Origin of the sequence: Algibacillus agarilyticus, assembly GCF_003286125.1 — a bacterium.
In the GTDB taxonomy this organism is placed as follows: Bacteria; Pseudomonadota; Gammaproteobacteria; order Enterobacterales; family Alteromonadaceae; genus Algibacillus; species Algibacillus agarilyticus.
Window position 1 is genome coordinate 1 of sequence record NZ_QMED01000019.1, and the last position, 108,091, is coordinate 108,091.

Sequence of the window (108,091 nt, forward strand, 5' to 3'; positions counted from 1 at the left end):
GTTGCTTCGCTCGTTGCACCATCATAATTGGCAGCTAAATCATGGGTTAAATCATAGCTTTCAAAATCGTCTTCATAAACCAGCGTTTGACCAGCTGTATCTGAATAAACTTTTAAGTTATCAACTAAGAAATCAGTTGTTGCAACACCACTGGTATCACCTAACTTCATAACAACCGTTCTTACATGCGCATTAGCGACATCAGAGGCTACATTAAGTGAAGCTGTTGTGAATGGGCCGTATGAATCACCATTAATAACGACAGTGACTTGGGTTGCATCCCACATCATCTCAACATCAATCCATTCACCTGGCGTGAATGTGGTGGTGATATTAACAAACTCTGCGTCTGTTACTTCATGGCCGCGTATAGCGAATGTGCCATCAAGAATTTTTAAGTCAACAATCGCATTACTGGTGCTTGTTGAACCATTGAATAACGAAACATAAGCTGTTTTAGCTTCATCGGCCGCTTTTAAAACTGAAACGCTCATTTTACCTTGCGCTAACGCATCTGATGAATCACGTTTGTATCTTAATTCACCGGCATCATCAGTTTTAGTATCTTTAATTGTGGCCACTTTAGTTGTATTAGTATTGCCAGCACTGCCCGTGTCTGGATTTTCAACTGGCGGTACAACAACCGTAGGGTCGATAACAGCAGCGGTTTCAGCTGACGTTGCAGACTCGCTATAACCGACATTATCTTCATAGCTCACTTGAACCGTGATTTTTTTATCAAGTAAATCAGCTGAGATATCAAGAGAGCCTTCATTTTGACCATCAATTGGTACACCGTCAGCATTCCAAACAAATGTAGTGCCTTCTGGTATGCCATTTAAATCAATCGCTCTGGCGATTAAGGTTGCACCAATTTTGGCATCACCAAAAATACTCAAATCTAATGGCGAGTTATCTTCAACTGCGTTTGATGTTTTAGCAACAAGCTTTTCAGCGTTACCTGCAGCATCAACATAGTTTACCGTTACCGTTAAGCTTGAACCAACGTCATTTGAGGTAACGGTGTAGCTTGGGCCTGTTGCATCAGCAATAACACCCGAATCTGTAGACCAAGTGTAAGTCACGTTTTCGCCGTCACCATTTGCATCTGACACATCTGCAACTAACGTTTTGCCAACATAAGCATAACCGTCGAGTGAAAGGTTCCCAATGTAATTATTTGAATCTTCATCTCTACCGTCATTACAACCAGTCAGAGATAGCGCGAGTACCGAAAGTGTTATTAAATTCTTAATCATGCTTCACAGCCTATACTTGAATGTTTACGAAAGTTGGTCAATTCAATGGTTAATCCGAACAATAATTAAACCATACCATTTGTATTAACAAAAAACACTTTTTTGTTTTACATTTATTATTAAAGTGTAATACCAATTGGTCAAGCTTTATTTTGAGTTAATATCGTTAATTATTGTTTTTTGGTTAGTTTTTTTTAGTTGAATTGGTTAAATATAGGTCATAAAAAATACTTTAAGCGCTATTATCAAAATATTAATTGAAATTTACACAGACTTTTTAACCGCAATAAACTTAAATAACGTTGATTTAATTACAAATAATTGGGAAGGGTTAATCGTGGATAAACGAGACAATATAGAAGAATAAGGGTCGAAAATAGATAAAAACAGTTAACAATCGCCCGTTTATTATCCGATTTTTAGCCCACATAAGCGTAGATAAAACACACTTGAGATCACGTTATAATCTAGGTGACCAACTTGTAATGTTATCTTTTTCTTTTGCAAATAAAGAGGATTAAATCTGGCAGATTAAATTAAAGCCATAATCTAAAAAGGTTTGAAATTTAATAAAATACAATAAGTTACGCATAAACGTAAAATAATTAATGAATCAATTATTCAGCAGGAAAAAGTTAAAAATCAAAATAAGATCTGATAAAAAACAAGGTAACACCCTAAATTGTTATTACCAATTATAATGAACTTTAACGTTAGTTGAGTTAAATGATATAGGTAGGTTTAAGTGAACAATAGACAGATAAAGACAACATATAAACCATTGTATAGATAGTTTAACAACCCACAGCTTGAACAAATACTCATTTGATTAATGTTTTATTGAATATTTGTTAACCCATCAATTCATTTTTTCAGCTCTGCGCTAATCGTGTTCATTAAAATATAGTGTTACAGGATCAAGTAGTAGAAGGAGTCTATTACTCTTAATCCGTCATTTTTGTTTTGCGTAACTCAGATGGCGTTATACCAAAACGCGCTTTAAAGCGCTCTGTAAATCGAGATTGAGATTGGTAACCACATTGCTCAGATATATAACGAATAGCATGCTGTGTTGTCTGCAATAAATGTAGCCCTAACCCCAGCTTCACTTGATCTTTTATTTCTTGCAAGCTGGTAGCTTCCGCTTTTAGTTTACGTCTTAAAGTTGATTCACTAACGGCCAACTGATCACAAAAATAAGCTAATGTTAATTCCTCTTCTATTGGCATGATTGTTTGTTGCTGACTAATTAACTGATGTATTTTTTGGCTTATTTTATTATTGCTCACTTGCGATAGCACAGCCTCATGTCCCATGTGACACAACAATTGAATAATTTCTTTGCGGCGTAATGGCCATAATGCTTCAGGTGCATAACGGGTCCATTCAACAAACTGTTGTAAACACGTATTTAACGTAGCGGTTATTTCGCCTACGCAGTAATTTGATCCCCCTGTAACAGGTTCAAAGTGATTAATTTTTAAACCAGAAAAATCTTGATATTCAAATTCAATTAATAATGCAAGGTATTCTTTATCTTTAGGTATATTGCGCATATCAATAGTTGGACTATCAGACAAAAAGATAAAATCGCCCGCATGGCAAGTGATAGCATGATGAGCACCTAATTCTTTATCACCCGACAAGATAGCAATAAATAAAGGTTTAACTACAGGTACATTTAATAAGTTTTGTTGCTTGTAAGAAGAATAAACGGCAAAAGGTAGCGTTGCATTTTCAGCGGTCGCTTGTTTGGTGAGTTGTATTAAACGGTGCATATTCACTTTGTTACAATTAAGCAAAAGCTGGATGGTGCTTTATTTTATACCTAACCCCCTATTTAAAATCAACTATCTCACCTAAACAAAAGCGACTAGCCGTTAAGCTAGTCGCAGGTCATGCTTAATAATTTAATAGGCTCTAATTTTTATATACTGACAACCATTGTTAGGCGAGAACTGTAATGTTTGGCCAGACAAGTTACTCGATGCCGCGTAGTTAGCATTAACGGTTAATGAACCTGAACCATCAACCGACGATATTGTGCCTCTAAAATCACAAGATTCATTCGCGTTACTATCCCAAGCGGCAAAGTTTTTGCTACTTAAATCACTAGAGAATGTAATACATGAGCTAGATGTTAGATCAAATTCTACTTTGCTCGACCCTGTATAGGTTTGACAATCACCCACCGGTGGATCTAAAGGATCAGTAGGATCGCTTGTATCAGCCGAAAGTGTTATTTTATCTAAATTCATCACACCGCCACTGCCGCCAACAGATGAGTTGACATAAATGACCAATTTATCAACGCCTGTTGCGGTGTTACTCAAAACCACTTCTCGTTCTTCGTAACTGCCCCAGCCTCCTGTTGGCGATGTAATATAAGTGCCGAGCAATGTACCTGTTTTGCTGCCCTTTCTTATTTCGACCTGATGGCCAGAACGCACGCCTGAAATATCAAAAATAATAGACTTAATATCGGCAAAATTAACATTATTATAAATCATGCCATCGCCTTTATTCACGTATCCCACAACACTTGTTGTCGTAACCGTACCAATAACCTCATCATGATTTTCGGCTTCAATAACATCACCAACGGCATAACTCACCACCGGTGTTACATCACCTTCAGTTGTGACACCAGAGCTTGGCATTTGCGCGTAAACATCTTCAGCTATTTCTTGAGTCCAGGTTTCTACCGGTGCGCCATCCACGTTTAAATGTTTGAAGTTTGTACCATCCCAGCCAAAAGCATATTCAACATCAGGGGTATCAAATAATCCCCATGTGGTAATGGCTGCACCTGCCGTTAATGCTTTTTCAAGTGTATTATTGACAAATACGTTATTAGGGCCGGTTGGTCCAGACCAATTAGTCGCATGATCTCCCGATGCATACCAAATAGGTTGCCATGTGCCTGTACCTGGTGCACCATCAGTCCAACTTCGGTGTTCAAACGGAACCTTGATTGTGTTGTTTCGAATAATATTATTACGTTCCCAACCGCCATGTAGATTTAAATCCGCATTGAGATCATTACCTTCCACGACATTACCCGTTGCAGACCACTGCAGCGTAAGGTGACGGACATTTTTAATGTCATTATTTTTAATTAAGCTGTCATACAATTTGGAGCCTCGGAAATATCCATTACCGCCAGCACCCTTGTTCCATGAACCATTTAACGTGTTATTTAAAAAAGTCATGTTTTTAGCAAATTCAGTCACAATAGGGTGTGACCCCACCATTTCTAAATTAACGTTTTCAACCCAACCATTGTAAGCCCACTTAAAAATCAGACCATGGATAGCATCTTCTGGACACACATTTTGATAACGAAATTTAACCCCATTAGGATTACTCGACGCATCGTACTCATCAGTGTTATATGTCGCACAATCTGTGCCTGCATTATCCATGGTTAAATGGAAATCACGAAAACCGACATCTTCAACAGCAGTAACGGGCATAACACGACTTTTGTAACCTGAGCTATTGGTTTTAGGAATATCAAACTCAAGTGGTTTGTCTAACGTGATCGTGTCGTTACTGGTATTTTTAGCTTGCACTTTAAAAATCTGAGTGCGCATATGTCCTGTTGTAATATGACCATTAGAACGTTTAGCTGACGGCACTTCGCCTAAATCTAAAAAGGCTGTATCATTAGCCGCCCCCACATAAATTAAATCGCCGACCTCAAATAAATCAGCCGCATTAGATTCTAAATGCAATACCGAATCGCCAATCGCGGCGGTTTGATCAAACTCAATGCCATGCTTCCAATGAAAGTTAATGCTGCCTTCGTAAGCTTGTTCGTTGTTGTGTTTTAATCGCGTTTCAACTCGAAAAGCACCAAAGCCGGGCCAATATTTTTTATCAAAATCAGGCGCACCATCAGACGCAGCGCCATAAGGTGACCACGAATTAATAACCACACTCGTACCCGTTGCAGGGTCACTGCCTGCACCTTCAATAATGATCCCTGATCGATCAACATGAACTTCATCATGTAAATTAATAACACCTGCCGGTAATTTTATAATGATCTTATTACTGGCGCTGTTATTAATGTTAATACCATCAATGATCGCTTGCAGTGCAGCTGAATCATCATTGCCGTCATTAGCGGTCACACCTTCATTCACCGCATAAATAGTTTGAGAACCACTCGTGGGTAACGTAGCACCGTTATTATATCCCGGCGCAGCATGTGCATTAACCGAGAATAAAGAACACATAAGCCCTAATGAGCAAGCTACACTTATTTTTGATCTTGTCATTTCTGTTGTCATTGTTGTTGACATGATGAGTACCTTAATTTTTATTAGTTTTATTGTTCATTTTTATTTAGTGAACTTTTAAAGGATATTATCGGATAAAAAACAGTCGTTTTTTGCTCCGACTGTTTAAAATTAACACAACATAATTGGACTTACCACCAAGCCACCAATATAAATTAAACATTTTTATAACAAAAACAACAAATCATTGATCTTTATACCAATTTAACAACCCCTTAATAATTACCGACAAATAAAAAATTAAAAACAAACCAAACAGATATGACTAACAGGCCAATTTAATATAACAAACAGATTGAAAGAGGTTTTAGAAAGAGAGTGAAAGAGGTTGAATGAAGCAACGATATAGCGTATCCCACAAGTCATGGTATTCATGAAATTAAGACATAAAAAAACCCACACCATGTAAACATAGCGTGGGTTTTAAAATTAAAGGTTAGTGATTATTCAGCGTTAATTTCTTCTGCTGTTTTTAAGAAATAAACCTCAGCAAGTGCGGTATGTACTTGCGCTAAATCGATTTGTAGTTCGTCAATATAATCATGTAACGCGCCATTTCTAAGACTACGCACATCTTTATTTTTGATTTCATCAGCCGATTCATCGAGTAATTTAATAATACTATCGGCGTTATCAATTTGCTGAATGAGTGATTTTAACTCTTGTAAACAAAACAAAAATGAACGCGGAAAAACAGGACTTAACAACATAAACTCTAAAACATCAGCTCGTTGAACTCGTAACCCCATTTGCTGACGATACATTTGATACGCACTAATTGAACGTAATACACTGATCCATTGAATGTTTTCAAACGGTCGCTCAGTGGTATCTGACGTGATTAGATTAGCAGAGCGCACATCTAAAATACGTGTTGTCATATCCGCACGCTCAATAATCGAACCAAATCGAATAAAGATATAAGCTTGGTCGTGATTGATCGTTGCGTCTAAAGCTCCAAAAATTAACAAGGTCGACTCGATTATTTTTTTCAAATATTCAAATCGACCGCGTTTAGACAAGCCTTTATTTTGGTTATCTTTAATATAATGATAAAGCGAATTAATACCTTCCCAAACACCACGAGGTATAACATCTCGCACCGTACGCGCATTTTCACGGGCATATGAAATAGAATTTAAAATTGATGACGGGTTATTTTCACCTAGAATAAAAAACCGTAAACAATTTGCTTCTGAAAAATCACTGTGTGTTTCTTCATATTCTTTACGTACCCCGATAATATCAACCAAAGGTTCCCAGCCAGTTGAAACACCTTTTGGTAAATCCATTAACAGCATGTTATTAATATTCACTAAACGCGCGATGTTTTCAGCACGTTCAACATAACGAGCCATCCAATATAAAGTTTCAGCAACTCTTGATAACATATTAGTGATCCTCCTCGTCGACTATCCAAGTATCTTTACTACCACCACCTTGTGAAGAGTTAACCACTAAAGAACCTTTAACCATAGCAACCCGAGTTAGTCCACCCGTCGTAACTTTCACATCATTGGCCGATGACAAAACAAATGGTCGTAAATCAACATGACGACCTTCCATCTCGCCTTCAGCAAGCGTTGGAACCGTAGAAAGCGCTAACGTTGGCTGTGCAACCCAATTCCGCGGATCCGCTTTAATCTGTGCGATTGTCTTCTCTTGTTCAGCTTTAGTCGACTTAGGCCCTATTAACAAACCATAACCACCAGATTCGTTAGCTGGTTTGACCACTAATTGATCAATATTTTTTATCACGTAGTCACATTCTTTGGGATCTAAGCATTTATAAGTCGGTACATTATCTATTTTAGGCTCTTCACCTAAATAATATTTAATGATTTCAGGAACATAAGCATAAACCACTTTATCATCAGCTACACCAGCACCTGGCGCATTAACCAAAGCGACATTACCTTTAGACCAAGCACGCATTAAGCCCGCAACACCTAATGTAGAATCAGGGTTAAACGCTTCAGGATCGATAAACATGTCATCAATACGACGGTAAATAACATCAACACGACGTAAGCCCGATACGGTTTTCATATACACGCAATCATCTTTTTCAACAACGAGATCACGGCCTTCTACCAATTCACAACCCATTTCACGAGCTAAATAACAATGCTCAAAATAAGCAGAATTAAAAACACCTGGAGTTAACACAACCACTTCGGGTTTATCTAAAGGACGAGGCGACATACTTGCCAACATATCAAATAAGTCAGATGTATAATCAGTCACGGGTAATACCGACATGCGTTCAAATAGTTCCGGAAAAACACGTTTCATCACCGACCGATTTTCAAGCATATAAGAAACCCCCGATGGCACACGAAGGTTGTCTTCTAAGACATACATTTTTCCTTGTCCATCTCGAACTAAATCAGAACCACAGATGTGAGCCCAAGTTTGGCTAGGTGGTGAGATACCAACACATTGCTTTCTAAAATTAACCGAATTAGTCAATAAATCCTTTGGAAAAATGCCATCTTTAATAATTTTTTGGTCGTGATATAAATCATCAATAAATAGGTTAAGCGCTTTAACCCGCTGCTTTAAACCGTATTCAATTGACTGCCATTCAGACTTTTGAATAATTCGAGGTACCACATCAAACGGCCAAGCGCGATCAATGGTTTTACCTTCACCGTATACGGTAAACGTGATCCCCATTTCTTTAATCGCAAAGTCAGACGCAGCACGCGCTTGATTTAAATCTTCTTTAGATAAGTCACTAAAAAATTTAGCCAATTCAGCGCCGTGCGCTCGTGGTTTAGCATTATCACCTATGAGCTCATCAAAAAACCCATTAGTTTGGTATGCTCGCCAATCAATCCCCATAGCTATCTCCTTAATGCCTAAACTCGCTGTTTATTTCAGTCGAGTCATATCTACAGCAACGTTTAATTGATGTGCGCCACCGCCAAAAACAACACCTTTTAAAGGCGTTACATCTGAAAAATCTCTGCCTATCGCCAAACTTATATGTTGGTCAGTTGGTAAGATGTTATTGGTTGGATCAAAATCAATCCAACCTAATTCTGGAACGTAAATAGCAAACCATGCATGCGTAGCGTCGGCACCTTCAAGTTTTATTTCACCTTCGGGTGGGATCGTTTCTATATAGCCACTAACATACCGACCTGCGAGCCCTAAACTACGCAAACAAGCGAGAGCAAAGTGTGCAAAATCTTGGCAAACGCCCTTTTTATGTGCAAAAACAGTGCTCAAAGGGGTGCTGATTGTGGTAAATCCAGGGTTATACTCAAAGTCATTAAAGATCCGTGCCATTAAACACTCACAAGCCGAAATAATTGATCGTCCAGGCGTAAATGACTCTAAAGCATACCCGCGTATTGCTTCGTTAAATGGCGTAAAATAAGAGGGTAAACAAAATTCTGCAGCCTTTAATAAATCAAAACTGTTCGGTGTTCTTAATTGCTCACGGACCCCTTCCCAGGTCAAAATATAATTAAATAAGCTATTTTGATCGCGCAATAACACTTCGACTTCACTGGTGGCCGTTACAATCAAACAATCATGCTGGGTTGGTATTTCAAATACCGTAACCTGATTGCCAAAATAATCATTAAAATAGCGTAAGTAATCAGCTTGTGGACTAATCTTTATCTCGCTTTTCAAACAAAGTTGAAAAAGGTTATTCAACGGCGTTAAACGCGCTTGGTTTTGACACAAACTAACTTGATCTGAATATTGATAAGTTGTTGTATGCTTTATTCGAAATTTCACTTGCTGTCCTGATCTATATCCGACCATGTTAATTTTTTAGCGGTTTGTGTATGCGTAAAATATTGCAATAACAATAGGTCACAAAACGTATCTAAATTAAACCGAATCAGTCTTAAAAACTCGACAAGATTTTCTCTAGTCGCTTTATCTGCAACCACTAGCGAATCACGTTCAGTTAAATAGCAACTGGTTTTAGATTGAAGTAATGCTTTTTCGTGAGCTGAAATTAACCCAGGCTTACGTTTACTCGGTAATTTACCACACAAAGAATGTAATAATTCTAATTGAAATAACAAAGACCGAGGGTATTCAGCATCAAGTAACAATAATTCTAACCCTGTTGCAATGCTTTGATACATACGGTATCGACGCTTATGCGTTATCAAACTAACCTGACATAACAGCACCGTTTCAAGCAAACCAATTTGCTCTATTTCATCAAGTTCAACCGACAGCAAACTATTAGCAAAAGACGTAATTTGAATACTACGCTCAATACGACGTCCCATATCGAGCATAAACCAGCCATTACTATTCGACATGCTGTCAGCAATAGAGCCATTAAACGCCATGATATAGCCCATAATTTTATCAAGTAACGATTGCATATCACGTGTCGAAATAGATATGCTAGCCTGCTTCAACTCAGCTATTTGCTCTTCAATATCGTCGACTATACGCCAGCTATCTGACGATAATAAGTCTTTCACTTGCAAAGCAGCATTAACAGCAAAATTTAAACACGTTAAGACACTGCCCGCGATATTTTCATTAGCAAATAAATCATATGCCACTTTTTTACACTTGAGCGGGTCAAGTTTATCGGCATCAGGGACGATGTCATTATATGGATAAATAATCGATTCAGTTTTAATGGCAGCCATTAACCGAGCCACTATTTTTCGGTTTTTTTCATCCGGGTAAACCGCAAGTTCAGTATAACGGTCAATATAAACACGAAGAAACCTAACCGTATTTTCACTGCGCTCAAGATAACGCCCTAACCAAAATAAATTTTCGGCCGTTCGACTTGGAATAATACCTTCGAGTAAAGCTAAATCCATCATCGAACGAGTCGGACTTGATGTCGAAACAGGTGCTTGTATTTGTTGGCTATTCACCCAAGTATCTTTAATCCACCCGGTATGGCTTAATTTGTTATCTTGTTCAAAACACAAAGCCGATGGTAAAACCTGCACACCGTTTGGCGTTGAAAGTGCGAAAAAACGAAAAAGGACAGGTTTGGCGATCAACTTATTACCCGACCAAAAAGGAGCCGTACTCAAACACGGTTTTTGTCTAAAATAATAAGCATCAGGCGCGGTTTCTAATTTTTGCTGAATCAGTTCACCATCAATCGCACCATCAGCGCAAAATTCACTATCGCTATAACTCAATAATTGATGATTACGCCAATCTAACTGCGTGGCATAACTTGCATTAAACACTGCTGGTTCTGATAAAATTAAGGGCTCGCCCAAAAGTTGCTCAGCTAACACGCTTAAGTTTTGTTTAATCGCAGGCGCTTCTAATACACCGCACCCCATAGGGTTAAAAACTTTTACAGCACCTTCACGTATCGCCTGTAAAATACCAGCAATGCCATGCAGCGAATATTCGGTTTGCTCTAACGAATCAATACAGCGATCGGGCAACCAACGTAAAATCACATCAACTTTGCGTAATCCCGCTAATGACTTTAACCAAACTTTACCTTTACGCACGGTTAAATCTGCACTTTGTACGAGGGTGTAACCTAAATAAGTTGCTAAAAAAGCATGTTCAGAATAATTAGGGTCATTAACCCCTTGCGACCAAATAACCACGCGTGGATCACGCATGTTGCTGGTGCTGTTATTAATATTTTGTTGGATCAGTTCAAAAAAATGCGCAACCCGCTGTACATTACATTCAGCAAATTCATCACTCATGACGCGGCGGGCGATAATACGGTTTTCGAGTAATAACCCTAGACCTTTGGGCGCTTGGCAATGATCGGCTAATACATTGAATTGACCATTTTCATCACGATAAATATCAAAGGCGGTAATAAATAAGCCCGATGTTTGAGCCGGTAAATCAAAACACTCGCGCATGTAGTTAGCATTTTGATGAAGTAAATTAGAAGAGATTTGGCCGTTCATTAATAACAATTGCGAACCATACAGATCGGATTTTATATGATCTAACAAGCCTACGCGTTGCTTAATGCCAGCTTCGATTCGTAGCCAATCAACAGAAGATAACATCAACGGTAAAGGATCGAGTTGCCACTTAGTTGTCGCGTATGCGGAATGCGTAACACCACTATCTTGCAATAGTCGCTTAATTTCATTGGTACGCACCGTGATGTCAAGCTCGCTTAAATTAGCTAAACGACTAAATAAGGTGTCCCAATGTTCGGTTGTGCCACCATTATGATGTTCAACTTCATCATGAAGAAGGTTAGCTTTTAAATACTTCGCTAACCATTCAGGTAAATCTGACATGTTGTGATTTTCACTATACAAATTGCATCCCTCCAGTTTATACCTAAGTATTAAAATTGATATAAATTCTGCTTAGGAATTTACGCGCTAAGCAGAATTAAATACTTTTATTACTTATTAGCTAATCAACACACATGGTTGAACCCATAATGAGCTTACTTAAATTTAGGCGATCGCCTTAAATCAAGTGTATTTGGATAATCTTTATTAATACTTTCCTCGGCTGGCACAACAAAATCAGGCAATGCATCATGTACTTTAAAGTGGCGAGCTGCATTATGTTCTGACCAAACGGGTAAATCAGACTTAACCGTTGCTGGTGTGTGTCCGTACTCCCAGAAACGCGCAACACGTCGACCTTCAGCTTCAAATGCATTAACTGGGAATGTTGAGAAGTTTCGTCCGCCAGCATGGCTAACATGATAGGTGATGCCACCCACTGAACGCCCCGACCAAGTATCAAACACGTCAAAAACGAGCGGGGCATGCACACCAATCGTTGGGTGTAATGATGAGGGTGGTAACCAGGCTCTAAAACGAATACCGGCAATAAGCTCACCTTTAATCGAGGTTTTTTGCATCGGTACGCGGCGGCCATTACACGTAATAAGATAACGCTCACCCACCATACCCGATACTTTAACTTGAACCCGTTCAAGTGATGAATCAACCGAACGTGACATGCCGCCACCGGCAGACTCTTCACCTAATACATGCCAAGGCTCAATAGCAGTACGTAATTCAATCCGCACATCATCCACTTTATGTTCACCACAAACCGGAAATCTAAATTCAAAAAATGGATTAAACCACTCTAATTTAAAATTATAACCCGCGTGTTGTAAGTCTTTACAAATCGAAGCGATATCTTGCTCAACATAATTAGGCAGCAAGAACTTATCGTGTAATTCAGTACCCCAACGGACTAGCGGTTTATGATAAGGCTGCACCCAGAACCAAGCGAGTAAGGTTCTTAACAATAACATTTGCATTAAGCTCATTCGTGAGTGAGGAGGCATTTCAAAACCACGAAACTCAACGATACCTAAACGACCGGTTGGCGAATCAGGTGAATAAAGCTTATCAATACAGAACTCAGCCCGATGCGTATTACCGGTTAAATCAACAAGTAAATTACGTAATAATCGATCGACTAACCAAGGTTGAGCCACTTCACCGGTTGGCATATTGGCAAAAGCAATTTCAAGTTCATAAAGTAACTCATCACGCGCTTCATCAACTCGAGGGGCTTGGCTTGTTGGGCCAATAAATAACCCTGAAAATAAGTAAGATAACCCCGGATGATGCTGCCAGTAAGTAATAAAGCTACGCAAAATATCAGGCCGGCGTAAAAACGGGCTGAGTTCAGGGCGTTCGCCCCCTAAAGTGACATGGTTACCACCACCCGTACCGGTGTGACGGCCATCAAGCATAAACTTATCGGTGCCTAAACGAGACTCTTTCGCTAAATCATATAAATCCGTGATGCGTTCAACTAATTGGCTCCAATGAGTCGAAGGATGAATATTGACCTCAATAACCCCAGGGTCTGGTGTCACCGCATATTGCTCAATACGGCTGTCTTTAGGTGGACGGTAACCCTCAATAACAACAGGCATTGATAAAGTATCAGCCACTTTTTCAATCGTATTTAATAATTCAAGATAATGCTCAAAATGCGTGAGTGGTGGCATAAAGACATATAAACGACCTTCACGCGCTTCAATGGTTAACGCCATCTTGATTAATTCATCACTAATTGTGCCATTCTTTTTTGGCTTAATCGCGGTGAATTCAGCCGGTATATCAAACGGGTCACGCTCAATAAGTGATTCAGCAAGGCCTAAGCTATCTAACGGTAATCGATAACCAACCGGTGAATCACCCGGTAATAAGAAGCAATGTTTACGTTTGAATTCCCAATGGCAAGACTGCCAGCCTTCTTCTTTATCATCCCACTGCAACGGCAAAACAAACCCAACGGGCTTTTCAATACCGCGTTCCATTTTAGCTAAAAAGGCTTTGCGACTCATGGCGCTTAGCATGTCTGGTAATTTGGGATCTATTTCAACCGGTAACGAACCTTCTTGCCACAAGTGATATAAAATATCTTCATACGCAGTGATCACTTGCGTCGGTTTAAAACCTAACCCTTTAGCGACTGCTTGCATAAAACATTCACTGTCGACTTCGGTAAATGCGTAATCTTTATTTGGGTTAGCCAATAAAGCCGGCTTTTGCCAGATCGCTTGGCCATCTTTGCGCCAATAATGGCCATATTGCCAACGAGGTAATGGCTCCCCAGGATACCACTTACCTTGTCCATAATGCGAAAAGCCACCTTTGGTGAATTGCTCATTCATACGCAAAAATAGCGTATGAGCTAATACGCGCTTTTCATCGCCATCCGCTTCGGTATTCCACTGCGGGTGTTCCATATCGTCAATAGAAATGAATGTGGGTTCACCCCCCATCGTTAAATGAATGTCGTTATCGGCTAACACTTTATCAACCGTTAAGCCCAACTCGTTAATTTCTGACCATTGCGCATCTGAGTAAGGTTTAGTTACACGAGGTGTTTCATGTACACGGGTGACTTTATTATAAAAATTGAGTTCTGCTTTACATTCGTCTATTGCGCCAGTTACGGGTGCTGCCGAACTTGGCTCAGGGGTACACGCCAATGGAATATGACCTTCACCCGCAAACAAACCCGATGTGGGATCAAGACCAATCCAACCAGCACCCGGAATATAAACTTCGGTCCAAGCATGTAAATCGGTAAAATCCTCTTCTGGACCGCTCGGCCCATCTAAAGATTTTTCATCTGACGTTAATTGAATTAAATAACCCGATACAAAACGCGCCGCTAAACCCAACTGACGGAATAATTGCACTAATAACCAGGCAGAATCACGACAAGAGCCTGATTTTTTCTCTAAGGTTTCATCTACCGACTGTACGCCCTGCTCTAATCGAATACCGTATTCGACAAATTCATAAATGGCCTGATTAACACTCACAATAAAGTCAACAGTCGCGACTTTATCTTGAGGCTTAGGTTTGCATGATTTAATCAGTTTATTAAATGCTTTAGAGGGCTTCTCAGCCACTAAATACGATTGCAGATCTTTTTTCGTCTCTGGGCCATATTTAAACGGAAACTTCTCAACCCCTTCTTCTAAAAAGAAATCAAATGGGTTGATAACGGTCATTTTGGCGACTAAATCAACGGTAAAAGAGAATTTTTTAGTTTTTTCAGGAAAAACAACCCGAGCAAGGTAATTACCAAATGGGTCTTGCTGCCAATTAATAAAGTGATTTTCAGGTACTATTTTTAAAGAGTAACTCTGGATTGGCGTACGACTGTGCGCGGCGGGTCTTAATCTAAAAACATGAGCGCCCATGTTAATAGCTTTATCATAAACATATTCAGTGTGATGTGTTACACCCACGGTAATTGTCATTCGTTACTTCCTCTTAACTTAGTCAACCTGTGCGCGGATAAGCTATGCGAGCTTTTTTTAACGACATACGTTAAGCATATCTATCCGGTACAGAGGTAAATCACGCAAAATATAGCTCATGAGATATTTACAAAGCTTTTCAAATAGCAAAAATAATAAAGGTTACAGGATAAATAATGCTTAATACCACGGCATAAAACATCACAAAGTGGCATGACTTAATTACCGAACCTCTAAAATTCATACAATGAAATCACTTGGCTAGACACATGAATTGATGCAACAACACCTTCAATGTGTAGAAGGCAAATTCAGTTTATCTTTATATACTAATAGTACTAAACACTAAACTGTTAAAATCCAGATAAGTGATTATCTAAGACAAATGTAAAAAGATGATAAATTTAATATACAAGATACGTTCCATACTCAGCATTTAATCATTAAATTGGAATATTTCAGATATTTAATATGGCCTAAATGATAATAAAGGTAACTGAGACTGATCAAATAACGAACAGATAATTCAACTGAATACTGATAAGCCAAAAACTTTAGCTTTAAAATGTTATTGGATACGCTTTGTAACGCCTAAGCCTATAAACCTAGGCTTTAATACCAAGAGCCCACTTTCACTTAGATAGACTTATCATTAATACACGCGCAACTAATACGCCTAGATAACCTAAAATACAACTCATATTTAGCAACTCACCACTTGTATCGATTTACCGCTGAACATTTTTAAACTATTTTTATTGCAAAAAAGTGAATTTTTAAATCTTTGCCACAATTGCACCTTAATCGAACATAAAACTGCACTACATAATGCGGTACCTCACAACAATATCCAGTGTCGCAAATATTAATCACTTATTAATGGGTTGGTATAAAACAAGCTGCATAATAACTCTTGTTCATTAAAGAAAAATGAAAGCGAAATAAAAGCAAAAACAGTTAAAGAGGGATAGAGAGAGATTAAAGAGATGCGATCAAAAAAGGATACCGAAGTATCCTTTTATTACTTGAATTCAAGTCACCTAACTTATTAACTCATGTCAATTAGGTAAACACATAACTGAGCACGTGTTAATTACGCGTTATAGGTTGTTGAAGCGGTATCACCACCTCGGCCAGTCCAGTTAGTATGGAAGAACTCACCACGTGGCTTATCTGTGCGCTCATATGTATGTGCACCAAAATAATCACGCTGTGCTTGCAATAAGTTAGCCGGTAATCGAGCCGTACGGAAGCCATCGAAATACGTTAATGCCGCACTTAAACAAGGAGCCGGAATACCGTTAGCAACAGCAGTACCCACAACACGACGCCAGCCCGCTTGAGCGCCAACAACTGAATCTTTAAAGTAAGGGTCAAGTAATAAGTTGGTTAATTCAGGTGTTGAATCATAAGCATCTTTAATTTTGCCTAAGAATGCAGAACGAATAATACAACCACCACGCCACATTAATGCAATTGCGCCGTAGTTCAGATCCCAGTTATATTCTTTAGCCGCTTCACGCATTAACACATAACCTTGCGCGTAAGAAACCATTTTAGACGCTAACAATGCTTGACGTAAATCTTCAATAAAGGCGGCTTTATCACCGGTAAAGCTAATTTCAGGGCCTGAAATAACTTTTTCAGCTTCTACACGCTCAGCTTTTTGTGCTGAAATACAACGAGCAAACACAGATTCAGCGATCAGGGTTAACGGCACACCTAAGTCAAGCGCAACAACACCTGTCCATTTACCCGTCCCTTTTTGGCCAGCTGTATCTAAAATTTTCTCAACTAATGGCTCACCGTCTTCATCTTTATAAGCAAAAATATCGCGTGTAATTTCGATTAGGTAGCTATCTAATTCAGTCTCGTTCCAATCGGCGAATACTTGATGTATTTCATCTGCTGATAAACCAAGAACCGTTTTCATTAACTGATACGCTTCACAGATTAATTGCATGTCGCCGTATTCGATACCGTTGTGAACCATTTTCACAAAGTGACCGGCACCCGCATCGCCAACCCAATCACAACATGGAACAGTCATGTCACCGTTTTCGTCAGCCACTTTAGCCGAGATTGACTGGAAAATATCTTTAACCGCAGGCCATGCTTCTTTTGCGCCGCCCGGCATAATTGAAGGCCCTTTTAGTGCGCCTTCTTCACCACCAGAAACACCCGTACCAATATAGTGTAAACCTTTGCTAGCTAGATATTCAGTACGACGATTAGAATCAGGGAAATGCGTATTTCCGCCATCAATAATGATGTCACCTTTTTCAAGGTGAGGGATCAGTTGTTCAATAAAGTCATCAACAACTTGACCTGCTTTTACCATTAACATGACTTTACGCGGCGTAGCTAACGAAGCCACTAATTCTTCAACACTTGACGCGCCACGAATGTTTTTTCCTTCAGCGCGGCCATTTAAAAATTTTTCAACTTTGTCATAACTACGGTTATAAGCAGTAACAGTAAAACCTTTTGATTCCATGTTAAGGATCAAGTTTTCGCCCATAACGGCTAAGCCGACTAGGCCTATATCAGATTGTGCTTTCATGTATTTTCCCCAATTGTCTAGCTGACCGGCTCTCTGTAACACGGTCGATGTAAAACAGGCTACCCTGTGTGTGTTTGTATTTTAATATTTGTTACTAAGCTAGCTTGTATACCCAAGTCACTTGAGTATGCATTAGCCAACTTTTTTACTCATTTGTGTTAATTCCTTACGCGCTCAGCAAAGCATTAACGATTCACACTTTTAGCTCATTAACCAATAACTACCTAAACCAATAGAAATTAAACCGATAAATTGATTAACTCGCGGCGCATACTGCGTAAATTTATTTCGAATCAATTCATGGCTATAAGCAAAACCAACACCTAAGCAGCTCATGCTAACCAAACAACCAAACGAAAAAAGCGCGACATAACCTAAAAATTCATTCTGCGACATCGTCGGCAATAAACTAATAACGGAAGTACTACCCGCCACACCTTGTAATATACCCATTAATAACGGGATCAAACGATTAGCCGGTAATGATGACTGAATTGCCTGATCATTTCCATTATTTTGTAAACGAGGTGTTTGATAAATCAGCCTAAAGCCCAAAATAACAAGCGCGGCGCCAACAGCGGTTTCTGCATATTGAGTCCACTGCTCTGGTAACATAAACCCCGTTAATACAACAACGGCGGCCAACATCAAAATAGTACCCCCGTGCCCAACGCCCCATTTAAAGGCGTAACCAATAATGGCTTTAACTTTTGAGCTATGGTTAACAAATGATGACATCGCAACGACATGATCGGCATCAAATGCGTGGATCATACCAACGATCAAGCTCATTGAGAGTAAGGTCCAAATACTTAATTCAGTCATGATTATTGCCTTAACTAAATTGATTCATAATTTTAACTGCAGAACACGCTGCACCAAAACCGTTATCAATATTAACCGCCATCACCCCCGGTGCACACGATGCTAATGCACTATGCAAAGCGGTCGTTCCACCTTCAGAAATGCCATAGCCGATTGCACTAGGTGCTGCGATAATAGGCGCTTTAAGTAAGCCACCCAGTACACTAAAAATAGCACCTTCCATACCGGCAACCGCAATGATAATTTTATGCTGCCTGATCGCTTCAAGTTGATCCATTAGCCGCCATAACCCGGCCACACCGATATCTAAATACATAGGCGCAGCAAAACCATTAAACAATAAAGTTCGAGCGGCTTCTTGTGCAACACGTAAATCGGAAGTGCCCGCGGCGACAATTGCAATACCGCTTTTTAATTCGGCGGGTGGCGTAAATTCAAGCAAAGCCGTTCTAGATACCGGATCATAATCTAATTTATCTTGTTGCTCCGCAGGCAAAGCAGACCATACCTGTGTATCAAGTCGCGTTAGTAACGCAGGGGTTTTCTGTTCAATATGATAAGCAATAATCGCTTGAATATCGGCAAGGCATTTTCCTGAGCAAAAAACAGCCTCAGCAATACCTGTACGCGCATTGCGCTCTGAGTCCCAAGTGAAATTAGGCATGTTTAACCCCGTTTAAAAATGCTGAGCCTTTTTGATAAAGCTTAACGCCAGAAAACATACGCCCTTTTGAACCACAAAAATCGGTTAAGTATTGCGATAAACGCGTTAATAACTGGCTCTCTGGCAATTGATTTAATTCTAAATAAACGCCTTGTCGCGTGATACGACAACGAATAACAGGAATGTTCGGTAATAAATTTTGCGTTTTAACTTCAACTTCGTCTATAAACGCTAAATCTTCAGGTTTAATACTGATACCCGTTTCAACCCGACTTGCTAAGCAAGGTTGAGCTGGCAACGATTCAATCTCGCTTAACCCTTCCCGTTTAGCTATTTGGTATATTTCAGCTTTAGTTATACCCACTTCAACATAAGGATGAACAACATGCTGCTTTTTAGCCGCTTCTAAACCTGGGCGATAATCAGCTAAATCATCGATATTCGTGCCAGAAAAAATAGGGCCAGGCGCATGCTCTGATATACGCTGATACAAATTAGATTTGCAAAAAAAACAACGATTAGCGGGATTTTTTAAATAATCAGGGTCATTAAATTCTTGTGCATCCACCACTTTTAATTGCCAACCATACTGGCGAGCATGCGCTTTAACGCGCTTCATCGCCGCTTCAGGTACCGCAGGTGAATAAGCATGTAAAACTTGCACATTCGCTTGTGAATAACGGTTAGCTAAATAAGCCAATAGCAGGCTATCTATACCACCACTAACTGCAATCGAGAATCCAGAATATTGTTCAAAAAAAGCAATTAGCTGCTCCACTTTATGATTGAGATTAGGCATCGTCGTTTTCATCATAATTTAGACTCGATAGTCATTTTTTTCGCACGGCGTTCAGCCAACGAAGGAATTTGGGTTAGTTCATCATGCTCAATTTTAGTTGTTGTTTGATTATTTGGCCGAGTGACCACTTTAAAGCGGGTATCATTTTCGCATACATATTCACGCGGCAAGCATTGGCGATTTTCAATGCGCCAGCGTAAACCGATAGTAGAGGTTTGAATAAAGCACTGTTCAATCACTTTTTTATATTCTTTAACCGATGATAAAATCGTTAAAATTTCAACCGGACGATTCTTTTTACCACGAGCTGTTAAGCTCGTCACATCAATAACCCCCGTGACTAAACGTAAGTTATCAATGGCTAAGCCAAGTTCTTCACCTGTCATATCATCAACATCTAATTGTATATTAACAATCGTTTCGTGTTCTGCTTGCTCATGCGTTTTTTGTTCTGGTTGTTTAAAGACCAACACGCGTAACATATTAGGCATATTGGCAAATACTTTAGTACCCAGCCCGTAGCCTGTTGTTTCTAACTCGCCAGTAGGTTGAACCGTTTGCGCTTGAATATTTTTAATATAACGCAAAATAGCAGCCCCCGTCGGCGTGATCCGCTCACCTTTTATACCATCATCAACAAATTCAAACCCTTTAAGGATCTCTGCGGTCGCAGGTGCCGGAACGGGGATTAATCCATGCTGTGTTTGTACTAACCCTCCACCGATTGGCAGCTTTGATATGCTCCATGAAGTGGTCGAAAAATGCGCTAAAATAACGGCACTGGCGACAACATCCATTAAAGAATCCCAATCGGCTAGTTCATGAAAATGAACATCATCTAATGTTTTACCATGAATTTTAGCTTCGGCTACCGCAATAATAGTAAGTAAATCAATCGCAATATGACAAACGGTTTTGGATAAATCACTGGCTAACAAGAGCTCGCATAAATAACGGTAAGTCGTATGGGCATGATGCGAGTGAGCCTCAGCACTTTCTTCATGTGTATGTTCATGATCGTGAGTGTGTTCATGATCATGTGAATGATGATCATGTGTACTTTTATGCAGATGCGTATGTTCATTTGAATGATCATGTTGAGGCTGAGTACGTGCTTGCAACGGATTCAAATACGTAATTTTTAGCGTTTCATCAACATGTGAAATAGCCTCTTTTAATGGTTTTTTTTGTCGTAATTCAAAGCGTAAACCACTAATACCAGAGTTTAAGCCTTTATAAAGCTTAGGCGTGCCTGCATGGCTAGGCAATACGCAGGCTAAAGCCTGCATAACATCAGGTTGCAAGTTTTTAAATGCATCAAGCATCGACGCGATAAACATATCACCGGCTATCCCACCCGCGACATCAAGATGAAGATGCGAAACAGTTGCTAATGACATATTTATAACTCCACAAACCTAATTAAAACTAAATATAAAAACAGTGACTAAGCTAGTCTACTCAAGTCATCAGGGTAACATTAAAGGCAGGCTAAATGTTTAAGCATCGCCTTTAAAACTACTCTTGGTTGCCCACAAACCGAGTGCGGGATTACTCACATAAAAAATTTCTTCACCATCAGGCATTGTGTTCCAGCCGTCTTTTAATGTTTCAATTGGGTATTGCTTAACGGCTTCGTTGTAATGACGGTATTGATAATTAACCGACTCTATCTCTTCTTTGCTCACGGCGTCATCAGGACAATAAGTCACACTAAAGCGACCGTCTGTTGTACCGTGAATTAAATGAGCCGCCGCCGATAAATTATTAGCTAACTGCTCATTATGCTTAATCGCTTCAAGCGTATCATCGGTACTGTTATAGCCAAATTTGCGGATCAGACCGTCGATTTCTTCATCTTCACCAAAACGCTTAAGACCGGGAGCCAGTACAATTAATTCACCACCGTCAGCTATCGCCATGCGCGTGCGATAAATCGATTTATTACCTAACCAAGTTGTTTTAAATTCGTGAGGCTCTAAGTAGACAATGGCTTTTTGAATTGGCTTATCTAATAAGTTTAAATTAAGTTCTTGGCTTAATTCACAGGCGGCTTCATAAGTGACTTGTTCATTACCACAAAACACGCCATTCAAATTCATTTTATTTTCGCCTTGCTGCAACACGGTTAAAATAAATTCAAACGGAAGATGGCGTAAAAAAGTATCAAACCCTTCATTTAACACTTTACGCACAGGGCTAGATGTTCGCCCCATGATACGCTCCATGCCATAAACCGCACCTAAAAAGTGAGACTTATGAATAGTATCTGACCCGCCGACACCCACTAAAACATTTTTAGTGTAATTAGCCATACCAATGACTTCGTGCGGAACAATTTGACCAACCGAGATAATTAAATCCCATTGTTCTTCAAGTAACACTTTATTGACAGCGACTTCAAGTGATGCGTCGAGTTTGCCCTCTGAAAGCTCATTTAAGCGCTCACGGGGTACTTCGCCTAAGCGCACAACATCATTGCGCCAATGATGAGCTAAAAACGCGTCTTTTGGAATATCCGTACCAAACATACGGTCAATCTCTTCATCATTCATGGGGTCATGTGTGCCTAAAGCTGGCATCAAAAATACGTCAGCTCGAAGTGATAACACTTGATAAAGATAATTTGAAATAAAACCGGCTTTAGAATAAAAACGAGTCGCATCAGGTGGCAAAATTAAAATACGTTTAGCCGTTTGTGCTTTTTCGGCAATAAATTGATCCAATAAAGCAATCAATTCTTCGTCACTAAAACCCGCACCTTCTTTAATCGAATGAATAGGATAAGTCATTATTATATCGCCTTAACAATTTGAGTAACGATGCCATCTACTGTGTTATCGATTGAAACAACCAATGCATCATCTGGTTCTTCTAACGTATTTAACTGGCTATCCAATAATCCAGTTGCCATAAAATGGTTCTTACGGCCCTCTAAACGAGCAGTTAATAAAGCCTTTGAACCTTGTAAGTATACAAACTGCACAACATTGGTTGTGGTTGATGTTAACAGATCACGATATTGTTGCTTAAGTGCAGAACAGGCTAATACAGCAGGTCCTTGATTATGCCATGAATTAATACGTTCAGCTAAACCAAGCAACCAAGGCCGACGATCATCATCATTGAGCGCAATGCCATTCGACATTTTTTCAATGTTATTTTCACTATGATAATCATCTGCATCATAAAAGGGTGCTTGAAGTCGTTCAGCCAACAATTGGCCTACCGACGACTTACCGCAACCACTTACACCCATCACTATATATACCATTTTTTGTCCTAACTTAACTAATACCGCTTAAACTTAACCTAACCTTCAAGTGAATATAAACGTCTTGAAATACGAAGTTCAATTAACCTGACTAACTTGCCATTAAATTATGACAGCAAGCTGTTTTCATACCCTTCTTTTGCTAAACGATAAGTTAGATCATGTGCCAATGAAAATGCATGTTCTTCTGTCATGCGGTGTTCACACACTAACTGCGCTAAAAAACGACAATCAATTCGGCGTGCCACATCATGACGGGCCGGAATAGATAAAAAGGCGCGAGTATCATCGTTAAACCCAACCGTGTTATAAAAACCGCCTGTTTCTGTCATTTGATTACGGAAGCGCAACATACCTTCTGGTGAATCATGGAACCACCACGCTGGCCCTAATTTTAAACACGGATAATGACCGGCTAGTGGGGCGAGCTCTCGACTATAGGTTGTTTCATCTAACGTGAACAAAATAATGCGTAAATTCTTTTCATTACCAAAACGATTTAATAGTGGACGTAAATTAGTAATAAATTCTGTAGCTAATGGTAGATCGCTGCCTTTATCGGCACCAAATGCATTAAATAAAGGTTGGTTATGATTACGAAAACAGCCTGAATGTATTTGCATCACCATGCCATCTTCAACGCTCATCTTAGCCATTTCAGTTAACATTTGGCCACGAAACAATTCATGGTCTTGTTCGTTACTCGCACGCTGCAAAATTTTATTAAATAAAGCATTACACTCACCCAGCGATAAATCAGCGGTGAAAGGCGTTGGGTGTCCGTGATCTGTTGCAGTCGCACCATGTTCACGAAAAAAAGCACGACGTGCTTTTAAGGCATTAAGGTAACCCGCCCAAGATTCGGTATTTTCTTGAGTTTGCTGCCCCATGAGTTGCACATTAGCTAAAAATTTAGGATTACTCGGGTCAACAACATCATCTGGCCTAAACGTAGTGATAACCGTACTTTCAAGCCCTGTGCCTTTTAATTTGGCGTGGTGTTCGAGTGTATCGGTTGCACCTTCAGTGGTTGCAATAAGCTCAATATTAAAACGCTTTAACAAGGCACGCGGTTTAAACGCATCCGTTTGTAATGTTTGATTAATCGCATGATAAATGGTGTCGGCGTTATCTAAATTTAGCTCAATATCAAAACCAAACACTTCGCATAAAACAAAGTCCATCCACATTCGTGATGGCGTACCGTGATACAAATGATAGTTTTTAGCAAACAAACGCCAAATTTTTAAATTATCCGCTTCAGTTTGCACACCATCTACGCGGCGTATACCAAGTTCATCTAATGTAATACCTTGGCTGTAAAGCATTCTAAAAACATAGTGATCAGGAATAATCAATAACTGCGTCGCATTTTCAAAACAAGTATCATCAGCAAACCAACTTGGATCGGTATGCCCATGTGGACTCACAATGGGTAAGTCTTTAATTGAAGCGTATAACTCACGACTGATTGCACGTTCACTTTCGTTTGCACTAAATAAACGATCAGCATGCAATGTATAAGGGCGATTTGATTGGCTCATCATGACCTCTAAATTAAAAAAATGTGTGTTTTAGACATTAAAATCTCAAGTTAAATATTGTCTACCGACAACCAAAGTTCATCACGCTCTAACGGAGTGTTAGACGGTAAATCAGGATTTGAAATTCTAAAAATTTTACGCTCTTTTATTTGTGAGCGCTGTAATACGGTTTGAATTAACGGATGACCATAAAAAAATTCATCAAAACGGCCATCTGCAATTGCAGCTTCTAACTTGGTTTCAATTACGCTAGCCAAGCTTATATTTTCGGGTGACACAAATAAGTATAAGGCTAATGGATACACGAGCATTAACCGTTTCTCGATGGTTAAGTTGAGTTCTGGCCTTGCCTGAACTTCTGAAAAAGGTTCGTGTAACGCACGTGGAAAATAATCAAAACGATCTCCCTCAAGCATAGGAAATAAATTCGGATATTTTAAGGTGGTGACAACATCAAAACCGGCGTTTTTTAATATTTTAGTATCAGACCAAGTCACACCTTGCCCTGCTTTTAAATTTTGTAAAGCAGACAGTGTATTGACCTGATCAAATTTAGCTTGCGCGCCTTTTTTAATAATAAAGATGCGATGCCCTAACAAACCTTTCAAAATAGGAATTCGGATAGGCAGCAAATCATCTTCAAGTGATTGACTCGTACCAAAAGCAGCAACACTTAATGCACCGTTTTTTAATTCACTAATTTGACGGGATCCAGATAAATTTTGTGATATTGACTTCAGCTGAAAATTATCATCATCTTTGAATAAAAACGTTAATACATCGATGTGGTACTGATCCTTTTCGGCTTCAGCCTGCACATGATAAATCGTTTCTTTTGCTTGCATAACAAGAGGTGTAATCATTAACAAAACCGAAAAAAACAAAATAAATAGTTTATTCATGACGCCCCCTCTGGATTAAAAATAATGACCGTTAGCTTAAACTTAAAGCTCAGCAAAAATTGATACATCAAAGCCATTTACAAAACGTGAATAACGCGCGGTTAATGTTTGAATAAAAGTCTCGTTACGCATTAATTCAACATTAAAAAGGCCGTTAATGTTGATAAATATGGCGATATCATGCTCTGCATCACCATTAAACAAATTAACCGCCGCTAACAAATCATCGGCACGTGGATCATTTAACGTTTCATTGGTTTTTGCTTTATTTTGTACAAACAAAATCCAAGCGCACACAACATCACATAAGGGTTCAATAGCGCGGTCTTGCGCTAAATTTTCAATTAAAGGCGTCACAATTCGAACCGGAATTTTTTGTGAGCCATCGCCTGCAATTTGCTCAAGCAAATGCGCTATTTTAGGATTTTTAAAACGATTCAAAATATCGTTCGCATATTGCTCTAAATTAAGCCCGGCGGGTGCTTTCAACGATGGAATAATACATTCGCTTAGTAAGTTAACTAAAAATTGTTCAAGTAACGGATTAGAAACCGCTTCATAAACCGTTTTATGTCCAGCAAGCGATCCTGCATAAGCCAAAGTAGAATGCAGACCATTTAACACGCGTAATTTTGCATTTTCAAAAGCGGCAACATCTTTAGTAAAAATAACGCCTGCTTCTTCCCAAGCTGGGCGCTCATAGTCACCGACATCTTCAATAACCCACTGGTCAAAAGCCTCACGTTGCACTGGTGCACTATCAGAAAAATCAAGCTGTTGCTCAATGCTTTTCAGTGTTTCATCCGTTGTGCTTGGCGTAATACAATCAACCATGGTGTTCGGAAATAACGTGTTCGTTTCTATCCAATTAGCTAGCTCACTTGAAATACAAGCGGCAAATTGCACCACTGCTTGTTTTAAGCGAGTGCCATTATGCGGTAAATTATCGCAAGCAATAACATTAAAACTTGGCGAACCCGCTTTAAAACGTTGCAGCAAAGCGGCAACCAAAATGCCCACCGCACTTCGCGGTGCACTCAAATCGGTTAAATCAGCTTGTATAGCCGGTAAATTTTTATCGAGTTCACCATTACTATCTAAGCAGTAACCTTTTTCAGTCACCGTTAACGTTACTAACTTTGTGTTTAAATGAACGATAGCGTCAACCACACGTGTAATTTCATACTTAGCAACCAGTACATCTTGTAATGAGCCAATAATTTGAAATGACTCTTCTCGGTCACATATCGCAACGGTATATAAATAATCTTGTTCGGCAAGTTGCGCTTGCAGATCACGATTAGTGAATGCAATGCCGGTAATGCCCCATTTAGTCGATTGACTCGATAGGTTATTCGTTTTTTCAGTGAATAAGGCTTGATGAGAACGGTGAAAAGCCCCTAAACCTAAATGCACAATACCGTTGTTAAGCGTATTGCGGTCGAATTCAGGACACGTTAAACCTACAGTAGATGAGGTTTGTAATTGCGTAAGAGTAGATTTATTTAATTTCACGATTATCTTCCTAATTCAGCATTTGGGCATTAATAATAAACAAACTAAGTATACCGACTTCCTAACTGTAAAGCTACCTTACCAGTTTGATTAAAAAAATATAGCCTGTATATAAAACAAACAATGTTATTACTCATTTTCGCAATAACGATAATAAAAAGAGAGCATCCTTGCTCACACACAACACGCTTTGTGTTGTTCTAAACCGTCGTCATACCCAATTAAACATGCGTATCGTTAACGATTTAGACAACAGATTTGTTTACGAGCTTAAAGCATCTGCCTGAACATAAAATGTTAAGCTCTCATTTGCCATTCAATAGACTTAAAGCAACACACTAGCGTGAAGCTTCAAACTCTAGTTTTCTAACGTTGGCTTCAACAAAGTAGAAGTCTGCATATACGATGGGGGTGTTTATTTCGCTAGCATTAGGGAAGTTGCCTGTTGCTTGCGCCATAACAAAACCTAAATCTAAACTATGCGGTTTAGAATCATCTTTATCAGTACGGTATTTGGTAGTAAGTGCCAACATAATTTTATCGGCTAACCCGGCAAACTTTTCTTTCTCGCTTGCATCCGTTGCCGTCAATGTTGCGTAACGATATAAAGCTGAAGCAATTAATGCCGCGGCTGACGTATCTTTTGGAATGGTTCGGCCTGTTAAATCGAATGGTTTACTGCCGCATGGTACAACTTTATCACCTTGAATAATCGGTTCGTTGTACTGTGAATCAAGTGAAGCAATAGCGGTTAACGTTTCTTCAGCCATCAAGCTAGTGTCAATCTTAATTGGACGATACCCTTTATAAGGTAAGGCATCATGCGGAATATTTTTATCACATAAATTTAAGATACCTGAATAAATAGTCGTCTCTGTTGATACATTTTCAGCCGCTTTATAAGCATCTTCTTCGTGAGCAATAAAGTCCCAATTAGGAATAACATCATCGGCTAGTAAAAATTCAATCGCATCATATAATTGGCTGACATGCTGTTTGAAATTAGGCATCGTGCTGATATCAATTTGGGCTTTATGCATAGCTTCAGCCACGGTGACAAAACCATACAAAGACCAACCTTGCCCACGCGCCCAAGCTGAAATATTACCTACGCCCTGCCAGTTACCTGGACGATCAGTCCCGTAATCAAAAACATGGTATGCGATAGGATATTGCTGAGCTTTATCCTCATCAAAATAGTAATAGTGATTTTTAATCGTATTAGCGGCGTGATTAAATGCGACTTCATGATGACGAGGGTTATTACTATCCAGTAAAAATTCAAGATTCATCATGTTGTCAACAATAACCGGATAAGTCCATGGATCAGACAAATAATATAAATCAGATGATTTTTTACCCTTATTGACCGTATGTAATTTAATGCGAGGTATCCAATCCCATGACTTAATCACACCTTCTTCATCTGTATATCGGCCGGTTAAGGTATCGCGCCCTTGTTTTAATGCAGCTATATATTTTTTACGTAATTCGGGATCTAAGTCGGCGTATTCAAGCGCTTCACCAAAAGAATCATTTAAAATAAAACCTAAATCGTGAGTAACACCCCGTTTAGCTTCGCTATATAACAATTCTTGGTAAGTAACAGCGGTTTCAAGCAATTTAGCTTCTTGCGCTTTTGTTAAATCTTTAATTTGATCTTTAGCCGCTAAGAGCTTCCACAACAAGCCTGGATAAAAACCATTTGTCCATTTTTCTTGCTGCTCTAAATAAATTTTACCGTGCTCTTCAGCACGAGGAACGCACAATTTAGTTTGAGTCGCACACAACGGGCTTGCAAGTGTATTTCGATCATTTTCAACATGGTCAATCATTTTTAAGTACTGCGTTTTAGCAAAACTTAAATTATTTTGCGCATCAGTAATTGAAAACTCTGAAGCCGATACTGGTTTATTTTCAGTATTAGACTGACTCGTACAACCCATGCATATAGCGGCGACCGTAGCAACAACAAGAGATAACGATGTAGGTGACATACTTGAATCTTCCTATATTAAAGTGATCTTATTACACCACAAAACAGAATAGTAAGGTGGCCTTACCATAAAAGTTAACACAGTATTTCTGTTCTGTAAACTGCATTAACAATAAATACCTTATAGCTTAATTTTAACGATTTAGTAAACATAGACTGCATAAAGATCAATAATTGACATACCACGAACTAAAATCTATATTATTGGTAATACAGCATTACCATATTGCCAGTTTTTCTCTATGTCAGTATGCTCATAACAAAAAATGTATGTGCTTTTATACCTATCAAGCTGAATAAGTGATCAAGATTAGCGTAAGAAAAAGTTTGAGAACAAGGCAAAAAATTTAGCTAAGTCGTTATGCTACGAGTTAATTTTTAAATGCTGTTATCAAATTTTCAACCCCGCTAAGGTGATCGGTTATTAACAACGATTGGTAGCATTATTTAACCGGTATACCGCCTTAATCTGCATACGCTTAAGGGCTAAATGGTTACCTAAATTTAGTCAATAAAAAGCTAAAACGTAGCCTTTTTATTAACCTATGGTCTTAAACTATGAATGTGCTCAAACGTTTACTTTCATTTCGGTTGTCAATAATCGAACTCACCTTACTCGCTTTTATTACAGGCTTGCATTTCAATGTTAATGCGATGGCCGATAAAAAGGTAGATTTAATCCAAACTCAAAATATCAATGCACAGTGGCAATACTTAGAACAAGACATTAATTTTGAACGAGCTAAAAATGCAAAAGGCTGGTCAACAATCAATATTCCACATACCTGGAATGCCATCGATACCGTTGATTCAAACCCCGGTTATCGTCGCAGTGCAAGCTGGTACAAACGCACATTACAAACAACATCGATTAAAAATAGTTTAACTTTCTTATATTTTGAAGGTGTTAATTATGAAACGACCGTCTATGTTAATAACCAAAAAGTAGGTCAACACATTGGCGGCTATTTAGGTTTTGAATTTGATATTTCACGTTACCTTAAACCCAACGGTATTAATGAGGTTATGGTTAATGTGTCTAATCGATATAACCCTAATTTAATCCCATCTCAAAAAGCTGATTTTTTCCTTTATGGTGGCATTACACGAGACGTATGGCTAATCCAGCGCCCAGCCCAATATGTAAGTCAAGTCACGGTCAATACACCAGACGTTAGCAAACTAAAAGCGTTAACCAATATTGATATCACGTTTAATGAAAGCTTAAACAACGGTGACTTCAGTCTGGTGAGTACGCTTATTTCACCCAATGACAAAATAGTCGAAACTAAGCAACAAACCGTAAACGACATACAAAAAATCAATGTTAACTTTTCAGCTTTACCCCAGCCAGCGTTATGGTCGATCGATACGCCAAATCTCTACACCGCACAAATTGCCTTATATAAAAACAATACGCTATTACAAACCAAAAACGTGACTTTTGGCTACCGCTGGTTCGAGATGAAGCCACATCAAGGTTTTTTCTTAAATGGTGAACGCGTTTTAATTCGCGGTACTCATCGACATGAAGAACACGCAGGGTTAGGTAATGCACTTAGTAATGAACAACATTACAAAGACATGCAACAAATTAAAGATATGGGCGCAAATTTTGTGCGTTTAGGCCATTACCCTCAAGATCCTGAAGTATATAAAGCGGCAAATGAATTAGGTTTAATTATTTGGGATGAACTACCTTGGTGTCGTGGTGGCAAAGGCGGTGCAGAATGGGAAGCCAATACAGAACGCATGTTACGTCAGCAAATTACGCAAAATATAAACCACCCGAGTATTTTATTTTGGTCATTAGGTAATGAAATTTACTGGGAAGAAGATTTCCCAGGTGGCGGCGCAGAAGCCGTTGTTATGCCCTATTTAACTAAATTAAATTCGATCACAAAGCAACTCGACCCAACACGCTTAACCAGTATTCGTAAATATTACCCAGGCGCTGATTTAGTAGATGCTTTTTCACCCTCGATTTGGGCAGGTTGGTACGGCGGAGCTTACAACCAGTATGAAGAAGCATTAACTAAATCAATGAAAAAATACCCTGCTTTTTTACACATGGAATACGGCGGCTCAAGCCACGTCGGACGTCATACCGAAACGCCAATCAGTGCCAGCGGTATACGTGATGCACAGATCAGTGTTGAAGAAGCCATGAATCAAGCCATTGTAAAAAGTGTGGCTAAAGATTCAGACTGGAATGAAAACTATATCGTCGACTTATTCGATTGGCACTTAATGGTATCTGAAAGCTTACCCGGTTTTGGTGGTAATGCACAATGGGCATTTAAAGACTTTGGCACACCATTACGTCCAGAAAACCCTATTCCTTACATTAACCAAAAAGGCTTAGTTGATCGCGAAGGAAACCCTAAAGATGCATACTACGTTTTCAAAAGTGTGTGGGCTACCGAACCATTCTGTTATATCGAATCAAAAACATGGACTCACCGTAATGGCCCTGCAGAAGGTCGCGACGTAGCGGTTTATTGTAATACGCCTGAAGCCGAGTTATTTCTTAATGGTCAATCACTTGGCAAAAAAACTAAAGATGCAAAACAATTTCCTGCCGGCGGCTTAGTCTGGAAAGTGCCTTTTAAAGCCGGTGATAACCAACTTAAAGCGCTAGGCTACACCTCAACTAACAAAACCGTTGTAGATGAAACTCAGGTTAATTATTTAATCGGCGAGCACGGTAAATATCATCACATTGATCTCAGTGCCAAAACGTTAGCTAATGGTCATATTTTAATTACTGCCGTTGCGCAAGACCAAAACAATAATCGCGTATTGAATTATAACGAGCGTGTTTATTTTTCTAACATGGATGGCCATGGTCAATTGCTAGAAAACTACGGCACCCCAACTAAAAGTAGCACGATTGAAATGGCGAGTGGCACCGCATCAATCGAGTTTATCCCTGGTTCTCAAGCAACAACGATCGAGTTTAGAACACAGAATATTAAAGGTGTTTATATAAATATTCCTGCTCAATAAAGTATAAAGAGAGCGAATTAACCTTCGCTCTCTAAGGTATAGTGATGATTGATTACACATTTGAAAAAGTAACAACCGAACGTTTATATGTGCAAGTAGCACAGCAACTGACCAATCAAATTCAGCAAGGCCTTTATAAATTTGGTGAAAGGCTACCTTCAGAACGCGAGTTGGCCGAACGATTAAATGTGGGGCGGCCGACTATTCGCGAAGCGATGATTGCCCTAGATATAGCTCAAATCGTTGAAATAAGAACGGGATCAGGCATTTACGTATCGGTTGATAATACCCATTTATCAGCTGATTTTACCGATACTGGCGTGGGTTTATTTGATGTACTTGAGATGCGTTACATAATAGAAGCGGAATCAAGTGCCATTGCCGCAACAAAAATAACGGATGCGCAAATTCTTGAACTTGAGTCTATAATCAATGAAATGGAAATGTATGAACATGACGCTGAACGTTCAGAATTAGCGGATAAACAATTCCATTTGAAAATCGCCGAAATATGCCAAAATAATGCGCTTTACAAATTAATTAATTGGTTATGGGATCTCAGAATAAGTTCGCAATTAAGCTCTGCTTATTTACGTCGAATTAGAACTGAAGGCGTTGTGCCTTCTATTGAAGAGCATAAAGCGTTAGTCAAAGCCTTAAAAGCACGCGATCCGCTTTTAGCACGTGAAACCATGAAACAGCATATTGAAAACGCGACCGACAATGCATCATTAAACTTTGAGCACTAATTTAAAACCAAGGTAACACCAGCGCTCAGAATAAATAAGGTATGTCTGAGACTCATGCTGAAATGTTACTTTGCTTTATGTGTAATCTATCACAATGCTTATATCTTTTTTGCAAAAGCGACAATTCGAACAGGTTTGAATTTAAGCACTTACGGCTTTACCTCGTCTATTTATTTTCTTATCACTTTCAAAACAATCACTTTCAAAACAATCGCATTAAAAACACGGCAAAATTATGCGCTGTTTGGCCTATTCATAGTTGTGTTAGCTAACCTGTATTATCCCTCGGTTTATGCACAACCTACAAAAATAGTGATTAATAAACCATTATCTGAAACCGATATCCGCTACAAATATGCCTATGATTTATTGGCTTTAATCGTGCTAGAAACAACCCCCGAGTTTGGTGAAACACAGATAATACAAACCCCACAAGTCATGACAAGAGACCGAGCATTACTTGAACTTAAAAAAGGTGAGTTTCTTAATGTCGTGGCTGAAGCTGCACAACCTATTTGGGATCAACAACTTATCCCTGTCGAAATTCCTATTCGGCGGGGTATTCAAGGATTACGTATTTTTATTGTGCGCCAACATAATGAAAATTTGTTAAACGATATTTCGTCTATCGATCAATTGGCTCGTATTCCAACAGGCGTTGGCCTGCAATGGTCAATTTTACCCGCCATGCAGCAAGCCAAGTTTAACTTATTTAAAGGTTCAAATTATGATGGTCTATTTGGAATGTTAGCAAAAGATCGCTTTTTAACCTTTAATCGTGGAATTAACGAAGCATATCAAGAGCTAGAACAGTATAAACATATCTACCCTGATCTGATTGTCGATTCACATATCCTTTTGCATATACCTTTAGCAACTTATTATTATGTTTCACCTAAGTATCCAGCAATAGCAAAACGAATAAAAGCAGGCTTATTAAAATTGATTAACGAAGGCCTGTTTAATCAGTTTTTTTTAGAAAGGGTTTGCCCGGATGTGGCATTAGATTTAAAGCAAGGTACACGCAAAACGTTCAAAATACATAACCCACAGTTTAATCAGCCAGATTCTGTCGTTAATGACACGTTTATGTTTACACAATACGAGCAAGTTTTAAATGCGTGTAAGGTCAAAGCTTAAACACGCATCTTAGTCACCTAGAAAATTGAATGTGTTCAATACAGGTGACTTACATATACATTAAGCGTCTCGCCCAAAATGCTCAGCCGCATTATCCGTAGAGCTTTCGATATGGACTTTCATGGCTGTGCGTGCTTTATCGGGGTTGCGTTGCTCTAACGCATTAACAATCTTGATATGCTCTTCAATAGAGGGGTGAACACCTTCTTTGCGTATTTTCTTTAAAAATTCACTATTGATGCCCGACTTAACGCGTAACTCCCATAACCAATTTATTGATTCATAAATCGCTTCATTTTGAGATGCCTTAGCAATGGCTAAATGAAATTTCCGATCAGCATTTTCGGCAGGATTAGGTGATTTTTCTTCGACAACCATTTCTTGAATAATTGCGCGTAATTCAGCAATTTGCTCATCGGTAATACGAGCAGCTGCCAGTGCACACATTTCGGGCTCTAAAATATAACGCATTTCTAACGATTCAAATAAACCGATACCTTGGCTAACATCTAATTCAGCTTGTTGTCCCATCACCTTTTTAGCTTGGTGCGCAACATAAATACCGGATCCAGTGCGAATTTCGATAACACCCGATATCTCTAAATAGATCATGGCTTCACGAATAGTCGGACGACTTACACCTAATTTTTCTGCTAGCTCACGCTCAGAAGGAAAACGCTCACCAGGTTTAAAAACGTCATTTTCAATTAAATTATTTAATTGGTCTGCCACTTTTACATACAAACGATCTGTTTTTATCGTTTTAAATTGACTAATACCCATCACAACCTCTTTGCTTCCATAGTTAAAAGGCTATCAACGCCTTGACTATCTATATATAAAACCACTTTACCATAAATACTAATTACACAACTAATATAAACCATGATATTTATAAAAAAACAGGCTTAAAGCCAGTAGATACGTGGATTATATAATTCAAAAGCAAAAAATAATAAATAGTAAGATAGCTTTACACCTTGATCACACTTGGCAATTCAAACTAAAAAAAACAGCATTTCCTTGCCTATATTACCGGTTTAAATCTAAAAGTGGCCTACCACTCATACGTACTAACAAAAATACTCAAATTTAAATAAGCGTCTATTTTTTAATCTAACTTACTATTTAGTAAGCTTTTTTTTTAAAATATTTAAAATATAAAGATTCAAAGTTAAGGAAATGTAATAATTTATTTGGTAAGGCCACTTGACGGCAAAGTATTAACGACTGTATATTAGCACCTGAGACGTCTAATAACACAAACACATACACATTAATTAGCCGAACAATAAAACTATCACAAGGGGATCTGGGTCATGCCAAATCAACAAACAACTAACAAAACGCTTAAGTTAAAAAGAACGTTACTTACGGTTGCAGTAGCCACTGCGCTAACCAGTAACATTGTGCACGCAGCAGAAGCTGAAGCAGATGACGAAGACATGGAAGTAATCGCTGTAACATCACAATTTAAAAAGAATTTAGAATCAGCGATTAACGATAAACGTTTATCTCCAACCATTTCAGATAGTATTTCAGCTGACGATATCGGTTCATTACCAGCACTTGATATGGGTGAAGCATTACAAGCGGTTCCGGGTGTTCAATTAAATCGTGAAGGCGGCCGTCGTGAATCAAGCATTAACTTACGTGGTTTACCTTCTAGTTTTGTATTAACAACAGCAAATGGTCAATCGATTGCGACACCAACTCGAAATGGTTCAGGTTCAGCAACGGGTAGTGGTAACCCATTTGGTGCATACAACCCTGCCGTTTTCAGTGGCATTAAAGTTGTTAAAGCGTTATCTGCAGAAATGCAAGAAGGCGGTATTTCAGGAACTGTAGACCAAGGTTTACGTAGCGCACTTGATAGAAAAGAAACTTTAAAAGTTCAAATTGGTGGCCGTTACGAAGGTTTAGCTGATTCAGTTAATCCAGAGTTTGTCGTATCAGGTTCAAAACACCTAATTGAAGATGTATTAGCAGTAAACGGGACTTTAGCTTATTCAGAGCAAACTTTCCGTCAAGATTTAATTAAAATAAATGCTTACGACACGATGTCGAGCACACAATATGCAAATGGTAATGGTGCCGGTACATTTGATGATTGGAAAACAGCCAATGGCTTGGCTACTGATTCAATCATCAAAATGCCGGGTGAATATCGCCAGCAAAGTGAAACCAATACCGGTGATCGTTTATCTTTCTCAGGTGGTATCGAATACAAACCAACAGACGCACTGACTTTAGGCTTTAACACGATTGTTACTAAACGTGAATTAGATGGTAGTCGTTTAGAACAACTTGAAATGCGCTTAGATAAAAGACACGTTGGTATTACACCAATGGATGAATATGCGCCACGCTTAACCGATACTAAAGGGACTTCAGGCGAAAACATCTATGTTTTATCGGGTGTTGAATTTAATGATGCGTCTTACTACTTTGATAACCGTCAAGATGCGCAATTACAAGAATCAACAGCCTTATTATTCGATGCAGAATGGCTTGTAGACCAATGGACATTTGATGGTGCAATCACTATCTCTGATGCCACAAACCAACGTAACGAAGTACTATTATCTTCAAGACTTGATAACGAAAATATCAGTGGTGGTGATCGAAGATTGACCGGTATAAACGGTAGTGTATATACAGGTGAAGGCGAAATTGGTGATTTTTTCTATAAATTAGAAAATGCAAATGGCGCTATGGATTTTGATAACGCGGTTTGGTCAGTTAAAAATAACGTTGCCAATACAGCTAAATTAGATTCACGCGTAAATGGCGATAAAAATGTTTACATGATTATTACGGGTAACTATGAGCGTGTTGAACATGAAAATAACTCTATTCAATTCAATGCCAAACGTGACTTTGATGATGGTTTTTTAACCAGTGTTAAATTCGGTTATCGTTATAACGAAGTCAGTCAAGATTCAGATTATGCAAAAGGTTCATCGGTCGGTGTTGATCCAACGGGTATTTTAACTAGCTCAGTGATCAGTGACCCTTCATATACGTCTGAAGAAGAATTCTTCGGTGGCAAAGCACCGGGTTTTGTAACCGCCGCAGCTGGTTGGAGAGCATTTGATTTTAACAGTGTTAATCAAATGTTAGTTAACAGTATTGATATTACTAACGTAGGTGCATCAAGCGCAGGTGAAGAGCCAGTGTTAACACCAATGGGTTACATCAAACGTGGTGGTAGACAAGCAGATGGTTATGTATTCTCATCTTCTTTAGATTCACATGCACTATACGCGATGGCAAACTTCCAACAAGAGATCGGCTCTACCCTGCTTAACGGTAACTTTGGTGGTCGTTATGTTAAAACAGAAACCGAATCTCGTGCGCCGCTAGCGGGTACAGGTGACATTAACAACTTGCCAGAAGGTGTATTCCCTGACGAATATAGCCACTTTTTACCAAGTGCGAATGTATCATTGAACTTAGATGAAGAAGAATCAGTGATGTTACGTTTTGCGTATAACAAATCACTTGTTCGCCCTGACTTGCGTGCAGCATCACCAACGTCACAGTTCAAATATATTCCAGGTTTAGCTGAAGTACAATTACCAGGCGTCGGTATCAAACCTTTCGAAGCGGATTCATTTGACCTTTCATTAGAATGGTATAACCGTGAAGGTAGCGCAGTAACACTTGCACTATTCAACAAAGAAATTGAAAACTTATTCAAAACCGCGAGCCTTTGTGATAGCTCAGCATTAGTTGGCACGGGCGTAAATCTAGGTAAATTAACCGAATTATCAGATGGTTCATGTGTAACCGATGGTAACGATAGCCTAGAAGATCCGGATTTATTAATCGACGGTAGTGAAGTCAGAATGGCTGGTATTGTTAATATTCCAGACACGATCAGCGTTAAAGGTTTAGAGTTATCAGTTCAACAGAATCTTGACTTCTTACCTTACCCATTCAATGGCTTAGGGGGCGTGTTAAACTATTCTCGTACACAACAAAATGATACCGATGAATCACGTATTCCAGGTATCTCTGACGAAACGTATAATGCAATAGCCTACTACGAGCAAGACGATTACGGTATTCGTATCGCTTATAACTATCGCACAGCTTACGATTTACGTACAACCGGTACATCAAATGGTTCAGCTGACAGAAGTGTTAAAGCAGCGGGTCGTCTAGATGCTTCAGTTTATTATAACTTTACGGATGATTTATCATTCAGCTTAAAAGCCTATAACTTAACTGACAACTTGTATGAAGAGTATCAAGATAACGAATGGCAACCAAGAACAACTAAGTTCTCAGGTAAAGTATTCGCCGCCTCAATCAAATACACATTCATGTAATTCAAAAGCTTGGAGTCGTTATAACGCAATTTATAACGGCTTCAATATTTAGAATTTAATAATAAGATTGTCCCCAGCGTATTAATTCAACTTTATACGCCTTTATAATCGCTTATGACCTCAATGGGTTATAAGCGATTTTTTTATGCCTAAAATTGTTAATGCACATAACAAGAATAAAACATCTCCCCTGTTAATCTAGCCTATTAAATAAACGATATCGATTAGTCTTAAGCGATCTATACGAACCGACAAAAACTTATCAGCTTATCAGACAAGTAGTGGTAAAATGATACACATTAAAACATATAGGGTTTAACCCAATTGCAATTCGATAATTATTTTTACGGTCAAGTATTAGGTATGGTTAGCTTTTGCTTTGGCATTGCTAGTTTTTATCAAAAAAATGATATTAAGCTCAAAGTCTTAATGATGATCATGTTGGCCTGTTTGTGCTCGCACTTTTTATTACTAGGGGCTTTTACTTCAGCTCTTATCGCCAGTGTTAGTGTGGTACGAACGGGGCTAGCGATTTTTTATAAGTCATTTAAAATCGCTTTTGTATTCATTGTAATATCTATTTTTATAGGCTTTTATACTGCACAAAGCTATTTAGATTGGCTGCCTGTAATAGCGGCTTGCTTAGGGGCTTATTCTTTATTTTGTTTACAAGGTATCGCCTTGCGGCTTGGTTTATTAATCGGTGCCGTTTTATGGATGGCAAATAATTTTATTGTTGGATCAATTGGCGGCACCTTGTTAGAAGCAACGGTGTTCACCGTTAATTTATTTACAATATACCGTTTAATAAAAGCACAAAAAAAGGTCGAATTTAAAACACCCGAAGTCGCTATAAATTAACAGGTCAGATTAAAAAAAGAGTGCACACACTCAAATTTTTGAGTATGTGCCTAGCCGCTATTGTGTTAACTTTTTGTATTTACGTGTGTAAAGCGTCGAACCAACCGCTTTAACGGCCTCAACCATTTCTTGATAAGGCGAATCGGTTACACTAACAAAACCCACATTGTAATTTTCGCCATCATACGCTCGCCCAGTTAACGGCGAATCGGTATATTGAAACCAATGCGCGCCTACAAAATAAGGGTTGTCTAACACCGTTGCCATATAATCTTTATAAGCTTGCGCACGTTCTGCTTGGCTAGCCGTATGAACGAGCCCAGGGTTTAATAAACCGGTATCTGTTGCCCCCATATGAAACTCGCCAATGATGCTCGGTTTATCAATTTGTGCTAAAAATTGCCAGTGTGAAGGGTGCAAACCTTCTTTATAAAAATTATAACTCACGACATCTGCATGTTCAGCCGCCGCTTGCACCACTTCGGGGGTCATTCCCCAATCGGCAAAACGCACCCCCATATACAAATGGTTAGGCATAACCGCTTTAAGTTCGGTATTAACCACGTTGAAGTATTCATTGGCATACGCCGATAACAGGGCTGAATAGTCAGCAATTTGCGCATCGGTATAGGTATTTAATTTCACCCCTTTATTAAATGCCTGCCAAGATGCAATTTGTGTATTCCAACTTTGATTAAGCGCATTAATATCTTTGTATTTATTTTGCATTAAGCGACTAAACACCGCTTTAGTTGGACTATCGGTGTTATCTCTGGCTAAGGTATGAATAACAATACCGTACTGGCTCTCTATTGAACCTTCTCGGCCCCAACTTTTTTCATTATCAATAAACACCCCAACGCACCAAGGGTTGTTCTTAACTTCTGCGGCGATCGTGGCCATGGTAGCTTTAGCACGCTCAGCAAACTTAGGGTCGAATGGATCAGGCAAAGGCGACCAATAATCGGCACCGCTGCTAACTTTTTTAAAGTCGCCAATGATCCAACCATTAGCAAAATACGGAAACCTATTTAACTGATAAAACATTGGGTCAATCCAATTACCAAACGACGTAAAACCCCAATCAATCATTCTATCAACTGTAGTATCGCGCCATTGCGTTAAAAAATCAGCGCCATATTTACGTTCTAAGTTGGCTTGATAAAAGCTATACGTTTCGCCTTGTTTTAATGCCCCCGAATGAACTTCACGGCGGTAGCCATAATGTTTTGCTAATGGCTCATCATAAGTCGGTAGCCAAGAAAACATATTAAAACGTGTATCAGACGCAACAAATTTAGATTTTAAAGCCTCGCCGGTGATTGTGTTCAAACCTTTAGAATCTTCTGGCGTCACGTCATCGCTTGTACGCTGTTCAATATGTTGAGATGAAAAATCGATCCCCGTTATCGTCGATGTATTCGCCATACGCACATTCGCAATGCCAATCGAATAAAACAAATAGCCTTCTGGATCAACTAAAGACCATTGCCCATCTATTTTTTCAGTTCTAAAAAATCCAGTCGCGGCTAATTTAGGGCCTTTTTTCCACCCCCCAAATTTAGACCGGTCAGGTAAGCGTTCCCCCGTTAACGTGGCAAGCTCGGCACGGCTGCGTTGCTTTAACTCATCATCAGACGCAATTTTGTTAGCGTACTCAATGCCATTTCGCTGGCCATGACGATCAACTAAATTCGCTAAGTAGTCAGGCTCACTCGTCGGGTTTTTAACTAAACGAATATCATCAATGACTAAAGTGCGATCAGCCAGTAAACTCGCTACTGTAAATTTAATGTGTTTGATCGAGGTTAAATCAAGTTGCTTAACGCCCCAGCGCCAAATAAACGGAGTATCGATAGATTGCCATGCCGGAGGGTTTGAACGAATACCGGATTCAATCTCTAAATCATCACCGCTTAATTCTATATAATAAGTATTGCTTGATTGCTTAGGAATAATCACACTGCGATTATGTAACTGATTTTTACCGTCTTCTATTTGAGTAAATAAATGCGTAGATTGCTCAGTGGGGTTGGTAATATTTAAGGCAACACTAAAATGCCCTAACTGGCTCCAGTTCCAAGATGTTTTAGGTTTAAGTGTAAATGCAGATTTGTAATGTTCTTTGGCTTGTAAGGTTATTTGATAAGCCTTATCACCTTGTAAAATCCCGTTTGAAGCATCACCTGAGATCACTTTGCCCAGGCTATTTTCAAGCAACAAAGATGTGTTATTTTCAGATAACACAAGGCCAGCCTGTGCGTCCTCAAAACTCATAATAGAAGATAATCGAGGTGAATCAGCCTTTTTTTGAGATTGTGCGGGATCATTGCACCCCATCAAAACAAATAAGCCAAAACCCAATAAACTCGCTTTTTTACTCATACTTAAATAATACATAACAACGACATTTAGTTAACAATAAACAAACTATACACAATAAATATAAAATTACACACAATAAGTGCGTTGTTTAGTCAAAAATTAGCCATAAAGATAATATTTTGTATCAAAAAAGCTTATTAATTAAGAATGAAATAAAGCGAACAAGAAATGCGAAATGATGAAACGGTGTAACGGTGTAACGGTGTAACGGTGTTTTTCAAGGTAATAATACACTCAAGCGTTCTAAAAGTGCTGCTAAAAAATTTAATACAACAACTTACGGTTAACTTAATGACAGATTAATTGAGCTTCGCGTTTTTAGCGGTTTACACTTAAGGCTCGTTAAACCGCCTGACAAGTTAAGATCAGCCTCCCCTCTTAACTATCCATTTTATTATAAGCTTGCATTAACCACTGTTTCATTTGGGGTTCAGCTAAGCCACCAGAAACTCGATCGATTTCTTGCCCTTTATAAAAAAAGATCAAAGTAGGGATACTGCGAATGCCTGCATCAGCCGATATTTTTTGCGCTTGTTCGGTATTCACTTTAGCAAACAGTAACTGAGAAGATTCAGTTGATACACGTTCAAATATCGGTGCCATATTTTGACAAGGACCACACCAGCTCGCCCAAAAATCGATCACAATAGGCAAATCATTGCGTTCAATAAATGGATAAAATGTCGTATCACTTAATGCGACAGGCTTAGCAGAATAAACACCTTTTTGACATTTTCCGCATTTAGCTAAAGCATGATCACGATCATCAGGAATTCGATTAGTGGTAAAACAAGAAGCACATACAATATTCATTTTTTATCCGTTGGGTCAATTTTAAAGCAAAGTCGCGTGAGATTAATAAAAACAAGTCAAAGAGTCTATTCTTAAGCTCGTCAAAATGTAAATAAAACGCCAATCCCAAATTTAATACTGCCTAATTGTTAACAATCGTTTTACACTATGTCAGTTTAGTTAAGACAATAGCAATAGGTTTAATATGTTAAATACACATTATATAGGCGAAGGCTTCATCATTGATTGTCATGATCACAGTATAACCATCTCTGATAAAAAACATGCCGTTAGACCTAAAACCTTTCAACTTTTGCTAATGCTTATTAATAAACGCGAGCAAGTGATCAACAAACAAACGCTGCTAAATGAAATTTGGGATGATGTGAATGTTGATGATCAAGCTATTTTTCAATCAATAGGTGAGATCCGTAAAATATTTGCCAAAATCAAAGTCATACAAACACATCCACGTAAAGGTTATTGCTGGATAGCCCCATTACAAGAACACACACTTGAAACACAATTTTGCTCGCAAATAGACGTGCCAATGAGTAAGCAAAACACAAGCCAAATCAACGTATTAAAGGTCGATAACAACACGCCCCTTAAGCACAAACAGCCTTCTCAACCGCAAACAACAGCTAATAACGCAAACAAAAATATAAAGGCAGGCAAGCAATCGTTTAAAAATGTACACCGGTTTAGCTTATTGGGTTTATTGATCTTTATCGTCGGTTATTTATATTTTAACACTGGCTTAATATTGCCTTTTTCAACCTTAACACCGCCAGTTTTAGCTGATTCATCCACGCCCCAACAAAACACCTTTTCACTCGCATCAGCCGCATTAACATCAATGCCGGCCAATGCCACGTTACCTCGCAAAGAAAATATAGAAAACAATGAAACAGAGAGCTCGTCCCACCAAACTATTTTTATTTTACCCACTAAAAATCAGATCATTGACCGTAAATACGATTGGGTATCAATGGGCGTGATGGACACATTAATTTCGCAAGCGGCTGATCACACAAAAGTAATGCCACTCGATTACGTATTGATGTCTATGCGCAATGCCAATATGGAACGTAACTACAATGCAGAACAAATAACCCGCTTAACCAAAATAACCGGGGCTGGCATCATCATAGAATCTGAATTATCACGCGCTTTAGGTGAATTCAGGCTCGTGTATAAATTACACTTTTTAAATAACAGCAAACGCGGTGTTTTGTTTAACGGCGACCTAAACAGCTTGATAAGTGATTTTGCCAATGTGATCGCTAATTTAACCGAATACAACCAAAAAAACGTCCCCGTAAATCAAAAAAATGCGTTTAATCATGAGCTATTCGTTGAAGCCATTACCTTATCGCAACAAGGTAAACTAGCAGCCAGTATACAACTGCTTAAAAGCTTAATCGCAATCGAACCAAACAACCTACAAGCCTATAGAGTATTAATAGATTGGCTTCAATATAAAAATGACTATAAGTCAGCTATATTTTACAGCCAAATAGTAGTTGATAAGTTGCAACCCAATAACCACAACCAAGCCAGTTTGTATTATCGCCATGCATACAACTTATTCAAACTAAATAAAATAGATGAAGCCTGGCATTACCATGCACTCATGAATAAACAATTAAAATTAGAGAACACCCCGTTTTACAAAGGGTTTAGCATGCAACTTGAAGGAGAATTATGGCTACAAAGTAATGAAAAAAACCTGGCTAAACAAGCCTTTAACCGCGCGTTAAACCAATTTGAAAGCATCTCATTTTCGGTAGGAATGACCAGCGCTCACTGCTTACTTTCAACCGTAGAAAACAAGCTAGGTAATAAACAAAATAGCGAACAGCACCTTGAATTAGCCCGAGCCGTAGTCAAAAAATATCAAATTGAAAATTTGCTCGCCCCCTTTAGAATCGAACTAACACTCTAAATTATAGTTTTTTATAGAAAGTTTAATTACCTATCTCACTGTTAACGGTTTATGTTTCAGATGAATTTACCCTCATCTATACCCAAGTGACAGATAGGAATCAATAATGAACAAAATACTCATAACAACACTAACGACATTAATCACCGCAACCTTAAGTAGTTGCGGCACGGTTAATGAACCAAAGCTGCAAAATACCCTGTCAGCGCAAGCACAAAATAGTATGCAAGACATCATGCTTTACGATTTTGAAAACGGCCAAATACCGACTGAAATACACACACGAAATGCCAGTAAAGCCTTAACACAAAAAGATAATGCCATCAGTGGTAATCATTCATTAAACATAAAACTATCAACACAAGCTCATAATCAAGCAGCCCTTATTTTAAGGCCCGAAACACCTTACGATTGGAGCGCCAACCACGATTTTAATCTAGCTTTTGATTTAAGCAATTCAGGCGTTGAATCCGTACAACTCGATTTAACCATGACCGATAAAAGCGGCGGTTATTACACACGCGGTTTTGTTGTACCCGTGGGCAAAACAACCACCCACTATGCAAAAATGGATGGTCACGATCAAAAAGATCCCGCGTGGGCAACCAAGACCGAATTCAACTTTGAGTCAGGTTTTCGTTCAAACCCCGTTACTTGGCAATCAAACGACAAACAAGCCTACTCGTTTTGGGGGAATAAACGTCTCGATTTAACCGGCATTACCTCGATCTCATTTGTCGCGACCGGGCTATTAAGCGATCGCCAATTTACGATCGACAATATTCGATTACGCAAAAACCCCGAAATGGATAAAGATTTTTTAGTGGGATTAATCGATCAATTTGGCCAAAATGCTAAAGTCGATTACCCCGGAAAAATACATTCAATCGAAGAACTTAAAACGGTTACCGCACAAGAACTCGCGTCATTAAATGGTCAAGCGCTACCGGATCGCTCAAAATATCATGGTTGGAAAGCAGGTCCAAAACTCGAAGCTACAGGCTACTTTAGAACTCAAAAACATGAGGGTAAATGGTGGTTAGTCGATCCAGAAGGTTATTTATACTTCTCAAGTGGGATTGATATTATTCGACTATCTAATTCATCAACGTTAACAGGTTACGATTTCGATCAAAGCTATATCGCTAAACGAACCGCCGACATGACCGTAGCAGAAGATGACCAACCGCTAAACGGCGTCAATGCCGAAGCCCTACCCTCACGTTTTGTAGCAAACCAAACTCGCCAATCCGTCTTTAACTGGTTACCCAAATATGATGATCCATTGGGCAATCATTTTGGCTACCGCAGAGAAACTCAAAGTGGACCACTCAAACACGGTGAAACCTTTAGTTTTTACAGCGCTAATTTAGAACGTCGTTATGGTGAAACCTATCCTGAATCGTATCTTGATACCTGGCGCGAAGTCACCACACGTCGCATGTTAGATTGGGGTTATACCTCACTCGGTAACTGGTCTGAACAAGCTTATTACGGTAACAATAAAATACCGTTTGTGGCTTTTGCCGACATCATAGGCGACTTTGGTACATTAAGCAGTGGGTTTGATTTTTGGCACGGTGTGCCCGATGCATACGATCCTAAATTTTATAAACGCGCGATTGCTGCCGCCGAGCATGTAGCCGCCCAAATAAATGCGACCCCTTGGTGTATGGGCGTATTTATGGACAACGAACAAAGCTTTGGCCGCAAAGAAAGCGCTGAATCACGTTATGGTATTGTATTAAACACCCTGCAACAAAACGGCGAAACGGTGCATGCAAAAGCGGCCTTTACCAAAACATTAAAGAAAAAATATAAAACGATTGCCGCGCTTAACACCGCCTGGAACAAAAAAATTGCCTCTTGGCATGCCTTTAATCAAGGCATTGATGCCAGCTTTAACACCGCGGCACAAAAAGCCGATTATTCAGCCCTACTATACCAATATGGTGTGCAATACTTCAGCACCGTCAACAAAGCTTTAAAATCAGTTTTGCCTAATCATTTATATTTAGGTTCACGTATGCCAGTTTGGGGCATGCCAAAAGAGATAATCAAAGCAGCCGCCGAGAACAGCGATATAATCACCTACAATTTATATGAAGAAGGCCTAGTACCCAGTGAATGGACATTCTTAGCCGAAATAGACAAGCCTAGTTTAATTGGTGAGTTTAGTTTTGGTGCTGATGATGCCGGCCACGTACACCCTGGTATTGTTATATCTGCCGATCAAAAAGATCGCGCCACACAAATGAAAAAATACATGGAATCGATAATAGACAACCCCTACTTTGTCGGCGTTCATATGTTTCAATATGCCGATGGCCCCATAGCCGGACGTGCTTACGATGGTGAAAATTATAATACCGGAATTGTAAGAGTAACCGACGTGCCCTACGAGCACATGGTCGAAGCAGCAAAAGATGTACATAGCGATTTATATCCTCGCCGCTATGCGCTAGAGAAGTAATAAGTTCCTCGCCTTTTTACGCGATTAAATTGTCGTAAAAAGGCCACCAACCTTGCGGTTCGCAAGCTCACAGCACCCTACAAATTTTGGTTATTCAAACCGAGTTGCAATTACCAACCGCCCCCGTAGGTTGTGCCATGAGTGCAACGGATCGCAACACCTCCAAGTTACGGATTAAAACCTAATAATCATACAGCCACAAACGGTGCAATTCGCAGACTCACTGCTATCTATAAAGCTTAATGACGGATTAGGGCGAAAAGTTGACGTCTGAAGCTATTTTTATCTTCCCTTATTGCAACTAGAATATGCAGTAACTTGTCACCGAGTAATAAAAATTCAATAAAAAAAGGAAATGATGATGAAAAATATTGCAGTTATATTAGCGGGTTGTGGTTACCTTGATGGCGCTGAAATTAGAGAGTCTGTTTTAACCTTGTTAGCACTGGATACCGCAAGAGTTAACTATAAAATATTTGCGCTTGATAAAGATCAACACCATGTTGTCAATCATTTAAAAGGCGAAGAAGCAACAAGCTCTCCTCGCAATATATTAGAAGAATCAGCCAGAATTGCACGAGGCGATGTTGCAGCATTAACACAACTAGATGCAGAAAACTTTGATGCCTTGGTTATTCCAGGTGGGTTTGGTGTTGCTAAAAATATGTGTTCATTTGCATTTGAAGGCAGTGCCGCCACGGTTGATGAATTGGTTTTAAATAAAATAAAAGCATTTAATGCGGCTAATAAACCGATTGGCGCTATTTGTATTTCGCCTGCATTGATTGCGTTAACTATTGGTGATATTGCACCAATCTTAACCATTGGTAACAACGCAGAGATCGCAAGTGAAGTTGAAAAGCTCGGTGCAAAACATGTTAATTGCGCGACAAGCGAATGCGTTGTTGATGATAAAAACAAAATCGTTACAACCCCAGCTTATATGGATGATAACGCTAAGCTGACCGATGTTTTTGCGGGCATAACAAAGTTAGTGCAAAACGTGGTTACATTAGCGTAATGGTTTCATACCCATATATAAATCTCGCAGCCATTTATAATTAAATGGCTTTACATTCTATCGATTAACTTGATTTTTTCGCATTGGCTTAGTGGCATAAACACTAAAAATTCGCATTCACCCCACTTTAATGTTTTTTCACATTAACTTTGATCTATTCGCTATTTTTGCCTTGTTTTATCACTTGTTGTTAGCTTTAATTACAGTTAATACCTATAAAATTTAAGGTTAATTAAGTGGCCTCAGCTAAGGTGTAATATGGATATCACAAACTCAGGTTTTGACGTTTTTTTTAAAAAGAAATACTCAACCACACAAGAAATCTCACAAGCTTATTTGCAACTCATTGTTAAAGCAGCCAATAGTGAAGTAGGCTATTTGCACATACTCGATCCTAAAAAAAACCAAATTGCGTTACATGTTTGGGTACAACAATCGGTTCATGATCACATTGTTAATAATAACAACGATCATCCACTTAATAGCACCAAAATATGGGGCGATTGCCTAGAACAAAAAAAGTGGGTGATCCACGAAAACTCACAAGATGCAGAGATACACGCTAATTTTGTATCATCACAACTAGATTTAAAAAGGTATATTAGCTTTCCGATTACGATTAATGGTCGCTTCGTCGCTGTTATTGGTGTTGGCAATGCTAAAAAGCCATACACCGATGAAAATGCCATAAAAATTCAAACATTGATCAACCACACCGCACCAAAAGTTGAGTACAAAATAAATAAAATAAAATCACAAGCGAAAGAACTTAAACGGGCTTTTGACGAAAAGCCCAGTGAAGAAATATTACTGGATATGCTTGAGGCCATATCAAAAGCGTTAGAAATTTTAGATGCCTACACGTCATTTCATCAAGAGAGCGTATCATTTGTCGCTGAAAAAATAGCACAAGAAATGAAACTACCACACGAACAAATCACCGGTTTAGTGATTGGCGCATTAGTACACGATATTGGTAAAATCACGATCCCACCACAAATACTTAATAAAGTGGGCAAATTGTGTAAACCCGAATACGATCTTCTCAAAATGCATGCCGAACACGGTGCCACTATTTTTAAAAATGTGTCTTCGCCTTGGCCATTAGTTGACATGATTGGCCAGCATCATGAACGTATTGATGGCTCTGGTTACCCTAAAGGATTAACGGGCAACGATATCTGTATAGAAGCAAAAATCATTGCCGTTGCCGATACCTTTGATGCTATGTCGGCCGACAGGCCTTATCGAAAATCGCCAGGCCCACATAAAGCCTGTGAAGAGCTAATGTCAAACCGTGGTATTAAGTATGACCCGTATGTGGTCGATGCTTTTGTTAGTTGTTACAGACAAGATGCGAGCTTTGAAGGCCGATATACACAGCCAAGTACCACCCCAAAAGCGTTCAAAAAGCCAAGGCATATTGTACATAGCCAGTAACGACAATATAAATATGTTGAGCAGAAGGTAAACAATTTTTTTAGGCTTTTGCAAATTTATTGATCATAAACTCAATAAAACAAGCGACTTTTCGGGGTACGTATTTACGATGCGGATACAATAAATACAAACCAAAGGTGAGAGATTGATAGCCTTTAAGCAGTTCAATTAATTCACCGGTTTGCAAGGCATTTTGAACAACATGATTGGTGATTAACCCGATGCCACCATTCGCCTTAACCATATTCATGATAGCTTGTGGGCTATTAATAGCAACTTTAGAGTGAATCAAAACAGATTCTGATTGACCATTAGGTGCAGTAAAGTGCCATTGTCGGCCCATCGTGAAATTACTATCAACAATGCAATGGTGCTGCCTTAAATCAGCCGGTGTTTTAGGCATACCGTGCTCAGCAATATATTGAGGTGTAGCGCAAAGCTTGAGCGGCACATCACATAGATGTCGTGCGATCATCGTTGAATCAGTCACCTTGCCCACTTTAATTCTTACATCGATCCCCTCTTCGAGCATATCAACTGCGCTATTAATTAGAAAAAGGTCGATATTTACGTCAGGGTAACGAGCGTTAAATAAAGGCAATAAAGGGGCTAATTGCAGTTCACCAAATGCGACAGGGGCACTCACTTTAAGCAAGCCCTTGGGGGTTTCTTGGTCACCAACAACATCATCAACCATAGCGTGGTATTTTTCGAGCAGGCTTAAAGCATGATCATAGTAATGTGCTCCAGATTCAGTCAGTGATATTTTACGGGTTGTGCGGTTAAACAACCGCACATTAAGCTTGCCTTCTATCTCACCAATATATTTACTAACCAACGCTTTAGAGATATTTAAACGCTCGCTTGCAGCGGTAAAAGACCCCGTTTCAACCACCGCAACAACGGTTTTTAATCCATCTAATGTATCCATTTAATTAACCCAAGCTGACATTGGCCACAATATGTTGACAATAATTCAATATTAACGCTATTTATCCCATTATTGTCAACGCCTAAAATAAAAACTAACCACACTGGTATCAATAGGAATCATAATGTCGACAATAAAATTATACTCTTTTCCCGTTTCTGGTTATTCACACCGCGTTCGTGTTTTTACCGCTTTACTCGGCTTAGATATAAAGTTGATTAATGTAGATTTACGTAATGCTGAACAAAAAACACCGGCTTTTTTAGCGAAAAATCCCGCAGGACAAGTTCCCGTAATAGAAGATGATGAAGTGACACTCGCTGACTCAAATGCGATTTTGCTCTATTTAGCGCAAAAATATGATGCGTCTCGCCAGTGGTATCCTGAATCGATTATTCAGCAAGCGCATATACAACGCTTTTTAACCTTTGCCGCCCATAAAGTGGCTAACGGCCCTGCAACGGCCAGACTCATTAAATTGTTTGGTGCGCCGTTAGATTATGAGCTTGCGCTTAATGTAAGTAAAGATGCACTTACGCAGCTTGAGGCACATTTAAAAGACCGAAACTGGCTGGTTGGCGAACAAGCTACCATTGCCGATATAGCCAATTACACCTACGTGGCTCATGCCCCCGAAGGCGAAGTTGATTTATCACCCTACCCTCATGTTATTGCTTGGTTACAACGGTTTGAACAATTACCAGGCTTTGTGCCGATGCAAAAAATGCAGGCATAAAATATACTCAAGTCACTTCAATACGCTTGAGTATATAGTCAAAGCGATCGGGTTTTAGGGGAAGCCGTCAAGCTTCGAGACCCCATGAGCATATGCTCTATTATGTGATTGGGGCGAGTAAGCGCTGACAATGAACCATAAAACCTGAGCGAGAAGACTATATAAAGTGCTATAACATCACCTCACTATTACTTTATAGCGCTTTGCAACCACCTGCACTAAGCTCTAATAAACACTAAAATAGTGAGGCTCTGTTAATGGAAGCCAGTTTATTATCGCAAGTCGTCTTACCTTTCTCTCTATTTATTATCATGTTAGGTATGGGGCTATCGTTACAAATTGCCGATTTTACAAGGGTAATGCTTTATCCAAAAGCCATGACAATAGGCGTTATCTGTCAATTGCTCATGCTGCCTATCGTGGGCTATATCATTGTTACCTTGTTTGGTTTTACCACCGAACTGGCCGTCGGTATTATGTTACTTACTTTTTGCCCGGGTGGGGTTACATCCAACATGTATTGCTTTTTAGCTAAAGGCGATACCGCTTTATCAATTAGTTTAACGGCATTAACCAGCTTGATCACCCCTTTCACCATTCCGATTTTAACCATGTTAATGATGCAGCATTTCATGGATACCAGCCAAATAATGAGCATGCCGGTCACTAAAACCATTATGCAATTATTGGTAATCACTATTTTACCCGTGTCTATCGGTATGTTTTGGCGCTATAAAAAACCGACATTTGCTCAACAAGCGCAATACAAAATCAAGTTATTTTCGGTTGTCTTTTTATTTTTGATTATCGCGAGCATTATCGCAAAAGAGTGGGCTAATATGGCACATTATTTTGTGCAAACCGGTTTGGCAACTTTAATATTAAATAGCAGTACATTAGTGCTTGGCTTTATGATTGCCAAAGCCAGCCGATTGAACCAAGCGCAATCGATTAGCATAGCGATAGAAGTGGGGATCCAAAATGGCACACTTGCCTTATTGATTGCCAGCACATTACTCAATAACCTAGCGATGACAGTGCCAGCGATCACCTATAGCCTGATTATGTTTGCCACTGGCGGACTATTTTGCTGGTGGTGTGGACGCAAGTGTTGTGATCGCAAATTAACGGAGTAAATAGGCTTAAATTACCCTCTTAAATTCGCACCTATTAGCCGCACTGACAAGAATATATAGCGTTCAACTAAGCGACGGTGAAGAATGCAAACGCGACCAACCCCCTAGCTCAAATAGGACAATCATAGATATATAACCACGTTTTAATACTCAACCATAAAAAACGATTCACAAAACACGATTTCAATATATAAACAAGGGGGCGGTTCGCAAGCTCACGGCACCCTACGTAAAAAACGCCATGAAAAATGAATAGGTTGATAAACTTAATCGCAATAACATAAAAATAAGTCGCCGTTTATTGAGAAATTTCATCATAAATTCATTTTATTTAAGTGGTTTTTGTATCTATACTCTACGGAATAATATATTGATGGAATAATAAAATGCAGGATGCTAAATCAGGCTTGTCAGCTAACTTTAATTATAATTTTTCTATTACGTGTTTTACGCCCAACCACAAGCAAAGTAAAAACGAAAAAGCGGCATTTGAGCACCTAATCGACATTGGTCAATTTCGTTACCGCTTGTGGCAACATACCGATATGGCGATGTCAGGTCCGGTTGAAAACACATGGTTAGAACCAGAAGATTTAACCTCATATATATGGCAAATTAAAGATCATGACAAAATAGTCGCCACCGCGAGAATGTCAATTCATGATTCGTTAGCATCGCTGCCTGAAGCGGCGCTATATGAAGGGCTAGATGCATTATATCCAACCCCAATAGCCTCATTTAATCGCTTGGTTGTTGCCAATGAATACCGCAGCATTGGGTTAGCACACAAATTAATTATGCTGCGTGTACAAGCCGCTAAGCAACTAGGTGCTAAATCAATTGCATTAGATTGCCCTGAACATCGAATTAACACGATGAAAAAGTTCGGCTTTGAAGCGGTTAGCAAACCCAAAGCCGGAACAAAATGCCCCACAATAATGTGGTATCCCCTGCGTAAATTATTGTAAAAGGCACTAATAGACAATAATAAGAAACGTAGACCGGTTTAGCCACGCAGTGGCGTAAGCCGGATAACATGGTTCAATGCCCAAGATATTGATATCTTTTAAAATGTTTCCTTTAACATATTGAGCATGTCTTCAACCGACAATTTAGTGACTTCTTCGTTACCCGCTAGCAATTTATCGGCTAGATCACGTTTGTGTTGATGCAAAGCCACTATTCGTTCTTCGATTGTGTTTTTGGCAATTAACCGATATATGGTTACGGGCCTTTGCTGTCCCATACGATGTGCACGATCAGATGCTTGCTCTTCAACCGCAGGGTTCCACCATGGGTCCATGTGAATAACATAATCAGCGGCGGTTAAGTTTAACCCTGAGCCACCGGCTTTTAAGCTAATTAAAAACACATCGCTTTCACCATTTTGAAAGGCATTGACACGCTGAGCTCGGGCTTTTTGTGGGGTTGAGCCATCTAAGTACTGATAGCTTATTTCGCGTAAAGCCAAGTGCTTTTTAATCAGTTGTAAATGCCCAACAAACTGGCTAAAAATAAGCGCTTTGTGATTATTTTGCTGTAACTCATCAAGCAAATTATCTAAGGCGGCCATTTTGGCGCTAGGTAAATCGGTATCGGCCATGATTAACGCGGGGTTGCAGCAGGCTTGGCGCAGCTTAACTAGCTCGGCGAGCATTCTTATACGCTGCTCGCCCATGTTTGAGGTTTGGGTAGCTTGGCTAATATTGTCGATCGCGTTAAGCCGAATGGCCTCGTAAAATGCTTGCTCTGGCGCACTCAATTCAACCGCTATATTAATTTCAGTTCTTGGCGGCAGTTCAGTTAATACTTGGTTTTTCATGCGGCGCAATATAAAAGGCTGGATCAAGGTTTTTAAGCCTAAACTGGCCTTTCTTGCCGCTAATTTGTCTTCTTTTACATTTTCGATGGGCAGTGCGTAACGCTCACCAAAACGTTTTAAACTGCCAAGCAAACCTGGGGTGATAAACCTAAATAAACTCCATAATTCGGTTAGGTTGTTTTCAATGGGCGTGCCAGTAGTGATAATTTTAAAATCACCTTTTAATGCACACGCCGCTTGTGTGCGTTTGGCTAATGGATTTTTAAGTGCTTGAGCTTCATCGGCTACAATGGTGTGCCACTGCACACGGGCTAACATATCGCTAGCCCGCTGCAGTAAACCATAACTAATGATCACACAATCAAATGCCTTAACCTCATTAAGCAGTTGCTCCCTTTCGTCGCTGGTGTTTGCATCGGCAAAAAATTTTATATTTAACGTGGGGGCAAATTTAGCGGCTTCTTGCTGCCAATTAAAACAAACAGAAGTCGGTGCAATCACTAAACTGGGGCCATTGCTAGCTCGGTCTAATAACACCGCAAGTGCCTGTAAGGTTTTACCGAGCCCCATGTCATCGGCTAAACACGCGCCAGCACCCCAATGAGCAAGACGCGACATCCAATCGAACCCGACAATTTGATAATCACGCAGATCAGCTTGTAAGGTGTTGGGTAACTTTGGCATGATCACATTCGCTTCATGCATTTTGGTGGTTTGCGCGTCCCACGCATGTAAGGTTTTCATGCGCATGCCTGTGGTTGCCTCAGCCACTTGAACACTCGCTAATTGATGAAATTTACCTCCATCGGTTGCTTGATTAAGCATGTCGAGTTTTTGTTTTAAATTTTGCGATAACACTAAGATCTTGCCCGAATCAAGTGGTATAAACCGGCCTTGTGTCGTGGCGACTAACTCAAGCAATATTCTTAGTTCGAGTACTTCACCGTTATCTACCGTGAGTTCACCTTTTAAATCAAACCATTCATTTTTTTTGCCAACGGCTAGTTGTAAATGCTGGCTTTCAAGGGCTTTGGTCAGCGATATTTTTTTCCCTTTTGGCCAACGTAACCGCACGTTAAAAGGCATTGGGTCTTGATTAACAACATGCTCTAACTGCTCAACGGTTTCAAGTGAACCTTGCAGCTCATCAATGCTTAACACGTTATCGGCCATGGCTAAAAATGCAGGGCAATGTGTGTCTAATGCATCGAGCAGCGCATGTTCTTTAACAAAATCGCGTTGTGTCGCAATGCGTTTGCCTTTAATCTCAGTTGTTAATTTGGCATTGCCCACCGTGGGCTTATAGGCTGGACCGTCTTCACCAAACGGCATCACCATACACATAAATTCGAGCCCATCGTTAACCGGCTGAATGTTTATAACCAAACATTCATCATTAACAATCGTTTCAAGCCCGGTGTCTAACTCTTCAATATCAGACTGAATATTTAACACCGGTGCGATCGCCATTACGCTTTCGAGTACTTTATTTTTTGCATGGTTGGGGATTAACAGCCCGCCTTCGCCAATGATATTAGCGACTTTTAAATGCGCTTCATTAAACAACATAAACGCATAACACTCAGGCGATGTTTCTTTAATTGAATATAAGGTTTTGTTTTGGTTGCTATCAAAATTATCCGGTAGATTGGCCATGCTTAATAAAAGTTGAGAGCCCTGCTGACTCACCCATAATTCAGGTTCGGTTTGTTTTAGCTCTATCGGAATTTGTAGATCAGTTGCTAAATAAAGATTGTCGAGATTTTTAGCCACCAATAACGTTTTTACCCCTTCTAATTCATATTCGGTTGAACTGTAATATCCCCAACCTTGGTATGCCTCAATAGCTTGGCACATGGCTAAATCGGCTTCGGTTAAGTAGTTAAATTGCTCTGGTTCTTCGTATAATCGTTTTAGCGCAACCATCCTACCTTTACTCCAACCCTTGGTATTTTGCTTTTGTTCTCGGGCTTTAAATTGCACTTTATTGCGATGCAGATGCATTTCCCAAATAAGCCGAATAGGCTTTTCAACTTTAGGGTTAACATCGTGCTTTGTTTCGGTTTGTGGGTTTAAGGCAATGAGCTTTTCTAATGCAATATCCCATTCGGCTTTATGCGAAATTAGGTTTGTAAAATTAAGTATAGCCGAGTCATTCGCCGAGATATTACCCGTAATTTGTGCCGCGACCGTGGCAAATAAAGGCAGCGACAATTGCTCAAAAAAGGCTTCGCTTTCAGCTAATAATTCAGGTGCAGGTTGATTATTGTCTCCATTACACCAGCGCTCGCTTAATACACTTAGCAATAAAATAATATGCGCGTTAAAGGGATCTAGCCGGATCAGGTTTTGATATTTGTCGTGAATAATTGTGTATTTAGCCCCAGACGATAAACATTTTACGGTTTGATCGAGAGCGTGGGCGGTATGCGAAAAGGTTAACGCTCTATGATCACCAATTTCAAATTCAAGTTGCTCACCGATAACATCATAATAATGTACGCTTTCTTTAGCTCCTAATACTAATAAACATAACTTGTTAAATAAACCAAGCGTATCGCCTAGGTATTGTTTTTTGCGGCGTGCATATTTATTTTTAGCTTTCATCGCTTGCTCAAACAATGCATGAGCCGCCAAAAATTCGCCTTGCAAAAATTGATACGCGGCATTGAGCTGCAAACCATAACAACTTTTATCATCGGCTGAGCAAGTTTTTTTAAAATCGGAAAAACGCAGTTTATATAAAAACTGCTCGGCCAGTAAATGCGTTAATGACTCGTTATCGGGACTGTGTTCGCAGGCTTGTTGTAATAATTCGAATGCGTATTCGTTTGATGTTTTTTTATTTTTACAATCGGCAAACCACGCCGCAAAGCTTTGGTATTGCAGGCAATCAGGTAAATCTAAAAAAAGCTTAAGATTAAACGGCGCAAAAACTAACTCGATAAGTGGCTTGGTCTGTTTAATATCAATAATTTGCGGGTTTTTATTTAACTGCAGTATTTCTTCTACTTTTTGATAATCAGCCAAAAAAAATAAATCGCGCACAATTCTAGCGTCAATACGAGTAGCGCTGGCGTAATACATCGCAGGTGTAACAGATTCAGCGGTTTGCAGTATGTTTAAATACTGGTTTTCAGCCATGCAATCACTGACTAAACGATTAGCCAGCAATCGGTTTATAGTGATGCCATCTTTTGTTTGACTAATAAATTCACGCTCGATTAATTGATCTTTTTGTTCGACTGATAAGGCGTTGAATTTTTCGGCATCTGAAAAAATATAAGTCTGAGTTGATCGCTTAATCAGCGTGTTAAGCTTGCCTATGCCTATCGGCTTATAAACCACGGCTAACAGTTTCAAAACACATTGCTCATAAAAATTTAATTGCAAAAATTCTTGATATAAGTCTTCAATTAACAAAGAGGTATTGGGGGAAATGAGCATAAAAACATCCGTTTTATATCCGCTTTATAAAAACAGGATTTAAAAATAACAAAAGACGTAAGCTAGCAAATAGCCGTTGTTTTAACAATAAAAAACCCTGCAAATGAAGCAGGGTTTTGATGGTAGTTTAGCGATTTAGTCAGCTAAATTGACTAAATGAGTGTTAACTAAATAAAGGCTGACTAAATAAACGTTAACCCAATTCATCCGAGGCAACATGATAGTTTGGATCTTCTAACACATTAACTTCACATAAACTGCCTGCTCGTTTTAACAAAACACGACACTCTGGGCTTAAGTGACGAATGTGTAATTTTTTGTTTTTAGCCAAATACTTCTCTGCCAAAGTATCAAGCGCTTCAATACCTGAATGATCAGAAATACGCGAACGTTGAAACTCAAGTACCACATGCTCAGGATCGTTTTCTACATCAAAAATTTCTTTAAACTGAGCCGCAGAACCAAAAAATAATGGACCACGAATAGCATACACTTTATAGCCATTTTCATCGGTAGAGACTTCTGCATGAATATGCTGCGCATGTTTCCAAGCAAAAACAAGTGCCGAAACAATAACCCCCACAATAACCGCAATGGCTAAATCAAAGGCGACAGTAACCCCGGATACCAAGATAATAATAAAAGCATCTGTTGGTGGAATTTTACGAATAATACGGAATGACGACCATTCAAATGTACCTAAAACAACCATAAACATAATGCCAACCAAAGCCGCAAGTGGGATCATTTCAATAAGGTTTGCCGCAAATAATATAAAACCAAGAAGCACGAGTGCCGCTGTAATGCCGGACAAACGACCACGGCCACCCGAATTTATATTAATCATTGATTGACCAATCATGGCACAACCACCCATACCACCGAAGAAACCATTAACGGTATTCGCCACACCTTGGCCAACACACTCACGGTTACTTTGACCCCGTGTATTGGTAATTTCATCAATCAACGTTAGCGTTAATAACGACTCAATTAAACCAATTGCAGCAATAATTAAGCTGTAAGGTAAGATAATTTGGAACGTTTCCCACGTGAACGGCACCATAGGAATGGAGAATGACGGTAATGAACCTTCTAAGCTAGCAGTCGCCGCTTGATCAGCGGGTAACATGTCACGCACATAGTCAATAACAGAACGTGCTTCCAAGTCCAGCCCAACAACAATGAGTGTTACCGTTACAATAGCCACCAATCCTGCAGGAATAGCTGTTGTGATTTTAGGTAAGAAATGACAAATGGCCATGGTTAATGCAATTAAACCAATCATGATCAGCATCATGCTGTCTTGCATTATCTCAAATTCGCCAGCGCTGTTTTTAACCATAAACTGGCCAAGCTGTGCAAGAAAGATAACAATGGCGAGGCCATTAACAAACCCCAACATAACGGGGTGCGGCACGATCCGGATAAATTTACCGAGCTTAAATATGCCCGCCAGTATTTGGATTAACCCCGCTAATATAACCGCAGCGAATAAATATTCAACGCCGTTTTCGGCTACAAGCGCCACCATCACAACAGCCGTTGCACCCGTAGCACCCGAGATCATGCCCGGACGACCACCAAAAATAGAAGTTAATAAGCCCATCATAAAGGCAGCATATAAGCCAACCATTGGGTCAACGCCTGCAACAAAGGCAAAGGCGACAGCTTCGGGAACCAGCGCAAGCGCGACGGTTACACCCGATAAAACGTCATTTTTAACGTTATATTGGTTATTCGTAATTAAATTAAACATGTGTTTGAGATCACGATAGGAATGAGTATTAAAGAGGGGCGAGATTGTAACAAATGCGACCTAACTCTTAAAGTTAGCGCGCATATTTTTTGTACGTTTTGCAGTATTTTAAATAAACTACGGCTCTGCGCGTAGTTTGTTAGGACGACCACCGGTGACTTTATCGGCTCGACCTTCTTCTTTTGCTTTTTCAGCTCGACGACGACGCACTTCTTTTGGATCGGCAATCAGCGGGCGATAAATTTCAATGCGATCACCTTCTCTAACCGTTTCGGTTAATTTTTTGGTGCGACTCCAAATACCGACTTTATTTTGTTTGAGATCTATTTCTGGGTATTCAGCTAAAATACCCGATTGTTGGATGCAGCTTTCAAGGGTTGATTCTGCATCTACCGATAACGCAAGTAACGTTTGTTTGTGAGGTAAAGCAAAGCTGACTTCAATGTTTATTTTATCACTCATTAACAGACTCTTTTGTTAGCTTGGTCGATAAACGCTTTTACCATGCCGTTAGCTACATGGGTAAAAATTTGACCAAAAGCAAGGGCGACTAATTGGTTAGAAAATTCAAAATCTAAATCTAAACTGACTTTACAGGCATCATCATCTAAAGCGTCAAAACGCCAAATACCGGTTAAATGTTTAAAAGGACCATCGACCAGCACCATATCGATACGTTCGGGTGAAAACAATTTATTGCGCGTAGTAAACCATTTGCTAACACCGCCTTTCGCAATTTTAATGGCGCCAATCATTTCACGATCCGTTTGCTCTTTAATTTTAGCATCGGCACAATTCGGTAAAAACGATGAATAAGCGCTTACATCATTAACCAGATCAAACATGGTTTGGGCGCTGTGCATAACTAATGCACTGCGATGTATTGTGGCCATTATCAACTCCGAAATTCAAAAACGCGCAGATGCTATCATATCCCAATTAACCTGCAAAGCGCTGACCCAATCATACGCCTTATCGTCACTCGCATCTTCAAGCAATTTGGGTATATAATGCGTCATCGTTTGTGTACTTAAATGCACAACATTATTGGATATAGAAAATAGAGTCATGGCAAAGAAAAAACCAAGTAAATCAAACAGCAATACCATTGCGTCAAATAAAAAAGCGCGCCATGAGTATTTTTTAGAAGATAAACTCGAAGCCGGCATTGAGTTACAAGGCTGGGAAGTCAAAAGTATTCGTGATGGTAAAGTCAATTTATCAGAGAATTACGTCATTATTCAAAATAATGAAGCCTTTTTAGTGGGCGCTCGCATTACGCCTTTAAATAGCGCATCAACGCATGTGGTTGCCGACCCTGATCGCCCACGTAAACTGTTACTTAATCGCCGTGAAATAGATAAATTAATGGGTGCTCGTGATCGCCAAGGTTACTCTATTGTTGCCACGTCGATGTATTGGCAAAAGTGTTGGGTTAAAGTCGCTATTTATTTAGCTAAAGGTAAACATAGCCACGATAAACGTACCGATATTAAAGATAAAGATTGGGGCCGACAAAAAGAGCGCCTAATGAAACACTCTACCCGTTAACACCGAGTTCTCATGGCTAATACGCATATAAAAGACAATATTTACGCATCACCACTCAATACGGTTGAAGACTTTGTTTTTGATAGTGCCGTGGTTGATGTTTTTTCTGACATGATTAAGCGCTCGGTTCCTGGTTATCAAACCATCATTTCAACGATTGGTCATTTAGCGCAAGTGCATTCACAACCTAATTCAACAATTTACGATTTAGGTTGCTCTTTAGGCACTGCAACTTTAGCCATGCGCCGCAGCATTAAACATGAAAATGTAAAGATCATTGCAGTTGATAACTCTCAAGCCATGGTCGATAAATGTAATTTACATTTGCAAGGTTATAAAAGCCCGATCAGCACGCAAGTTATTTGTGATGACATTCTGAATATCGAGATTGAAAATGCCAGTCTTGTTGTGCTTAATTTTACGTTGCAATTTTTAAACCCTAATGACCGCTTGCAGCTGATTAGCCGTATTTACCAAGGCTTAAAACCGGGTGGCTTGCTGGTTTTATCTGAAAAGCTTTCGTTTAACGATACAACGTGCAATGCGCTCATTGATGAGTTGCATTTAGATTTTAAACGGGCAAATGGTTATAGCGAGCTTGAAATAAGCCAAAAACGTTCTGCCATTGAAAACGTGATGCGCATTGATTCATTAGAGTGCCATTACGACCGCTTTAAACAAGCCGGGTTTGACCATTTTCAACAATGGTACCAGTGCTTCAACTTTACCTCGATGGTGGCCATTAAATGATCTTTGACTCATTCTATCAACGCATTTTACGCTCTAAATTAGCCCCGCTGATTACATCTTTGCCTCCACGACTTGAGCATTGGTATAAAGATGCGTTACACGGTGAATTTCATCAGTGGCAAAAGACCATTAAAAATTTACCACAAGCTGAAGCGTCTAAAGTCGATTTAAAAACCAGCGTTACGTTAGGCCAACCAGACGATTTAAATGCCGGCCAACAAAAGCGCTTAACCGCATTGCTCAAAAACTTTATGCCTTGGCGCAAAGGTCCTTACCAGCTTTTTAATATTGACTTAAATACAGAGTGGCGCAGCGATTGGAAATGGGGTCGCCTATTACCACACATAACCCCTTTAGCTGGTAGAACCGTGCTCGATGTGGGTTGCGGTAATGGTTATCATATGTGGCGTATGTTAGGTGAAGAAGCAGAACTCGTTGTGGGCGCAGACCCATCTCAACTTTTTTTAGCGCAATTCCAAGCAATTCATCAATACAACCCAAGTGACGATATTCATCTTCTTCCGTTAGGGATAGAACAGCTGCCTAAATCAGAATTGTTTGATACCGTATTCTCTATGGGGGTTTTATACCACCGTCGCTCTCCTATCGACTTCTTAGCACAATTAAAAGACCAACTCAGAACAGGTGGCGAACTCGTATTAGAGACAATTGTCATTGATGGTGACCAAAACCAAGTGCTTATTCCAGGTGAGCGTTATGCCAAAATGCGCAACGTTTGGTTTATACCGAGTTGCGATGCGCTTGTTCACTGGCTAAGCCGTGTCGGCTTTAAAAATATCAAAGTAGTCGACAAGTGTTTAACCACATTAAACGAACAACGTAAAACTGAATGGATGGAGAATGAATCATTAGCTGACTTTTTAGACCCAAATGATCCAACCTTAACTATTGAAGGGTATCCTGCACCACAACGTGCCGTATTTATTGCCACCAAATAAGACAGTATTCAACCTAAAAAAGTCTACACTTGATTTTAGGTTGAATAATTTTGTGACAAAGCCGATAGTATGACTAAGTAAACAAATATAATAAAAATGGATGCGTTATGAATAAACAAGAAATCAATGACCTGATGTTACAAGCCGCAGGCGATGCAATTGAATTTGCAAAAAGTGAATTTGGGGTTGAGCTTGATAAAACAATGGAAAGCATCGATTTAATTGATGCGTTATTGCTCGATTGCTTGCCATTACTGAAAGATGAAGCCACCCGCGACAAAAACTTATTTACGTTATGCAATATTTTAGGCGCGTATTTAGGTGAAGTTTTTATTCACTATATTGGTGGTGAATGGTTTTACGATGAATCAGATATTAACGCCCCGACAACTTTTATTGAATTTAATGGAAAAACATTTGCTTTTCCGGGCATTTGCTACCAAAAATTAATAAATGACCCTTCGGTTAGCGTGCGTAAGTATTTTGAACTGGCGCAAGGTAAAGTAATGCAATAAATGAGGTGAACCATGACGATGCAATTCGTGAAAGACATTATGACAACGGAAGTTAAGTATTTAACCACAGATTCAAATTTATTAGATGCTCATAATTTAACCCGCGATTCAGGCATTCGTCATATCCCGATCCTTGATGCTGACACCCTTTGTTATAAAGGGTTGTTAAGTCAAAAAGCCATGGTTGCTAAAGTATTTTCTATTGTATCAACCTATGGTACAGCGAGTTTAGAACGTCGTGAAAAGAAGGTATTATTAACCGAAGTTATGAGCACAGATAATCCAACCGCGAGTGCCAATGACGACTTAAAAGTAGCAGCGGAACATTTCATTAATAAAAGATTTGGTAGTTTACCGGTTTTGGATGATGAAAATAAATTGATTGGTATTATTTCATCAAGTGACTTTGTTAGCTTAGCGCTTGATTTTTTATTGGCTCAAGATAAGCTCGCATAACTGAATATACCCAAGTGGCTTAGGTATTTAAACTTGGGTATTTTTTTACTTGGGTCTTTTTTTACTTGGGTATTTTAAACAATGATACGCCGCTTACCTAAACTCAATAAAGCAGTGCTTTAAATGAGTTTAGGTCAATAAAACAGAAAACCGGCTATAAACCTTGAGCCGTTTTTTCTCCTTCTCTTTTCTCTTCTTCTCTTTTTTTCTCATTTTGCAGTGACAAATAATAAGAGCTCATACTTAAACCCTCTTTGAGCATGGTTAACGTACGCGAATGAAACTCACGACGATATAAAATGTAAACCACCGCCATGCCTAAGCCAACAAATACATAAGCGTTTACAAACCAACCTAGCGCCGCTAAAGCAAAATAATAAGCACGCAAGCCATTGTTAAAATTATGCATGGCTTGATCGATTATTTTACCCGCGTTACGTGCAAAAGCTCGCTTCATTTTCACGGTTGCATTTGAGTCTTCTACATTAGGCGCAGCACCTATCATTACACCGGCAAAGCCATATTGACGCAATGACCACGTAAATTTAAAGAAGGTAAACACTAAAATAGCGCAAATAAATAAAAGCTTAAATTGAATGGCTGCTTCACTTTGTGGTTGGATCCAACTGACGGCTTCCGTCATTTTTTGTAATGTGGTAGCAGACGCCATAGCGGTTAAGGCACCGGCAATAATAAGTAAGGTTGTTGAGGCAAAAAAGTTGATATTGCGCTCTATATTCCCCATTAAAGCGGCATCTAATATTCGGTTGTCGCGCTCTAACAAATGCCGCATCCAATCAATACGATAAATAATTAAAACACTTGATAAACATTCAGTTTTTTTAGCCATAGAGCGGGCAAAAACGGTATAACCATACCAACAGGTTAAAAACAGGACTAACCCAATAATATCCAGTATTTCAATCAAACTCATTTAACGTAAAACCCCGACATCTGCTTGTGGCATATAAGAAGGTTCTATTTTAGCGGCTTCACACCATCTCTGTACATCTTCATCTTGCATTACTTTTTTCATATAAAGTGCACAACAGGGTGACACCTTGATACCATAAGTATTAAAGCGCAATACAATCGGTGAAAACATGGCATCGGCAACACTAAAGTCACCAAATAACCATCCGCCTTGTATATTCTTTTTAGCCTTCAAATCAAAGCAACTTTGCCATATTGACTGAACTCGGTCTATTTGAATTTGGCATTGGGTTGTCAATTCAATTTGCCGCTGCTGACGAATGTTCATTGGCATGGTTTTTCTAATATGATGAAAACCCGAATGCATTTCAGCACTCACCGAACGAGCAAGCGCTCTTATTTTTTTATCTTGCGGCCAAACGCTGGGTTTTATTTCAGCGATATATTCTGCAATTGCTAATGAATCGCCAATGCATAATTCATCATCAATTAAACAGGGCACTGTGCCCATAGCGGAATAAGCGAGAATTTGCTGTTTAAATGCAGCAAAATCACTTAAATCGAGTAACACCTCAGAAAATGAAAGGCCTGATTTTTGCAATACCAGCCAAGCCCTCAAAGACCAAGACGAGTAATTTTTATTACCCATTAACAACTGCATATTATTTCCTTATTACGTCTGTTGTTATAATTTAGACCCAAGTGACTTCAAGATCCGAGTTCGGCATCTTAAAATCACTTGTCTATAACAGTCAGTTAATGTGCCTTGGTCACACCTTGTTCATTGTTAAGGCTTTCTTTAGGTAATACTTTTCTTAAAACCAAGAAGCCTAAAAGTCCTGATACCAGTGAGCCAATAATAATACCTAACCTTTCATCAAATAATAAATTAGTTCCGGTTTCTTCAAACGCTAACGAGCCAATAAACATACTCATGGTAAAACCAACACCACACAGTAATGACACACCATAAAGCATTTTTAGATTTAAGTTTTTAGGCAGTGATATCCATTTTAACTTAATAAGCACCCAGCAAAAACCAAATACACCAATCTGTTTACCCATCACTAACCCCAGTGCGATACCCAACGGAACAGGATGCATGACTTGCTCAATACCCACGCCGGCTAACGAAATACCCGAATTAGCAAACGCAAAGATAGGTAATACAAAAAAGGCAACCACTGAATGAAGGTCATGCTCTAGATCACGCAATGGTGATTTGCTTGGGTCTTTTGGATCACGCATCGGGATAAACATCGCTAACACAACGCCAGCTAAAGTCGCGTGAACCCCGCTTTTTAATACCGCCATCCACATAATGGTGCCAATCAATAAATAGGGCGTTAAATTGGTACATTTTCGCAGCTTTAATACCGCTAATCCCGCAATACAGCAGGCCGCAATAATAAGTGCCAATGCTGATATTTTGCTGGTATAAAACAAAGCAATAATAATAATGGCACCAATATCATCAAATATGGCTAACGACACTAAAAATATTTTTAACGCAACCGGCACACGAGTGCCCAATAACGTTAAAATACCTAAGGCAAAAGCGATATCAGTTGCAGCGGGGATAGCCCAGCCTTCAATAGCCAGTGGGTCATCATAATTAAAATAAAGATAAATAAGGCTCGGTACTATCATTCCGCCTAATGCACCTACAGCCGGTAACGTGATTGCTCGCCAATCCGACAACTCACCTTCAAGCAATTCCCCTTTTAATTCCATGCCAACTAAGAAAAAGAACACGGCCATTAGCCCATCATTTATCCAGAGAATAAGTGGTTTATCAATACCAAAACTACCCACCATAACGGTCACTGGCATTTCAATAAGTTGAGCATAATAAGGCGCTAAATCTGTGTTAGCCGCAATCATGGCTAAAATAGCCGTCAACATCAGTAATACACCCGCAGCGGATTCGCTGTGAAAAAACCTTTTTAATTCTTCAGACATTATTTCCTCCTTTTTTTACATAGACATAATATGTCATAAGCGACTGCAAAATTAAATTTAATTTTAACTTTTTAACAAAATAATATTAAATTTTGGCTATGGATTTTTATCTTTAAATTAAAATGCTTAAAAAACGATCACAAAGTGATTTTAATATGTGTTGATGACCTAATTCTTTATATTTTGGTTCATAAGTTCAAAAGTATAATTAAGCGCAACATTCAAAAAGGCAGGAAGCTAGGGCGTGTTTATCTTTGTCGTATCGATTTTGTTCAATTCCAAAGCGTTTTGATCGCGGCATTGGCTTGATGGCATAGTGGTTCTACGTCAAAAGCCAATAACAAAGAGCAAAACCTTTTGGATTGAACCCAAAGGGCAGCGCATTTGCACTATTTCTACTATGTTGCCCCACATGGATGTGGGGTAAGGTGACTTTGCAGGAGCATAAAGTCTTTATCGCTCTTTTATGTAGAATTACTACACCGCAATCGCTCTGCCTTGTATAAATCGTGCAAATACGGCTGCAAAAGCATACACAAAAGATAAACACGCCCTAGGCAAAAGCCTAGCGTTAAAATGATGGAAGTGATGAAACGACTATAATATACCCTCAATGAGTTGGTATAAATTACCTTGCTAATGCAGCCAACACATAAACCAAAGGGGCGTTCCAATTAATGGCAACTTCATTAGTTGAAAAACTGCACCAATCATCTAAATAAGTTAGCGCAGGTGCATTGGAATCATATCGGCAACCATCTTGCTGTCCATTATGAGGCCCCCCTGCAAGCAAACCGGGTATCGGAGCATTAATGGTATCAGCAGCAGAGACGCGGTGGTGAATATTTAAAGGTGAACGCTCACCGACACCGGTCACAAACGAATACCCCGTTGGGTTTCGACCTAAAATATAATCAGCTAAACCTAATGCGGCATGCTTAAATTTAATCTCATTGGTTAATTGATAAGCTTGTAATAAGATAATGGCTTTATTGAGTGCCGTTGCGTTACTTCCCCAAACAAAGTCACTCTCAATCATCGGGATCAAAAACGCAGAATCTGTGTATTGCTGATAATACGTTTCGGCTAACCCAACAATGGCATGACCCGCCGCATCAATGGCATTAATATCAAAATCGGTTTTAGATTGATTAGCTAACGTTATATAACTTAACCCCGCTACGTATCCCCAACTCGGCGCACTAATATCAGTAGCATTACGATTGATCGCCTCTAAATATTGGCTATTTGCCGTTGTAATATAGAGTTCAGTGGCGGCCCAGCGAAACTCATCTTGAAAAAAGTTGTCACCGTATTCACCACTTTCAACATCACTAGGTTGTTGATAAACCACGTTAGGGTTTGCAACGGCCCATGCCCAAGCATTTTGCGCGGCGGTTAACCATTGTGCGCTTAATTCAGGGTAAAAAGGTTTATACACTCGGCTCGCTTGTGCAAGCACGGCAGCAAAATCTAATGTAGCAGCCGTTGATTTACCAATCACGTAACGTGCTCGTTGATCAGCTGCGGGCATTTCGATACCCGGCCACCCTAATGTGGTCAGCTTATGATAAACACCGCCATCGTTATCTTGCATTGTTTGTAACCAATCAAGATTCCATTTAACCTCATCTAAAATATCTGGAACGGTGTTGCCCGATTCAGGAATATTGATATCACGGTTAGTGAAAAAATCGTCATAATGCTCATAGGCGGCCAGAAGTGTATAAGTTGCGATACCCGAATTAACGACATATTTACCGTAATCACCGGCATCGTACCAACCTTTACTCGACGATATAATACTGCCTGCAGGCCGTTCATTTGTTGCGGCCGACGCATGCACAATCACGTTAGTATCTGCATGGCCTGCCGTTCGAACCCAATCACCGCCATGAGACGCTAATATAGAATGACTTGAGCGATTATAATAAAACGCTTTTAGTGCTTGATCTGATAAGCTTTGATACAGATCTGAGTTTATAGAAAACGCAGACGAATCAGCAATACCAGCCACTTTTACTCGATAAACACCCGTTGCGGTAAAATCACTGAAATCAGCCAATTTATACTTAATGCTACCAGACGGTTGCCAATGGCTAGCAGCGCTTAATGCTCCCGTAAACGCCACCGCGCCATTTTGGTTTATCAGTTCAAATTGTGTTGCCGCCACATCAGGCACTAAAGCCGATTTAAGCGCCAACGGTAAGTAACCTACTTGGTTGAGTTTAATCAAATCGCTACTGACACTCGGCGCGTCGGGCGTTGAAGTATCCGGTGTTGAAGGCGGTGTTGGCACATCCGTGTTGCCATCTGCCGGTGAGCTAGGGTTAACATCAACAGGTGCCGAAGCTGAACCACTACTGCCACAACCGGTAAAAAATAAACATGAGCTTAAAAACAAAGCTAATTTAGATTGAGTGTGCATAGACAAAACCTCAAAATATAAAATAAGTCAGCATGGCGACACGGCTTTATAGCGTTAATGTGTAAACCATGCTGTAAACGTTTAAATCAAATATCGATTCACAATATGTGCATTAATCACGACATTGGATATCGGCAGTTAATGCTTTATCAGTGGTATAACTCACATTCGCAACGCGCACTTTAGCCTCATGCTGACTCGTCATAATAAAAGGCGCACTGCTGCGTTCAAATTCAACGCCTTTTTTAGCAAAACATAACAAATCAATAGAGACTGAGTTCCATGTTTTTAAAGGCATGCTACTCAGGATAGGTCGAATATCTACTTTCCCACAAGCATTGACGGTACAGCCGGCTTCAACATATAAAGGACCGGTCGGTTGATGCTCAATCCGAATATCAAATGTCATCGCGGCATTAGCAACCAAGTAGTTTGACAAATCTTCACGATACCAACCCGAAGTCACATAGATAGAGGCTTCTTGTGAACCATCCCATGTGAATTCTTTGGCATCACCTTGTACCGCTTTGTCCGCTTCTATCATAGATAAACCATCTATTTTGCCGACTGGCGTATAAATATCTTTTCGCTCGCTCGTGTTTCTTAAAACGTAATTCCAGTTATGTAAAGGTCGACCTTTCATCACCTCATAAGGCGCATTGTTATCAACGGTGATCACATAATCATTAATCGTCTCTAATGTGGTTAACGTTTGATTATCGCTGTAAGTTAAACCGTAGCCATAAGCAAATAATGGATCATAATCTGTATCAAAGCGATTTAAGACAACCTGCGAGGCTTTTTTAGGCCATGAGAAAGAGAGCTTACCTTTAAAGTCGTGATTAACTTCATCTGCTGCATTTTTCAAAATAACATCAGCAATACCAATACCTTCACTACCCGGCAACCATGCAGCCACAAACGCGTCTGAGGCATTGATTTCACGATTCATCCACAACGGTCGCCCCGATAAAAAGACGGATACAACCGGAATACCTTGCGCTTTTAACGATTCCAGTAAATGCGCATCACGATGCGAAAAAGGTTGGTAAGCAATCGACTTTAAATCACCAAACCATTCTGCATAGGGATTTTCACCAAATACAACAATAGCAACATCCGGTTTTTCATTATAGGTACCATCAGCACTTAGTGTTACCTTGCCGCCTGCACCTTCAACATATTGCTTTACCCCATCATAAATTGACGTACCGCCCGGAAAATCTGATTTTTGATTACCTTCACCGGTCCAATTAATTGTCCAGCCACCCGTTTGCTTACTCATATTATCGGCACCATCGCCAGCTAACAAAATATGCTGCTTACGGGATAACGGTAAAATTTGCTTATTATTTTTAAGCAAAACCAAAGATTCTTGCACTGCTTGACGTGCAATAGTTCGATGCTCTGGTGCGCCTAACAGTTCAACTTTATTGGCATATTTGCGTTTAGACGGTAAACCTTTATTAAATAAACCTGAACGTAATTTCACGCGTAAAATACGGCTAACCGCATCATCGATGCGCGATTCAGGAATCACACCGTCTTTGACTTGTTTAACGGTATTCGTAATAAAGGCTTTCCAATCTTCTACAACCATAAACATATCAAGCCCTGCGTTAACGGCTTGCGGACAATTATCATTGGTGCACCCCGGAATTTTAGCGTGCGAATTCCAATCGCCTACAACAAAACCATCAAAACCTAATTTACCTTTCAGCACATCAGTTAGTAGATACTTACTGCCATGTAATCGATGACCATGCCACATATTGTGCGAAGCCATCACACTTTGAACACCCGCTTTTAGCGCCGGAAAATAAGCGGCAGCATGATGGTCAATAAGATCTTGTTCATTATCTAAATTGTCACCTTGATCGATCCCTTTATCGGTTCCACCATCACCAACCCAATGCTTAGCGGTCGCATAGATATGATCATCATCTAAAAACGACGATGTACCCACCACGCCTTGCATACCGGTCACCATTTGGCCTGAATATGCAGCAACGATTTCAGGATCTTCCGAATAACCTTCGTAAGTCCGCCCCCAGCGATCATCCCTAACAACAGCCAACGTCGGTGCAAATGTCCAATCGATGCCCGCCAGTAAAACTTCTTTAGCCGTTGCGTGACCAATTTTTTGGATTAACTCAGGGTTACGCATCGCGCCCAATCCAATATTATGTGGGTAAAGGGTTGCGCCTATAAATTTGTTATTACCATGAACCGCATCAATACCATACGTAACCGGAATAGGTAAACGCCCATTTTGTGTATCCATTGAGGCGATATAAAGCTCGTCCATAAATGACACCCAGTCACTTACGCTCGCGTTACGATTATTATGTAAAAAAGTGCCGCCGCCGTTTAATACCGACCCCAAATGATAGGTTTTGACATCATCAGGGGTAACCCAAGTGATCTCAGCCTGTACCATTTGACCCACTTTTTGCTCAATCGACATTTTAGCTAACCAAGCTTTTATTTGGCTTTCAACTTTTGGATCCGTTTTTATAGGCGACTCAAACGTTGGCCACAAATCAATGTTTCCAGTACCACTATTCAAATCTTGATTAGCATTAGGGTTTAAACTCATATCAGAGACTGAATTCGTTTTATCAGCAATGCTTGCTGATTTATTATCATCGCTACAGGCCGTTATCAAACCTATAAACAAAAAGACAGTGCTTAATTTTTTTATCATCATATTTTTCTCTATTATCATAAAGCCTGCTCAATTTTTGTTTATATGCGCCCCTATGTCGTTCAAATAGCGGCTTTATACGTACAAATATAAGTTCACAACCTGTATTTGAACGCTTTTTATAGTCAAAGCGATCGGGTTTTAGGGGCAGGTTTCTAGTTCCAGTACTTACATCCATGTCAGCAAAGCCGTCAAAGCTACCGCGTCCAGCTCTCGCCCCTTACCTGCATCCATGCAGGCAAGCTTCGAGACGCCATGAGCATATGCTCTACAATGTGATTGGGGCGAGTAAGCGCTGACAATGAACCATAAAACCTGAGCGAGAAGACTATACAAGATCAAAATAGTTAAACGAGTTAGCCTCATTAAACTATTTAATCTGACGTTAAGGTCAATTAAGATCTAGTCAAATAGACTGTAAACAAGCTATGATTAAATAGCTCACAGTTGGGTATAAAAAAACACTAAAACACGGTCCTACAATAAAAATGATAAAAAGGTTTCAAATTAAGTGAAAACCATTCTCTTTAACACTCATGATTTAGCACTCATCATTACACTTTACCAATGTATATTATTTGCCTTATTTTTAATTAGTATGCGTAAAGGAAAAAAGCAAAGTAATTTATTATTAGCCGCATTTTTATTAAGTCAGGCCGCTATTCCATTAGACAATCTAATCAACTTTGGCGAGGGTTTTAAAAATGTAGCCGTGGCTATTTCACCAAAACTTCTTTACACATTTGGCTTAGCTTTTTGGTTAGAAGCGCCTTTGTTATTACTGTATATCAAGTCATTAATCTATAAAGACTACCAACTCAAAAAATCTAATTTGTTGTATTTTTTACCTTTTGCGCTTTATTTTATTTATTTTTTAAATTCTTGGTTACTCGCCGATATCAGTGCCGAAGCGCAAGCATTACAAGACAATGCAATAGCCAAAGCAGACACGGTTGAGCGACTTATTCATGTATTTAGAGAGCTATTTCGCTTAAGTTGTGGGGTTTTATGTTTTTACGAATTGCAAAAATATCAGAAGCAAATTAAGAATGAAGTCGCTGATATTGAAAGTGTTGATTTAAGCTGGTTAAAAATATTAGTCATTGGCTTTTTGGGTATTAAAGTCGCAGCCGTAACGGTTGCACTCGCGTTAGTTTCATCTTATGAGTGGCATTATTATATTGACCATGAACTGCTCGGTTTAACCGCTAATTACATCACGCTATTTTTAGTCAGTGCGCTTATCTTTTTTAGTGCTGGTCATTCAACCTTATTTAAAGGGATTAATCGTGATTTGGTTGTTGAAGATAAAAATAAAGAGCCTGTTGATCCGCAGTTAATAGCTCAAATAACAGGGTACATGCAAGAACAAAAACCGTATTTAAACCACCTACTCACTTTAGATAATTTGGCTAAACAACTTAACTTGTCAGCTCGAAACCTATCGCAAATAATTAATCGTCATTTTGATAAAAACTTTTTTGAATTTATTAATCACTATCGTATTGAAGAAAGCAAAGCGCTACTGCAAAACCCAGCTCATAAAAAAACAACCATGCTCGATATCATGGACCAAGCGGGCTTTAATAGTAAAGCCACCTTTAATACGTTCTTCAAAAAGCTGACTGGGGTTACACCCTCACAATTTAGGAATGACTATTTGGCAAACCAAGCCGCCTCTAAATAGCATAACGTTAAACTATATTTAAAGCATAAAAAAAGCGCAGTAAATACTGCGCTTTTAAGATCTTAAACGTTATATTTATCGAACACGCTTAACAATGCTTATGGAACATATACCATATCTATATTAACAATATATCCATTACTTGATTCGAACACTTTCGCAGATAAAACTAAATCACTTCGCCCTTCGCCTAAAGTCCATAGATCTATCATTACACTCCAGTGATCCCCCATCCAAAGATAAATTGAAGTTTCCCATGCTTCTATTGGCAATTCAGTTAATTTTTCACCATAGGATTCAATATAACTTTCGATATATTGAGCTTCATTTACGGTTAAAGCATTTACCATGGGAATAGTTGAATTAATTAAATAATTTCTATGTGAAAAGGCATAAACGATGTCACAAAAAACAGCTCTCCATACTTCAGGAACTGGGTTTTCATTTTCAGAATCCTTAATAACTGATATTAAAATACTCTTCTCTTTTAACATATTAGGCACTAAAAAAGCGCAGTAAACACTGCGCTTTTTGATGTAAGTCATATCCGCTATTCACGGTTATTTTTTATATACTTAATAAATAACCGTGAATAAACTCCTCAATATTAATTAAAATTGAGCTCTTAATACTAATGAAAAACGACGATCGTTGATAAACCATGAACGACCATGGCGAGTACCGTCTTCATCAACTTGCATTGAGGTTTCAGTAACCGTATCAAGTAAATTAACGCCTTGAATACCCACTTTTATTTGCGGATTAATATTATAAAATAATGAACCATCTAAATAACCAGCGGCTTCACCATATATTGGACGGTGGGGGGCAATAACATCTCGAGCGGTGATCATGTATTCTGAACGCCAATTGTAAGCAAGACGTGTTTCAACATCATGTTTTTGATACATCACAACAAGATTAGCCGTATTTTTAGATTGTCCCGCCAATGGCAACTCTTCAAATGCTAATTGAGTTGGACCATCTTTAGGCGCGCCACCCGGCTCAGTCGTAAATAAGTTACTGTTTGGTACACCCGATGCTTCAATATAACTGTAGTTAGCTTGCACACCTAAACCATCAAACGGTGATGGCAATGAATGGAAGAAGTGTTGAAATGCAAACTCAACCCCTTTCATTTTACCTTCATCAGTATTTAACGGTGTTTGTAAAACGACATTTTGGCTAGTGCCGGTATTAGGATTAACCACGGCTTGGGTTACACCACCCGTTACCCAAAAGTCTTTAAGGTCTTTTAAAAATAACGTTGTCGTTAATGAGCTATCATCACTGTAATACCATTCTAATGACACATCATATTGCGTTGATTGCATCGGTTTTAAGTTTGGATTGCCACTCTCACCGGTATAAACCGCAACAGCACCAATTAACTCAGGGTTTTCGGGATCAGCCGGTTCAGCCTCTACAATACCCAAAACATCTGATTCAATATTAACATAGCCTTTCATATCACCTGTATTCGGGTATGCCAACGCTTTAGAGGCTGCAAAGCGTGCAATCAAATCATCACCTAATTCAAACTTAAGATTTAAACTAGGTAAAAAGTAGCTATCCGTCGTAGAAGTTGATAAAAAGTGAGCCGAATAATCGCCAAATGTACGATCGGCTTCAGGCAACAAATTAATAGGTTGTTTGATTTCTTTTGTTTGATCGTCCGGATCATAAATCGGATCTCGCATTCGATGATCAGGAAATGCCAATGCACCTGAAGTTTGTCTTTCTAGTTGAATATAACGCCCACCAACGTTACCCGTAAATGGTACAGGACCATCATCGTACACAAAATCTAAGCGCACATAAGCCGCGGTATTGGTTTCGGTAAAGGTTGTTACTTCATTGGGCCTAAAATGCGAATCAAACGTTTCATAAACAGGTTGCCCATTACTATCGATACCAATTTGTGCAGGCTCTCGATCCGCTGCGGGTTCCCACTCTGAAGCTGCATTGGCTAAACGAGTCCCCCAATTGGCATAATCTTGTACTAATTCTAAAGAAGGATGTAACGTGTAACCTAAGCCCGGTATGGAAACCTTGCCACCACGGAAATGATCATCCCAACGGCGTTGGTCAACATCATTATTCAAACTTTCATGTTCAGGTAAATCTAACCACGCACCACTATAACCATTACCATCAACATCGGCGGTATGAATAGCACCTAAAGGTTGCCAATTATATTGGCTAAATTTAACCGTTTGATCGCGTTCAGCAAAACGTACACCGGCTTTTATTGATGAAAAGAAACCATCGTCAAATGTGTATTTTGTATCCCACTGTAAAGCAAGCTCTTCACCTTGGCTGCGCTCATAATGATCCATCGCTGAACGCCAATGATAGCTTTCTTTTGATTGTAAAAAGTCCTCATTGTTTTCTTGCCCACCCCCGTTTTGGCCATTCCATGGGTTTAAAAAGGCAATTTTAGGTGCACCATCAGACAAATCTAAAAATTGATTTGCATACACGCCTAAAAATAAAGTCACATCATCATCAGTCGTACTGGCATCAATGAACTGCATATCAAATTCATGCGACCATGAATCATCAGGTCTAAATTTGAAGTTTAATGAGAAGTCATCAACAACCGTACGCTGCTCTTTGACACGTGTTGTGGTTTGAAAAATATTACCAAATTGCGGAACAGGGTTACCTGACCAATCAGCCGCTTGAGGTACGCGGTTTGTGTCGTTACCATTTGAACGCCAGCCGCCTTGAGCAACATGCGTTATATACCCAGATTGGAAAACCCCTTTATCATCAAACTCATAACTGGGGTATGGCACTCCCTCAGATATTTCGCCTTCGAGCATATAAGATTCGTCACGTAAACTAACACCATCATCTTCCCACATATTGGTTTGATAACTCATGGTGTTTTCAACCCAACCTAAGGTTGCATCTGAGCGTAAAAATTGAGCGGTTACGAGCATGGTATTGTCTGTACTTTGCCATTGTGCAGCAAGTGCTAAGCCTTTACGTCCGCGCTCTTGTATCTGAGAGTTCATGTTACCGCCATTAGGGGCAACATAAAGCGTGTCTCCTTGATCAGGCAATAAATTATCTCGCGTAATAAATATTTCTGATTGTAAACCGTCTGAGCGACTGGTTAAGTCTGAATAGGCCGTGTTAATTAAAAAACCAAACTCACCGGCATTCGTTTGCCAACGATCACTAAATAATAAAGACCCAGATGGCGACCATTCTTCAGCAAAGTCTGTATAAGTACCATCTAATGAAACGCCTATCTGACGATCGGCCATGTCAAATGGCAATTTAGTGTTTAAATTAACGGTGCCACCAATGCCCCCCTCAATCATATCGGCTGATTGATTTTTATAGACTTCAACCGAGCCCATTAGTTCAGGTGGTACATCTTGAAAGCTTAAACCACGGCTTGAGTTGGCACTAAAGGTATCACGGCCATTAAACTCACTGCGGGTTTGTGTCATACCACGAATAACTGCACCACTACCTTCAATACCAAAATGGTCGGGGTCGTTAGCAGCCGCAAAACGTTCAATCGACACCCCCGGTATACGAGACATCGCTTCTAATACACTCCGATCAGGTAAAGCGCCTATATCTTCAGCCGAAATAGCATCTACAAATGTATCAGCCTCCCGCTTCATATCTTGTGCTTTTATTAAACTACCGCGCATACCTTTTACATCAATTACTTCAATTTCTTCTTCAGCCATTGCTGTGTCTTGAGCAGCGAGTGTGTGATGCGACATTGTTAAGCCGATTAACGCAGACGTGATGATTGAATATTTAAAATTGGGTTTTGTTTTTTTTCTATAAGCTGTGTTTGTTGATTGGGTCAAAATTGTCATTATTATGTATCCCGAGCTATGTGTTATTTGTTAGTTTTAAAAAAAGCATTTTTTATCATCCGCTAATTTCCTAAACAAAATATCAACATAAAAAAGTTTATTCGTCTTTAGAGCCGTAATTACCCAAAATTGAACGTTCAAAAAATGATAAAACGACACACTAATTATAAATCATTGATATAAAAGTAAATAAATAAATAAAATCGCATTACAACACACGTTCAAATAAATGAAAACCACAAGGTTGAACGAGATCTAAACCAATTTAAGCAGCATTTATTTAACATTTTATAAATATACCCGCTAAAAAAGAAAAACGCCTCTTTTCAAGTGATAAATGTTAATTAAATGCTCAACTTTCAGGTGTAATCTCTATCACTTGTTTAATACCAGAACATAGCAATATGAAAGAGCGGCAATCTAAATAAAGCTAATGACCAAAAGACAGTTAAAATAAAAGCTATATTAATCAATAACAAATAAAAAATAAAAACATCCTTCCCTTAAGTTAACAATCCTAAATAACAGTATGGCAACGCGTATCAAAAAACGATACTACAACATTTGAACGTTCAAATTCACTCCCTATTAATCACAAAGGCGCTTGAGCCCCCCCGATATTGTTACGCTTATGTTGCAGCATTTAGCTCACTTAAAAAAATAACAACTCAAACACTTTTTGCATGTGATAAAAGTGTCTTTGATAATAGGATTTACCTAACCATGAAAACGATTATCTCTCCGTTCTTGCTCGCGACTATAACGTGTGCCGTTACACTTGGTTGTCAAAACACAACACAACCTGAATACCATTCTAAAATAATAACATTAACGCATTTAAACCCATCTTTACCGCTTGATAAAAGAGTTGATGCGTTAGTATCAGCCATGACTTTAGATGAAAAAATTAGCCAGATGTTTGATAAAGCACCGGCGATCCCAAGATTAAAAGTACCGGCATACAAGTGGTGGAATGAAGCATTGCACGGCATTGCCAGAGCGGGTAAAGCCACGGTGTTTCCACAAGCCATTGGGCTTGCCGCGATGTTTGATGAAGACCTCATGCTCGCCGTGGGTACGGCAATATCTGACGAAGGACGTGCTAAGCACCACCATTTTTTACGTGACAATAACCGCTCTATGTATACAGGATTAACGTATTGGTCACCCAATATTAATATTTTTAGAGATCCACGATGGGGAAGAGGCCAAGAAACTTACGGGGAAGACCCTTATTTAACCACACGTACTGCGATTAACTTTATCAATGGCTTGCAAGGTAATAATGCCCAATACTTAAAATCGGTTGCAACCTTAAAGCATTATGCGGTGCACAGTGGGCCAGAATTTTCACGTCATAGCGACGATTATACCGCCACAGCAAAAGACTTAACCGAAACCTATTTACCCGCCTTTAAAGACACGATAGCGCAAACGCAAGTTGCTTCTATTATGTGTGCTTATAATCGTGTAAATGGCGCACCAGCTTGCGGCAGTAATGAATTAATTCAAAATAAACTAAGAGGCGAATTTAACTTCAATGGTTATATTGTGTCTGACTGCGGCGCCATCGCCGATTTTTACGACCCCAAATCACATCATGTTGTAAAAACAGAAGCTGAAGCGGCGGCTTGGGCAGTAAAAACCGGTACCGATTTAAATTGTGGTGATCATCACGGCAATACGTATAGCTATTTAAAAGAAGCCGTTGAACGCAACTTGATCACAGAAGAGCAAATTGATATCGCAGTTAAACGCTTGTTTTTTGCTCGTTTTAAATTGGGTATGTTTGATAACACCGTAGCAAACCCATATAGCCAATTACCGCTAACAACCGTTGGCTCAGATAAACATTTAGCCTTAACAGAAGAAGCCGCACGTAAATCGCTCGTTTTATTAAAAAACGATAAAACGTTGCCGTTAAGCGGCACGCCTAAAATCGCGTTAATTGGCCCAAATGCCCATAATGAGGCTATTTTAGTTGGTAATTACCATGGTAAACCGGTTAAACCTATAACCCCTAAAACGGCATTAGAAAATAGATTAGGCCAGCACAATGTTATTTATGCACCGGGTTCAAGTTTAACTGGCGAGGTTTATACCCATTACACCGCTGTACCAGCTAATCATTTTTCACATACCGATCAATTTGGCAAAAACGTGCCGGGATTAATTGCACAATATTTTCCAGCCAATCACTTTGGTGTTCAACATAGCCTGCAACGCATCGATAAAAATATTGATTTCGCCTGGGATACATCGCCGATTGATAACTCAACTGAACAAGAGATGGCCATCAAATGGCGAGGGAAATTTACACCAACTGAAAATGGCACTTACTTATTCAATTTAAAAAATGTGCATGTAACGATTGATGGACAAGGCGCTTACGGCCCAATAAAACTCGAAAAAGACAAGGCTTACGACTTTTATGCCGAAAGTAAAATAAATCATTATTGGCACAGTAACGTGATAGCGCCGAGCATCAAATTCAGTTGGCTTAACCAAGATAAAAACTTGAACAAACAAGCGTTAAAAGCAGCAAAAGCAGCCGATGTCATTGTGTTTGTGGGTGGTATTAGCGCGAATTTAGAAGGTGAAGAAATGCCATTGCAAATTGATGGTTTCTCACATGGTGATCGTACGCATATCAACTTACCAACCAGTCAAGAAACCTTGCTCAAACAACTTAAAGCAACCGGTAAACCACTCGTTTATGTCAATATGAGCGGCAGTGCAATAGCCTTAAACTGGCAAGATAAAAATGCCAATGCCATCGTGCAAGGTTTTTATCCGGGTGAAGCAACAGGCAACGCCTTAACCAGTTTGTTATTCGGCGATTACAGCCCATCAGGCCGATTACCCGTGACGTTTTATAAAGGCGTAACCGACTTACCTGACTTTAAAGATTACAGCATGCATAACCGAACTTATAAATACTATACCGGTGATGTGTTATACCCTTTTGGTTATGGTTTAAGCTACGCTGATTTCGAGTATAAAAAGGTATCAGCAAGCAAAAATAATAATGGTCTAACCATACAAACCTCACTACTTAACAAAAGCGACATGACAGCCGAAGAAGTGACGCAAGTTTATATCAGCATGCCTGATGCTCCTGTGTCGACCCCTATTCGCCAATTGGTTGCTTATAAGCGTTCGCTTGTCAATGCTAACAGTGAAATCACCGTTAAGTTTGATATACCCGCAGAACAATTAATGTATGTCGATTCATCAGGCCTAAAACAACCTTATTACGGCAAACTCACTTTAAGTGTAGGCAGCGGCCAAGGGATAAAAATACCCAAGCAGCAATTTGTGAAAACAATGATTAAGCTATAGGAGGATCAAATGAATACAGAAAAAGAAAACCTAGGGCTTATTATTCTAATCAGTTGCGTTGCCACCATTGGCGGATTTTTATTTGGTTTCGACAGTGGGGTTATCAATGGCACGGTCGACGGATTACAAGCCGCCTTTAATGCCGATAGTTTAGGCACGGGGATGAATGTAGCCAGTATGCTTATTGGTTGTGCTATTGGTGCATTTGCCGCGGGGGCACTTGCCGATCGTTTTGGACGTAAAACCATATTAATATTAACCTCGGTTTTATTTATTGTGAGTGCATGGGGTTCAGGGATTGCTTTATCATCTGAGAGCTTCATTATTTTTAGAATACTCGGCGGTTTAGCCGTAGGCGCAGCATCGGTTTTAGCCCCAGCTTACATTAGTGAAATAGCCCCTGCTCGTCTTCGTGGAACGTTAGCGTCAGTTCAACAAGTGGCTATTATTTTAGGTTTGTTTAGCGCGTTTATTAGTAACTATTATTTAGCTAAAATAGCGGGGGCCTCAACAACGCTTCTGTGGTTAGACTATGAAGCTTGGCGTTGGATGTTTTGGATTGAACTCATCCCGGCCACGCTCTTTTTTATCACGTTATGGTTTATTCCTGAAAGCCCGCGTTATTTAGCCCTAAAAGGCCAATCAACAAAAGCCCAAAAAGTATTGCATACTCTTTATGGGCCGCATGAAGGCACGAACATTTGGCAAGCGATTAACCAACAATTAAGTACCGCATCGCCTAGCAGTAAAAAACTCATCTTTAATAAAAACACCGGGTTCTCACCCATTATTTGGGTGGGCATAGGCCTCGCTACATTACAGCAGTTAGTCGGTATTAATGTCGTTTTTTACTACGGTGCCGTTTTATGGCAAGCCGTGGGCTATTCAGAATCAGACGCCCTGATGATCAATATTATAACGGGGGCCGTGAGTATTGCCGCTTGCCTATTAACCATTTCAAGCATAGACAAAATTGGCCGTAAGCCTTTATTAATATTAGGGTCGATTGGCATGTCGGCTTCACTCATTGCATTGGTGGTTGCTTTTTCAAACGGCACAATCAATTCAACCGGTCAATTAGCATTAGGACAATGGGGTGTTTTTGCTTTAGTGGCGGCTAATGCCTACGTGTTCTTCTTCAATTTATCGTGGGGGCCCGTTATGTGGGTCATGTTAAGTGAAATGTTCCCCAATAAATTACGAGGCTCTGGGATGGCTATTGCTGGTTTTGCTCAGTGGATAGCTAATTTTATGATTACCCTTTCTTTTCCTTTTTTGCTTACGCAGTTGGGGTTAAGTATTACATACGGTATTTATGCTACCTTTGCTTTGTTGTCTGTTGTTTTTGTTCTCTTTTTTATCAAAGAAACCAAAGGCAAAACGTTAGAACAAATGACGTTAAACATCGCTTAAATCAGCTAAACTCACATTTACACCTACGCCGGTGTTCAGTCGTTTGAAGGTGCTCGTCCAGAGCATCTTCAAGTTATCTATCCTCCTAAATAAAATAAATATGCTGAATAAAGGAACAATTGTGAAATTAATTGCTCCCCTCTGGTTATTACCTAGTAAAAAACGCACAATAGACAAGGTTATTATAAAGGTAAAAAAGCATGTCTATTTCAAGCAAATTAATCGCTACATTAATACTCGCGTTATCGTTACTCGTGGGGGTTATGTATGTTTTAGTTCAATGGTCTTTTGATCGTGGCATGCTTGAATATGTTAATAAAAAAGCCGATATCAAACTTGAAACGCTAATTAAAAATTTAGATAGTTATTATAATTACTATGATTCATGGCAAGGCATAAACGATAAACCCATCCGTTGGGCGCATATATTAAGAGTGTCAGGTTTTGAAAAATCGATTTCTAAACGTGAATTACAATATATAGATAATCCAAAATTTTTCGACCATTACCCATTAGGGCGACAGGCGCAAAACAGAAAAGGGTCACAACAACGCCGACCAGAAAATCGTCAACCACGCAGAGATGCCAATAGACCAGGGCAACATAACACCGCCACAAATAGACAGCCGCCTGATTTTTCAGCCAATGGTGAAGCCCGTTATACAAACGAGCAACCACAGACTGTACCCGCTCAAAATCAACAACGGCCTGATGCAACGTCTCTTTCAGCTCCTCATTCAGCTTCAAATACCGAAAACATGAAGAGACAGTCGCCTCCTAAATACAATGCCAATGGACAACAAAGACCACCCGGTTTAAAACCACCAAAAGGAAAAGGCCCACAAAATAATGGGCCTAATAAACCAGTACAACGGCCATCGTTGTACGATAAAAATAAAAAATTAATTAACGGCCCTAACCCCAGCGGTGTTCGATATTTACCGATTGGTGATGCTGACAACCCTCATGGCTTTTTAGGGGTAATGCCAAGGCTGCAAGTAACCAATGATGTTGATATAGGCTTTGTAAATGAAGTCAACGAAACCTTTGCTTATGTGAGTTTAGGCGTTCTGGTGATCACCTTGATGTTTTCTATTCCTTTATCGCGCATTATGACCTCGCCTATTAGCAAACTCGCGCGCGCAACTAATGAAGTAAAACAGGGAAATTTTGATATTAAAATCAAACCTCGCGGCCGAGATGAGCTGTCTAAACTCGCACGTGACTTTGTTGATATGGCAAAATCACTTGAAACCAATGAGTCAAGTCGAAAAAAATGGCTTGCTGATGTATCACACGAACTTCGCACCCCTTTAGCTATTTTTCGTGGTGAAATAGAAGCGATGATAGATGGCATTAGACCCATGAATAATGAAAACCTATTATCTTTACAAGAAGAAGCGACTCATTTACAAAATTTGATTAATGATTTACACGAACTAGCCAGCAATGATGTCGGTGCATTGCGTTACCATAAAACAGAGGTTGATTTAGCAGAGCTTGTGGAGCTTGCAGTTACTCGACACAACAGCACCTTAACCACTCAAAAAATAAGCTTACACCTAACCAACACGAGCGATGAAGCTTGGGTATGGGGAGATCCCACGCGTTTAAACCAAATATTTGATAATTTAATCAAAAATAGTATTAAATACACGGATGAACCGGGTGACATCTATTTATCAATATCAGGTGAATCAAACAAAGTATACTTTATTATTGAAGATACGCCGCCTAACGTACCCGATATTGCACTTGAGCATTTATTCGACCATTTATTTAGAGTCGAAAACTCACGTAACCGAAAAACAGGGGGCTCAGGTCTAGGGCTTGCTTTGTGTAAACGCATTGTAGAAAATCACCAAGGTGAAATAGAAGCTTATCATGCCAAAACGGGTGGATTAGGCATTAAATTTTGCCTGCCACGCTTAGTGTAATTAAGCTTATTTTATGCTTACTTTTTTAACTGATATTTAATTTTAGGGAAAAACCATGTCGACCATTTTAATCGTTGAAGACGAAATCAAATTAGCGACCTTGCTGCAAGACTATCTAAAGCCAGCTCAGCTAGAAACGCATATCATCGGTAATGGCTTAGATGTAGTCGATTGGGTAAAAGAAAATGAACCAAGCTTAATACTGCTCGATTTAATGCTACCCGGCAAAGATGGGATCACCATTTGTCAAGAAATACGCGCATTCTCTATGGTGCCGATTATGATGGTTACGGCAAAAGTGGATGAAGTCGATCGTATTTTAGGTTTAAACATTGGCGCAGATGATTATATCTGCAAGCCTTATTCGCCAAAAGAAGTAGTTGCCCGTGTTGAATCAACGTTACGCCGCTTAAACTCAACTTACGCACCGCAACAATCAAAACAAGAAGATACCTTTTTTAGCATTAACGAAGAGCAATTTAAAGTGTGGATCAAAGGGCAACAACTTGATTTAACGGCTATCGAGTTTAATCTAATTAATATCATGGCCAAGTCGCCTAGTCGCATTTTTTCACGTGGCCACTTAATTGATCATATTTATACCGATAACCGAATAGTCAGCGAACGTACCATTGATAGTCATATAAAAAAATTGCGTAAAAAACTAAATGAAGCCTCACCCGATGTTGAAATCGTGCAATCGGTTTATGGTGTCGGTTATAAGCTCGAAGTTGAATAGCGCCACCTTGACCATTAATACCAATCCGTAATAATAAGTGCCCACTCAGCGAGCGTTTAAAGGCGCTTGAATGAAAGAATAGTGGTGCTCTTTTGAGTTCGAGCAACACAGAGTAAGCGCATTTAAAACTCGCCTGAAAGGAATGCCCCATAAAAGATCAATGAAGGTAACGCTGAATAACCTCTATTATTTTTTTGTTATCAATAGGCTTAGTTAAATAATCGTTCATTTGGGCGTTTAAGCACATTTCACGATCGCCTTCCATTGCATTGGCGGTCATTGCGATAACCGGAATTGAACCTTTTTCAGGCAAACGTCGAATCTCTTGGGTGGCCGTTAAGCCATCCATCACGGGCATTTGCACATCCATCAATACCACATCAAAATGGTCAGCTGCCACAAAATCAACACCTTCTTGGCCATTGTGCGCAATAGAAACCACCGCGCCGCGCATTTCAAGCATCACTTGAGCGATTTGTTGATTTATTTCATTATCTTCAACCAGTAATATTTTTACCCCTTTAAGCGGTAAATCATCAGTGACTTTCGCGCGCACACTCGTCGTTTTTTTATTTTGTAAATGATGTAATTTTTGTACCAAGTTATCAGCAATAAATGGCTTATCAATCATAATATTAAAAACACTTTCTAATGTGTTTGTCGCATTAGGTGTATTAAGCATATCCGTTAATAATATACTTACCACTTGCTCAGGAATTTCAATTTTATGATTAAGATAAAGCTGGCTCAATTGATCAACCAAAACGGCATCTGCCAATTCAGACAGCGCAGTGAGCTCATTCTGACTAGAGACAATTTGCAAATTTAAATGGCAATACCGGCTCCAAATTCTAACCGCTTCAATCAAATTGCGATCATCTGACACTAGAGCAATCGATTTTTTAACAAACAAATTATCAACATCAATCACATCATCAGCCTGATCATATATACCCAGCATACAATCAAAACAAAAAGTAGCCCCTTCACCTTCGTCACTAATCACAAGAATTTCACCTTGCATTAACTCGACTAATTTGGCTGAAATAGCCAACCCTAACCCGGTACCGCCAAATTGTCTTGTCGTTGAAGAATCCGCTTGGGTAAAGGCATCAAATAACGCTGCTTGCTGTTTTTTAGTTATGCCTATCCCTGTATCGCGCACTTTAAAAAATAAACTTATATGGTTATCAACAATTTGCTTAACTCTAATCGTTAAAGTAATTGAACCTTGGCTAGTAAATTTAACCGCATTGCCAATTAGATTCATCAAAACTTGCTTTAAACGTAGCGGGTCGCCCAGCATATAATTAGGTATTGAAGGGTCGATAACATAAGCAAGCTGCAAACCTTTTTCTTCGGTTTTTAGTTTAATTGTTGGCGTTAATTCGTTAAGTAAGTGAGTTAAACTAAATTGGGTTTGCTCTATTTCAAGCTTGCCGGCTTCAATTTTTGAGAAGTCTAAAATATCATTAATAATGCCGAGTAATGAATTAGCGGACTGGTTCGCTTTAACAATATAATCATGGTGTTTAGCGGTATCAGTATCTTCAATCGCCAATTGCGTTAACCCTATAATGCCATTCATCGGGGTTCTAATTTCATGGCTCATATTGGCTAAAAATTCACTTTTAGCCTTGCTTGCGGCTTCTGCCACTTCAGTTAACGCTTGCGATTTAGTAATTTGTTTTTCTAATTCAAAATTAAGGATTTGCGCTTGCTCATTGGCAAATTCAGCATCTGCCGCCGCACTTTCGGCATGTGCACGAGCTTTTTCAACCTCAGCAATACGCTGTTTAATAATGGCTTCAAGTTCTAGGTTTTCCATTAACCATTTATTATGCGATAAGCGCACATTTTTAACCAAATAATAGCCAAGTAAAATAGAAAGCAAAGAGGTGAATAAAACAATAATCACCACGATATTACGTTGGAATATAATATCATGCAGCTCATGTTTATAGTGCTCTGTAATTTGAATTAACACATGAGTCGACAAGGTTAAAACATTCAACGTGATTTGCTCGGTTAAGTCAGCCATGTACGCGATATCGGTCGACTTTATCGACATGCCGCTATCTGAACTCAAAATATCAAAAAAACGTAATTTTTCGAGTTTGTTAATCGACTGGCTTAATTCACCATGGTGAAGGTTGAAAAGTTGATTTAACGCTTTTATTCTTTTTTGACTCACAATGCGAGTAAAAAGCGGATTTAACGCGGCTTTATCAAATAACTCTTGTTTAACGGCTGAAAACTGCGATAACAACTGCTTTAAACTCGCGATATCGTCGGTGCCCACATCCAGTGTATTTTGAGATAAACGAGAAAATTGCATTGATATTTCATTCAACAAATAAAGTGTTTTTCGAAATTCACTTAATAACAGCGTAAAGGCCTTTCGGTGCTCACCTGAAAGCACAGTTGCAGACAAATCTCCAGCTTGCGCAGCCATTTTTATCTGCAGCGAAAATAATTTAGCTTCAAATTCAAAATCATTGCGCTGCTTAAGTTTATTTTCTTTTAACCCCATTAACTGATTTAGCTTTTCGATTTCAGCATAATCATTAGGGGGATTAAGCATATTTTTTAATTTAAACCAATTATCACTCACAACCGAGCGCACATCATCTCTATATTCACGGTATAAAATAGAAAACAGCCTAACCTGCTGTTGCTCCAACACATAAACTTGCTCTAGCGTGGCGAGCGATTGCTGATATTGCTCTACCCTTTTTGCGGCATCGGTTACTTGAAAATAAGTTAACATGATCAGCGGGAGCGCTAAAATACTCGCTACCCACATTAAGCGCCGACCCGTTTTAGTGCGGTTTTTTTTAAGTTGCTTTTCTAATACTTGCTTTTCTAATACTTGCTTATCTTCATTCATAAATAGAAACAACATTTAATACATCAGGATGCCACTTCAAGCCTAATGTTTTTGATTGCGAAATATTAAGCACGATACCCGGTAATCCTTCGTCATTATGTAATACGATAGCAAAGCCGTTTGCTATCTGATTGGGTTCATCACCAATAAGCAAAACATTATGCTTTTGACAGTAAGCACGTACTGCTGCTAATTGGTTTTTATTCGTATAACTAAAATAAATCACATCCGGCTTAACATTGGGTAAGGTATCGCCAGAATCTAACGTATAAATAGGCCTTGTGCTTGCGGTAATATCTATACCCATTTTAAGTGAATTGATTACCGCTTCGTTTGACATAACATAAATTGCCACTTGCGGTTTGTTGGCTAAACGCGCTTCGAGGGATAATAGTTTTAACATGATGGGGCTAATTAAGTTTTCGGGCAGTGGAGTCGCCAACCCTAAAAAAGTAATCAGGCATAAGGTGAGTCCGCACACTAATTTACGGATGACATTATTCAAAACGTCACCTTATTCAACATAGTGAAAGAACGCCCCTTGTATAGCCACAACAAGCTCAATAAAAAGCTTGAATCAAGACTAAAGTCAACACCAGCACTGGCACACTCAGTCATCAAGGGGAATCGCTTGTTTAACCAATTTTTGATTTTAATCCTTTTATCATAAAGTATTGAAGCGAATGTCAGCATCTTTCTGCTGATAACCGACAACAATATAGGTTAAGATCTAAGCCCGCCGTAACAATAAATTGCTTGATAAAATCGAATAAAGCATGACCAAAGAACCTAATTAAAATTGATAACTTAATTCAATACCAACACGTCGCGCTTCTGCTTTTAAATCTTGCAATGTACCAAAATTTGCACTCATATCAAAAACGATTTGGCTATACTCCTCATCGGTTAAGTTTTTGATCCACAACGCAACCTCTAGGTTTTGTAACTCGTAACTCACCCGTGAATTAAACAAGGTTACCGCATCTTGTTTAGCATAAGGGTTTTGGTTTTGATCAAAATAAAATTTCGATTGGTAATCAAATTCAAGTTGCGCTGTTAACGTGCCTTGTGCAATAGCGAGTTGATAATTAACCAAACCATTCGCATTCCACTCAGACGTAAAAGGCAGGCGATTATCATGCGCGGTATTACCGGTAACATCAATGTATTCTTTTAAATTTGCTTCGGGTAAATAACCTAAGCCAAATTGCCACAGCCAATTTTGTGTCGGCGTATATACAACGTCGATTTCAGCGCCATAAATTGTCGATTCACCCACATTATCCAGAACTTGCGCCGGAGCGCTTAAACCCCGAGTCGACTGTTGATTCATAAACACTTGTTGATCATTATAGTCATAATGAAAAGCGGCGGCGTTAACCTGCACGTTTTGATTAACTTGTATATGGCTACCCATTTCCAATGCCGTTAACGTCTCAGGGCCATATTCAGCTAAACGAGCTTCATCATAACTAAACGCTAATGCGCCATTGTAACCACCCGATTTGAACCCGCGGTTTACACTGTAATAAACAGAGGCATCCGGTGATAATTTTTGCACTAAGGCTATTTTTCCAGAAAACTCATCACTCGCTTGTTTGCCCGATAAATCCCAGCCATCAACCACGGTGCCGGTAAAATCATTTAATTCTGTGGGTATATTAATCATCGACGTTGCGCGATATTGCGTTTCTTCACTAGTAAACCGTAAGCCGGTGGTTAACGTAAACGTTGAATTGAGTGCATAATCAACTTGGCTAAACGCAGCAATAGATTGAATATCAATTTGATTATCATAAAAGAAATGCGCGGGACCCGTGGTTGTGATCGATCTAAAATCGCGGAATAGATCAATTTGATTATTCTGTTTGATGGCTTCATCAATAAAAAATAAACCACCAATAAAATAATGCGCACCAAACTCATGATTCACTCTTAATTCTTGCGTGAATACCTTGTCATCAACACCTAAATCACCATCGCATAACTGACTCGGGCTGGCATCACAATTAAAGGTATGCAACCGGTCGAGCTGATTAAAACTGGTAATCGACGTGATAGCCGTGTCATCAGATAAACGATACGTTAATTCAGCGCTGCCACCTTGGCGCTCAGTAGTATGCGGGCTATGGTTATCAATTTTCACATCATGAAAATCAGCCGAACCGTCATTAAAGCCAAAGTTATCACTGCAAGCTAACGATCCCGCTTGCTCAGGCGAGCACCACTCGCCACCGCCATCAATCGCCACCACACCTTTGCTATGCACGGGTTTAACAATGCCATCCCAATCTGCTGCATGCAGCTTAAACAATGCATCAAACTTATCGCTTGTGTGAGCAACCAGTAATTTAAAATTATTTTGCCGCATCCCTGCTTGTGGCACACCCGCTTCTAGGTTGTTAGATGAATAATCATAATCTTGATGACTTATGCCCACCCGAGCAGCCGTATTATCACTCAATGGCACATTGGCCACCGCTTCAAGCTTTTGATGGTTTTGATTGGCTAAACCTAACGTTACATAACCACCCAACTCATGATCAGGTCGTTTTGATTGTAATAACACAGCCCCTCCCGTGGTATTACGACCAAATAAAGTGCCTTGAGGGCCTTTTAGCACCTCAACTCGTTCCATATCAAATAAATACAACAACGAGTTACTTAATGTGCCTCCGACTACATTATCAATATAAAAAGCCACAGGTGCCGTCGTTGTATTATTGTAATCTAAACTGCCTACACCCCGAATATTAACGACCGGTGGCGCACCTTCGCCGGTGTTGGCCGTTATCTTAACATTAGGAATTTGGGCTGATAATTGAGTCGAATCTTTTAAGGTGAGTTGTTTAATGAGTTCTTCATCTAATACCGAAACCGATACCGAGACGTCATTTAAGTTTTGCTTGCGCTTTTGCGCGTATACCGTAATTTTTTCAAGTTCATTTATTAACGGAAGCTCGGCATCTTCTGCAAAAGAGAATGAAGAATTAAAGGCGGTTAAAATACCAACGAGAACTAAATTGAGAGAAGTGAAAGTAGGTTTCATATTAAGGCTTTTATTTTATGTCTTCCATAGATTTATCATCAGTGCCAATCCATACCACGTAGAATGTGAGTTTTATCGTTTTTATACTCAAGTCACTTAAGTATATATTCAGCTAGCGCCTAAAAAACAATCTGTTAAGCGCGTTAAGTTAACAACTCTTGAATGCAGTAATAATAGCGTATGTTAAGCGTTAATGAAAAAACAATGCATTAAAATGTTATAAAAAACCGATAGCTCGAGTAACGACGAAAATAATAAAATGGCGATGCAGTATTAAGTTACAGCATGCTAGGTATCCGGTTCTATTTTTAGTTTAAACCTAAACCATGAATCACCAGAAAAAACCGCCACAGCCAAACTCGGCTTAAAAAAAGCGATGAGATAAACGTGCAATTATGCTCACGTTACCCCAGATAAACAGCACAGGGATTTTTACTATATAAAGAGGGAGCCTGCAACCACCCCACCCAACGGCTACTGCGCACATGACTTGTTCAACACTTGGATGATGTGTCGGCTGCGCGACACCTATCCTTATTTGTTAGCTTTCAAGTTCACATGCTACATTCTTTAAATAGCCTTGCTTTGTATATAATTGCAAGCCTAAGTCAGTATTAATAAGTAGATCACCGTTTGCCAACTTCGATACTCTCCTAGGGCTGGATAGCAAACCAAATACCTTTTTAATTTGATAGTTAGCAGGTGAGTTCAATTTTAACAAGTACAAACCACTTTCAAAAAGAGTAGTTCCTACGATCAAGTAACCATTTGAGACCTGATAAATGTCATGTACTTTTAAATCAAGTATGAACTCTATATTACCATCTTGGTCGATAAGTAATAACTCTCCACCCCACTCACCACGATTATCACCAGTTAAAATACCTAAATTGGTATCAATTTGGACGGAAGGAACTATGGAGGTAGTAATTAGCTCTGCTTTATCTTCATTATTATGGATCTGAATCTTATCGTAAGCAGCTGGAACATTGTTTTTAAACGCCAATTCTTTTGAATATTTCAGGTTGAAACTATATGGCATGATTCGAAAAGGAAAGCTACTTCGTTTTTGACGGGCATTCTCGATAGTTAATTTTTTTTCGTTATGTGCCTCTCGAAATTCCAATGTTCAAACACGACCTTATTTGATTCGTTTGCAAGAGCTGCACAATTAACCACTTCAGTATTGGCAAACAACTGAAAAGCAGTGAAATAAATAAAAATAAAGTAAATTAATTTATGCATAGTTCATTGAAATCTAACGCCAGAATAAGGGGTTTATAATATTTGGCTACAATGTGAAGCGGAGCGAAACCGAGCCAAACTTTAGCAGTCCCGTCTTGATGCGCTTATAGTTGCTAATTTAACTGACAACGTTTCAGCGCGTGGCTTACTTTAATTGACATAAAAGCAGAAGTAAAACGCAAAACAGCCACACACCTACACGCCAGACCTGAATTTGAGCCTTTACGCCAAAACAAAAATTTTAAATGCAAAAGCTGAAAGGCGAAAACCGATGAAGCGAGCAGATAATTACTTGTGAAACGAAACCAATATTCATGCGGGACAGTCATCGATACATTCATTAGCCTTCCCTATCAGCCAAGGAGGTCGGCACACTCAAGGGATGATTTCGCAGCCCAATACTTAGCCTATGATTTCTTCTGCCAACGCTTAATCCTGTACCTCGCGATACAACGCCCATGACTCGAAGTTTTGGCGACTTGCTAGGTCTTACCAAATAGAGGGCTTTCACCTCCAACCTTTTACCGATTTAGCTCGGCGCACTGCATTTCCTTTAAATAGCGCTACGCCCCCCCGCAGCACTCGCTTAGCTTAGCTAATTTAAAATTTACCAACCTAAACAAGCAAAAATGCAAAATATCAGCCATGCTGCAAATGCCCACGCCTAAAAAACTCAATTGATCATTTAAACGTAATTTACGCGTATTTAAAGCCATAAAAGTGAATAAATAACGCGATCAACTCACTCATTTATCAAACACAATGTAGCCAAAACCGGTTAAATTTATCTTTTCTTAGATAGCCTATCCCCGATGATATTTAATAACTGATTAAAATTTGCTTCTTCCATCTCAATAAATCCTGATAAAAACTATGCTGTAGGATGCCCAGTATCTGGCTCTACTTTAAGTTTTAAACCTAACCCATGAATCACTTTAGTGAAGCTTGTTAACTTAGGGTTGCCAGTAGATGAAAGCATTTTATACATGCTTTCACGGCCTAAGTGAGAACGAGCAGCTAAACCGCTAATACCGTCTTCTTGTGCTTCAGCAATGTTTCTTAATACCATTAAAATGACAGAAGCATCACCGTCTTCAAACGCTTCACTTAAATATTCTGCCGCTACTTCTGGATCTCGTAGCAACTCATTGTGAGTTTGTCTTACATTACGCGTCATTTTTCTTTCTCCGCTTATGATTCTTCCAACATTCTTTTGCTTTCTTAATGTCTTTAGACTGTGTAGATTTATCACCACCACATAAAAGCAAAAACACCTGTTGACCTTCTTTACCGTAATACACCCGATAACCCGGCCCATAATGAAGCCTAAGTTCGCTTAGCCCTTCACCTATCGGTTCAACATCACCAAATAAGCCAAGTTCCATTTTGTCGACTTGCATCATGATCTTAGCTTTTGCTTTAGCGTCTTTTAGGTTTTTCAACCAATCAGCATAAAGGCTCTTGCCCGAATCATCGATGTATTCGTTTATTGTATTTTTCATATCTCGCATAAACCAATTGTATCCCAGAAGATACAGAAAGCAAATTTAAATATGTCTAACAATAGAAAACGCTCTCGGTAAACCAAAGGCGTTGTGGGTGGTATTTTTATTTAAAAATGAACAATAACTAAATGAGAATAATTCGTAAATGTCACCGCCCCCTTTTATTCTGCTTTTATTTTCGGTGGATGATGAGATGGAACCCCCGATAAAACGGAACACAAACCTTGCAGGAAGCCTGTCCTCGATAGTTAACTGCCCCCGATAGTTGTGACTGATGAGCCTGACTGGTTACACCAATTTTCTTTTGGCTTTTCTTCTTGCTTTTCTTCTTGCTTTTCTTGGATCTGATTTTTGCGTCTCTCTTTCTGCACGTTCCCTTAACATTCTTTCTTTTGGCGTTTCTGGAATTTCTGCAGGTTCTGGTTCAGGCTCTTTAAATACGGGCTCTGCTCGTTTTTGTGCTTCAGTTAATGATCTGCTGGTTTTAGTAATTTGCCACCAATGCGCTAAATAATCAGCCAATTCTTGAGTTTCTAATTCATGATATAACTGGTCAATGAACTCTTGGCGAGCCTGCACTCTGTCAGGGCGGTTGTGAATCTCTCTTGTTACATCATGTTCAATCTCTGGTGGGTTAGCACAGAATTCATTGTAATGACAAATATTGTATAGGTATTCAATAACCCTTATTTTTTTGTGTTTATTATGTGTATAAAAAGATTCATCTATTTGATGGAACTGACGTACATACTGTGGAATTAAAAAGCAACACACCCTATTAATATTAATCGTTTTGTTAATCCAATCACGGCCACTGTTAGTTCGCCACTTTTTTTCTTTTTGTTGCAAAAACGATTGGTAACTTTCTTCCCCACACTCTGTTTTGATGATTTCACCTAAATGATTAACAAAAAAGTCAACTAGCTTTTGCTCAGCGCCCATAAAGTAGCCATCAGTCAAATCAGCGGGATAATCAGTGTAATTATGGCTTCCGACATCAATTAAAAATCCAAATGAACTTTGTACTGTGCCTTCCATTCCATCCCAACCATGCACGTTAAACATGCTGCGCAGAATGGCAACCCAATTATCTAAACTGTGATTGGGGTGCAACCATAACCTAAGTACCACTGGCATCCAATCTAAGTCATACTCAGGCTCGTAATCCTCTTGCTCTTTTTGATGTAAATAAAAATCTTTATACTCTTGGAGTGCTTTAGATTTTTCGTGTAAGTTAAAATTAAAAGCAATTCTTGGCATTATTTCCTTATCCCATAGTAGGTTACGCTCGCCTATGTTTTGTGGGTTGCGCTCTTGCCTAATCACCTAATATTTCCTCACTAATAATCTACGTTATATCTTCCATTAACCCATGTTTTGATAAATCTTTTAATACGCTTTTATTAGAGCACCATGCAGGACAGGCACAAATAAACCTTTATAAAACCAAAGGCATGGCAAGACCACCGCATTGAGATGCGGGGGGACACTATCACTATCGAGGACATGCATTGATAATAAATATGCATGTCCTTTAAATAGGCACTCCAAATATTGTTTAACACTGAGGCATAACACCCCGCTAAGGGGAAATTTATTGTTGGCTAAAATGTTGAACGGAGTGAAAACAGCCAACTGTAAATTTTCCCTCTTGAGCGCCTTGTTTAACTAAGCAGCTGCGCGGCAGAATAATGGCTTAAGCTTACCATTTTGGCGTGGGTTATCAATACTTCTAGTACAGGCATTTATTTTGAATGCCTGATACATGAAAACCTTGCAAAACCTTGCAGGACAGGCACAAATAAACCTCTGATTTTATTTGTTATTTTATTTGTTCTTTCATTTGATATTACATAAGTGCATCGATGAATTGCTAATAAATATCTCATTAAGAAAGATAATATTTAAGCTTGCTGAAGATAAAAACTAAAACACGTGCCTTGTCCTGGCTCACTACTCACTGCAATGTCTGAATTTAATAAATTAACTAGCTTTTTCGTGATCGCTAAACCTAAACCTGCATTGTGATCTTTTTTGCCTTGCGTGTTAGAAGCGCGATAACGCGCATCAAATATATATGCAATGTCTTGCTCGCTGATCCCAATGCCAGTATCCACAATATCAATCTTTAACTGTGATTGCCCCTGCCCTGTTACTTCCGTTACCTGAATACTAATTTGACCATGCTCGGGCGTATGTCGAATTGCATTATCAATAATGTTAGTTAGTATGCGCTCTAATTTGGCAATATCCGTGTAAACCTGAAAATTAAATTGTGCAGGTTGCACCGATATTTGAATATTTTTAGCTTGTGCCGTTAACGCAAATTTGGCTACAACATCATGCAATAATTCACCTAACGGCAAGGCTTCAAAAGCCACTTTTACTTGCCCACCTTCAAGATAAGCTAATTCAAATATTTGATCGATTAGCTTACGTAGTGCTTGCGCATTTTTTAGTGAGATATCAATAAAACGCTGACGTTCATTTTCATTTAATGCCTCTCCTTGCAACGAAATGGTTTCAATATAACCTTGTAACGAGGCTAACGGCGTTCGTAAATCGTGTGACAAATCGGCCAATAACTCTCGGCGATGACTATCCAAGTTTTGCAGCTGATTGACTTGATTTTGAATGCGCTCTGCCATTTGTTTATAAACAGACGTTAAATGACCTATTTCACTTTTATCATGCACGGTGAGTTGACCTAATCTATAAGCCAAATTGTTATCATTGCTCGGGTCAAAAGTAGAAACAGCATGGGTTAATTGTTGTAACGGTTTAATAAAATAGTTTAACCAAATCAATGCCAATACTAATAAAATACCAAAACTGATCAGTGCGATCCCAATACCAGATTTAAAAGCATAACTTGATTCGAGCTGGCTAAAAATATTGTCATGAATTTCACCGCCAATAATCACGTACAAATAGCCTTGCAACGTTTGACGAGCTTGATCGTCTAAATAAATCGGCGCGACAGAGAATATTTTTTGTCTGGTTTCATGCCTAGGGTCATCACCTAATATCGGTAATTCATTCGCCGACTGATGCAATGCTAACAATGGCTCAAGGTTAATGCGATCGCGTTTTACTTTACCCGGCTCAGCCGAGTAAGTGAGTATTTGGCCTTGTGGGTTTATAAAATAAAATTCAAAGTTAGGCCCTAGCACCATCAAAGTATGAAATAAGTTTTCTAATGCCGCTTTATCGTAGACACCTTGGTGTAATAGCGGGTTGTCGTGCACTAAATGCTCAGCTAAGCCCAAATGCAATTTTTGCTCACCTTCTGCTTTGACGGCTTGCGACACATGCTGGTTCCATACAAAAAAAATAGACCCCATGAAAATGAATACAGTAATGACAAATAACGCTAACTTTTGAAAAATAGACAATTTCATACAACACCTTTGCTGGTTTTTTTATTCGGCTTAAGACTCTCAGCTTAAGTTATTCGACTTAAGTTATTCAAAAGCTTGTATACAAATACGGTATTCGAAACACTTTTCGATTATTTGGAAACTCATTTTTAAAAGAACAAAAATAGATACAAACTTAAACACTCGCAGGGTCAAATTTATAGCCGACTCCCCAAACGGTTTGAATAATTTTAGGTTCTGAAACGTTGCTTTCAATTTTGCTGCGCAAGCGGTTTATATGAGAATTCACCGTATGCTCATAACCAGAATGTTGATAACCCCAAACCGAATCTAATAACTGAGCACGACTAAACACTTGCTCTGGGTGTGTCGCTAAAAACAACAATAAATCGAACTCAGTGGTGGTTAAATCAAGCTTTGTATTATTCAGTTCAACATCATGTTTTTGAGCATTGATACGTAAAGCACCAATATTAATCGCTTTATTGTTAAGGGTATCGATTATACCTTCATTATTAGCAGGCGCTTGTTGAGATAAGCCCGTGTTGGAGGCCTTTTGCAAGTCAGCAAAAACGTGTACACGCCTTAAGTGACTACGAACTCTTGCCTGCAGTTCACGTACGCTAAAAGGTTTTGTCATGTAATCATCAGCCCCTAACTCAAGGCCAACCACTTGATCAGTTTCAGAATTGCGCGACGTTAACATCATAATAGCTTGATGCGGTTTTTTATCTTTAACCTGTCGACAAACATCTAAACCACTTAACCCTGGTAACATGATATCAAGTAAAATCAGCTCAAAATCATGGTTTAATGCTAAATCTAAAGCCTGTTGTCCATTATTAGCATGTGCGGTTTCAATCGCTAATTCAGCTAAATTCACTTTGATTAAATCAGCAATATCTTGCTCATCTTCTACAATTAATACCCTATCCATTCACATTGTTGCCTCAAAAAAACCAAGCCCAATTTTATTGAGCTTGGTTCGTTTGCATGCAACAAGCAGAATATTATTGCATACGCACGATGGTAAATTTAACCGATGGGTTATCAAAACGATGCGCTTGTGTTAACACAGAGCTAGCTAAACCATCATCTTGAGATACCACGCCAGGGTGCATTGCCACAAAGTTAACATCATCACGAGTTGCATCAAATCCAGCGCCCCCCGCAGCGGGTCCAGGTATTGAATTCGCGAGTTCGTTATTAGCTTCTGTGCCTGCATCATAAACATGGCCCATCATCGTCATCGACTCGCCAACCATTAAGTCAGCAAGTGCTATTGCATTAAGACCGACAAAAGCATCATTTGTATTCACCAACATGCTAGATACCGTTAACAACGCATTGGCATTGTTTTTTATACTCACCTCAACAACCCCATCAACACCCGGCATAACCACACCTGAACCACTGGCAGAATAAGGATACCCAGCTAATAACTGACTATTATCACCAGACTCAGCTTGTTGCTCTAGTGCTGCAGAAGCAGGCTGGCCAATCTGCCATAACATGCCATCTTCATGCAAAATAGCAGCAATGGGCGATAAAGGTTGCGCATGGGTTAAATTTGATACGGTGACTTGATAGCGATAATCCATATCCATCATTTCAGGCGTATTATTATCATCGTCATCACTACAACCGGCAATTAAAGCAACGGATGCAAGTGCAATAATCGACGCTGTTCTTTTAAAATTAAACATCGCGACTCTCCTATTACTTAACGGTAACGGTTAATTTTGCTACCGGGTTTAACCAACGTTGCACGGTGTTGCTCACATCACTTTTGCCCGCCATCATGTCATCATCACCTAAGTTACCGCGATGTATATGCACCATCATGTTTTCTTCAGCCGATGTAACTCCCGTACCATTTTTACCGATTAAATTTTCTAATGGTGGCGGCACTGGCATACCCGCAGTACCCGGCGCGCCGCCCCCTCGGATTTCGTCATTAGCTTCGGTGCCGGCATCATAGGCATTGATATAAACAGTGTAAGTGCCCGCTTCGGTTGGGATCGTCCAGTTGTCTAAGCCAATAAAACCATCATTCGTGGGTAACATCATGGCCGCAAGCGATAATGAAACATTTCCACTATCCGTCATCAACATACCGGATGCCATTTGACCCGGAGCGAGTAACCCACCAGCCGGGTTTGATAATGAATTAGCACTCATTGCCGTAGCGACGCTTTGTAAACCGGAAATGTCGCCACCTTCAGCCATCGCTTGCAATTCAGTTGAGGCCGTTTGTCCAACTTGGAATAGATGCGCATCTGCACTGTGAGCCGAAGCAATAATAGGCGTAAAGTAGATGCCTTGAGTCAGATTAGTAATTGAGATATCAAGGTCTGCAGCTTGAACGTTTAAGCTAAGTGCGGCGATTAAGCTAGAGAATAGGATTTTCTTTTTCATTTTTAATTCCTGTTAAGAGTTTGAATAAACAACAGGAATAAGATTAATGGTTAATTATCCCGAAAGCGTCACGTAAACATAACGGAATAATCACAATTAAAATCTGATTGTGTCACAAGTTAAAAATGACTTATAACACCTTGTGATAAATGGTTAAACTTTATGCCAGCCGCCCTCAATTATGGCACCGCAACAACCCGCTTCAAATGGCGTGACGAGTAAGTTACCGGGTAAAAATTTCACGTTATGAATATCGGGTTGTTTTAATAGCCCCAACTCGCACATCGCATGGCGTAACACTTTATCATGACTAACAAAAATTTTAATGGTCGCTTGTTCTGCGGTTTCCGCCAATGCCGTTAAGCGCTGATGCACATGTTTAATTAAGCGTTTACCGGCATCCATAGGTGATTCAGCGCCTTGTACAGGCAAGCGATAACAACCATTTATTCGCCAATCATCAGGCAAAGCAGGAAAGCGCGGATCATGGCGAACGACATCTTCAATGTCATCAAAACTCAAATTAGCCAATGCGCCTAAACTCGCATTCGATAACGCATCAAATGCATCGGTTTTATATTCATGACCATGATTTAAACTCAGTATTTCAGCGATCGCGTCGGCGGTTTGCCAAGCGGCTAATGTTTGTGAGCTATCGATATAATGTGCGATCCGACAATTTAATTGCTCAGATAATGAATCAACTTTTTTGACTAATTGCTTCGCGCTTCTAACCCCGTTATGAGTCAAAGAAAACGGTTGCTGTCCTTCCGGTGCATTAGGTAATAAATCAGATTCAGTATGACAAATAAATAAAGCATAAATCGCAGCCATAATACCCTCAGGTCCAATAAAAAATAAAATTAAAGTAGCTTGTTAATGACCCCAATAAATCACCAAATAGGGGCACATAATAGATTTTAGTTCATAGGCGTTAAATGTATATACAAGCGATAAGAAAAAGCGATTAATACCAATTCATATAAATAAGTGATCTCTCAGAATGCATCCAGCGGTTTTTGAACAAGGCGTCGGTGTACAGGAATGGTTGTTCCCTTTCAAATACCGATAACGCAGGTCAAAAGCCGCTGGGGCATTCCTTTCAGGCGAGTTTTAAATGCGCTTACTCTGTGTTGCTCGAACTCAAAAGAACACCACTATTCTTTTATTTAAGCGCATTTAAACGCTCGCTGAGTCGGCACTTATTATTACGGATTGGTATAACCTAATTGATAACGATGAATGGTTAATACCCAAGTGACTTGGGTATAAATTGCAAGCAAAAAAAATCCCTAAGGTCATTAGAGATTTTTTAATTGCTAAAACAACTGGCAGGCTTAAATATCGTATGCGATATTTGATTGCATCCAACGTTCAGTTTCTTCAACCGTCATGCCGGTTCTTTCGGCATAGCTTTCGATTTGATCTTTTTCAACTTTACCCACTGCAAAATATTTTGCTTCGGGGTGAGCGAAATACCAACCACTCACCGCAGAGCCAGGCCACATTGCACAGCTTTCGGTTAACTGCATATCAATGTTTTCTTCAACATTAAGCAGCTGCCATAAACGTTTTTTCTCGGTATGCTCTGGACAAGCAGCATAACCCGGTGCAGGGCGAATACCTTGATAGCTTTCACGAATTAACTCTTCGTTACTCAATGTTTCATCAGATGCAAATCCCCAAATTTCTTTACGGACTTTTTCATGTAAATACTCAGCGCAAGCTTCAGCAAAACGATCGGCGATAGCCTTAACCATAATGCTATTATAATCATCATGATCAGCTAAGTATTCATCTGCCCACTCGTCTGCACCAAAAATACCAACAGCAAACGCACCTTTATAATCAGCAATGCCACTATCTTCAGACGCAATATAATCTGCTAAGCAACGGTTAGCTTGATTACCACGTTTTTCAGACTGTGAACGTAAATGATGTAAACGCATTAAAACGTCTTCACGAGTGTCATCTTTATACAGCACCACATCATCTTCAACGGATGCAGCCGCAAATAAACCAATGGTTCCTTTAGCTTGCAAGCGGTTTTCATTAATGGCAGCATCAATAAGATCGTTAGCGTCTTTAAATAATTTTTGCGCTTCTTCACCCACTAATTCATGTTGCAAAATAGCCGGGTATTTACCACTTAATTGCCATGTCATGAAAAATGGCGTCCAATCAATATACGGACGAATATCAGCAAGCGAAATACTATCAAACACTTGCACACCTAATTGATTTGGTTTTTTCGGTGTATATTCACTAAAGTCAGCAACATATTTATTGGCTCTGGCATCAGCCAACTTAACGATATTTGAGCGAGGACCTTTACGGCTATGTTGCTCACGTACTTTTACGTATTCTTTTTCAGTACGGGCGACAAAATCGTCACGTTGATCGTCTGATAATAATGCGGTGGCAACCGATACAGAACGAGAAGCGTTAGGTACATAGATAACAGGATGATCATAATTTTGTTCAATTTTAACGGCGGTATGCGCTTTAGACGTTGTCGCGCCACCAATTAATAGCGGAATAGTAAAGCCTCGACGCTTCATTTCTTTAGCGACATTCACCATTTCATCTAACGACGGTGTAATCAAGCCCGACAAACCGATTATATCGACGTTTTCTTCTATTGCCGTTTTTAAGATTTTATCGGCTGAAACCATGACACCCAAATCAACAATTTCATAATTGTTACATTGTAAAACGACACCCACGATATTTTTACCAATATCATGTACATCCCCTTTTACCGTCGCCATTAAGATTTTACCGTTTGAACGGGCTTCTGATTTTTCAGCTTCGATGTAAGGTTCTAAATAAGCAACGGCTTTTTTCATGACTCGGGCTGATTTAACCACTTGCGGCAAAAACATTTTACCTTCGCCAAACAAATCGCCGACCACATTCATGCCATCCATTAATGGACCTTCAATCACGTGTAACGGTCTTTCTACGCCTTGGCGTGCTTCTTCAGTATCTTCATCAATAAATTCAGTGATACCTTTAACCAAAGCATGTTCTAAACGTTTAGTTACAGACCAAGTTCGCCATTCAAGTGTTTCTTTTTCAGCGACGGCACCATCACCTCGGTATTTTTCAGCCAGTTCAAGCATACGTTCGGTTGCATTATCATTTCGATTTAATACAACATCTTCAACCGCTTCTTTTAATTCAGCTGGAATATCTTCGTAAATAGCGAGTTGCCCAGCATTTACGATCCCCATGGTTAAGCCATTGCGTATCGCGTAATACAAGAAAACCGCATGTATTGCTTCACGCACTGGGTTATTACCACGGAATGAGAACGATACGTTTGAGATCCCGCCTGATATCATGGCATATGGCAGGTTGTCGGTAATATCTTTACACGCTTCGATAAAATCAACACCGTAATTATTGTGCTCATCAATCCCTGTCGCTACCGCAAAAACATTGGGATCGAATATGATATCTTCAGCTGGAAAACCCACTTTATTGACGAGTATTTCGTAAGAACGCTTACAAATTTCATATTTTCTTTCACGCGTATCAGCCTGACCTTTTTCATCAAACGCCATAACGATAACCGCTGCACCATATCGACGTAGCAACTTAGCTTGCTCAATGAATTTTTCTTCACCTTCTTTCATCGATATTGAATTAACAATACCTTTACCTTGGATGCACTTTAAGCCCGCTTCTAAGATTTCCCATTTAGAGGAATCAATCATGATCGGCACACGCGCAATATCAGGCTCAGACGCGATCAATTTTAAGAAACGAACCATTGCCGCTTCTGAATCCAGCATGCCTTCATCCATATTGATATCGATGATTTGCGCACCATTTTCAACTTGGTCTTTAGCAACCTCAAGTGCAGTATCAAAGTCACCTTCGATAATTAAGCGTTTAAATTTGGCTGAGCCGGTAATATTAGTTCGTTCACCCACGTTAACAAACAGGCTCGAACTATCGATTGTTAAAGGCTCTAATCCAGATAATCGACAAGCTTTAGGGCGTGGCTTTATTTCGCGTGGTTTAATGTTAGCAACCGCTTTGCTTATTTCACTTATATGTTCTGGGCTTGTTCCGCAACAGCCGCCCACAATATTAAAGAAACCCGATTCTGCCCATTCTTTAATATGCACCGCCATATCAGCGCCGTTTAAATCATATTCACCAAACGCATTAGGCAAACCCGCATTAGGGTGTACAGAAACCGCAAAATCAGACACGCGTGATAATTCATCTACGTATTGTCTTAATTCGGCAGGCCCTAATGCACAGTTCAAACCAATTGATAAGGGTTTAACATGGCGCAATGAATTATAAAAAGCTTCTGTGGTTTGCCCTGAAAGTGTACGACCAGAGGCATCAGTGATCGTGCCTGAGATCATAACGGGTAACTCAATACCCATACGCTCAAAGGTAACATCAACCGCAAAGGCGGCTGCTTTCGCATTTAGCGTATCAAAGATGGTTTCGATTAAGATTAAATCAACACCGCCTTCAATAAGCGCAGTCGTTGATTCAATATAAGCCTCAACTAAACCATCAAAAGTCACATTACGGAAGCCCGGATCATTCACATCCGGCGAAATAGAGGCGGTTTTACTTGTTGGCCCTAAAACCCCCGCCACAAAGCGCGGTTTATGTGGTTCTTTGGCCGTAAACTCATCAGCCACTTCACGTGCTAAACGCGCAGAAACTAAATTGATTTTGCGACTTTCGTTTTCCATTTCATAATCGGCCATGGAAATGGTTGTCGCGTTAAACGTATTTGTTTCAACAATATCTGCACCCGCAGCATAATATTCAGCATGAATAGCGCGGATAATCTCTGGCTGTGTTATCGCTAATAAATCATTATTACCTTTAACATCGAGATGCCAATCTTTATATTGTTCACCACGATAATCAGCTTCTTCAAGTTTATATGACTGGATCATAGTACCCATGCCGCCATCTAAAACGAGAATACGCTCTGCTAACAATTTTTCTATTTGTGCGCGTGCTGGATGTTGTTTCATTCAAACTAACCTTATTACAATTGCGAGATACAAGCTAAAACCGCCTATATCCACTTAAATTTGTTGCTTAAATACTGCGAATCTAAAAAGACAAAAGGCGATTATTTAATCGCCTAAAAATATCAAAATTTAAATTGCCGTATGCTAATGCGGCGTATTATACCCTAACCTTTGGATTAAGGCTTTATGCTGCGGAAATTCCGCTAATAATTCTTGCTGGTTTGGCATACTAAAATCGGCAAAATCAAAACCAGGCGAAACAGTACAACCCACAAGAGCAAATTGCTCAGCGCTAGCTTCGAGATCAAACAACTGCGCAGCAAAATAGTAACCCGCAGGTACAACCGCTTGAAATACTTCACCTTGTGCGAGATTTTGCCCTAGCTTAATAACGGAATATTGGCCTTGTGGTGAAATCATATGAACCGCAAGCGTAGAACCAGCATAAAAATGCCAAGCTTCATCTTGATTAATTTTATGAAAACACGAGCGTTGACCCGCCTTTAATAAAAAATAAATTGAAGTCGCATAATGTCTATCACCTGAAAAACAGGCAGGCAAAGCGGATTGCACAATAACACCCTCAGCTCGATACACTTCTTTATAAAAGCCCCCTTCAGGATGAGGCTCAAGTGCTAATGTTTGAATTAAAGAGTCTGCATTCAATTTTATTTACCTGCTATAAATCCTAGTTAAGCTCTGCTATTAAGCAAAAAATACAGCCTATTTAGACAATTCGGCTAAATCATAGGGCGTCGCCTGATAAACATAATGATTCAGCCAATTGCACATTAATAAGTTACCGTGACCTCGCCATGTATTACGCGGGGCATTAGCCGGATCATTATTTGGATAGTAATTTTCAGGCAGCATCGGCGATAAATTAGCCGCCACATCACGTTTATATTCTTGATCTAACGTATCGGCATCGTATTCAGGATGTCCGGTGACAAAAACTAAGCGTCGATCTTTACTCGCCAACAAGTATGCGCCCCCTTTTGGGGTTGTGGCTAGCACATTGACTTCATCATGTGCTTGAAGATGACTCAAGGGCACTTCAGCATACCGAGAATGAATAGCACAAAACTCATCACTAAAGCCTTGTGTGAGCGGGTCTAGATCATTCGATGTGGTATGCGTAAAAACACCTGAAATTTTAGATTCGCGAATATCACGCGCTAAACCAAAATAGTGATATAAACTGGCATGTGCAGCCCAACATAAATATAACGTTGATTGCACATGTTTGCGTGCCCAATCCATCACTTCTTGCATTTTAGGCCAGTAGGTCACGTCTTCGTATTTAATAAGCCCGAGTGGTGCACCGGTAACAATTAAGCCATCATAATTTTTATGTTGCTTGATATCATCAAACGAACGATAAAAAGCATCCATATGGGCTTCAGGGGTATTTTTAGGGACCCGATCATCTATACGAATCAAATCGACATTAACTTGCAACGGGCTGTTCGATAACAACCGTAATAATTGCACTTCAGTTTCGATTTTATTTGGCATTAAATTTAAAATCCCAATTTCCATCGGGCGTATATCTTGCCCTTGCGCTCGGCTTTCGGCCATTGCAAAAATATTCTCTTCTAAAAGAACTTTTAACGCGGGTAATTGATCAGGGATTTTGATGGGCATAAATAGTCGCTCCGTAATGAACCAATCAAGATAATTGTTAAATTGTTACCCTGTAAGCAGTGAATGTCAAATCATTTACGTCTAGACGTCTAAACGTCTATAATCTTCTCGCTCAGGTTTTATGGTTCATTGTCAGCGCTTACTCGCCCCAATCACATAATAGAGCATATGCTCATGGCGTCTCGAAGCTTGACGGCTTCCCCTAAAACCCGATCGCTTTGACTATAATTATTACTGCACGCTATTTGGCTTTATTTAAGAGACCATTATCCAAATTTATAAACAAAAAAAAGCACCTTACTTTATATAAGGTGCTTTTCTAATCGCTCATTTAGAGAAAATCATTACATCATAATCGACTTATTCTGCCGGAGGAGTCGATGGACTTAGCTTAAGCTTAGTAAAAGTCACTTGCGTGTAATCGCCATTTGCTTTATCCGTTTCCCAATCGCCAGTACCTGGGCAAGCGGTATACCAACCACCTTTGGCATCTTTAGTACTACATTGATTGTATGCACCCGCTTTAAAATAATTCCAATCAGCCATATAGCCACGAGGATGATCTAATTCATCAACCTTGCCATAAGCATCCACGTTATTCGCTAAATTAATTGAATATTTAACGGTTGGCTTACCTTCTGCCGTAAACTCTAAGTGCATGGTGTTTTCGTGAACATTAATAACATAACTAAATTCTTCACCTAACGCGATACCTTCATCGCCTGGGTTATCTGGGTTTTCCCATGTATTACCCCATACTGGATAAGCGATATCGGTACGATTTGGATCCGTTTTAGGTAGGTTGCGTTCATAATTCCAAAAAACTGAACCTTTGTCATGATTTGGCCATTTTTTGTAATAAACTTTAATCGGCTCATTACCCCAACCAAAACCTAAATTTTTGGCGATTAGCGCTTTGTCTTTACCAGCATGAATTTGGCCGACAACAACCGAATAAGCCGGCGGCTTGTCTGGATGACCAGCCCGTAAAGCAACATGATCAACTTTTAAAGACGCTTCCATTTTCCCACCGACTGAACCAAAGTGCTGTGAAAGAGGGTGGGCTTTTAAAGCAAAGTTATTACCGGGTGATTTCGTTTTAAGCTTAGTGTTTGAACCTCGGATCATTTGACGTAATTCACTACGTGTATTGGATGAGCCAACACTCGTTGTGGCTTTATTGGGTGAAGCAAAAACCATATGACCATTTTCATCTATATAAAAATAATCAGGGTGTGAATAAGTTTGAATAGCTTTAACGTCAATTTCGTCAACTTTGCCATTATTATCAAGATCAAGCGGTACGGTTATTTTCCAGTTACTGAGATCAAATTTATCTGCAGGAATAACACTAGCAGAGTTGCTTACTTTATCTGCACTGCTTGTATTGCCACCATTGCTAGAACAAGCAACCATAAGTGAAGCGGAGATCGGTAATGCAATACCAAGCATCGCTATTTGCTTAATCACGTTTTTCTTCATCATAATTTAATTACACCATTAGAAAGTTAAACTTATTTTATTTTGGTATGACCAATAACGTAAAACAAGTCAATTTAGCTGTACCTATAACCCGAAACCAAGTTAATAACGCACACCACAAAAACATACCAATAAAACAAAGATAGCATACCAATTATAAAAAACAATCATACCAATTAACATTTTTTAAACGAATGTTGTCATTTAATCATAGTCGGTCTTTCTGCCGTTGCGATAATTGTTTTATATAAAGAAAAACTAAATACAAGGTTAGGCTATGTTATTAAAATGGATAACTTTAGGGGGGAGGTTTAAATAAGAACAGCTAATAAATACAGCAGCCCCAGATAGACTAGACTTGCGTCGGATGTTGGAATGTCGATGGCGTAATACAGAAAAGTAAAACCTGTAAAAAATAAGAGCAACCACTTTAACAATGATCTGAATACCATCATCGCTTGTTACTGATACATATCAGCCAAGATATAAAGTAAGATAAGAATACGTAACCGATGTCGCGTCTACAACGGCAAAAGCGGCATTAAACCGAGTGCAGATACCTAATAGCGTATGCTGCACCTTTGCACCTAAGTGACAGGTTTAACGATTAATACCAATCCGTAATAATAAGTGCCCACTCAGCGAGCGTTTAAATGCGCTTCATATGTAGGATCTTAAGAAAAAAAGAGGTGTCTTCGCGCTCAATTTGTGATCTTATTGGTTCACCAAAACTGATAAAAAGACAAACAAACGCGAAGACAATGAAACTTACAACTTTAACAGATAAAATCCAAGCCATTTTTGATCCTAAAACACTTTTTTCAATGGCTCGAAGCGTGAAATTGGTTGAACGCAGTCGCCAATTTAACCCTTACCAT

At 39.4% G+C, this 108,091-nt stretch carries 72 protein-coding genes and 1 pseudogene; 22 read left to right on the forward strand and 51 right to left on the reverse strand.

The window, feature by feature from the left end:
* From DPX34_RS14415 to DPX34_RS14505, 19 genes and pseudogenes are all read right to left on the reverse strand, one after another.
* Positions 1 to 1,259, reverse strand: a pseudogene (locus DPX34_RS14415) (hypothetical protein); the annotation flags it as partial.
* 944 nt (positions 1,260 to 2,203) lie between these two features.
* Positions 2,204 to 3,037: a helix-turn-helix transcriptional regulator gene (locus tag DPX34_RS14420; protein ID WP_111979155.1), complete on the reverse strand. Its 834-nt coding sequence runs from the start codon at positions 3,035 to 3,037 to the stop codon at positions 2,204 to 2,206.
* Between the two features lie 132 nt (positions 3,038 to 3,169).
* Positions 3,170 to 5,569: a carbohydrate-binding protein gene (locus DPX34_RS14425; RefSeq protein ID WP_111979156.1), complete on the reverse strand. Its 2,400-nt coding sequence runs from the start codon at positions 5,567 to 5,569 to the stop codon at positions 3,170 to 3,172.
* Positions 5,570 to 6,009: 440 nt separating this feature from the next.
* On the reverse strand, positions 6,010 to 6,957 hold the full coding sequence (locus DPX34_RS14430) for an alpha-E domain-containing protein (RefSeq protein ID WP_111979157.1): 948 nt from the start codon (positions 6,955 to 6,957) through the stop codon (positions 6,010 to 6,012).
* A 1-nt stretch (position 6,958) separates the two neighbouring features.
* Positions 6,959 to 8,413: a circularly permuted type 2 ATP-grasp protein gene (locus DPX34_RS14435; protein WP_111979158.1), complete on the reverse strand. Its 1,455-nt coding sequence runs from the start codon at positions 8,411 to 8,413 to the stop codon at positions 6,959 to 6,961.
* Positions 8,414 to 8,443: 30 nt separating this feature from the next.
* Positions 8,444 to 9,322: a transglutaminase family protein gene (locus DPX34_RS14440; protein ID WP_111979159.1), complete on the reverse strand. Its 879-nt coding sequence runs from the start codon at positions 9,320 to 9,322 to the stop codon at positions 8,444 to 8,446.
* Complete coding sequence (locus DPX34_RS14445; RefSeq protein WP_111979160.1) at positions 9,319 to 11,832, reverse strand: circularly permuted type 2 ATP-grasp protein; 2,514 nt, start codon at positions 11,830 to 11,832, stop codon at positions 9,319 to 9,321. Before DPX34_RS14445 ends, DPX34_RS14440 begins: the two co-directional genes overlap by 4 nt.
* A 134-nt stretch (positions 11,833 to 11,966) precedes the next feature.
* On the reverse strand, positions 11,967 to 15,278 hold the full coding sequence (locus DPX34_RS14450; protein ID WP_111979161.1) for a transglutaminase family protein: 3,312 nt from the start codon (positions 15,276 to 15,278) through the stop codon (positions 11,967 to 11,969).
* A 1,093-nt stretch (positions 15,279 to 16,371) separates the two neighbouring features.
* Positions 16,372 to 17,841: a decarboxylating NADP(+)-dependent phosphogluconate dehydrogenase gene (gnd, locus tag DPX34_RS14455; RefSeq protein WP_111979162.1), complete on the reverse strand. Its 1,470-nt coding sequence runs from the start codon at positions 17,839 to 17,841 to the stop codon at positions 16,372 to 16,374.
* Between the two features lie 201 nt (positions 17,842 to 18,042).
* The gene (locus DPX34_RS14460) at positions 18,043 to 18,666 is read right to left on the reverse strand and encodes a hypothetical protein (protein WP_111979163.1); all 624 of its coding nucleotides are present in this window, start codon (positions 18,664 to 18,666) and stop codon (positions 18,043 to 18,045) included.
* A gap of 10 nt (positions 18,667 to 18,676) precedes the next feature.
* Entirely contained in the window at positions 18,677 to 19,330 is a 654-nt protein-coding gene (gene larB / locus DPX34_RS14465; protein WP_111979164.1) for a nickel pincer cofactor biosynthesis protein LarB, read from the reverse strand.
* Positions 19,323 to 20,129, reverse strand: a complete 807-nt coding sequence (gene larE / locus DPX34_RS14470; protein ID WP_111979220.1) for an ATP-dependent sacrificial sulfur transferase LarE — start codon at positions 20,127 to 20,129, stop codon at positions 19,323 to 19,325. Before larE ends, larB begins: the two co-directional genes overlap by 8 nt.
* An 11-nt stretch (positions 20,130 to 20,140) precedes the next feature.
* Entirely contained in the window at positions 20,141 to 21,529 is a 1,389-nt protein-coding gene (gene larC, locus DPX34_RS14475) for a nickel pincer cofactor biosynthesis protein LarC (protein WP_111979165.1), read from the reverse strand.
* 99 nt (positions 21,530 to 21,628) lie between these two features.
* A complete protein-coding gene (locus DPX34_RS14480; RefSeq protein WP_111979166.1) occupies positions 21,629 to 22,921 on the reverse strand; it encodes a nickel-dependent putative hexonate epimerase in 1,293 nt (430 codons plus the stop codon).
* A 2-nt stretch (positions 22,922 to 22,923) separates the two neighbouring features.
* The gene (locus DPX34_RS14485; RefSeq protein WP_111979167.1) at positions 22,924 to 23,403 is read right to left on the reverse strand and encodes a gluconokinase; all 480 of its coding nucleotides are present in this window, start codon (positions 23,401 to 23,403) and stop codon (positions 22,924 to 22,926) included.
* A 107-nt stretch (positions 23,404 to 23,510) separates the two neighbouring features.
* On the reverse strand, positions 23,511 to 24,947 hold the full coding sequence (uxaC, locus tag DPX34_RS14490; RefSeq protein WP_111979168.1) for a glucuronate isomerase: 1,437 nt from the start codon (positions 24,945 to 24,947) through the stop codon (positions 23,511 to 23,513).
* A 50-nt stretch (positions 24,948 to 24,997) separates the two neighbouring features.
* Entirely contained in the window at positions 24,998 to 25,849 is an 852-nt protein-coding gene (locus DPX34_RS14495; RefSeq protein WP_232824752.1) for a diguanylate cyclase, read from the reverse strand.
* Between the two features lie 42 nt (positions 25,850 to 25,891).
* The gene (locus DPX34_RS14500) at positions 25,892 to 27,364 is read right to left on the reverse strand and encodes a mannitol dehydrogenase family protein (protein WP_111979169.1); all 1,473 of its coding nucleotides are present in this window, start codon (positions 27,362 to 27,364) and stop codon (positions 25,892 to 25,894) included.
* Positions 27,365 to 27,702: 338 nt separating this feature from the next.
* Positions 27,703 to 29,361, reverse strand: coding sequence for a glycoside hydrolase family 88 protein (locus DPX34_RS14505; RefSeq protein WP_111979170.1), 1,659 nt, complete (start codon positions 29,359 to 29,361; stop codon positions 27,703 to 27,705).
* Positions 29,362 to 29,918: 557 nt separating this feature from the next.
* Here DPX34_RS14505 and DPX34_RS14510 point away from each other — a divergent pair.
* The 3 genes from DPX34_RS14510 to DPX34_RS14520 are packed head-to-tail and all read left to right on the forward strand — an operon-like array spanning position 29,919 to position 34,258.
* Positions 29,919 to 32,369 carry a glycoside hydrolase family 2 protein gene (locus tag DPX34_RS14510; protein WP_111979171.1) on the forward strand — a complete coding sequence of 817 codons (2,451 nt, stop codon included), beginning with the start codon at positions 29,919 to 29,921 and terminating at the stop codon, positions 32,367 to 32,369.
* A 44-nt stretch (positions 32,370 to 32,413) separates the two neighbouring features.
* Positions 32,414 to 33,118, forward strand: a complete 705-nt coding sequence (locus tag DPX34_RS14515) for a FadR/GntR family transcriptional regulator (protein WP_111979172.1) — start codon at positions 32,414 to 32,416, stop codon at positions 33,116 to 33,118.
* 54 nt (positions 33,119 to 33,172) lie between these two features.
* The gene (locus DPX34_RS14520; protein ID WP_111979173.1) at positions 33,173 to 34,258 is read left to right on the forward strand and encodes a hypothetical protein; all 1,086 of its coding nucleotides are present in this window, start codon (positions 33,173 to 33,175) and stop codon (positions 34,256 to 34,258) included.
* Between the two features lie 60 nt (positions 34,259 to 34,318).
* Here DPX34_RS14520 and DPX34_RS14525 read toward each other — a convergent pair whose 3' ends face one another.
* Complete coding sequence (locus DPX34_RS14525) at positions 34,319 to 35,041, reverse strand: FadR/GntR family transcriptional regulator (protein WP_111979174.1); 723 nt, start codon at positions 35,039 to 35,041, stop codon at positions 34,319 to 34,321.
* A gap of 536 nt (positions 35,042 to 35,577) precedes the next feature.
* On the opposite strand from DPX34_RS14525, the gene DPX34_RS14530 reads away from it, so the two are divergent.
* The gene (locus tag DPX34_RS14530; RefSeq protein ID WP_111979175.1) at positions 35,578 to 38,595 is read left to right on the forward strand and encodes a TonB-dependent receptor; all 3,018 of its coding nucleotides are present in this window, start codon (positions 35,578 to 35,580) and stop codon (positions 38,593 to 38,595) included.
* A gap of 324 nt (positions 38,596 to 38,919) precedes the next feature.
* A complete protein-coding gene (locus DPX34_RS14535) occupies positions 38,920 to 39,456 on the forward strand; it encodes a YgjV family protein (RefSeq protein WP_232824753.1) in 537 nt (178 codons plus the stop codon).
* A gap of 57 nt (positions 39,457 to 39,513) precedes the next feature.
* On the opposite strand, the gene DPX34_RS14540 is transcribed toward DPX34_RS14535, so the two are convergent.
* Positions 39,514 to 41,841, reverse strand: coding sequence for a beta-galactosidase (locus tag DPX34_RS14540; protein ID WP_111979223.1), 2,328 nt, complete (start codon positions 41,839 to 41,841; stop codon positions 39,514 to 39,516).
* Positions 41,842 to 42,219: 378 nt separating this feature from the next.
* Positions 42,220 to 42,654, reverse strand: a complete 435-nt coding sequence (gene trxC, locus DPX34_RS14545; protein WP_111979176.1) for a thioredoxin TrxC — start codon at positions 42,652 to 42,654, stop codon at positions 42,220 to 42,222.
* Between the two features lie 184 nt (positions 42,655 to 42,838).
* On the opposite strand from trxC, the gene DPX34_RS14550 reads away from it, so the two are divergent.
* The 4 genes from DPX34_RS14550 to DPX34_RS14565 all read left to right on the forward strand — a co-directional run bounded on the left by DPX34_RS14550 (position 42,839) and on the right by DPX34_RS14565 (position 49,515).
* Positions 42,839 to 44,581, forward strand: coding sequence for a winged helix-turn-helix domain-containing protein (locus DPX34_RS14550; protein ID WP_111979177.1), 1,743 nt, complete (start codon positions 42,839 to 42,841; stop codon positions 44,579 to 44,581).
* A 106-nt stretch (positions 44,582 to 44,687) separates the two neighbouring features.
* A complete protein-coding gene (locus DPX34_RS14555; protein ID WP_111979178.1) occupies positions 44,688 to 47,054 on the forward strand; it encodes a beta-galactosidase in 2,367 nt (788 codons plus the stop codon).
* Between the two features lie 361 nt (positions 47,055 to 47,415).
* Positions 47,416 to 48,075: an isoprenoid biosynthesis glyoxalase ElbB gene (elbB, locus tag DPX34_RS14560; RefSeq protein WP_111979179.1), complete on the forward strand. Its 660-nt coding sequence runs from the start codon at positions 47,416 to 47,418 to the stop codon at positions 48,073 to 48,075.
* Between the two features lie 258 nt (positions 48,076 to 48,333).
* Positions 48,334 to 49,515: an HD domain-containing phosphohydrolase gene (locus tag DPX34_RS14565; RefSeq protein ID WP_111979180.1), complete on the forward strand. Its 1,182-nt coding sequence runs from the start codon at positions 48,334 to 48,336 to the stop codon at positions 49,513 to 49,515.
* Positions 49,516 to 49,555: 40 nt separating this feature from the next.
* On the opposite strand, the gene DPX34_RS14570 is transcribed toward DPX34_RS14565, so the two are convergent.
* Positions 49,556 to 50,446, reverse strand: a complete 891-nt coding sequence (locus DPX34_RS14570; protein WP_111979181.1) for a LysR family transcriptional regulator — start codon at positions 50,444 to 50,446, stop codon at positions 49,556 to 49,558.
* A 124-nt stretch (positions 50,447 to 50,570) separates the two neighbouring features.
* On the opposite strand from DPX34_RS14570, the gene DPX34_RS14575 reads away from it, so the two are divergent.
* The 3 genes from DPX34_RS14575 to DPX34_RS14585 all read left to right on the forward strand — a co-directional run bounded on the left by DPX34_RS14575 (position 50,571) and on the right by DPX34_RS14585 (position 53,286).
* Positions 50,571 to 51,182 carry a glutathione S-transferase family protein gene (locus tag DPX34_RS14575; protein ID WP_111979182.1) on the forward strand — a complete coding sequence of 204 codons (612 nt, stop codon included), beginning with the start codon at positions 50,571 to 50,573 and terminating at the stop codon, positions 51,180 to 51,182.
* 257 nt (positions 51,183 to 51,439) lie between these two features.
* On the forward strand, positions 51,440 to 52,318 hold the full coding sequence (locus DPX34_RS14580; protein WP_111979183.1) for a bile acid:sodium symporter family protein: 879 nt from the start codon (positions 51,440 to 51,442) through the stop codon (positions 52,316 to 52,318).
* Positions 52,319 to 52,704: 386 nt separating this feature from the next.
* Entirely contained in the window at positions 52,705 to 53,286 is a 582-nt protein-coding gene (locus DPX34_RS14585; protein ID WP_111979184.1) for a GNAT family N-acetyltransferase, read from the forward strand.
* A gap of 98 nt (positions 53,287 to 53,384) precedes the next feature.
* Here DPX34_RS14585 and DPX34_RS14590 read toward each other — a convergent pair whose 3' ends face one another.
* The 5 genes from DPX34_RS14590 to DPX34_RS21765 all read right to left on the reverse strand — a co-directional run bounded on the left by DPX34_RS14590 (position 53,385) and on the right by DPX34_RS21765 (position 60,416).
* Positions 53,385 to 57,587, reverse strand: a complete 4,203-nt coding sequence (locus DPX34_RS14590) for a DEAD/DEAH box helicase (RefSeq protein WP_111979185.1) — start codon at positions 57,585 to 57,587, stop codon at positions 53,385 to 53,387.
* Positions 57,588 to 57,780: 193 nt separating this feature from the next.
* Complete coding sequence (locus DPX34_RS14595) at positions 57,781 to 59,346, reverse strand: SulP family inorganic anion transporter (RefSeq protein ID WP_111979186.1); 1,566 nt, start codon at positions 59,344 to 59,346, stop codon at positions 57,781 to 57,783.
* A gap of 117 nt (positions 59,347 to 59,463) precedes the next feature.
* On the reverse strand, positions 59,464 to 59,808 hold the full coding sequence (locus DPX34_RS14600; RefSeq protein WP_111979187.1) for an RnfH family protein: 345 nt from the start codon (positions 59,806 to 59,808) through the stop codon (positions 59,464 to 59,466).
* A complete protein-coding gene (locus DPX34_RS14605) occupies positions 59,808 to 60,239 on the reverse strand; it encodes a type II toxin-antitoxin system RatA family toxin (protein ID WP_111979188.1) in 432 nt (143 codons plus the stop codon). Before DPX34_RS14605 ends, DPX34_RS14600 begins: the two co-directional genes overlap by 1 nt.
* 15 nt (positions 60,240 to 60,254) lie before the next feature.
* Positions 60,255 to 60,416, reverse strand: coding sequence for a hypothetical protein (locus DPX34_RS21765; RefSeq protein ID WP_157964740.1), 162 nt, complete (start codon positions 60,414 to 60,416; stop codon positions 60,255 to 60,257).
* On the opposite strand from DPX34_RS21765, the gene smpB reads away from it, so the two are divergent.
* From smpB to DPX34_RS14630, 5 genes are all read left to right on the forward strand, one after another.
* On the forward strand, positions 60,415 to 60,897 hold the full coding sequence (gene smpB, locus DPX34_RS14610) for an SsrA-binding protein SmpB (protein ID WP_111979189.1): 483 nt from the start codon (positions 60,415 to 60,417) through the stop codon (positions 60,895 to 60,897). The two genes, DPX34_RS21765 and smpB, sit on opposite strands and share 2 nt — an antisense overlap.
* A gap of 12 nt (positions 60,898 to 60,909) precedes the next feature.
* Positions 60,910 to 61,647, forward strand: a complete 738-nt coding sequence (gene cmoA, locus DPX34_RS14615; protein ID WP_111979190.1) for a carboxy-S-adenosyl-L-methionine synthase CmoA — start codon at positions 60,910 to 60,912, stop codon at positions 61,645 to 61,647.
* The gene (cmoB, locus tag DPX34_RS14620) at positions 61,644 to 62,606 is read left to right on the forward strand and encodes a tRNA 5-methoxyuridine(34)/uridine 5-oxyacetic acid(34) synthase CmoB (RefSeq protein WP_111979191.1); all 963 of its coding nucleotides are present in this window, start codon (positions 61,644 to 61,646) and stop codon (positions 62,604 to 62,606) included. Before cmoA ends, cmoB begins: the two co-directional genes overlap by 4 nt.
* A gap of 107 nt (positions 62,607 to 62,713) precedes the next feature.
* Positions 62,714 to 63,121, forward strand: coding sequence for a hypothetical protein (locus DPX34_RS14625; RefSeq protein ID WP_111979192.1), 408 nt, complete (start codon positions 62,714 to 62,716; stop codon positions 63,119 to 63,121).
* Between the two features lie 12 nt (positions 63,122 to 63,133).
* The gene (locus tag DPX34_RS14630; protein ID WP_111979193.1) at positions 63,134 to 63,577 is read left to right on the forward strand and encodes a CBS domain-containing protein; all 444 of its coding nucleotides are present in this window, start codon (positions 63,134 to 63,136) and stop codon (positions 63,575 to 63,577) included.
* Between the two features lie 154 nt (positions 63,578 to 63,731).
* Here the strand turns inward: DPX34_RS14630 and DPX34_RS14635 are convergent, their stop codons facing one another.
* From DPX34_RS14635 to DPX34_RS14655, 5 genes are all read right to left on the reverse strand, one after another.
* The gene (locus DPX34_RS14635; RefSeq protein WP_111979194.1) at positions 63,732 to 64,511 is read right to left on the reverse strand and encodes a DUF599 domain-containing protein; all 780 of its coding nucleotides are present in this window, start codon (positions 64,509 to 64,511) and stop codon (positions 63,732 to 63,734) included.
* Positions 64,512 to 65,171, reverse strand: coding sequence for a glutathione S-transferase family protein (locus tag DPX34_RS14640; protein ID WP_111979195.1), 660 nt, complete (start codon positions 65,169 to 65,171; stop codon positions 64,512 to 64,514).
* Between the two features lie 95 nt (positions 65,172 to 65,266).
* On the reverse strand, positions 65,267 to 66,472 hold the full coding sequence (nhaA, locus tag DPX34_RS14645) for a Na+/H+ antiporter NhaA (RefSeq protein ID WP_111979196.1): 1,206 nt from the start codon (positions 66,470 to 66,472) through the stop codon (positions 65,267 to 65,269).
* Between the two features lie 628 nt (positions 66,473 to 67,100).
* On the reverse strand, positions 67,101 to 68,900 hold the full coding sequence (locus DPX34_RS14650; protein ID WP_111979197.1) for a glycoside hydrolase family 9 protein: 1,800 nt from the start codon (positions 68,898 to 68,900) through the stop codon (positions 67,101 to 67,103).
* A 112-nt stretch (positions 68,901 to 69,012) separates the two neighbouring features.
* The gene (locus DPX34_RS14655; protein WP_111979224.1) at positions 69,013 to 71,607 is read right to left on the reverse strand and encodes a glycoside hydrolase family 3 protein; all 2,595 of its coding nucleotides are present in this window, start codon (positions 71,605 to 71,607) and stop codon (positions 69,013 to 69,015) included.
* A 511-nt stretch (positions 71,608 to 72,118) separates the two neighbouring features.
* Between DPX34_RS14655 and DPX34_RS14660 the strand changes: the two genes are divergently transcribed.
* Positions 72,119 to 73,294, forward strand: a complete 1,176-nt coding sequence (locus tag DPX34_RS14660) for a helix-turn-helix domain-containing protein (RefSeq protein WP_111979198.1) — start codon at positions 72,119 to 72,121, stop codon at positions 73,292 to 73,294.
* Between the two features lie 98 nt (positions 73,295 to 73,392).
* Here the strand turns inward: DPX34_RS14660 and DPX34_RS14665 are convergent, their stop codons facing one another.
* Both DPX34_RS14665 and DPX34_RS14670 read right to left on the reverse strand, forming a co-directional pair.
* Complete coding sequence (locus DPX34_RS14665; RefSeq protein ID WP_157964741.1) at positions 73,393 to 73,839, reverse strand: DUF7668 domain-containing protein; 447 nt, start codon at positions 73,837 to 73,839, stop codon at positions 73,393 to 73,395.
* Positions 73,840 to 73,905: 66 nt separating this feature from the next.
* Entirely contained in the window at positions 73,906 to 77,145 is a 3,240-nt protein-coding gene (locus DPX34_RS14670) for a TonB-dependent receptor (protein WP_111979200.1), read from the reverse strand.
* A gap of 723 nt (positions 77,146 to 77,868) precedes the next feature.
* Here DPX34_RS14670 and DPX34_RS14675 point away from each other — a divergent pair.
* The 4 genes from DPX34_RS14675 (at position 77,869) to DPX34_RS14690 (ending at position 84,576) form a co-directional block, all read left to right on the forward strand.
* Positions 77,869 to 80,487 carry a glycoside hydrolase family 3 C-terminal domain-containing protein gene (locus DPX34_RS14675; protein WP_111979201.1) on the forward strand — a complete coding sequence of 873 codons (2,619 nt, stop codon included), beginning with the start codon at positions 77,869 to 77,871 and terminating at the stop codon, positions 80,485 to 80,487.
* Positions 80,488 to 80,496: 9 nt separating this feature from the next.
* Positions 80,497 to 81,900: a sugar porter family MFS transporter gene (locus tag DPX34_RS14680; protein ID WP_111979202.1), complete on the forward strand. Its 1,404-nt coding sequence runs from the start codon at positions 80,497 to 80,499 to the stop codon at positions 81,898 to 81,900.
* Between the two features lie 200 nt (positions 81,901 to 82,100).
* On the forward strand, positions 82,101 to 83,837 hold the full coding sequence (locus DPX34_RS14685; protein WP_111979203.1) for an ATP-binding protein: 1,737 nt from the start codon (positions 82,101 to 82,103) through the stop codon (positions 83,835 to 83,837).
* Between the two features lie 55 nt (positions 83,838 to 83,892).
* A complete protein-coding gene (locus tag DPX34_RS14690; protein ID WP_111979204.1) occupies positions 83,893 to 84,576 on the forward strand; it encodes a response regulator in 684 nt (227 codons plus the stop codon).
* A 157-nt stretch (positions 84,577 to 84,733) separates the two neighbouring features.
* On the opposite strand, the gene DPX34_RS14695 is transcribed toward DPX34_RS14690, so the two are convergent.
* The 16 genes from DPX34_RS14695 to DPX34_RS14780 form a co-directional block, all read right to left on the reverse strand.
* A complete protein-coding gene (locus tag DPX34_RS14695; RefSeq protein ID WP_111979205.1) occupies positions 84,734 to 87,481 on the reverse strand; it encodes a response regulator in 2,748 nt (915 codons plus the stop codon).
* Positions 87,459 to 87,971, reverse strand: coding sequence for a YfiR family protein (locus DPX34_RS14700; protein WP_111979206.1), 513 nt, complete (start codon positions 87,969 to 87,971; stop codon positions 87,459 to 87,461). Before DPX34_RS14700 ends, DPX34_RS14695 begins: the two co-directional genes overlap by 23 nt.
* Positions 87,972 to 88,259: 288 nt before the next feature.
* On the reverse strand, positions 88,260 to 90,515 hold the full coding sequence (locus DPX34_RS14705; protein WP_111979207.1) for a TonB-dependent receptor: 2,256 nt from the start codon (positions 90,513 to 90,515) through the stop codon (positions 88,260 to 88,262).
* Positions 90,516 to 91,056: 541 nt separating this feature from the next.
* Complete coding sequence (locus DPX34_RS14710) at positions 91,057 to 91,641, reverse strand: hypothetical protein (RefSeq protein ID WP_111979208.1); 585 nt, start codon at positions 91,639 to 91,641, stop codon at positions 91,057 to 91,059.
* Between the two features lie 990 nt (positions 91,642 to 92,631).
* The gene (locus DPX34_RS14720) at positions 92,632 to 92,937 is read right to left on the reverse strand and encodes an addiction module antidote protein (protein ID WP_111979210.1); all 306 of its coding nucleotides are present in this window, start codon (positions 92,935 to 92,937) and stop codon (positions 92,632 to 92,634) included.
* Entirely contained in the window at positions 92,927 to 93,262 is a 336-nt protein-coding gene (locus DPX34_RS14725) for a type II toxin-antitoxin system RelE/ParE family toxin (protein WP_111979225.1), read from the reverse strand. Before DPX34_RS14725 ends, DPX34_RS14720 begins: the two co-directional genes overlap by 11 nt.
* A 291-nt stretch (positions 93,263 to 93,553) precedes the next feature.
* A complete protein-coding gene (locus tag DPX34_RS14730) occupies positions 93,554 to 94,525 on the reverse strand; it encodes a hypothetical protein (RefSeq protein ID WP_111979211.1) in 972 nt (323 codons plus the stop codon).
* 644 nt (positions 94,526 to 95,169) lie between these two features.
* Positions 95,170 to 96,666 carry a sensor histidine kinase gene (locus DPX34_RS14735; RefSeq protein WP_111979212.1) on the reverse strand — a complete coding sequence of 499 codons (1,497 nt, stop codon included), beginning with the start codon at positions 96,664 to 96,666 and terminating at the stop codon, positions 95,170 to 95,172.
* 154 nt (positions 96,667 to 96,820) lie between these two features.
* A complete protein-coding gene (locus DPX34_RS14740) occupies positions 96,821 to 97,582 on the reverse strand; it encodes a response regulator transcription factor (RefSeq protein WP_111979213.1) in 762 nt (253 codons plus the stop codon).
* Between the two features lie 73 nt (positions 97,583 to 97,655).
* Complete coding sequence (locus DPX34_RS14745) at positions 97,656 to 98,351, reverse strand: spondin domain-containing protein (protein ID WP_111979214.1); 696 nt, start codon at positions 98,349 to 98,351, stop codon at positions 97,656 to 97,658.
* A gap of 13 nt (positions 98,352 to 98,364) precedes the next feature.
* Positions 98,365 to 99,063 (reverse strand): spondin domain-containing protein, encoded by a 699-nt coding sequence (locus DPX34_RS14750; protein ID WP_111979215.1) that lies wholly within the window; start codon positions 99,061 to 99,063, stop codon positions 98,365 to 98,367.
* A gap of 153 nt (positions 99,064 to 99,216) precedes the next feature.
* Positions 99,217 to 99,897: a histidine phosphatase family protein gene (locus DPX34_RS14755; RefSeq protein WP_111979216.1), complete on the reverse strand. Its 681-nt coding sequence runs from the start codon at positions 99,895 to 99,897 to the stop codon at positions 99,217 to 99,219.
* Positions 99,898 to 100,400: 503 nt separating this feature from the next.
* The gene (gene metH, locus DPX34_RS14765) at positions 100,401 to 104,084 is read right to left on the reverse strand and encodes a methionine synthase (protein ID WP_111979217.1); all 3,684 of its coding nucleotides are present in this window, start codon (positions 104,082 to 104,084) and stop codon (positions 100,401 to 100,403) included.
* Positions 104,085 to 104,228: 144 nt separating this feature from the next.
* Complete coding sequence (locus DPX34_RS14770; RefSeq protein WP_111979218.1) at positions 104,229 to 104,750, reverse strand: cupin domain-containing protein; 522 nt, start codon at positions 104,748 to 104,750, stop codon at positions 104,229 to 104,231.
* Between the two features lie 57 nt (positions 104,751 to 104,807).
* A complete protein-coding gene (locus DPX34_RS14775) occupies positions 104,808 to 105,731 on the reverse strand; it encodes a homoserine O-acetyltransferase/O-succinyltransferase family protein (RefSeq protein ID WP_111979219.1) in 924 nt (307 codons plus the stop codon).
* Positions 105,732 to 106,091: 360 nt separating this feature from the next.
* Complete coding sequence (locus DPX34_RS14780; protein WP_438938522.1) at positions 106,092 to 107,216, reverse strand: polysaccharide lyase family 7 protein; 1,125 nt, start codon at positions 107,214 to 107,216, stop codon at positions 106,092 to 106,094.
* Positions 107,217 to 108,091 lie beyond the last annotated feature (875 nt).

Excerpts from the sequence above, each read along its gene's own strand:
- DPX34_RS14580 (WP_111979183.1), top strand. The coding sequence starts at position 51,440 with ATGGAAGCCAGTTTATTATCGCAAGTCGTCTTACCTTTCTCTCTATTT.
- nhaA (WP_111979196.1), bottom strand. The coding sequence starts at position 66,472 with ATGTCTGAAGAATTAAAAAGGTTTTTTCACAGCGAATCCGCTGCGGGT.
- DPX34_RS14695 (WP_111979205.1), bottom strand. The coding sequence starts at position 87,481 with ATGTTGTTTCTATTTATGAATGAAGATAAGCAAGTATTAGAAAAGCAA.
- DPX34_RS14540 (WP_111979223.1), bottom strand. The coding sequence starts at position 41,841 with ATGAGTAAAAAAGCGAGTTTATTGGGTTTTGGCTTATTTGTTTTGATG.
- DPX34_RS14550 (WP_111979177.1), top strand. The coding sequence starts at position 42,839 with ATGTTAAATACACATTATATAGGCGAAGGCTTCATCATTGATTGTCAT.
- larB (WP_111979164.1), bottom strand. The coding sequence starts at position 19,330 with ATGCCTAATTTCACTTGGGACTCAGAGCGCAATGCGCGTACAGGTATT.
- DPX34_RS14565 (WP_111979180.1), top strand. The coding sequence starts at position 48,334 with ATGGATATCACAAACTCAGGTTTTGACGTTTTTTTTAAAAAGAAATAC.
- DPX34_RS14530 (WP_111979175.1), top strand. The coding sequence starts at position 35,578 with ATGCCAAATCAACAAACAACTAACAAAACGCTTAAGTTAAAAAGAACG.
- DPX34_RS14740 (WP_111979213.1), bottom strand. The coding sequence starts at position 97,582 with ATGGATAGGGTATTAATTGTAGAAGATGAGCAAGATATTGCTGATTTA.
- DPX34_RS14525 (WP_111979174.1), bottom strand. The coding sequence starts at position 35,041 with ATGGGTATTAGTCAATTTAAAACGATAAAAACAGATCGTTTGTATGTA.
- cmoB (WP_111979191.1), top strand. The coding sequence starts at position 61,644 with ATGATCTTTGACTCATTCTATCAACGCATTTTACGCTCTAAATTAGCC.
- DPX34_RS14680 (WP_111979202.1), top strand. The coding sequence starts at position 80,497 with ATGAATACAGAAAAAGAAAACCTAGGGCTTATTATTCTAATCAGTTGC.
- DPX34_RS14555 (WP_111979178.1), top strand. The coding sequence starts at position 44,688 with ATGAACAAAATACTCATAACAACACTAACGACATTAATCACCGCAACC.
- larE (WP_111979220.1), bottom strand. The coding sequence starts at position 20,129 with ATGCCTAATCTCAATCATAAAGTGGAGCAGCTAATTGCTTTTTTTGAA.
- DPX34_RS14420 (WP_111979155.1), bottom strand. The coding sequence starts at position 3,037 with ATGCACCGTTTAATACAACTCACCAAACAAGCGACCGCTGAAAATGCA.
- DPX34_RS21765 (WP_157964740.1), bottom strand. The coding sequence starts at position 60,416 with ATGACTCTATTTTCTATATCCAATAATGTTGTGCATTTAAGTACACAA.
- DPX34_RS14605 (WP_111979188.1), bottom strand. The coding sequence starts at position 60,239 with ATGGCCACAATACATCGCAGTGCATTAGTTATGCACAGCGCCCAAACC.
- DPX34_RS14745 (WP_111979214.1), bottom strand. The coding sequence starts at position 98,351 with ATGTTTAATTTTAAAAGAACAGCGTCGATTATTGCACTTGCATCCGTT.
- DPX34_RS14575 (WP_111979182.1), top strand. The coding sequence starts at position 50,571 with ATGTCGACAATAAAATTATACTCTTTTCCCGTTTCTGGTTATTCACAC.
- uxaC (WP_111979168.1), bottom strand. The coding sequence starts at position 24,947 with ATGAGCCAATCAAATCGCCCTTATACATTGCATGCTGATCGTTTATTT.
- DPX34_RS14430 (WP_111979157.1), bottom strand. The coding sequence starts at position 6,957 with ATGTTATCAAGAGTTGCTGAAACTTTATATTGGATGGCTCGTTATGTT.
- DPX34_RS14520 (WP_111979173.1), top strand. The coding sequence starts at position 33,173 with ATGCTGAAATGTTACTTTGCTTTATGTGTAATCTATCACAATGCTTAT.
- DPX34_RS14730 (WP_111979211.1), bottom strand. The coding sequence starts at position 94,525 with ATGCCAAGAATTGCTTTTAATTTTAACTTACACGAAAAATCTAAAGCA.
- DPX34_RS14425 (WP_111979156.1), bottom strand. The coding sequence starts at position 5,569 with ATGTCAACAACAATGACAACAGAAATGACAAGATCAAAAATAAGTGTA.
- DPX34_RS14595 (WP_111979186.1), bottom strand. The coding sequence starts at position 59,346 with ATGTTTAATTTAATTACGAATAACCAATATAACGTTAAAAATGACGTT.
- DPX34_RS14780 (WP_438938522.1), bottom strand. The coding sequence starts at position 107,216 with ATGATGAAGAAAAACGTGATTAAGCAAATAGCGATGCTTGGTATTGCA.
- elbB (WP_111979179.1), top strand. The coding sequence starts at position 47,416 with ATGAAAAATATTGCAGTTATATTAGCGGGTTGTGGTTACCTTGATGGC.
- DPX34_RS14670 (WP_111979200.1), bottom strand. The coding sequence starts at position 77,145 with ATGACAATTTTGACCCAATCAACAAACACAGCTTATAGAAAAAAAACA.
- DPX34_RS14635 (WP_111979194.1), bottom strand. The coding sequence starts at position 64,511 with ATGAGTTTGATTGAAATACTGGATATTATTGGGTTAGTCCTGTTTTTA.
- DPX34_RS14600 (WP_111979187.1), bottom strand. The coding sequence starts at position 59,808 with ATGAGTGATAAAATAAACATTGAAGTCAGCTTTGCTTTACCTCACAAA.
- DPX34_RS14675 (WP_111979201.1), top strand. The coding sequence starts at position 77,869 with ATGAAAACGATTATCTCTCCGTTCTTGCTCGCGACTATAACGTGTGCC.
- DPX34_RS14480 (WP_111979166.1), bottom strand. The coding sequence starts at position 22,921 with ATGACTTATCCTATTCATTCGATTAAAGAAGGTGCGGGTTTTAGTGAC.
- DPX34_RS14775 (WP_111979219.1), bottom strand. The coding sequence starts at position 105,731 with ATGCCCATCAAAATCCCTGATCAATTACCCGCGTTAAAAGTTCTTTTA.
- DPX34_RS14625 (WP_111979192.1), top strand. The coding sequence starts at position 62,714 with ATGAATAAACAAGAAATCAATGACCTGATGTTACAAGCCGCAGGCGAT.
- DPX34_RS14460 (WP_111979163.1), bottom strand. The coding sequence starts at position 18,666 with ATGACTGAATTAAGTATTTGGACCTTACTCTCAATGAGCTTGATCGTT.
- DPX34_RS14720 (WP_111979210.1), bottom strand. The coding sequence starts at position 92,937 with ATGACGCGTAATGTAAGACAAACTCACAATGAGTTGCTACGAGATCCA.
- cmoA (WP_111979190.1), top strand. The coding sequence starts at position 60,910 with ATGGCTAATACGCATATAAAAGACAATATTTACGCATCACCACTCAAT.
- metH (WP_111979217.1), bottom strand. The coding sequence starts at position 104,084 with ATGAAACAACATCCAGCACGCGCACAAATAGAAAAATTGTTAGCAGAG.
- DPX34_RS14495 (WP_232824752.1), bottom strand. The coding sequence starts at position 25,849 with ATGAATAAACTATTTATTTTGTTTTTTTCGGTTTTGTTAATGATTACA.
- DPX34_RS14690 (WP_111979204.1), top strand. The coding sequence starts at position 83,893 with ATGTCGACCATTTTAATCGTTGAAGACGAAATCAAATTAGCGACCTTG.
- DPX34_RS14435 (WP_111979158.1), bottom strand. The coding sequence starts at position 8,413 with ATGGGGATTGATTGGCGAGCATACCAAACTAATGGGTTTTTTGATGAG.
- DPX34_RS14515 (WP_111979172.1), top strand. The coding sequence starts at position 32,414 with ATGATTGATTACACATTTGAAAAAGTAACAACCGAACGTTTATATGTG.
- DPX34_RS14630 (WP_111979193.1), top strand. The coding sequence starts at position 63,134 with ATGACGATGCAATTCGTGAAAGACATTATGACAACGGAAGTTAAGTAT.
- DPX34_RS14755 (WP_111979216.1), bottom strand. The coding sequence starts at position 99,897 with ATGGCTGCGATTTATGCTTTATTTATTTGTCATACTGAATCTGATTTA.
- DPX34_RS14450 (WP_111979161.1), bottom strand. The coding sequence starts at position 15,278 with ATGACAATTACCGTGGGTGTAACACATCACACTGAATATGTTTATGAT.
- DPX34_RS14590 (WP_111979185.1), bottom strand. The coding sequence starts at position 57,587 with ATGCTCATTTCCCCCAATACCTCTTTGTTAATTGAAGACTTATATCAA.
- larC (WP_111979165.1), bottom strand. The coding sequence starts at position 21,529 with ATGTCATTAGCAACTGTTTCGCATCTTCATCTTGATGTCGCGGGTGGG.
- DPX34_RS14665 (WP_157964741.1), bottom strand. The coding sequence starts at position 73,839 with ATGACTTACATCAAAAAGCGCAGTGTTTACTGCGCTTTTTTAGTGCCT.
- smpB (WP_111979189.1), top strand. The coding sequence starts at position 60,415 with ATGGCAAAGAAAAAACCAAGTAAATCAAACAGCAATACCATTGCGTCA.
- DPX34_RS14485 (WP_111979167.1), bottom strand. The coding sequence starts at position 23,403 with ATGGTATATATAGTGATGGGTGTAAGTGGTTGCGGTAAGTCGTCGGTA.
- DPX34_RS14655 (WP_111979224.1), bottom strand. The coding sequence starts at position 71,607 with ATGATAAAAAAATTAAGCACTGTCTTTTTGTTTATAGGTTTGATAACG.
- DPX34_RS14735 (WP_111979212.1), bottom strand. The coding sequence starts at position 96,666 with ATGAAATTGTCTATTTTTCAAAAGTTAGCGTTATTTGTCATTACTGTA.
- DPX34_RS14585 (WP_111979184.1), top strand. The coding sequence starts at position 52,705 with ATGCAGGATGCTAAATCAGGCTTGTCAGCTAACTTTAATTATAATTTT.
- DPX34_RS14750 (WP_111979215.1), bottom strand. The coding sequence starts at position 99,063 with ATGAAAAAGAAAATCCTATTCTCTAGCTTAATCGCCGCACTTAGCTTA.
- DPX34_RS14570 (WP_111979181.1), bottom strand. The coding sequence starts at position 50,446 with ATGGATACATTAGATGGATTAAAAACCGTTGTTGCGGTGGTTGAAACG.
- DPX34_RS14685 (WP_111979203.1), top strand. The coding sequence starts at position 82,101 with ATGTCTATTTCAAGCAAATTAATCGCTACATTAATACTCGCGTTATCG.
- DPX34_RS14725 (WP_111979225.1), bottom strand. The coding sequence starts at position 93,262 with ATGAAAAATACAATAAACGAATACATCGATGATTCGGGCAAGAGCCTT.
- DPX34_RS14705 (WP_111979207.1), bottom strand. The coding sequence starts at position 90,515 with ATGAAACCTACTTTCACTTCTCTCAATTTAGTTCTCGTTGGTATTTTA.
- DPX34_RS14505 (WP_111979170.1), bottom strand. The coding sequence starts at position 29,361 with ATGTCACCTACATCGTTATCTCTTGTTGTTGCTACGGTCGCCGCTATA.
- DPX34_RS14640 (WP_111979195.1), bottom strand. The coding sequence starts at position 65,171 with ATGCAGTTGTTAATGGGTAATAAAAATTACTCGTCTTGGTCTTTGAGG.
- gnd (WP_111979162.1), bottom strand. The coding sequence starts at position 17,841 with ATGAAAGCACAATCTGATATAGGCCTAGTCGGCTTAGCCGTTATGGGC.
- trxC (WP_111979176.1), bottom strand. The coding sequence starts at position 42,654 with ATGAATATTGTATGTGCTTCTTGTTTTACCACTAATCGAATTCCTGAT.
- DPX34_RS14650 (WP_111979197.1), bottom strand. The coding sequence starts at position 68,900 with ATGCACACTCAATCTAAATTAGCTTTGTTTTTAAGCTCATGTTTATTT.
- DPX34_RS14510 (WP_111979171.1), top strand. The coding sequence starts at position 29,919 with ATGAATGTGCTCAAACGTTTACTTTCATTTCGGTTGTCAATAATCGAA.